General features: G+C 69.9%; 114 protein-coding genes, 2 tRNA genes and 4 pseudogenes (2 of these 120 cut by a window edge). 69 read left to right on the top strand and 51 right to left on the bottom strand.

All coding sequences use genetic code 11. The features are described 5' to 3' along the window. Together AMETH_RS30800 and AMETH_RS30795 are read left to right on the top strand one after the other, a co-directional pair. Positions 1 to 102 carry the end of a fatty acid desaturase family protein gene (locus AMETH_RS30800; protein WP_017985073.1) on the top strand. 1026 nt of this gene lie to the left of the window's left edge, so the window shows 102 of its 1128 coding nt (coding positions 1027–1128); its start codon lies off the left edge, out of view; the stop codon is at positions 100 to 102. 9 nt (positions 103 to 111) lie between these two features. Beyond that, a complete protein-coding gene (locus AMETH_RS30795) occupies positions 112 to 306 on the top strand; it encodes a hypothetical protein (RefSeq protein ID WP_017985072.1) in 195 nt (64 codons plus the stop codon). 253 nt (positions 307 to 559) lie between these two features. Here AMETH_RS30795 and AMETH_RS30790 read toward each other — a convergent pair whose 3' ends face one another. Continuing rightward, positions 560 to 2191 (bottom strand): class I adenylate-forming enzyme family protein, encoded by a 1632-nt coding sequence (locus tag AMETH_RS30790; RefSeq protein WP_017985071.1) that lies wholly within the window; start codon positions 2189 to 2191, stop codon positions 560 to 562. Between the two features lie 42 nt (positions 2192 to 2233). Beyond that, positions 2234 to 3112, bottom strand: coding sequence for a hypothetical protein (locus AMETH_RS30785; protein ID WP_026153527.1), 879 nt, complete (start codon positions 3110 to 3112; stop codon positions 2234 to 2236). 331 nt (positions 3113 to 3443) lie between these two features. Here AMETH_RS30785 and AMETH_RS30780 point away from each other — a divergent pair, with 331 nt between their 5' ends. After that, a complete protein-coding gene (locus tag AMETH_RS30780; protein WP_017985070.1) occupies positions 3444 to 4529 on the top strand; it encodes a calcium:cation antiporter in 1086 nt (361 codons plus the stop codon). 310 nt (positions 4530 to 4839) lie between these two features. On the opposite strand, the pseudogene AMETH_RS37530 reads toward AMETH_RS30780, so the two are convergent. The 10 genes and pseudogenes from AMETH_RS37530 to AMETH_RS30730 all read right to left on the bottom strand — a co-directional run. Then, positions 4840 to 5624: pseudogene (locus AMETH_RS37530) on the bottom strand (isorenieratene synthase); the annotation flags it as partial. Between the two features lie 279 nt (positions 5625 to 5903). After that, the gene (locus tag AMETH_RS30770) at positions 5904 to 7229 is read right to left on the bottom strand and encodes a helix-turn-helix domain-containing protein (protein ID WP_051079466.1); all 1326 of its coding nucleotides are present in this window, start codon (positions 7227 to 7229) and stop codon (positions 5904 to 5906) included. Between the two features lie 102 nt (positions 7230 to 7331). After that, positions 7332 to 8600 (bottom strand): DegT/DnrJ/EryC1/StrS family aminotransferase, encoded by a 1269-nt coding sequence (locus tag AMETH_RS30765; RefSeq protein WP_017985067.1) that lies wholly within the window; start codon positions 8598 to 8600, stop codon positions 7332 to 7334. Further along, positions 8597 to 9490, bottom strand: a complete 894-nt coding sequence (locus AMETH_RS30760) for a fumarylacetoacetate hydrolase family protein (RefSeq protein WP_017985066.1) — start codon at positions 9488 to 9490, stop codon at positions 8597 to 8599. The genes AMETH_RS30765 and AMETH_RS30760 overlap by 4 nt, the downstream gene beginning before the upstream one ends. Beyond that, positions 9487 to 10290: an amidohydrolase family protein gene (locus tag AMETH_RS30755; RefSeq protein ID WP_017985065.1), complete on the bottom strand. Its 804-nt coding sequence runs from the start codon at positions 10288 to 10290 to the stop codon at positions 9487 to 9489. The genes AMETH_RS30760 and AMETH_RS30755 overlap by 4 nt, the downstream gene beginning before the upstream one ends. After that, positions 10287 to 11057 (bottom strand): amidohydrolase family protein, encoded by a 771-nt coding sequence (locus tag AMETH_RS30750; protein WP_017985064.1) that lies wholly within the window; start codon positions 11055 to 11057, stop codon positions 10287 to 10289. Before AMETH_RS30750 ends, AMETH_RS30755 begins: the two co-directional genes overlap by 4 nt. Further along, complete coding sequence (locus AMETH_RS30745) at positions 11054 to 12274, bottom strand: DegT/DnrJ/EryC1/StrS family aminotransferase (protein ID WP_017985063.1); 1221 nt, start codon at positions 12272 to 12274, stop codon at positions 11054 to 11056. Before AMETH_RS30745 ends, AMETH_RS30750 begins: the two co-directional genes overlap by 4 nt. A 3-nt stretch (positions 12275 to 12277) precedes the next feature. Next, positions 12278 to 14491: a heparinase II/III family protein gene (locus AMETH_RS30740; RefSeq protein WP_026153525.1), complete on the bottom strand. Its 2214-nt coding sequence runs from the start codon at positions 14489 to 14491 to the stop codon at positions 12278 to 12280. Then, positions 14492 to 15526 carry a Gfo/Idh/MocA family protein gene (locus AMETH_RS30735; protein WP_017985062.1) on the bottom strand — a complete coding sequence of 345 codons (1035 nt, stop codon included), beginning with the start codon at positions 15524 to 15526 and terminating at the stop codon, positions 14492 to 14494. It lies immediately after the preceding gene. Between the two features lie 91 nt (positions 15527 to 15617). Further along, the gene (locus AMETH_RS30730) at positions 15618 to 16931 is read right to left on the bottom strand and encodes an ABC transporter substrate-binding protein (RefSeq protein ID WP_017985061.1); all 1314 of its coding nucleotides are present in this window, start codon (positions 16929 to 16931) and stop codon (positions 15618 to 15620) included. A 224-nt stretch (positions 16932 to 17155) separates the two neighbouring features. Between AMETH_RS30730 and AMETH_RS30725 the strand changes: the two genes are divergently transcribed. The 11 genes from AMETH_RS30725 (at position 17156) to AMETH_RS30675 (ending at position 29165) form a co-directional block, all read left to right on the top strand. After that, the gene (locus tag AMETH_RS30725) at positions 17156 to 18103 is read left to right on the top strand and encodes a carbohydrate ABC transporter permease (RefSeq protein WP_017985060.1); all 948 of its coding nucleotides are present in this window, start codon (positions 17156 to 17158) and stop codon (positions 18101 to 18103) included. Continuing rightward, the gene (locus tag AMETH_RS30720) at positions 18100 to 18918 is read left to right on the top strand and encodes a carbohydrate ABC transporter permease (protein ID WP_017985059.1); all 819 of its coding nucleotides are present in this window, start codon (positions 18100 to 18102) and stop codon (positions 18916 to 18918) included. The genes AMETH_RS30725 and AMETH_RS30720 overlap by 4 nt, the downstream gene beginning before the upstream one ends. After that, positions 18918 to 19838: a Gfo/Idh/MocA family oxidoreductase gene (locus tag AMETH_RS30715; protein WP_017985058.1), complete on the top strand. Its 921-nt coding sequence runs from the start codon at positions 18918 to 18920 to the stop codon at positions 19836 to 19838. The genes AMETH_RS30720 and AMETH_RS30715 overlap by 1 nt, the downstream gene beginning before the upstream one ends. 2 nt (positions 19839 to 19840) lie before the next feature. Beyond that, on the top strand, positions 19841 to 21130 hold the full coding sequence (locus AMETH_RS30710; protein ID WP_156131748.1) for an enolase C-terminal domain-like protein: 1290 nt from the start codon (positions 19841 to 19843) through the stop codon (positions 21128 to 21130). Between the two features lie 143 nt (positions 21131 to 21273). Further along, the gene (locus AMETH_RS30705) at positions 21274 to 23031 is read left to right on the top strand and encodes a family 20 glycosylhydrolase (RefSeq protein ID WP_156131747.1); all 1758 of its coding nucleotides are present in this window, start codon (positions 21274 to 21276) and stop codon (positions 23029 to 23031) included. After that, positions 23028 to 23969, top strand: coding sequence for an ROK family protein (locus tag AMETH_RS30700; protein WP_017985055.1), 942 nt, complete (start codon positions 23028 to 23030; stop codon positions 23967 to 23969). The genes AMETH_RS30705 and AMETH_RS30700 overlap by 4 nt, the downstream gene beginning before the upstream one ends. Next, positions 23948 to 25582 (top strand): hypothetical protein, encoded by a 1635-nt coding sequence (locus tag AMETH_RS30695; protein ID WP_156131746.1) that lies wholly within the window; start codon positions 23948 to 23950, stop codon positions 25580 to 25582. Before AMETH_RS30700 ends, AMETH_RS30695 begins: the two co-directional genes overlap by 22 nt. Continuing rightward, the gene (locus AMETH_RS30690) at positions 25579 to 26343 is read left to right on the top strand and encodes an amidohydrolase family protein (RefSeq protein WP_017985053.1); all 765 of its coding nucleotides are present in this window, start codon (positions 25579 to 25581) and stop codon (positions 26341 to 26343) included. The genes AMETH_RS30695 and AMETH_RS30690 overlap by 4 nt, the downstream gene beginning before the upstream one ends. Continuing rightward, complete coding sequence (locus tag AMETH_RS30685) at positions 26340 to 27107, top strand: amidohydrolase family protein (RefSeq protein ID WP_017985052.1); 768 nt, start codon at positions 26340 to 26342, stop codon at positions 27105 to 27107. The genes AMETH_RS30690 and AMETH_RS30685 overlap by 4 nt, the downstream gene beginning before the upstream one ends. Beyond that, complete coding sequence (locus AMETH_RS30680; RefSeq protein ID WP_017985051.1) at positions 27091 to 28107, top strand: NAD-dependent epimerase/dehydratase family protein; 1017 nt, start codon at positions 27091 to 27093, stop codon at positions 28105 to 28107. The genes AMETH_RS30685 and AMETH_RS30680 overlap by 17 nt, the downstream gene beginning before the upstream one ends. Before the next feature lie 2 nt (positions 28108 to 28109). Beyond that, positions 28110 to 29165 (top strand): dihydrodipicolinate synthase family protein, encoded by a 1056-nt coding sequence (locus AMETH_RS30675; RefSeq protein WP_017985050.1) that lies wholly within the window; start codon positions 28110 to 28112, stop codon positions 29163 to 29165. Between the two features lie 498 nt (positions 29166 to 29663). Here the strand turns inward: AMETH_RS30675 and AMETH_RS41805 are convergent, their stop codons facing one another. After that, a complete protein-coding gene (locus AMETH_RS41805; RefSeq protein WP_267283461.1) occupies positions 29664 to 29789 on the bottom strand; it encodes a hypothetical protein in 126 nt (41 codons plus the stop codon). Between the two features lie 36 nt (positions 29790 to 29825). On the opposite strand from AMETH_RS41805, the gene AMETH_RS39465 reads away from it, so the two are divergent. Continuing rightward, positions 29826 to 30041 carry a hypothetical protein gene (locus tag AMETH_RS39465; RefSeq protein ID WP_209436827.1) on the top strand — a complete coding sequence of 72 codons (216 nt, stop codon included), beginning with the start codon at positions 29826 to 29828 and terminating at the stop codon, positions 30039 to 30041. On the opposite strand, the gene AMETH_RS30660 is transcribed toward AMETH_RS39465, so the two are convergent. From AMETH_RS30660 to AMETH_RS30645, 4 genes are read right to left on the bottom strand one after another with little or no spacing between them, the layout of a single operon-like run. Next, positions 30031 to 30876: a class II fructose-bisphosphate aldolase gene (locus tag AMETH_RS30660; RefSeq protein WP_017985047.1), complete on the bottom strand. Its 846-nt coding sequence runs from the start codon at positions 30874 to 30876 to the stop codon at positions 30031 to 30033. The two genes, AMETH_RS39465 and AMETH_RS30660, sit on opposite strands and share 11 nt — an antisense overlap. Then, positions 30864 to 31808, bottom strand: coding sequence for a 1-phosphofructokinase family hexose kinase (locus tag AMETH_RS30655; RefSeq protein ID WP_017985046.1), 945 nt, complete (start codon positions 31806 to 31808; stop codon positions 30864 to 30866). Before AMETH_RS30655 ends, AMETH_RS30660 begins: the two co-directional genes overlap by 13 nt. Next, complete coding sequence (locus AMETH_RS30650; protein WP_017985045.1) at positions 31805 to 32731, bottom strand: ROK family protein; 927 nt, start codon at positions 32729 to 32731, stop codon at positions 31805 to 31807. Before AMETH_RS30650 ends, AMETH_RS30655 begins: the two co-directional genes overlap by 4 nt. Before the next feature lie 3 nt (positions 32732 to 32734). Continuing rightward, positions 32735 to 33619 carry an SIS domain-containing protein gene (locus AMETH_RS30645; protein ID WP_017985044.1) on the bottom strand — a complete coding sequence of 295 codons (885 nt, stop codon included), beginning with the start codon at positions 33617 to 33619 and terminating at the stop codon, positions 32735 to 32737. Between the two features lie 183 nt (positions 33620 to 33802). Between AMETH_RS30645 and AMETH_RS30640 the strand changes: the two genes are divergently transcribed. The 4 genes from AMETH_RS30640 (at position 33803) to AMETH_RS30630 (ending at position 37841) form a co-directional block, all read left to right on the top strand. After that, complete coding sequence (locus AMETH_RS30640) at positions 33803 to 34588, top strand: DeoR/GlpR family DNA-binding transcription regulator (RefSeq protein ID WP_017985043.1); 786 nt, start codon at positions 33803 to 33805, stop codon at positions 34586 to 34588. 279 nt (positions 34589 to 34867) lie between these two features. Next, positions 34868 to 35404 (top strand): enolase C-terminal domain-like protein, encoded by a 537-nt coding sequence (locus AMETH_RS41800; RefSeq protein ID WP_157628491.1) that lies wholly within the window; start codon positions 34868 to 34870, stop codon positions 35402 to 35404. Further along, positions 35326 to 35709: an enolase C-terminal domain-like protein gene (locus AMETH_RS41795; protein ID WP_051079463.1), complete on the top strand. Its 384-nt coding sequence runs from the start codon at positions 35326 to 35328 to the stop codon at positions 35707 to 35709. Before AMETH_RS41800 ends, AMETH_RS41795 begins: the two co-directional genes overlap by 79 nt. 1151 nt (positions 35710 to 36860) lie before the next feature. Then, the gene (locus tag AMETH_RS30630; protein WP_017985042.1) at positions 36861 to 37841 is read left to right on the top strand and encodes an AraC family transcriptional regulator; all 981 of its coding nucleotides are present in this window, start codon (positions 36861 to 36863) and stop codon (positions 37839 to 37841) included. Positions 37842 to 37915: 74 nt separating this feature from the next. Here the strand turns inward: AMETH_RS30630 and AMETH_RS30625 are convergent, their stop codons facing one another. Next, on the bottom strand, positions 37916 to 38641 hold the full coding sequence (locus AMETH_RS30625) for a type 1 glutamine amidotransferase domain-containing protein (RefSeq protein WP_017985041.1): 726 nt from the start codon (positions 38639 to 38641) through the stop codon (positions 37916 to 37918). A gap of 260 nt (positions 38642 to 38901) precedes the next feature. Here AMETH_RS30625 and AMETH_RS30620 point away from each other — a divergent pair, with 260 nt between their 5' ends. The 12 genes from AMETH_RS30620 to AMETH_RS30565 all read left to right on the top strand — a co-directional run bounded on the left by AMETH_RS30620 (position 38902) and on the right by AMETH_RS30565 (position 47908). Further along, on the top strand, positions 38902 to 39921 hold the full coding sequence (locus AMETH_RS30620) for a DJ-1/PfpI family protein (protein ID WP_017985040.1): 1020 nt from the start codon (positions 38902 to 38904) through the stop codon (positions 39919 to 39921). Further along, complete coding sequence (locus AMETH_RS30615; RefSeq protein WP_013673014.1) at positions 39918 to 40397, top strand: nuclear transport factor 2 family protein; 480 nt, start codon at positions 39918 to 39920, stop codon at positions 40395 to 40397. Before AMETH_RS30620 ends, AMETH_RS30615 begins: the two co-directional genes overlap by 4 nt. Before the next feature lie 56 nt (positions 40398 to 40453). Continuing rightward, positions 40454 to 40882 carry a nuclear transport factor 2 family protein gene (locus tag AMETH_RS30610; protein ID WP_017985038.1) on the top strand — a complete coding sequence of 143 codons (429 nt, stop codon included), beginning with the start codon at positions 40454 to 40456 and terminating at the stop codon, positions 40880 to 40882. 43 nt (positions 40883 to 40925) lie between these two features. Then, positions 40926 to 42458, top strand: coding sequence for a ferritin family protein (locus AMETH_RS30605; protein ID WP_017985037.1), 1533 nt, complete (start codon positions 40926 to 40928; stop codon positions 42456 to 42458). Further along, entirely contained in the window at positions 42455 to 42763 is a 309-nt protein-coding gene (locus AMETH_RS30600; protein WP_013673011.1) for a toluene-4-monooxygenase system B family protein, read from the top strand. Before AMETH_RS30605 ends, AMETH_RS30600 begins: the two co-directional genes overlap by 4 nt. Further along, complete coding sequence (locus AMETH_RS30595; protein WP_013673010.1) at positions 42760 to 43077, top strand: MmoB/DmpM family protein; 318 nt, start codon at positions 42760 to 42762, stop codon at positions 43075 to 43077. Before AMETH_RS30600 ends, AMETH_RS30595 begins: the two co-directional genes overlap by 4 nt. Then, complete coding sequence (locus AMETH_RS30590) at positions 43074 to 44126, top strand: ferritin family protein (protein ID WP_013673009.1); 1053 nt, start codon at positions 43074 to 43076, stop codon at positions 44124 to 44126. Before AMETH_RS30595 ends, AMETH_RS30590 begins: the two co-directional genes overlap by 4 nt. Continuing rightward, the gene (locus tag AMETH_RS30585; protein WP_026153519.1) at positions 44126 to 44452 is read left to right on the top strand and encodes a Rieske 2Fe-2S domain-containing protein; all 327 of its coding nucleotides are present in this window, start codon (positions 44126 to 44128) and stop codon (positions 44450 to 44452) included. The genes AMETH_RS30590 and AMETH_RS30585 overlap by 1 nt, the downstream gene beginning before the upstream one ends. Continuing rightward, positions 44449 to 45690: an NAD(P)/FAD-dependent oxidoreductase gene (locus AMETH_RS30580; protein WP_026153518.1), complete on the top strand. Its 1242-nt coding sequence runs from the start codon at positions 44449 to 44451 to the stop codon at positions 45688 to 45690. The genes AMETH_RS30585 and AMETH_RS30580 overlap by 4 nt, the downstream gene beginning before the upstream one ends. 27 nt (positions 45691 to 45717) lie before the next feature. Further along, positions 45718 to 46479, top strand: coding sequence for an iron-sulfur cluster assembly protein (locus tag AMETH_RS37515; RefSeq protein ID WP_017985034.1), 762 nt, complete (start codon positions 45718 to 45720; stop codon positions 46477 to 46479). Positions 46480 to 46499: 20 nt separating this feature from the next. Then, the gene (locus AMETH_RS30570; protein WP_013673005.1) at positions 46500 to 46790 is read left to right on the top strand and encodes a putative quinol monooxygenase; all 291 of its coding nucleotides are present in this window, start codon (positions 46500 to 46502) and stop codon (positions 46788 to 46790) included. A 146-nt stretch (positions 46791 to 46936) separates the two neighbouring features. After that, positions 46937 to 47908, top strand: coding sequence for an AraC family transcriptional regulator (locus AMETH_RS30565; RefSeq protein ID WP_026153516.1), 972 nt, complete (start codon positions 46937 to 46939; stop codon positions 47906 to 47908). A gap of 5 nt (positions 47909 to 47913) precedes the next feature. Here AMETH_RS30565 and AMETH_RS30560 read toward each other — a convergent pair whose 3' ends face one another. From AMETH_RS30560 to AMETH_RS30545, 4 genes are all read right to left on the bottom strand, one after another. Beyond that, positions 47914 to 48147, bottom strand: a complete 234-nt coding sequence (locus tag AMETH_RS30560) for a biotin/lipoyl-containing protein (protein WP_017985032.1) — start codon at positions 48145 to 48147, stop codon at positions 47914 to 47916. Next, on the bottom strand, positions 48144 to 49190 hold the full coding sequence (locus AMETH_RS30555; protein ID WP_017985031.1) for an alpha-ketoacid dehydrogenase subunit beta: 1047 nt from the start codon (positions 49188 to 49190) through the stop codon (positions 48144 to 48146). The genes AMETH_RS30560 and AMETH_RS30555 overlap by 4 nt, the downstream gene beginning before the upstream one ends. An 18-nt stretch (positions 49191 to 49208) precedes the next feature. Continuing rightward, positions 49209 to 50183, bottom strand: a complete 975-nt coding sequence (locus AMETH_RS30550) for a thiamine pyrophosphate-dependent dehydrogenase E1 component subunit alpha (protein ID WP_017985030.1) — start codon at positions 50181 to 50183, stop codon at positions 49209 to 49211. Between the two features lie 135 nt (positions 50184 to 50318). Further along, on the bottom strand, positions 50319 to 51062 hold the full coding sequence (locus AMETH_RS30545; protein WP_017985029.1) for an IclR family transcriptional regulator: 744 nt from the start codon (positions 51060 to 51062) through the stop codon (positions 50319 to 50321). A 172-nt stretch (positions 51063 to 51234) separates the two neighbouring features. Between AMETH_RS30545 and idi the strand changes: the two genes are divergently transcribed. Next, the gene (gene idi, locus AMETH_RS30540; RefSeq protein WP_017985028.1) at positions 51235 to 51837 is read left to right on the top strand and encodes an isopentenyl-diphosphate Delta-isomerase; all 603 of its coding nucleotides are present in this window, start codon (positions 51235 to 51237) and stop codon (positions 51835 to 51837) included. A 789-nt stretch (positions 51838 to 52626) separates the two neighbouring features. On the opposite strand, the gene AMETH_RS30535 is transcribed toward idi, so the two are convergent. The 6 genes from AMETH_RS30535 to AMETH_RS30510 all read right to left on the bottom strand — a co-directional run bounded on the left by AMETH_RS30535 (position 52627) and on the right by AMETH_RS30510 (position 60315). Beyond that, a complete protein-coding gene (locus AMETH_RS30535) occupies positions 52627 to 54351 on the bottom strand; it encodes a GMC oxidoreductase (RefSeq protein ID WP_017985027.1) in 1725 nt (574 codons plus the stop codon). Positions 54352 to 54539: 188 nt separating this feature from the next. Beyond that, on the bottom strand, positions 54540 to 56579 hold the full coding sequence (locus AMETH_RS30530) for a fatty acid desaturase (protein ID WP_156131745.1): 2040 nt from the start codon (positions 56577 to 56579) through the stop codon (positions 54540 to 54542). After that, positions 56579 to 56896 (bottom strand): ferredoxin, encoded by a 318-nt coding sequence (fdxA, locus tag AMETH_RS30525; protein ID WP_017985025.1) that lies wholly within the window; start codon positions 56894 to 56896, stop codon positions 56579 to 56581. Before fdxA ends, AMETH_RS30530 begins: the two co-directional genes overlap by 1 nt. A gap of 14 nt (positions 56897 to 56910) precedes the next feature. Next, positions 56911 to 57912, bottom strand: coding sequence for an NAD(P)/FAD-dependent oxidoreductase (locus AMETH_RS30520; RefSeq protein WP_017985024.1), 1002 nt, complete (start codon positions 57910 to 57912; stop codon positions 56911 to 56913). Beyond that, entirely contained in the window at positions 57909 to 58889 is a 981-nt protein-coding gene (locus AMETH_RS30515; RefSeq protein WP_017985023.1) for a R2-like ligand-binding oxidase, read from the bottom strand. The genes AMETH_RS30520 and AMETH_RS30515 overlap by 4 nt, the downstream gene beginning before the upstream one ends. Positions 58890 to 59025: 136 nt before the next feature. Further along, positions 59026 to 60315 carry a sensor histidine kinase gene (locus AMETH_RS30510; protein ID WP_026153515.1) on the bottom strand — a complete coding sequence of 430 codons (1290 nt, stop codon included), beginning with the start codon at positions 60313 to 60315 and terminating at the stop codon, positions 59026 to 59028. Between the two features lie 75 nt (positions 60316 to 60390). On the opposite strand from AMETH_RS30510, the gene AMETH_RS30505 reads away from it, so the two are divergent. Then, positions 60391 to 61068 carry a response regulator transcription factor gene (locus tag AMETH_RS30505; RefSeq protein WP_017985021.1) on the top strand — a complete coding sequence of 226 codons (678 nt, stop codon included), beginning with the start codon at positions 60391 to 60393 and terminating at the stop codon, positions 61066 to 61068. Between the two features lie 231 nt (positions 61069 to 61299). Here AMETH_RS30505 and AMETH_RS30500 read toward each other — a convergent pair whose 3' ends face one another. The 4 genes from AMETH_RS30500 to AMETH_RS30485 form a co-directional block, all read right to left on the bottom strand. Next, complete coding sequence (locus AMETH_RS30500) at positions 61300 to 62715, bottom strand: phytoene desaturase family protein (RefSeq protein ID WP_017985019.1); 1416 nt, start codon at positions 62713 to 62715, stop codon at positions 61300 to 61302. After that, on the bottom strand, positions 62708 to 64477 hold the full coding sequence (locus tag AMETH_RS30495) for a DUF3556 domain-containing protein (RefSeq protein ID WP_017985018.1): 1770 nt from the start codon (positions 64475 to 64477) through the stop codon (positions 62708 to 62710). Before AMETH_RS30495 ends, AMETH_RS30500 begins: the two co-directional genes overlap by 8 nt. 34 nt (positions 64478 to 64511) lie before the next feature. After that, positions 64512 to 66026, bottom strand: a complete 1515-nt coding sequence (locus AMETH_RS30490; protein ID WP_223842977.1) for a class I adenylate-forming enzyme family protein — start codon at positions 66024 to 66026, stop codon at positions 64512 to 64514. Between the two features lie 85 nt (positions 66027 to 66111). Then, a complete protein-coding gene (locus AMETH_RS30485) occupies positions 66112 to 67152 on the bottom strand; it encodes an AraC family transcriptional regulator (protein WP_017985016.1) in 1041 nt (346 codons plus the stop codon). Between the two features lie 167 nt (positions 67153 to 67319). On the opposite strand from AMETH_RS30485, the gene AMETH_RS30480 reads away from it, so the two are divergent. The 12 genes from AMETH_RS30480 to AMETH_RS30425 all read left to right on the top strand — a co-directional run bounded on the left by AMETH_RS30480 (position 67320) and on the right by AMETH_RS30425 (position 79967). Then, complete coding sequence (locus AMETH_RS30480; RefSeq protein ID WP_017985015.1) at positions 67320 to 68618, top strand: PucR family transcriptional regulator; 1299 nt, start codon at positions 67320 to 67322, stop codon at positions 68616 to 68618. 248 nt (positions 68619 to 68866) lie between these two features. Next, positions 68867 to 69973: an ABC transporter ATP-binding protein gene (locus tag AMETH_RS30475; RefSeq protein WP_017985014.1), complete on the top strand. Its 1107-nt coding sequence runs from the start codon at positions 68867 to 68869 to the stop codon at positions 69971 to 69973. Beyond that, entirely contained in the window at positions 69970 to 70761 is a 792-nt protein-coding gene (locus AMETH_RS30470) for an MlaE family ABC transporter permease (RefSeq protein WP_017985013.1), read from the top strand. Before AMETH_RS30475 ends, AMETH_RS30470 begins: the two co-directional genes overlap by 4 nt. A 15-nt stretch (positions 70762 to 70776) precedes the next feature. Beyond that, the gene (locus AMETH_RS30465; protein ID WP_038533578.1) at positions 70777 to 71625 is read left to right on the top strand and encodes an MlaE family ABC transporter permease; all 849 of its coding nucleotides are present in this window, start codon (positions 70777 to 70779) and stop codon (positions 71623 to 71625) included. After that, entirely contained in the window at positions 71622 to 72980 is a 1359-nt protein-coding gene (locus AMETH_RS30460; RefSeq protein ID WP_017985011.1) for an MCE family protein, read from the top strand. Before AMETH_RS30465 ends, AMETH_RS30460 begins: the two co-directional genes overlap by 4 nt. Further along, positions 72977 to 74017 (top strand): MCE family protein, encoded by a 1041-nt coding sequence (locus tag AMETH_RS30455; protein WP_017985010.1) that lies wholly within the window; start codon positions 72977 to 72979, stop codon positions 74015 to 74017. Before AMETH_RS30460 ends, AMETH_RS30455 begins: the two co-directional genes overlap by 4 nt. Then, positions 74014 to 75045 (top strand): MCE family protein, encoded by a 1032-nt coding sequence (locus AMETH_RS30450; protein WP_017985009.1) that lies wholly within the window; start codon positions 74014 to 74016, stop codon positions 75043 to 75045. The genes AMETH_RS30455 and AMETH_RS30450 overlap by 4 nt, the downstream gene beginning before the upstream one ends. Further along, a complete protein-coding gene (locus AMETH_RS30445) occupies positions 75042 to 76214 on the top strand; it encodes an MCE family protein (RefSeq protein WP_017985008.1) in 1173 nt (390 codons plus the stop codon). Before AMETH_RS30450 ends, AMETH_RS30445 begins: the two co-directional genes overlap by 4 nt. Next, positions 76214 to 77392: an MCE family protein gene (locus AMETH_RS30440; RefSeq protein WP_017985007.1), complete on the top strand. Its 1179-nt coding sequence runs from the start codon at positions 76214 to 76216 to the stop codon at positions 77390 to 77392. Before AMETH_RS30445 ends, AMETH_RS30440 begins: the two co-directional genes overlap by 1 nt. Beyond that, positions 77392 to 78642 carry an MlaD family protein gene (locus AMETH_RS30435; RefSeq protein WP_017985006.1) on the top strand — a complete coding sequence of 417 codons (1251 nt, stop codon included), beginning with the start codon at positions 77392 to 77394 and terminating at the stop codon, positions 78640 to 78642. The genes AMETH_RS30440 and AMETH_RS30435 overlap by 1 nt, the downstream gene beginning before the upstream one ends. A 32-nt stretch (positions 78643 to 78674) precedes the next feature. Then, a complete protein-coding gene (locus tag AMETH_RS30430; protein ID WP_020486744.1) occupies positions 78675 to 79226 on the top strand; it encodes a hypothetical protein in 552 nt (183 codons plus the stop codon). Positions 79227 to 79370: 144 nt separating this feature from the next. Then, positions 79371 to 79967: a hypothetical protein gene (locus tag AMETH_RS30425; RefSeq protein ID WP_038533574.1), complete on the top strand. Its 597-nt coding sequence runs from the start codon at positions 79371 to 79373 to the stop codon at positions 79965 to 79967. A gap of 15 nt (positions 79968 to 79982) precedes the next feature. Here AMETH_RS30425 and AMETH_RS30420 read toward each other — a convergent pair whose 3' ends face one another. The 4 genes from AMETH_RS30420 to AMETH_RS30405 are packed head-to-tail and all read right to left on the bottom strand — an operon-like array spanning position 79983 to position 83568. Then, the gene (locus AMETH_RS30420) at positions 79983 to 80606 is read right to left on the bottom strand and encodes a TetR/AcrR family transcriptional regulator (protein ID WP_017985003.1); all 624 of its coding nucleotides are present in this window, start codon (positions 80604 to 80606) and stop codon (positions 79983 to 79985) included. 31 nt (positions 80607 to 80637) lie between these two features. Further along, the gene (ctaD, locus tag AMETH_RS30415) at positions 80638 to 82377 is read right to left on the bottom strand and encodes an aa3-type cytochrome oxidase subunit I (RefSeq protein ID WP_017985002.1); all 1740 of its coding nucleotides are present in this window, start codon (positions 82375 to 82377) and stop codon (positions 80638 to 80640) included. Next, positions 82374 to 82811, bottom strand: coding sequence for a cupin domain-containing protein (locus tag AMETH_RS30410; RefSeq protein ID WP_051079462.1), 438 nt, complete (start codon positions 82809 to 82811; stop codon positions 82374 to 82376). The genes ctaD and AMETH_RS30410 overlap by 4 nt, the downstream gene beginning before the upstream one ends. Beyond that, positions 82804 to 83568 (bottom strand): DUF2249 domain-containing protein, encoded by a 765-nt coding sequence (locus tag AMETH_RS30405; RefSeq protein WP_026153510.1) that lies wholly within the window; start codon positions 83566 to 83568, stop codon positions 82804 to 82806. Before AMETH_RS30405 ends, AMETH_RS30410 begins: the two co-directional genes overlap by 8 nt. 167 nt (positions 83569 to 83735) lie before the next feature. On the opposite strand from AMETH_RS30405, the gene AMETH_RS30400 reads away from it, so the two are divergent. Both AMETH_RS30400 and AMETH_RS30395 read left to right on the top strand, forming a co-directional pair. Then, positions 83736 to 84410 (top strand): helix-turn-helix transcriptional regulator, encoded by a 675-nt coding sequence (locus AMETH_RS30400; protein ID WP_017984999.1) that lies wholly within the window; start codon positions 83736 to 83738, stop codon positions 84408 to 84410. 20 nt (positions 84411 to 84430) lie between these two features. After that, positions 84431 to 84856, top strand: a complete 426-nt coding sequence (locus tag AMETH_RS30395) for a hypothetical protein (protein WP_017984998.1) — start codon at positions 84431 to 84433, stop codon at positions 84854 to 84856. Between the two features lie 452 nt (positions 84857 to 85308). On the opposite strand, the gene AMETH_RS30390 is transcribed toward AMETH_RS30395, so the two are convergent. The 3 genes from AMETH_RS30390 to AMETH_RS30380 form a co-directional block, all read right to left on the bottom strand. Beyond that, positions 85309 to 85620, bottom strand: coding sequence for a hypothetical protein (locus tag AMETH_RS30390; RefSeq protein ID WP_026153509.1), 312 nt, complete (start codon positions 85618 to 85620; stop codon positions 85309 to 85311). A 76-nt stretch (positions 85621 to 85696) separates the two neighbouring features. Continuing rightward, entirely contained in the window at positions 85697 to 85909 is a 213-nt protein-coding gene (locus AMETH_RS30385; RefSeq protein WP_156131744.1) for a hypothetical protein, read from the bottom strand. A gap of 432 nt (positions 85910 to 86341) precedes the next feature. Continuing rightward, positions 86342 to 86414, bottom strand: a tRNA-Arg gene (locus AMETH_RS30380). Positions 86415 to 86611: 197 nt separating this feature from the next. On the opposite strand from AMETH_RS30380, the gene AMETH_RS30375 reads away from it, so the two are divergent. From AMETH_RS30375 to AMETH_RS38870, 8 genes are all read left to right on the top strand, one after another. After that, positions 86612 to 87265 (top strand): response regulator, encoded by a 654-nt coding sequence (locus tag AMETH_RS30375; RefSeq protein WP_017984995.1) that lies wholly within the window; start codon positions 86612 to 86614, stop codon positions 87263 to 87265. Positions 87266 to 87306: 41 nt separating this feature from the next. Further along, positions 87307 to 87999 carry a response regulator transcription factor gene (locus AMETH_RS30370; RefSeq protein ID WP_017984994.1) on the top strand — a complete coding sequence of 231 codons (693 nt, stop codon included), beginning with the start codon at positions 87307 to 87309 and terminating at the stop codon, positions 87997 to 87999. A 68-nt stretch (positions 88000 to 88067) separates the two neighbouring features. Beyond that, complete coding sequence (locus tag AMETH_RS30365; RefSeq protein ID WP_017984993.1) at positions 88068 to 89426, top strand: sensor histidine kinase; 1359 nt, start codon at positions 88068 to 88070, stop codon at positions 89424 to 89426. A 64-nt stretch (positions 89427 to 89490) separates the two neighbouring features. Further along, positions 89491 to 90288, top strand: coding sequence for a DeoR/GlpR family DNA-binding transcription regulator (locus AMETH_RS30360; RefSeq protein WP_017984992.1), 798 nt, complete (start codon positions 89491 to 89493; stop codon positions 90286 to 90288). Then, on the top strand, positions 90285 to 91370 hold the full coding sequence (gene galT / locus AMETH_RS30355; protein ID WP_017984991.1) for a galactose-1-phosphate uridylyltransferase: 1086 nt from the start codon (positions 90285 to 90287) through the stop codon (positions 91368 to 91370). The genes AMETH_RS30360 and galT overlap by 4 nt, the downstream gene beginning before the upstream one ends. Positions 91371 to 91445: 75 nt before the next feature. After that, positions 91446 to 92900 (top strand): S1C family serine protease, encoded by a 1455-nt coding sequence (locus AMETH_RS30350; protein ID WP_017984990.1) that lies wholly within the window; start codon positions 91446 to 91448, stop codon positions 92898 to 92900. Positions 92901 to 93340: 440 nt separating this feature from the next. Next, positions 93341 to 93841: a MogA/MoaB family molybdenum cofactor biosynthesis protein gene (locus tag AMETH_RS30345; protein WP_017984989.1), complete on the top strand. Its 501-nt coding sequence runs from the start codon at positions 93341 to 93343 to the stop codon at positions 93839 to 93841. Next, entirely contained in the window at positions 93841 to 94011 is a 171-nt protein-coding gene (locus tag AMETH_RS38870) for a hypothetical protein (protein ID WP_017984988.1), read from the top strand. Before AMETH_RS30345 ends, AMETH_RS38870 begins: the two co-directional genes overlap by 1 nt. Positions 94012 to 94663: 652 nt before the next feature. Here AMETH_RS38870 and mscL read toward each other — a convergent pair. From mscL to AMETH_RS30330, 4 genes are all read right to left on the bottom strand, one after another. Beyond that, on the bottom strand, positions 94664 to 95098 hold the full coding sequence (gene mscL, locus AMETH_RS30340; RefSeq protein WP_017984987.1) for a large-conductance mechanosensitive channel protein MscL: 435 nt from the start codon (positions 95096 to 95098) through the stop codon (positions 94664 to 94666). A gap of 25 nt (positions 95099 to 95123) precedes the next feature. Further along, positions 95124 to 95600, bottom strand: coding sequence for a hypothetical protein (locus tag AMETH_RS30335; protein WP_017984986.1), 477 nt, complete (start codon positions 95598 to 95600; stop codon positions 95124 to 95126). Positions 95601 to 95736: 136 nt separating this feature from the next. Next, on the bottom strand, positions 95737 to 96054 hold the full coding sequence (locus tag AMETH_RS37510; protein ID WP_081617617.1) for an FmdB family zinc ribbon protein: 318 nt from the start codon (positions 96052 to 96054) through the stop codon (positions 95737 to 95739). An 89-nt stretch (positions 96055 to 96143) separates the two neighbouring features. Further along, a complete protein-coding gene (locus AMETH_RS30330) occupies positions 96144 to 96737 on the bottom strand; it encodes a 5-formyltetrahydrofolate cyclo-ligase (RefSeq protein WP_017984984.1) in 594 nt (197 codons plus the stop codon). Between the two features lie 24 nt (positions 96738 to 96761). Between AMETH_RS30330 and AMETH_RS30325 the strand changes: the two genes are divergently transcribed. The 6 genes from AMETH_RS30325 to AMETH_RS41040 all read left to right on the top strand — a co-directional run bounded on the left by AMETH_RS30325 (position 96762) and on the right by AMETH_RS41040 (position 101374). After that, positions 96762 to 97664, top strand: a complete 903-nt coding sequence (locus AMETH_RS30325) for a UTP--glucose-1-phosphate uridylyltransferase (protein WP_017984983.1) — start codon at positions 96762 to 96764, stop codon at positions 97662 to 97664. Then, positions 97664 to 98929, top strand: coding sequence for a molybdotransferase-like divisome protein Glp (gene glp / locus AMETH_RS30320; RefSeq protein ID WP_017984982.1), 1266 nt, complete (start codon positions 97664 to 97666; stop codon positions 98927 to 98929). The genes AMETH_RS30325 and glp overlap by 1 nt, the downstream gene beginning before the upstream one ends. Before the next feature lie 9 nt (positions 98930 to 98938). Then, complete coding sequence (locus AMETH_RS30315; protein ID WP_026153506.1) at positions 98939 to 99598, top strand: GNAT family N-acetyltransferase; 660 nt, start codon at positions 98939 to 98941, stop codon at positions 99596 to 99598. 142 nt (positions 99599 to 99740) lie between these two features. After that, on the top strand, positions 99741 to 100499 hold the full coding sequence (gene sepX / locus AMETH_RS30310; RefSeq protein WP_017984980.1) for a divisome protein SepX/GlpR: 759 nt from the start codon (positions 99741 to 99743) through the stop codon (positions 100497 to 100499). 66 nt (positions 100500 to 100565) lie between these two features. After that, positions 100566 to 100638, top strand: a tRNA-Ala gene (locus AMETH_RS30305). Positions 100639 to 100849: 211 nt separating this feature from the next. Further along, on the top strand, positions 100850 to 101374 hold the full coding sequence (locus tag AMETH_RS41040) for a hypothetical protein (protein WP_223842976.1): 525 nt from the start codon (positions 100850 to 100852) through the stop codon (positions 101372 to 101374). Here the strand turns inward: AMETH_RS41040 and AMETH_RS41035 are convergent. The 4 genes and pseudogenes from AMETH_RS41035 to AMETH_RS41025 all read right to left on the bottom strand — a co-directional run. Continuing rightward, positions 101324 to 101851 (bottom strand): annotated as a pseudogene (locus AMETH_RS41035) (recombinase family protein); the annotation flags it as partial. The gene AMETH_RS41040 and the pseudogene AMETH_RS41035 overlap by 51 nt on opposite strands. Further along, positions 101776 to 102507: a hypothetical protein gene (locus AMETH_RS41030; protein ID WP_223842975.1), complete on the bottom strand. Its 732-nt coding sequence runs from the start codon at positions 102505 to 102507 to the stop codon at positions 101776 to 101778. The pseudogene AMETH_RS41035 and the gene AMETH_RS41030, both read right to left, overlap by 76 nt. 20 nt (positions 102508 to 102527) lie before the next feature. Beyond that, complete coding sequence (locus AMETH_RS30290; protein WP_017984979.1) at positions 102528 to 102740, bottom strand: hypothetical protein; 213 nt, start codon at positions 102738 to 102740, stop codon at positions 102528 to 102530. A gap of 9 nt (positions 102741 to 102749) precedes the next feature. Next, positions 102750 to 102944 (bottom strand): hypothetical protein, encoded by a 195-nt coding sequence (locus AMETH_RS41025; protein ID WP_017984978.1) that lies wholly within the window; start codon positions 102942 to 102944, stop codon positions 102750 to 102752. Positions 102945 to 103176: 232 nt separating this feature from the next. Here AMETH_RS41025 and AMETH_RS36160 point away from each other — a divergent pair, with 232 nt between their 5' ends. Next, entirely contained in the window at positions 103177 to 103704 is a 528-nt protein-coding gene (locus AMETH_RS36160) for a prepilin peptidase (RefSeq protein WP_017984977.1), read from the top strand. A gap of 153 nt (positions 103705 to 103857) precedes the next feature. Here AMETH_RS36160 and AMETH_RS41020 read toward each other — a convergent pair. Continuing rightward, positions 103858 to 104016 (bottom strand): annotated as a pseudogene (locus AMETH_RS41020) (NUDIX hydrolase); the annotation flags it as partial. A 122-nt stretch (positions 104017 to 104138) separates the two neighbouring features. Between AMETH_RS41020 and AMETH_RS30280 the strand changes: the two are divergent. Beyond that, positions 104139 to 104603, top strand: coding sequence for an HD domain-containing protein (locus AMETH_RS30280; protein WP_017984976.1), 465 nt, complete (start codon positions 104139 to 104141; stop codon positions 104601 to 104603). A 276-nt stretch (positions 104604 to 104879) separates the two neighbouring features. Here AMETH_RS30280 and AMETH_RS30270 read toward each other — a convergent pair. From AMETH_RS30270 to AMETH_RS30260, 3 genes and pseudogenes are all read right to left on the bottom strand, one after another. Then, positions 104880 to 105402: pseudogene (locus AMETH_RS30270) on the bottom strand (IS5 family transposase); the annotation flags it as partial. A 62-nt stretch (positions 105403 to 105464) separates the two neighbouring features. After that, positions 105465 to 106127: a GntR family transcriptional regulator gene (locus AMETH_RS30265; RefSeq protein WP_017984973.1), complete on the bottom strand. Its 663-nt coding sequence runs from the start codon at positions 106125 to 106127 to the stop codon at positions 105465 to 105467. A 511-nt stretch (positions 106128 to 106638) separates the two neighbouring features. Beyond that, a complete protein-coding gene (locus AMETH_RS30260; RefSeq protein WP_081617616.1) occupies positions 106639 to 108132 on the bottom strand; it encodes an aldehyde dehydrogenase family protein in 1494 nt (497 codons plus the stop codon). A 13-nt stretch (positions 108133 to 108145) separates the two neighbouring features. On the opposite strand from AMETH_RS30260, the gene AMETH_RS30255 reads away from it, so the two are divergent. The 6 genes from AMETH_RS30255 to AMETH_RS30230 all read left to right on the top strand — a co-directional run. Then, positions 108146 to 109594, top strand: coding sequence for a gamma-glutamyltransferase (locus AMETH_RS30255; protein ID WP_017984971.1), 1449 nt, complete (start codon positions 108146 to 108148; stop codon positions 109592 to 109594). A 39-nt stretch (positions 109595 to 109633) separates the two neighbouring features. Continuing rightward, positions 109634 to 110260 carry an SRPBCC family protein gene (locus AMETH_RS30250; protein WP_017984970.1) on the top strand — a complete coding sequence of 209 codons (627 nt, stop codon included), beginning with the start codon at positions 109634 to 109636 and terminating at the stop codon, positions 110258 to 110260. Next, on the top strand, positions 110257 to 111093 hold the full coding sequence (locus tag AMETH_RS30245) for an aspartate dehydrogenase domain-containing protein (RefSeq protein ID WP_156131742.1): 837 nt from the start codon (positions 110257 to 110259) through the stop codon (positions 111091 to 111093). Before AMETH_RS30250 ends, AMETH_RS30245 begins: the two co-directional genes overlap by 4 nt. A gap of 87 nt (positions 111094 to 111180) precedes the next feature. Beyond that, entirely contained in the window at positions 111181 to 111570 is a 390-nt protein-coding gene (locus tag AMETH_RS30240; RefSeq protein ID WP_017984968.1) for a RidA family protein, read from the top strand. Next, positions 111567 to 112442 (top strand): FAD binding domain-containing protein, encoded by an 876-nt coding sequence (locus tag AMETH_RS30235; protein ID WP_017984967.1) that lies wholly within the window; start codon positions 111567 to 111569, stop codon positions 112440 to 112442. The genes AMETH_RS30240 and AMETH_RS30235 overlap by 4 nt, the downstream gene beginning before the upstream one ends. After that, on the top strand, positions 112439 to 112630 hold the beginning of the coding sequence (locus tag AMETH_RS30230) for a (2Fe-2S)-binding protein (RefSeq protein WP_017984966.1). The gene runs 378 nt beyond the window's last position; 192 of the gene's 570 nt are visible here — the first part of the coding sequence; the start codon lies at positions 112439 to 112441; its stop codon lies beyond the right edge, outside the window. Before AMETH_RS30235 ends, AMETH_RS30230 begins: the two co-directional genes overlap by 4 nt.

Here is a 112630-nt window from a genome sequence, read left to right as displayed (position 1 = left end):
GTCGCGAAGAAGATCGTGAAGTTCGCGCTGCCGCCGCGGCCTCGGCAGACGGACGGGAAGCCCGATACGCTGGCATCCGACAGGGTTTCCGCGGCGGCGTAAGGACGTGTGATGGTCGATCCGATCGAAAGCGGCAAGGACACGGTCCAGGTGCTCACCGAGTCGGCAGCCACCCACATCGGCAACATCGCGACGATCATCACCGGCGCGGTGCGGGACATCGCCCGGGAGACCGGCGACTGGCTGACGGACCTCTTCGAGATGCGGGAAGCAGCGAGGCGCGCAAACGCCGACGACCACGAATAACAGGGATTCTCGGGGCAACAACAAACCGGCACCCGGCAACGCAAAGCAAGCGACTGACCCAACCAGACCTCCCTCGCCCCCGATCCACAGCCGATCTTTAGTCGCCGACCAGGCGTGTCAAGGTACTCTTTCCCGCCTTGACACGCCTGTTCGGCGACTGAAACAGAATCAGGCATCGGGGGAAGGGGTGGTCGTAACGTGACCTTCCGGCGCCGTGAGGCGCTTTTCCCGCGCGAAGGCGCGGGTTCAAAGATCAACCGCCGCGCAGCGCGCGGCGCAGTAGTTTGCCTGACACGGTCTTCGGCAGTTCCTCCAGGAATTCCACCTGGCGCGGATACTTGTAAGCCGCCATGCGTTGGCGGCAGAACGAAATCAGTTCCTCCGCCGTGACCGAAAACCCGGGGCGCAGGCTGACGAACGCCTTCACCGTCTCGCCCCGGTACTCGTCCGGGACGCCGACCACCGCGGCTTCCCGCACGGCTTCGTGTTCGTACAGGACGTCTTCGACCTCGCGCGGCCACACCTTGTACCCGCCCGCGTTGATCTGGTCCTTCTTCCGGTCCACCACGTAGAACCAGCCCTCGGCGTCCATGTACCCGACGTCGCCCGTGTACAGGCGTCCCCCGGGAAGCGCCTTCTCCGCCTCCGCCGGCTTTTCCCAGTATCCGGCCACCACCTGCGGTCCGGACGTCACCAGCTCGCCCACCTCGCCGGCAGGCAGCTCCCGGCCGTCCTCGTCGACGACCCGCACCACCGTGTCGTACACCGGCACCCCGACTGACAACGCGCCGGAAGCGGGGTCCACCGGCGCTTCCACGCCGAACGGCACCGCGTGTGACGGTGATGTCGTCTCCGTGAGGCCGTAGCAGTTGTGGATGTACGTGCCGAACATCGCCTGGAAGGCCTTCACCGTGCTCGGCGGGATCGGCGCCCCGCCCGAGTAGATCTTCCGCAGCGAAGCCAGCGCATCCCGGTCCACGTCGGGCACGTTCATCAACGCGATGAACACCGTGATCGACCCGACGGTGAACGTCGCCCGCTCCGCGCGCACCGTCTCCACGGTGCGCGCCGCGTCGAAGCGGTGCATCAACACGAGCGGCGCGCCGACCAGCAGGGCCACCGCGATGTGCCCGATCAGCCCGGTGATGTGGAACAGCGGCGCCACCCCGAGGATCACGTCGTCCTCGCTCAGCCCCACCCAGTCCCGGTAAGTCTGGGCGTTGAAGACGACGTTGCGGTGCGTCGTCATGGCGCCCTTCGGCGGGCCCGTCGTGCCCGAGGTGTAGGTCAGAAAGGCGATGTCGTCCGGTCCGAGCGTCACCGACGGTGGCGCCACGCCCCGGAACCGCGCCAGCATCCCCGCCAGGTCAACGGTTCCCGGGCACTCCACCGGCGAACCGGGCTCCGCGCGGTACTCCAGTTCGGACGTCGTCAGCACCGTCCGCACCGCCGTCCCCGGCACCACCTCCGCCGCCACCTCGTGCCACAGCGACTGCAACGTCACCAGCACCGTCGCGCCCGAATCGGCCAGCAGCTGCCCCAGTTCGCGTCCGCGGTTCATCGGGTTGACCGACACCGCGATCCCGCCCGCCTTCCACGTGCCGACCTGCGCGATCACGAACTGCGGCACGTTCTGCGCGTAGATCGCGACGCGCTCGCCGGGACGGAACCCGGCGTCGGTGATGCCCGCGGCGAACGCGTCGGTCAGCTCGTCCAGCTCGCGCAGCGTGATGCGACCACCGAAGTACCGCAGGATGTCCCCGTCCGGATCACGCGCCACGGACGCCCGGAACATCGCCAGCGCGCTCTCGTGCTCGACGGTGATCCCCGCCGGTTGCCCCGGCGCGTACCGCGCCAGCCACGGCCTGTCGTCGTAGACGCTCATCACCGGCGATGATCCGCCGCGGCCGGTGCGGGCGTCAACAGGTCAGCGGTGGCGGCGGCCGTCCCGGTCGTAGTCGCGGTCGCGCCCGTGCCCGTAGTCGTAGTGACGCTCGTAGTCGCGCCAGTCCGGGATTTCGTAGCGCGGCACGGAGTACTGGGGCACCGAGTACCGCGGTTGCGGCGCCTGCTGCCGGGTCTGCTTCGGAACCGCCTGCTGCGTCGTCTTCTTCGTGGCCGGCGCGGTGGCCTTCGGCGTCGTCGTCTGCGGCGCGGCCTGCTTCGTCGCGGCGATCGGCAGGATGCCGGTGAACTGGCCCGTCGGCGGCACCGCGTCGTCGGTCTCGTCCTGCCCGGCCACGGTCGGCTCCTGCGGCGCTGCGTGCCCGCCGGCCAGGCTGACCGGCTCGGCCGTCCCACCCGGCCCGGCGATCCACCCGCCGACCAGCATCGCGCCGGCCAGCGTCAGCCCCGCGCTCGCGGTGGCCAGGATCAGCGGCCGGTTGCGCCGCTCCTTGGCGGGCTGCGCGTCGGCGTCCTCGTCGACCGGCACGATCAACGGCTCGGCCGGTCCCGGCTCCGGGTCGCCGACGCAGGCCTCGAAGACGATCGTCTGTGCCGCCTTGACCTCCGCGACGTCCTCGGCGGCAGGCGGGAGCGGGGCGGCAGGCGGGGCCGGGGCGAGGGGCGTGGTCGCGAGCGCCGCGGGCGTCTGTTCACCGGTCATCGAGCCGGGCGCCGTCGTCCGGCCTGCGCCGCCTTCGTCGGAGCCGCGCAGGGTGGCGCCGACCGTGCCGGCCGAACCGAACGAGCCGGTCCCGAACACCCGCATCCCGGCGGTGCTCGCCACCGGCGGCCGCTCCAGGCGGCGCGGGGACTTCGAGTCGAGCACGGAAATGGCGGCGACCATGGTCGGCATCGTCATCTCGGCGGGAGAGGGCGCGGGGACGCGGCTGTGACGCCGGCGAACCGGGCGATCACTGCGCGCGAGCAGTTCGGCGACCGTCGTCGCCCCGCTTCCGGTTCCCAGGCTGTGGGCACCTGTCGTCACAGGGCGTACCTTTCTCGTCACTCGTCCAGGTCGTTCCGCGTCGAGCCGTCGCGCTTTCTATCGGCCGGGGGTCAAGATCGGTACCCTGGTGTGACATAGATCGCTTCAGTGTGCGAGAACAACCCACCCAGGGGTGAAAGGGCATCACACACCGGCGGCGCGCGCAAGCCCGGCCGCTTGACGATCGCTGTGGCAGGGTGGGCGCGTGGGCGCGCGCATCCGATCCCGGCTGACCGACTGGACCGTCATTGCCCCACTGGTCGCCATCGTCGCGCTGGTGCTGAGCTGGGGCCGCAAACTCCCGTTGCCGCTCGTCATCGTGGTCGCGCTGTGCCTGGCGGCGGCCGTGCTCGCCGCGGTCCACCACGCGGAGGTGGTGGCTCACCGGATCGGGGAACCGTTCGGGTCGCTCGTGCTGGCCGTCGCCGTCACGGTGATCGAAGTCGCCCTGATTGTCACTCTGATGGCTGACGGTGGGGCGAAGAGCGCCACCCTGGCACGCGACACCGTGTTCGCCGCCGTGATGATCACCTGCAACGGCATCCTCGGCGTGTCCCTGTTGGTCGGCGCGCTGCGGCACCGGGTCGCCGTGTTCAACGCGGAGGGCGCCGGCGCGGCGCTCGCGACCGTCGCGACGCTGGCCACGCTGAGCCTGGTCCTGCCCACCTTCACCACCAGCCGCCCCGGCCCGGAGTTCTCCCCGGCCCAGCTCGCGTTCGCGGGCGTGGCGTCCCTCGTGCTGTACGGCCTGTTCGTCGCGATGCAGACCTACCGGCACCGCGACTACTTCCTGCCCGTCAAACAGGGCGCCGACGAACACGCCGAGCCGCCCAGCTCCGGCGCCGCCTGGTTCAGCCTGGCCTTCCTGCTGGTCGCGCTGGTCGCCGTGGTCGGCGACGCGAAGGTGGTGTCCCCGGCGATCGAGGCCGGCGTGGACCACGCCGGCCTCCCGCACGCGGTGGTCGGCGTGGTGATCGCCCTGCTGGTCCTGCTCCCCGAGACCCTCGCCGCGGTGCGGGCCGCCCTGCGCGACCGCATCCAGACCAGCCTCAACCTGGCGCTCGGCTCGGCGATGGCGAGCATCGGCCTCACCATCCCGGCGATCGCGCTCGCCTCGATCTGGCTGCCCGGCACGCTGGTGCTCGGCCTCGGCAGCACCCACCTGGTGCTGCTCGCGCTCACCGTGGTGACCGGTGTGCTGACCGTCGTGCCCGGCCGCGCCACACCCCTGCAGGGCGGCGTCCACCTCGCCCTGTTCGCGAGCTTCATCTTCCTGGCCGTCAACCCCTGAACCACAACCGCGCCCTGGATGGGGACGCCGTTGTGGATCAGGAACCCGCGCACCACGTTGGCCCGCACCACGGCCTCCTTCCCGGTCCAGCCGCGCGCCGCGACCAACTCGTCGAGCCACGAGTTGACCACCGCCCGCCGCCGCACGTTCAGGAACCGCTCGCCCGTGTCCTGCCTGCGCAGGAAACAGAACGCCAGCAGCTCGTCCGGCGTCGTGCCGATGTGGTGGCAGAAGTCGGCCAGCAGGTCCTCGTCCACCCGTCCCGCGGTCGTCCGCCAGCGAGCGACCGCGCCGGTCACCACGGCACGGGGACGTCCGCGGCCAGTACCACGCCGTGCACCTCGGATTCCGCCCCGGCGGCGGTGCGCACCCGGAACCGGCGCGGGCCGACGGGGTCGACGCCGCGGCCGGTGTGCGGCCGGACCCCGAGCCCGGCCAGGTAGTGCCCGAGTGGCGTCCAGAGCGCGGCGGGATAGGTGTCGGACGGGACGTCGAAGACGAGCCCCTCGGACGAGCCGAGGAAGTACAGATGGAACATCGTGGCCAGCTCCGCGGCGGACATCTCCGCTGGCGGGGCGAAGAAGCTGCGGGAGAACACCTCGAACGCGAGATGCCGTGCGGAGGGCGGGAAGTGATCCGCTCCAGGAACGACGCGGCGTCGACGTCGTCGAGCTGTTCGTAGATCCCTGGCACGCCGACGGTGATCAGGGGCAGCGCCGGCCGCGGTTTCAGCCGCAGCAGGTCGTGCCAGCGAAAGGTGGGGCTGCGCAGGGCGAAAACCAGCGCGTTCAACGGTGGCGTCCTCGGCAGCCCGCGGAAGCTGTCGATGCGCCCGGCGGCATCCAGCAGCGGGTAGTCGGTGAGCGCGGTCAGCCGATCGAGGTGGGGGTCGGTGCGGCGCAGGAGCTGACGCAGGTTGTAGTACTGGCGGAAGAAGGCGTGGAAGCCGCGGCTCATGGTCACCGCGGTGAGCCCGGCGATGCCGCCGCCGACGACGACGGCGCGTGGCCTGGGTGCCAGCGCCGAGGCAGCGGAGCGGCCAGGAGGGGCCGGGTAGCAGACCAGTTTGCGGTCGGTACCGATGAACCCGCTCATCTCCGCGTCCCGGTGGCGCCCGAGGTGACCGGGCAGCCATCCGACGGAGGCGTGCCGCGCGGATGGCTGCCCGGTCATACCGAGATCCTGGGGTACCCGCCGGCGCACCGCAGCACGACCCCGGGTTTCGCCGAGACCGTGGGCCCCGGACCGCCGGGGGCGGACGTGCGGTGGCGCGGGTCGGTGCGGCCAGCGCGGGGCGCGGCGGACCGCCGCGCCGGAGACCGTGTACGGCTGACCATGGCTCCGGTCAGCGCGGCACCGCCGCCACGGCTCCGGTCAGGAAAGCTTCTCCGGCAGCAGCCGGTAGAGCTGCCTCGGCCTGCCGGGGCCGGCCGACCGCAGCGGGGGCATCTGCCAGGCGAGCCCCGTCTCGGTCAGGGTGTGCAGTACCCGGCGGGCCGCACGCGGGGTGATGTCCAGCAGCTCGGCGACCGCGCTGGCGTCGACGACAAGGCGATCGGTCGGCACTTCGGCGCCGGAGCCCAAGGCCCTGGCGAGCCGGTCCAGCGTGGTGCGTGCCTTGCTGTGCGCGTCGTCGTGGCTGAGCTGGCGGGCGCTCTGCCGTATGGGCGCGGTCAGCACCGTGCCGTCCGCGCCGACCACATAACTGCTTTCCCCGGCCGCGGTGCTCGCCCTTGCCAGCGCGGTTCTGGCGTTGGCCTCGGCGGCCCTCGCGGTCAGGCCGAGGCCGATACCGAGCTCGACGTCCAGGCCGACCTCCTGGCGGATCCGTTCCACGAACGGTGGCGCGCTCAGGTCGTCGGTGGCCGCGGTCAGCGAGCCGAAGGTGGCCACGATGTAGTAGCTGCGTTCGTCGCGGGACAGCACGGTGGCGTCCATCCGCCGCGCCTCATCGAGCAGGATGTGGTGCACCGCAAGGCGAAGCTGGTCGCGGCCGTACTCCCCGGTCGGCCCGGACGGCAGTTCGACGATGCCGATCGCGATCTGCGAGTCCTCCAGCCTGCTGCCGATGCCCAGCAACGCGGTCGTGCGCAGCGCGGAACGGATGGTCGCCGTGGTCGGCCGCATCAGCAACACCGGCACCTCCGCATCGGCCAGCCGCTGGGCCACCGAGCGCACGCTGGTCAGCGCGAGCTCGGTGGCTCCACGCCGGTAGGCGTCACGGTGGAACTCGAAGAACTCGGCCGGCGACTCCGGGTCGCGGTACTCCACCACGCGCACGTCGGTAACCGGGATGTGCAGGTCCGCGTAGGCCTCGTGGATCTCGTTACGGGGCACCGAGTCGATGCTCACCCGCCGGATGTCGGCGTGTTGCTCGAGTACCGCCCGCAGCAGCGCGCCGTACAGTGCCGAGCCGGACAGCGGGATATAGGTGGCCGGCACCGCGAGCCCGCCGGCCGCATGCGCCAGGTCGTACGGGAGCGGGCCGGCGAACAGGCAGGCGTCCAGGCCGGACTGCACCCTGGCCAGCTCCTTGGCCACCTCGCCCTCGTCGTGGTAGGCGATGCCGACCAGCCGCCAGTCGGCCTGATCGCCGGCCAGGCCGGCGCCGAGCTCGATGATCTGTGCCACCAGATCGGACGGCCCGGCGACCCCGATCACCGGTTGGTGCGGGATCGGTGCCTCGCGTGACTGTGTCACCCTGCACTCCCCGACTCGGCTGGCCGTCCGGGCATCGCCGGCTTACGGGCGGGACGTGCGCGATCCGCCCGGCCTGGCCTGCGCGTGCCCCGGCACGCGATCTTACACACCAGACGGTGTCCCCACGGTCGCCGTGAGCGCCGCATGCACCTTGCGGAAGGCCGCTGCGATGTCGTCCACGTCCGATTCGGTGTACGCCTCGTTCCAGTGCACCACCAGCAGGGTGCGCCGGATCAGCTCCTCGGCGTTCGGGCACAGGCCATCGGGGTAGTGCCGGTCGCGGCTCGCCGGCGGGCTGGTGAGCGGGAAACCCGAGCCGCCGTAGAGGTTCCGCTCGGCCAGCACCGGGTAGCCGTACACCGGCCGGCTCAGGTACCCGGCCGAGACCGGGATCCCTTCCGCTTCCAGCGCGCCCGCCCATTCCGCGTTCGTACCGCCGGCGATGGCCGGGTCGAGCACCACCGGGAACAGCCACACCGCGTGCCGGTCGATCCCGGTCGGCGGGTGCACGCCGGGCAGCCCGGTCAGCGCGTCCGCGAGCCGCCTCGCGTTCTCCCGCCTGCTGGCCACCACGCCGGCGAGCTTGCCGAGCTGCACCCTGGCGACCGCCGCCTGCAGCTCGGTCATCCGGTAGTTCATGCCGAGCGAGAGGTGGGTGCGCTCGCCGGTGTGCCGTGGCCAGCCCTTGTCCGCGAACAGCCGCATCCTGGTCGCCAGTTCCTGGTCGGAGGTGATCGCCATGCCGCCGTCCCCGCAGGTGATGTGCTTGTACTGCTGGAGGCTGAAGCAGCCGACGTGGCCGGCGGTTCCGGCGAGCCGCCCGTCCGGCAACTCGGTGAGGTAGGCCTGCGCGCAGTCCTCGATGAGCATCAGGTCGTGCTTGCGCGCGATCTCGGCCAGCTCCGCGATCGGCGCCGGCGCACCGGCGAGGTGCACCGCGATGATCGCCTTGGTGCGCTCGGTCACCAGCGCCGCCACCGCGGCCGGGTCGAGCAGGCCGGTGCGCGGGTCGACGTCGGCGAAGACCGGGACGGCGTTGTGCGCCAGGATCGGGATCACCGTGCCGAAGTCGGTGATCGGGGTGGTGATGATCTCGTCGCCCGGCGCCGGGTCGAGCGCGCCGACCGCCAGGTGCAGTGCGGCGGTGCCGGAGGTGCAGGCCACCGCGTGCGGCACCGCGTAGTAGTCGGCGAACTCCCGCTCGAACGCGGGCACCTGGGTGCCGCCGGTCGCGCCGAGCCGCCCGGAGGCGATCACCTCCGCGAGCGCGGCCGCCTCTGCCTCGCCGAGGGTGCGGCCCGCCGGGTCCATGGCGGAGAGGAACGGGGTGCTGCGCACGGGAGTGCCGCCGTGCATCGCGAGCTGGTTCACTGGTTCTGCTTCCTTTCCAGGATGGGGGTGTGCGTCACGCGGTTGCGCAGCACGCCGAGATCACCGATGCGGACTTCGACCACCGAGCCGTCCGGTACCTCGCCGATGCCGTCCGGGGTGCCGGTGGCGATCAGGTCGCCCGCTTCCAGGGTCATCACCGCGGACAGCCTGACCAGCAGCTCGCGCACGCCGAAGATCATCTGCGCGGTGCTGCCGCGCTGCCGGAGCAGGCCGTCCACCCGCACTTCCAGGTCCAGCGCCTGCGGATCGGGCACCTCGTCCGGGGTGACCAGCCACGGGCCGACCGGGCCGAACCCGTCGAAGTTCTTGCTGAGGTCCCACGGGTGCTGTGCGGCGATGTCGGCCAGCTGAAGGTCGCGCGCGGTCAGGTCGTTCATCATCGTGTAGCCGGCGACGGCACCCTGCCAGTCCTCGCCGTCGAAGTCTTTGCAGCGGCGGCCGATCACCACGGCCAGCTCGCCCTCGTGGTCGATCCTGCGGCTGAGCGGGGGCACCACGATGTCCGCGCCGTGCCCGGTCAGCGTGTGGGGGCCCTTGAGGAACAGCACCGGACGTTCCGGCGGGGTGAAGCCGCCCTCCTCGGCGTGCGCACGGTAGTTCAGCGCAAGGCAGACCACTTTGGACGGTCGTGGCACCGGCGGGCTGAGCGGGGCCTCGTCCACCGAGAGCACCCCTGGCCCGCCGCGCCCGGCGAGCTCGTCCGCCCGATCGCTGAGCCGGCGCAGCCGGTCCGGCGGTAGCGCGAGCAGTTCGAGGATGTCCGTCGGCGCGTCCGGGTCGATGACGTCCACCCGCACGACCGTGTCGCCGGCACGGGAGCCGACGCCGAGCGCCGGCCCCGCCTCGGTACGGATACTGGCCAGTCTCATGATTTCTCCTCCAACAGCGTGCGAATGGCGCCACCGAGCACGGTGGCCCGGTCGGCCAGGTCCAGTTCGGCGAACACCACCCGACCGATCGAGTAACGCAGGTCGATGAACGGGAAGTCGGATCCATAGATCACGCGGTGCGCGCCGAGCGCGGCGACCATCCTGGTCAGCCACCGCCCGGTGAAATGCGAGCCGCAGATCTCCAGGTAGAGGTTCGGGTGCGTGGCGGCGAGCTCGATCGCGCGCGCGAAGCCGTCCGGGCGGGCACCGCTGTGTCCCAGCAGCACCTTGGCCTTCGGGTATCGCCGCGCCACCTCGGCCACCTGCTCCGGATCGTCCACATCGGACCCCGTCCAGGTGTGCACGAGCACCGGGCGCCCGGTTTCCTCGGCGTAGGCCCAGGCGTCGGCGTAGCGGGGGCCGGTCACCGGGTAGTGGTGCAGGCTCGGGTGCAGCTTGAGCCCGACCATGCCCGGATGCGTGGCCCAGCGCGACAACTCGGCCGCCGGGTCCTGGTGCGGGTTGACCACCACGTAGCCGCAGAGCCGGCCCGGGTGGCGTTCGGTCGCCTCGGCGGTTTGCTCGTTGCCCCGCCTGGCGTCCAGCTCGATGGCCATGGTGGCGGACAGGATCGTGCGGCGAACGCCGCAGCGGTCCATCACCCGCACCATCGCGTCGGCGCTCGGGTCCGGGGTGAAGAAGAGGCTGTACGGGCCGAGGTGGGCGTGCGCGTCGATCACGTCCACTCCGGACAGCGGGGTCCTGGCGTGCACTGCCGAGACCAGCGGGTCGGTGGTCATGCCGGCTCCTTCCCGAGCAGCGTGAGCAGGTTGGTGCCGCCGATCCGGCGGGTCGCGGTGTCGTCGAGCTCCGACCACAGCAGCCGGGTGATCGCGTCGGCCCGGTCCCTCGCCGGGGCGCCGGTGCCGAAGAGCAGGCGGCTCGGGCCGAACCGCTCGACCAGCCACTCCAACCCGAGATGGCTGCCGAGGTAGGAAAGGTCGACGTGCACGTTGCCGGTGCGGGCCAGCACCCCGGCCAGCCGGCGCAGCAGCCGGTAACCGGTGGCGCACAGCACGATGGGCAGCTCGGGGTGGGTTCCGGCCAGCGCCTCGACCTCGTCGAGCGGCACCTGGTCGGCGTTCACCAGCAGCGGGCGGCGCCGCTCGGCCATGGCGGCCATCAGCGGCGCGACATCCGGCCCGGCCAGCGCATACCCGTGGTCGTGGGGATAGGCGCGGAAGGCGGCCACCCCGGCGCGCTCGGCGTCGGCGAGGAACCGGTCGATCCCGCCGAGCTCGCCGCAGGTGTCCGGGAGCACGACCCAGCACGGCAGCAGGCGTGGCTCGTCGGCGATCTCGCGCACCAGCAGCCGGTTTCCGCTGGGTGGGTCGTGCCGCCAGGCGTGTGAGTGGCAGACCACGGCGGAGCCGATGCCCACCCGGTCCATGTCCTTGACCGTCTCGGCCGCGGTGCCCTGCCCGACGTCCTCGGTGGGCAGCGGGCCGAGCATCGCGTTGGCGTCGACAAGGCAGGAGGGATCGAACGACGAATCGAACTCGGTCACGATGACGTGGTCGCCACCGTTCGTATCGCGGTGGCCACGTCGGCCATCTCGTCCGGCTCGGCCAGCAACACGTGATGCGGCAACCAGACCGACTCCGCGCAGGCCCGCTCGCACACCGGCAGGTCGATCCGGTCGTAGCGGGTCGGTGGGTGGCCGGGGTCCCATCCGGTGGCCAGCAGGTCGAACCGTTGCCGCGCGAACACCGGCTGCCGGTAGAGCGGCAGCGGGTAGCCCCGGCTCGCCGGGATTCCGTGCCGGCGCAGCGCGGCGCAGAACTCCTCGACGGACCGGCCGCCGAAGGCCGACGGCGAGTACCGGAACAGGTAGAGGTGATGGGCGTGCCCGGTGGCACGGGGATCACGGGCGAGCGGCCTGATTCCGTCCACGTCGGACAGTTCGGCGTCCAGTCTTGCGGCGCAGGCCTCCCGGCGGGCGAACTGCGCCGGGAGCCGTTCGAGACCGGCGGACAGCAGCGCGGCCTGGAACGCGGTGATCCGCCAGTTCCCGCCGAACCGCTGGTGGTCGTACCACGCGCCGCCCTCGACGCGACCGCAGTTGCGCAGCTCGCGGGCGATGCCGGCGAGCTCGTCGTCGTTCGCCGACAGCGCGCCACCCTCGCCGCTGGTGAGGTTCTTCGAACCCTGGAACGACCACGAGCCGAACGCGCCGAACCCGCCGACCGGCCGGTCACGCCAGCTACTGCCGTGCGCGTGCGCGGCGTCCTCGATGAGCGCGATGCCGTGCCGGGTGCAGATCTCGCCGAGCGCGTCGAGGTCCGCGGGGTGGCCGGCCAGGTGCACGGCGATCACCGCGCGGGTGCGCGGGCCGATCGCCGCCTCCACCGCGGCCGGGTCGATGCAGTAGGTGTCCGGGGTGATGTCGGCGAACACCGGCAGCGCGTTCAGCCCGAGCACCGCCGACGCCGTGGCCAGGAAGGTGTACGGCGGCACGATCACCTCGTCTCCGGCGCCGATGCCCAGCGCCGCCAGCGCGATCTCCAGGCTGACCGTGCCGTTGGCGCAGGTGATCACGTGCCTGGTTGCCAGCCGTTCGGCGAACTCGCGCTCGAACGCGGTCACCGCGGGGGCGTCGATGCCGTTCCACATCCCGCCGTCGAGCACTTCGGCAAGTCGGCGGCGTTCCGGCTCGCCGTGCTCCGGCCAGCGCGGCCATGGCGCCACGCGCACGGGCGCGGCCGTGGTTTCCGGGGTGGACATGCGTCAGACGCTCCTTTCGATCCGAACTCGCCACCGGCCGGCCGCCGGCAGCACCAGGCTGACCACGCCGTCGGCGCACCGAGGCTCCAGCCGGACGTCGTTGACCAGCACGGCGGCGGCCCGCCGGTTTCCCTGCGGCGCGACCGCCAGCCGCAGCGCGGTGCGCGCGGTGCACTCCACTTCCGCGTCCGCGCCGTCCGCGCTCCAGCGGATGTCGGCGGTCCGCAGCCCCCGGCCCGCGCCGAGCAGCGCACGCCCGGCGTGCTGGATGTCGCGGGCTCCCCAGGACACCGCGGCCACCGGGTTGCCGTCGGTGGTGCGGACGAGATGGTTGGGACCGACCAGGTCGGCGAAGCGTCCACGGCGCACCAGCACCGCCCCGCCCGGTCCGTCCACTTCGGACACGTCGGGCAGTGGCTCGGTCGGCGTCCGCAACGGCACCAGCACCGTGCTGGCCGCCCCGGCCGGGCAGTCGAGTCCGAGCCCGTACAGCTGGCCGGTGCGTGCCCCGCCCGGTCCCGGCGTGGTGGTCCGGCCGGTGCCGAGGTCGACCGCGCGGGCTCGTTCCGGCTGACCGGGCAGCACGAGCAGGCCGGGCCCGCCGTCGCTGCGGTGCCCGCCGGGGACCGGGACCCACGGGCGGATTCCGTGTAGCAGCACCCGGAACGGCTCGGTGACCGCATCGGTGAGCACCCAGTACGGCCGCTCGCCACGAACGAGCACCAGGGTGCGCCGGTGCCCGGCCGGGTAGCCGTGGTGCTCGGCAACCAGGATGTCGGCGGTGGGCAAGGCGGCGGCCACCAGCACGTCCGCGTCGTGCTCGTCGGCAAGTTCGTGGCCGGGCAGCAGTACCCCGCTGTGTGCCAGCGGGGCGCGATACCAGTCGTAGTAGCCGGGGTCGTCGTAGCTGTCCGGGCCGCCCGCCTCCCACAGCAGCGGTTCGCCGTTCGCGGCGAGCACCAGGTCCAGCACCGTGCGGTGACTGTGGCTCTCCAGCTCGTGCTCGATCAGCGGCCCGCAGTTGACCGCCGCGTAGGCCGCGTCCTCGCTGGAACCGCTGCGCTGCACCACGAACTTGCTGTGCGGCAGCAGCCCGCGGTGCGCCGCCGGTTCGGCGTTCGGCGGCATGCTTGGCGCGGCTTCGAACTCGGCGAGCGGGTCGCCGCGGCCGGGCCGCGGCGGTAGCCAGGACAGCACCTCGGCGATCCGCTCCGGGGCCACCCAGCGCAGCGCCGCCGCCTTGTACTCCGGCCGGCCGAGCAGATGGTGCCCGCGCAGCAGGTGTTCCCCGCTGGCGACCAGGTGCGAGTCATTGAACGGCGGCACCCAGCCGGGTGGTGCGGTCATCGCCAGCAGCCAGTCGTGCATGGCCGCCAGGCGGGGATGGTCGGCGAGGTCCCAGCCCAGCGCGCACTCGCCGGCCACCGCGGCCAGCTGCAGCGCGCCGAGGCACATCGTGTGGTAGGAGGGAGCCCGCTCGTAGTGCCCGCCGTCGGCGTACACGTCCAGCTCCAGGTGCTCACGTAGCCGGGCGATGGCGATCTCGCTCCACAGTGGACTTTCCGGCAGCTCCGGCAGGAACGCGGCGATCTGGGCGAGCACCGAGCAGCCGGCGAGCTGCCAGTTGCCGTGGCGGAAGGCGTCGTGTTCCTCGGCCAGCCAGCGCGCGCCACCGAGCAGCGTGCGCGCCATGGCCGCCACCGCCTCGTCCGGCAGCGCCGGGTTCCCGCCGAGCACGTGCAGCGCCTCGATGAAGACCTGGCAGCGGCCGGCGACGCCGAGGGTGTACCAGACCACGTCCAGGCCAGGCCACTCACCGCGCACCTTCTCCCGGCTGGCGTACCAGTCCAGCGTGATTTCGGCGAACCTGACCGGGTACCGGTCGTCCCCGGTCAGCGCGGCGGCCCTGGTCAGCGGTTGGGCCCAGTGCAGGTAGTGGAAGCCGTACAGCCCGGAGCGGCCGTGCGCCGGGTCGAGGAAGTCAACCGGGGCGTTCAGCAACCGCCGCGCCTCGGCGATCACCTTGTCCCCGGCGGGGCGGCCGGCGGCCCAGCCCGCCCAGCGCAGCGTGTCCGCCGCCGGCGAGACGTTCCTGGCGGCCAGGCGGGCCCGCAGTGTGCGCAGGTCCGGCGCGTCGAACTCCGCCAGCAGGTCGGCATCGGGGATGTGCAGCATCCGCACCGGGGCGACATGCGGTGGCTTCTCGACCGCGGTCATTCAGCTCGCCTCCACCGGGGCCGGCACGCGTTCCGGCTGCCCGGAGGCGATCGAGGCGTGCGCCGCTTCCAGCACCGCGCTGACGTGCCGCGAGCTCTCCATGGTGACCAGCGGCGCGGTGCCGGCGCGGACGCAGTCGACCATGTGCCACAACGCATCGCGCACGGCGCCGGCCGGGCGGCCGTGCACGGTACGCAGCAACAGGTTGCGCGGGTACTCGAATGCGCGCTCGGTGGCGATCTCGATCTGCTCGCACTTGCGGTCGAGGTGCACCACCGCCTGCTCGCCGATGACCTCCACGAAGGAGTCCGTCATGGTGGGGAAGGTGTCCGGGTAGATCCAGCACGCCTCGAAGGTGGCCACCGCGCCGCCGCGGTAGCGGACCTGTGCCTGCACGGCGTCGGGGGTGTCCACGCCGAGTTCGCGCAGCTTGCCGTGCACCGCGTTGGCGTAGACCTCCACCGCGACGTCGTCGAAGAGCCAGCTCACCAGGTCGATGTCATGGCTGGACAGGAACCACGCCGGAGTGGTTTCCGCGGCCCACGGGATCATCTTGGTCGGCACGTGGATCGTGTCGTTCTTGCGGGCGTAGGCCAGTACCGGCTTCCCGAGGTCGCCGGCCGCGATCCGTTGCTGTGCCTGCGCGTAGGCCGGCACCCACCGGTGGTTGAACAGGGTCATGCCGAGCACCCCGGCGCGGCGCACCGCGGCCAGTGCCCTGTCGGCGTCCACAGTGGACGTGGTGAACGGCTTCTCCACGAGCACGTGCTTCCCGGCTTCGGCCGCGGCGACCACGACGTCGGCGTGCAGGTGGTCCGGAGTGGCCACGACGACGAGGTCCACCTCGGGGTCGGCGACGAGTGATTCGTGGTCGGGGTGCGACCGCGCGTGGTAGGTCTTGGCAAGCGCCTGCGCGCTTTCCTTGGTACGGCTGGATATCGCGGTGACAACGGCGGCGGGGTGGTCGCTGAGCGCGGCCGCATGAGCGCGGCCCATGATGCCGGCGCCGACGATGCCTACCCGGACTTCGTGCATGAGGTGAGTGCTCCCGCGGTCGATGGCGGTGGGGAGGCCGGGGGACCGTGCGGGGTCCCCCGGCCGGATGGCGGGTTGGGTACCGCTTCGGTTACTTCTGGGCGAGCAGTTCGTTCCATTCCTTCTCGGCGTCGGCCAGCGCCTGCTGCGCGCTCTTGTCGCCGGTCATGAAGGCGCGGATGTGTTCACGGAACCGGTCGGAGAGCTGCCGGTCCTTCCCGGTGCCCATGGTGCCCAGCTCCAGCTTGGGCAGTTCCGCGGCGATCGCGGAGCGCGCCTTCTCGATCGGCGTGCCGGCACCGGGCTGGGTGAAGAAGGGGTCCTTCAGCGAGTCGGCGTTGGACGGGTAGATCGGGGTGAGCTTGCAGAACGCCGTCTGGTTCGCCGCGTCGGTGACGAACGCGATGAAGTCCGCCGCGGCCTTGGGATGCTTGGACGCCTTCGGGGTCACGAAGGTCTGCTGGTCCGGCAGCAGGTACTTGCCGGTCTTCCCGGTGGCGCCCTGTGCGACGTCGATCTTCGCGTACACGTCCGGTGCGTTCTTCTGCAGGCTGGTCAGGCTGCCGGGGATGCTGTTGACGCCGAAGGCCACCTGCTGGTTGGCCAGCGTCTGCGGGTACTGCCGGTCGTCCTTGACCGTGGAGCCCGGCGAGATTGCCCCGGTCTCCACCCCGTGCCGCCACCGTTCGAGCAGCGCCACCGCTTCCGGGGTGTTGAACGCGGCGTGCTTGCGGTCGGGGGTGAGGATCTGGATGCCTTCCAGCCGGACCAGATTCTCGTCGGGAATGCCGTTCATCCCGTAGGTGCTCGGCACCGCGGCGTGGAGCCTGGCACCCCAATCGAGCGCCGCGTCGAAGGTCTTCGGCGGGTTGGCCGGGTCGAGGCCGGCCTGGCGCACCAGGTCGGTGTTGATCAGGGAGATCGGTGCCCCGCTGTTGTACCAGGGGATCGCGATGAGCTTGCCGTCCCGCCGGAGCGGTTCGAGCAGGCTCGGCAGGTACTTCTGCTGGACGTCGGCGGGGACGTACTGGCCGAGGTCGGTCAGCGACGGGACGAACTGATCGAGGTCGGTGCTGGCCAGGTTGACCACGTCCGGGGTGTTCTGGCTGGCCACCGCGGACAGTAACTTGGTGCCAACGTCGTTGCCGGGGACGTCGACCCAGGTCACCGTCACATTGGAGTGGCTCTTCTGGTACGCGTCGATCAGGCTCTGGATGTAGTCGTTGTAGCCCTTTTTCAGGTTGATTGTCCAGAATTCGAGCTTGACCGGACCGCTGTCGTCTTCGGCGGTCTGCGTCGGGCCGGCGGTGCCGGCGACGCAGGCGCTTGCCAGGCCGAGAACGGCGGCGACGGCGACCGCGCGGGCGGCAACCTTGGCGTGGGACAGGGGAAAGCGGAGTTTCACAACGAACCTCCTGTCGGCTTGACGGGGTAGGGGATCGAGGGAGTGGCCGTTTTCTTGACACCCCGTGGAGCTGGGGCTAGTTTCCCGGTATCACTTTTCGGCGGACCGTAATTGATGTTCCGGACACAATCTATTGCTTGGCGCTCCGCTGTCAAGGGGCAAACCCCAGCGAGCAGGCCCCCGAGTCGACCGGGTGCCGCCCGCCTGACGAAGGGAAGTGGTGCATGGCCACAAGTGCCACGACCACGAACCACGCCACCGCCGGCCGGATCCAGACCGCCGGCCCCCGCCGCAAGGCACGCCTGCATGGGCGGTGGCATACGCCGTACGTCTTCCTCCTGCCCGCGCTGGTGCTGCTGGCGGTGTTCTTCATCTGGCCGGCGGTCACCGCGGTACAGCTGGCGTTCTTCGACTACCACGTGGTCAGCCCGCCGACCTGGGTCGGCCTCGACAACTTCAAGCGGCTGCTCGGCGATCCGAGGTTCTTCACCGCGCTGAAGAACTCCGGGCTGTTCATGGTCGGCATGGTGCCGCTGCTGGTGGGGCTGCCGCTGTTGCTCGCGCTGCTGGTGAACCTGCCGCTGCGGGCGATCAAGGTGTTCCGGCTGCTGTACTACCTGCCGGTGGTCACCTCGATGGTGGTGGTCGCCATCGCCTGGAACTACGTGTTCCACCAGCGCGGGGTGCTGAACTGGGCGCTCACCTCGGTGGGGCTGTTCGACAAGCCGGTGCAGTTCCTGCTGGACACCGGGTGGGCCCTGCCAGCCCTGGTTCTGGTCGAGGTCTGGAAATCCGCCGGCTACTACATGATGATCTACCTGGCGGGGCTGCAGTCCATTCCGACCTCGTTGTACGAGGCCGCCAGGGTCGACGGCGCCAGCTCATGGCAGCGGCTGTCCCACATCACCATCCCGCTGCTGCGGCCCTACCTCGCCGTGGTGGTGGTGCTCGCCACCATGGATTCGGTCCAGGTGTTCACCTCGGTGTTCGTGATGACCCAGGGCGGGCCGCAGGACCACACCATGACGCTGGGCTACTACATCTACGACAAGGCGTTCCGCGAGTTCGACGTCGGCTACGCCAACGCCATCGGCCTGGTGCTGTGGGCCATCCTGATCGTCTTCTCGCTGGTCAGCTACCGGATCACCCGGGGCAAGGTGACGGTGCCATGAGCCGCAACACGAAGATCCTGTTCTACCTGCTGATGTCGGCGATCTCGGTGGTGTTCGTCGGTCCCTTCCTGATCCTGCTCTCCACCGCGGTCAAGCCGATCAGTCAGCCGATCTTCTCGTTCCCGCCGCAACTGGTCCCACTGCCACCGGTGCTCGACTGGTTCATCGAGGCGTGGACCCAGATCTCCTTTCCCCGCTACCTGTGGAACTCGGTGCTGCTGGAGCTGCTCACCGTGCCGGCCTACCTGGTGATCTCCGCGCTGGCCGCCTACCCGCTGGCGCGCATGCGTTTCCGGGGCCGGCAGGTGGTGTTCGGGCTGATCGTGTCCACCATGTTCCTGCCCGGCGAGGTCATGCTCGTGCCGCGGTTCCTGATCGTCTCGCAGCTCGGCATGGTGGACACCTTCGCCGGGGTGGTGCTGCCCGGACTGATGTCCGCGTTCGGTGTCTTCCTGCTGCGCCAAGCGTTCGAGCAGCTTCCCCGTGAGCTGTTCGAAGCGGCCAGGGTGGACGGATGCAACCAGTGGCAGACGTTCTGGCGGGTGGCGCTTCCCCAGGTCGCGCCGACCATGGCCACCCTGGCGATCTTCGCGTTCATCAACGTGTGGAACAACTTCATCTGGCCGCTCGTGGTGCTCAAAACCGACTCCAACTACCCGCTGGCGCTCGGCCTCGCCTACCTGGCCGGCATCTTCGGTGACGATCAGCGGAGCCTGGCGGCCGGCACCGTCATGGCGCTTGCCCCGGTGCTCGTGTTCTTCATCGCGATGCAGCGCCACTTCATCGAAGGAATGAAAGGATCGGTGAAGGGCTAGTGACCGCCCTCCGCATCGGTTTGGTCGATCTGGACACCTCGCACCCCGAGTGCTTCCTGCCGTTCGTGCGCGCGCACGGCCACGAGGTCGTCGCCGTGTACGACGGTGGCACGGTGTGGGACCCCGGTTATGCCGAGCGCTTCGCCGCGCAGCACGGCATCGCCACGGTGTGCCGGTCGCTCGACGAGATGGCCGCGCGGGTCGACGTGGCGTTCCTGCACGGCTGCGACTGGGACCTGCGGATCGAGCGGGCCCGTCCGTTCGCCGAAGCCGGTGTCGGCCTGCTGGTGGACAAACCCTTCGGCGGCACCGGTTCCGCGATCCACTCGCTGGTCTCCTACGCCGAGACCGGGCTGCGGATCACCGGCGGCTCGGCCCTGCGCTGGTGCACCGAGGTGCGCCGGTGGCGGGCGGAGCATGCCGGCGATCCGGCCGAGTTCGCCCTGGTCGGCTGCTCGGGTGAGGAGTTCGACTACGGGATCCACGCCTACTCGATGCTGCACGGGCTGTTCGGTCCCGGTGTGGTCGAGGCAAGGCATCTCGGTGGGCACGGTCAGCAGCGAGTAGAGCTGCGATGGGAGGACGGCCGCACCGCGATGGTGAGTGTCGGCCCCACCCAGGCACGGCACCCGTTCCACGCGACCGTCCTTTCCGGACGGTCGGTGCGGAACCTCATCGCCGACCCGGACGGGCTCTACGAGGAGTTCCTGAACGCCACCCTGCCCTATCTTGCCGGCGAGGCGCCGGCGCCGCTGCCGCTGCGGCAGCTGGTCGAGCCGGAGCTGGCCGCGTTGGCCGGGCTGGTGTCGCGACGCGACGGCGGGCGGTGGGTGGAGCTGCGCGATCCCGCGCTCGACGCCGTGTCCTTCGACGGGGCCGCGTTCGGTGCCCGCTACCGGGCCGCGAAACGAGGCGGGTGACCGTGCGCGAGAGGACCGCCGATATCCGGGTGCTCGGCGCGGAAGTCTCCTTCCGCGAAGTGCCCTTCGCGTCGCCGCTGGTACTCAGCTCCGGGCCGATCACCGGGCTCACCGAGGCGGTGGTCGAGGTCGTGGTGCGCAACCGCGCCGGGCGCACCGCGCGCGGCAGGGGCTCCGTGCTGCTGTCCCACCCGTGGGCCTACGGCGGGCAGCCGCCCCGGGGTGAGGACCGCGACGTCGTGTTCCGCGGGGTGGTGGAGCAGCTCACCGCCGGGCTGCCCGGCCTCGGTGACCAAGCGGATCCGCTGCGGCTGGGCTCTCTTCTGGCCGCAGCGTCCCGGGAAATTGTTGTGCGGCAAGGAATTCCGGAACTCGCCGGGCTCGTCTGCGCCGCTCCGGTTGACGCGGCATTGCACGACGGGTGGGCGAAAGCCCTTGGCGCGCCGGCGTATCGGTGCTACACCGGGGAGCACCTCGGCGCGGACCTCGCCGACTACCTCGGCCCGGATTTCCGCACTCGCTTCCCCGGGGACTACCTGCGTGCCACGCCACTGGAGCGCCTGCCGGTGCAGCACGTGGTGGGGGTGGCCGACCCGCTGAGCCGGGACGAGGCCGACGGCACCACCATGCCGCTGACCGAGTGGGTGGCCGGTGACGGCGTGCATTGCTTCAAGGTCAAGCTGGCCGGGCGTGACCCCGCCGCCGATGCCGCGCGGATCAGCGACGTGTACCTGGCCACCAGTGCCGTCGCACCGGCACCGGTGCGGATCTCGCTCGACCCGAACGAGGCCTACCGCGAGCCAGGGCAGCTGGCCGCGGTGCTGCGGGCGCTCGGGCGACTGGCCCCGGCGGCCCGCGACGCGGTGCGGTACGCGGAACAACCCTTTCCCCGCGACGGCGCGCAGGACCCGGCCGCCATGGCGGAGCTGACCGCGCAGCTGCCGGTCCTGCTCGACGAGGCCTTCATCGACGTGGCGGCGCTCGACCGGCTGGCCGCCGCCGGGTGGTCCGGGGTGACGGTGAAGACCGGGCGCGGGCACACCCAGTCGTTGCTGGGGTACTGCTGGGCTCGCCACCACGGCCGGTTCGTTGCGGTCGCCGATCTCACCAACGTCGGTGACGCGCTGACGCACTCCGCCGCGATGGCGTCCTGGTTACGTTGCGACACAACGGCTTTCGAGTGCAACAGCCGGCAGTATGCACCAGCCGGGAACACCGGCGCGGCCGGTGAGCTGGTGGTACGGCACGGGGAGTTGGACCTGGCCGCGTTGTCACGAGAGGGAATCCGTTGACCAGAGGCGATTTTCCCGCCCCGCCGCCTCGCGCGGTCTTCCCGGAGCCCGGCCGGTTCCATGCGCCACCTGGTTCGGCGGTGTACTGCGCGGCCACGGCGCTGCCAGCCGGTCGGCGGATCGCCGAGCTCACCGGACTTCCGTTGAGAACGACGGCTTCTCCTGGCCGGATCGTCGTCGGCGCCGATCCGGGACCGGGCGGGCTGGTCGTGCCCGACCGGCCGGAGGGGCATGCGATCGCGGTCACGGCCGACCGCATCGAGCTGGCCGCGAACGGGGACCGCGCGCTGGGGTATGCGGCGGCCACCCTGGCCGACCGTGGGCTGGACTGCGGTCGCGTGGTGGATTTCGCCGACCTTGAGCTGCGCGGGGCGCACCTGGATCTGAAGGGGCCGATGCCGGCGCCCGGCTACCTGGCCGGCCTGATGGACCGGCTCGGCCGGTGGCGGCTGAACACCGTGCTGGTCGAGTACGAGGACAAGTTCCCCTACTCCGAACGGCTCGACCTGGCTGGCAAGGACGCGCTGGATCCCGACCAGCTGCGGGACCTGCTGGCGGCAGCGCAGCGTAACGGCATCGAGGTGATCCCGCTGGTGCAGTGCCTTGGCCACAAAGAGTACGCCCTGCAACGGCCGCGCTACTGGGATCTCGCCGAGGACGAGCGACACCAGCAGCTCTGCCCGTCGCGTCCCGGTTCGCTGAAGCTGGTCGAAGCGCAGCTGGCGGAGGTGCTCGCGGCCCACCCGACCGCGCGGCTGGTGCACATCGGCGGCGACGAACCGTGGTCGCTCGGGCGCTGCGCGGACTGCCGGGCGTTCGCGGCCGAACACGGGCGCGCCCGATTGTGGACGCGGTACGTGCGCCGGGTCGCCGAACTCGTGGTGGCCACCGGGCGCCGGCCGGTGGTCTGGGACGACGTGCTGTACTCCGAACGCGATCCGTCCTGTGTGGACGAACTGCCGCCGGAGACGGTGGTGATGGCCTGGGAGTACGCGGCATACCGGGAACGCACCGGGCACGTCCGCTGGGGCAACCCGCCGCAGCTGGTGGCGGCGGCCGGGCTGCGTGCCGCCCCGGACGCGCTCCCCGAGTTTCCGGAGGACGGCGTGCTCGCCGACCTGGAGTCGCTGCCGGAACACGAGCAACGGCTGCTGCGAGCGGTCAAATACGACCTCGACGACCGCGGCGGTCACCCGTTCCCGTGGCTGCGCGGGCTGACCGCCCGCGGCCGCACGGTGATCGGGGCCTCGGCGGCGCGCGGGGCGGACGGCGAGGACGTCTGCGCGCCGCGCTGGGGCAGGCGGCTGCGCAACATCGCGTTGTGGGCACGGCATGCGCGGGCGGCCGGCGCACTCGGCGTGGTCAGCACCGCGTGGTCTGCCTACAGCACGGTCAGCCCACCGACCGAACCGATGGCCGGCGTGGAATCGCTGCTCGCCGCCTCCGGCCACCTGTACTGGAACACCGCGACCAGCAAGGAACGGCTGGAGCGGGCGCTCGGCCCGGTGTGGCTGGCGCTGCGCTGGATCGAGCGTGGTGAACCGCACTACTTGACGGCCGCGCAGGCCCTGCTCGGGCGGCGGCCGGACGGCCGGTTGCCCGTACTGCTCGCCGAGCACGCCAGGCTGTCTACGGACACCGAACGATGGGCGAAGGCGGCCGCCTTCCACCTGTGTGCCGCCCGGCAGGGACCGGCGGGGGAGTGGGCGCGGGACGAGACGCGCTCCGGGGTGGGGCGCACGCTGGTCGCCTGGGCCGACTGGCGCACCAGGTTCGCCGCCGAGCTGCGCGACGACTACGCCGGTGCGGGCGCCAAACAGCTCGCCGAGATCAAGTCCGCCGAAGCGGTGCACCGGCTGCGGCGGCTGGCCGAGGACCTGGATGCCGGAGGCCGCGGGTGAACCCGACCCTACTCGGCGTCGATATCGGTGGCAGCTCGGTGAAGGCGCTGACCTGGTCGCCCGCCGGCGGTGTCGGGCAGCGCTGGCGGGAGCCGATCTCCCGCGAGGCCGGCGCGGCCGCGGTCATCGGCCAGATCCTATCCATAGTGGACACATCGGTCGCCCGTTCCGGGGCGACGGCCATCGGCGTCGCCGTGCCGGGCGTGGTCGACGAGAACGCCGGGGTCGCGGTGTTCTCGGAGAACCTTGGCTGGCGCGACTGGCCGGTGCGCAGCGGGATCGCCGAGCGCACCGGCCTGCCGACCGCGATCGGGCACGACGTCCGGCTCGGCGCTGCCGCCGAATCGGCACGGCACCCTGGCGACCTCGTGTTCGTCGCCGTCGGGACCGGGGTTGGCGCGGCGGCGGTGCTCGACGGCCGGGTGCGCGCCACCCGCTTCTCCGGCGAGATCGGCCATCTCGTCGCCGAGCGGGACGGGCCGCCGTGCGCCTGCGGGAAGTCCGGCTGCGTCGAGGCGATCGGCTCGGCGGCGGCGATCGCCGGCCAGTACACGAAGCGTACCGGCGAGCGGGTGGACGCGCGGGAGGTCGCCGCACGGCTGGAGCGGGGTGATCCGGTCGCCGGAGAGGTCTGGCGGCGCGCCGTCGACGCGCTCGCCCACGGCGTCACCGCCGCGATCGCGGTGCTCGACCCGGACGTGGTCGTGGTCGGTGGCGGACTGGCCGCGGCCGGCCACCTGCTGTTCGACCCCTTGCGTGCCGCGCTCGCGCCGAGGCTGGCCGGCCTCGGCGCGCCACAGGTACTTCCCGCCGGCCTCGGCCAGTGGGCCAACGCCGTCGGCGCCGCGCAACTCGCGTTGCGGTCGTCGGTGCGCGACGGGAGCGGGAATCGGGACAACAGGAGAAGGAGAACATCGTGCGCAGACAAAGACGTCTGATCCTCGCAGCGGTGGCCGCGGCGGTCACCGTGCTCGTCTCGGTGCTGCCGGGCACCGCGGTGGCCGCACGCGCGGCAGGCGCGCAGGCGAAGGTGGCGAACATCCTTGCCGCCTACGGTGGTGAGATCCGTGAGGCACAGCCCCGCGCGGACGGGTACCGCCACGTGGACACCGATGCGACCCTGGACAAGCTGGCCGAGCTGCACAACACCACGTTCGTCAACCTGATCTGGGACGCCCCAAGCGACTGGGACGACTTCCGCACCGAGCTGCTCCCGGCCGCACAGCAGCGTGGCCTCGACGTGTGGGTCTACCTGGTGCCGCCGACCGAGTGCAGCGCCGAGCGGTGCTCCTACCCGTTCAAGACCGACTACCTGCGGTGGGCGCAGGAGATCGCGACGCTGTCGAAGCAGTATCCGGCGCTCAAGGGCTACGCGATCGACGACTTCAACCACAACCTCGACCTGTTCACCCCGGACTACGTGCGGCAGATGCAGGACACCGCGAAGTCGATCAACCCGGACCTGGTGTTCCTGCCGCAGGTCTACAACCAGACCGTCACCACCGCGTTCGTCGACTCTTACGGGCCGATCATCGACGGGCTGATCCTGGCCTACCGGGACGACCCGTACCGCAACACCCAGCGGACCGACACGTTGCGCGGCCAGCTCGACGCGGCGTCGGCGAACCTCGCCCGCTACGGCAAACCGCTGGTGCTGATGAACTACACCAGCAACCTCTCCGGCACGCCGTTCCCGCCGAACCCCGACTACGTGCGCACCACCACCGAGATCGGCGCCGAGTACGTGGCCGCCGGAAAGCTGGGTGGCACCGTCACCTACATCCTGCCGCTGAACCCGGCGGACGACTGGCGCAACGACAACCATGCGCACGGCGGGGTGGGCAGGCTCAGCCTCTTCGTGCCGATGGCCACCCCCACCAGGCCGGGTGACGAGGCGAGCGCGAGCCAGGTCGTGCAGGTGGACCCGAACGCCCCCGACTACCGGATCACCTTCCGGCAGGACGACACGTACTACAACGGCGGCGCGGCGACGGGCTACCAGTTCAAGCAGCTGCTGGTGGACGGCCAGCCGGTGTGGGAGGCCGATGTGGCCACCGACGATCTCGGGTACACCGATGTCCAGGTCGACCTTTCCGCTCAGCTGCGCGGAAAGACCAGCGCCACGCTGACCTTCCGGCTGCTGGAGCGCAAGGCCGTCACGAACTTCTGGGTCGATGCGCGCGTCGACGACATCGAGGCCATCGGGTTCACCGTGACCAATCCCGGTTTCGAAAGCCGTGACGGCTGGCAGTTGGCGGCCAACACCCCGGCGATCCTGCCCGATATCGAGCACTACCTCGTCGACCGCGCGGACCAGGCGTTCGCCGCCGTGCAGGGGGTGTACGGGCCGGCGCGCCTGGTGCTGGAGGCCCGCGACTCCGGGCGCCAGGGATTGGTCGCCGTGGCCGAGCAGGCCTGGGCCCAGCAGCGCGCGGGACGGCCGCAGGCGGCCGGCGCGCTCGCGCGCGCCTACGCGGCGCAGGCTCGCGGGCTCCGGCTGCCGGCACTCGCCGAGCTGGGCGACCAGGTGGCGGGGGAACTCGCCGGATGACGCGCGAGAACACGACCGAGCGGGAGGGACGCCTGCCTGGCATCCCTCCCGCGCAGGTCCTCGATGTGGACGTGCTGATCGGCCGGTACCCGGACCGGCCGGGCCCGCCGGGGGACCCGGCCTCGGTGCGGGCCGTGCTCGACGAGCACGGGATCGGCGGGGGATTGGTGTGCTCGTTGCGTGGCGCGCTCTTCGACGTCGACGCCGGTGACGCGGAGACGCTGGCGCTAGGGCTGCCCGGCATGCACGCGGTGTCCACTGTGGACCTAAGGGACGGGCTGCGCGCCGAGCGAACCCTTGACCGGCTCGCCGAGCACGGCCGGCGGGTGATCCGGTTGTTCTGCGAGGAGCAGCACATCGAGCCGGATTTCCCCGCGCTGTGGCGGGTCACCAGGCTGGCCGCCGAGCACGACTTCCTGGTGCTGCTCGGCGGGGACGTGCGGCGGATGTGGCGGCCCTTCGCCGGGATCGGTGCGTGCGTGGTCTTCCTGGACACCCACTTCTACCACCTGGGTGATTTCCTCTTGCTGGCAAGGGACGAGCCGGGCTTCCACACCTCGACCAGGCTGCTCAACTCGCCGGACGGACTGGAACTGGTGGCGGCCGAAGTGGGTGCCGAGCGGTTGCTACTGGGCACCCGGTCCCCGCTCTACGAGCCGGCGGTCCCGTTACTGCGGCTCTCGGCGTCCGGATTGGACGACGCGCAGCGGAGCCTTGTCGCCGGCGCGAACCTGCGACGCCTGCTGGAGGGACGAACGTGATCGTCGATGTGCACGCGCACTGGGGCCCGTGGTTCTTCGCCATGGATGTCGGCCGGGTGGAGACCAGCATCGCGGTGATGGACCGAGCCGGCATCGACCTGCAGATCGTGTCGTCCAGCGAGGCGGTGATCTACGACCCGGCCGCCGGCAACCGGCGGATGGCCGAGGTGCTCGCCACCACCGACCGGATGCTCGGCTACCTGGTGATCAACCCCAGGGAGCTGGCGCAGGCCGAACGCGACCTCGCCGAGCTCCTGCCGTCCGGCCGGTTCGTCGGTGTCAAGATCCACACCGACTACACCGGTACCCCGATGTCCTCACCGCGGATGCGGGACGCGCTCGCACTGGCCGCCGGGCACGGCCTGCCGGTGCTGGTGCACGCCTGGGACACCGCGGTGCTTGACCTCGCCGCGCACTGTGTGGCGATCTCGGAGCTGCGCGCGATCGCCGGGCATATGGGCGGATCGGGCTGGCGGCACGCGATCGAGGCCGCCGCGGCCTGCCCAAGGCTGTACCTCGAACCGTGCTTCTCCCACTTCGAGGCCGGCAGGGTGGCCGCCGTCGCGTCCGAAGTGGACCCTCGCCAGTTGCTGTTCGGCACCGACGCCACGTTGATCGACCCGGCGGTGGCGCTTGGCGCGGTACGGGCCGCGGCACTGCCGGCCGAGGTGCTCGATCAGATGATGTGGCGCAACGCGGTGCAGCTGTTCGGGCTCGCCACGCCCGCCGATGACAAGGAGGAAGCCAGTGCCGACCGAGGCTGAACTCGACGAGCTGATGACAAGGCCGTCGCCTGGGCTCATCGCCGAGCTGTCCACTGTGGATGGTGATCTGGTGGTGCTCGGCGCCGGCGGCAAGATGGGCCCGAGCCTGGTGCGGCTGGCCAGGCGCGCGGTGGTCGACGGCGGGCTGGACAAGCGGGTGATCGCGGTGTCCAGGTTCGGCTCGGGGGAGCTGGCCGAGCGGTTGGCCGCCGATGGCGTCGAGATCGTGCGCGCCGACCTCACCGACGAAGCCAGCCTGGCCGGACTGCCGGACGCGGGCGCGGTGGTCTACCTGGTCGGCGCGAAGTTCGGCAGCCACGGCAACGAATCCTTCACCTGGATGGTCAACAGCTACCTGCCTGGCCGGATCGCGCAGCGCTACGCCGGTGCGCGGATCGCCGCCTTCTCCACCGGCAACGTCTACCCCCTGACGCCGGTGACCGCGGGGGGAGCCGACGAGCGCACCCCGCCGGGGCCGGTCGGCGAGTACGCGATGTCGTGCCTCGGGCGCGAGCGGGTGCTGGAGCACTTCGGGTCCGCCAACGGCACCCCGATCGCGTTGCTGCGGCTGAACTACGCGATCGACCTTCGCTACGGGGTGCTGGTGGACATCGCCCGCCGGGTCCGCGACGGCGAGGAGATCGACCTCACCACCGGCAATGTCAACGTGGTCTGGCAGGGCTGGGCCAACGAGGTCGCGCTGCGCTCGCTGCGGCTGGCGGGCACGCCCGCGGTGCGCATCAACATCGCCGGCCCGGAGACGGTCTCGGTGCGCAAGCTCGCCGAGGCGTTCGCCGCCAGGTTCGGTGTCTCCGCGCGGTTGACCGGCGAGGAGGCGCCGACCGCGCTGCTGTCAGACGGTGGCGCGGCGCACGCGTTGTTCGGCTACCCGAGCGTCGGGCTGCACCAGCTCATCGACTGGACCGCGGACTGGGTGCGCTCCGGCGGAACGTTGCTGGACAAGCCGACCAAGTTCGAGCGCAGGGACGGGAGGTTCTAGCGATGGCGGAACTGGACGTCGAGCGGGCCGCGCTGCTGCGCGAGGGCTGCGTGATTCCGGCGCACCCGCTGGCCATCGACGAGGCGCGGCGACTCGACGAGCGGCGGCAGCGCGGGCTGACACGCTACTACCTGGCATCCGGTGCCGGCGGGGTCGCGGTCGGTGTGCACACCACGCAGTTCGAGATCCGCGACCCGCGGTGGGGGCTGCTGCGGCCGGTGCTGGAGCTGGCCGCCGACGTCGTGCGCGCGGAGGTCGGTCGGCCGGTGCTGCTCGTCGCCGGCGCCTGCGGGCCGACCGCGCAGGCGGTGGCCGAGGCGGAGCTGGCGGCGGAGCTCGGCTATCACGCGGTGCTGCTCGGTCCCGGCGGCCTCGACGGTTACTCGGAGGACGAGCTGGTTGACCGCACGGCGGCGGTCGCCGAGGTGCTCCCGGTGATCGGTTTCTACCTGCAGCCCGCGGTTGGTGGCCGCCCGCTGTCCGCCGGATACTGGCGGGCGGTGGCCGAGCTGCCCGGTGTCGCGGCCATCAAGATCGCTCCGTTCGACCGGTACGCCACGATCGACGTCGTGCGGTCGGTCTGCGAGTCGTCCCGCCGGGACGAGATCGCGCTCTACACCGGAAACGACGACAACATCCTGGCCGACCTGCTCACCCCGTTCACCGTCGGGGTGCGGGGCGAGCGGGTGCACAAGCGGATCGTCGGCGGGCTGCTCGGGCAGTGGGCGGTATGGACCCGGCGCGCGGTCGAGTTGCTGGACCGGGTGCGCGCCGCCGGGCACGATCCCGGTGAGCTGCGCGCGCTACTCGGGCTGGCGCCCGCGCTCACCGACGCCAACGCGGCGATCTTCGACGCCGCGCATGGCTTCCACGGGTGCGTTCCCGGTATCCATGAGGTGCTGCGCCGTCAGGGTCTGCTCGCCGGGCGGTGGTGCCTCGACCCGGCCGGACAGCTCTCGCCAGGCCAGGCGGACGAGATCGACCGGGTCAGCCGCGAGTACCCCGAGCTGACCGACGATGAGTTCGTCGCCGAGCACATCGAGGACTGGCTGCGCTGAGGAGCAGAGATGTCCACAGTGGATTCACGTGGTGGTCCGGTGACGTTCGCCGTCGTCGGTGCGGGAGACCGCGGCCGAACCTACTCGCGGTGGATCCGGCGGCACCCGGCGCGGGCCAGGGGGGTGGCCGTCGCCGATCCGAGTGCCGAAGCACGCCGTCGCGTGGCGGCGGGCAGCGCCGAGGTGCGCGAGTTGGCGAGCTGCTTGCCGCGCCGAGGATGGCCTGGACTGGATCGGCTACGTCACCGGCAGGCGGATCGAGCGGGTCTCCAGTTTCGGTTCGCTGCGGCACTTCCGCCGGGAGAACCGGCCGGCCGGGGCCGCCGACCGCTGCCTCGAGTGCGCGGTGGAGCCCTCCTGCCCGTACTCGGCGTCCCGCCTGTACCTGGGTGTCCAGCGCGAGCGGGGTGCGGTGTGGCCGGTCAGTTCGATCACCGAGGACACCGACGAGGACGGGGTGCTCCTGGCCCTGCGTGAAGGGCCGTTCGGGCGCTGTGTCTACGCCTGCGACAACGACGTCGTGGACAACCAGGTGCTGGCCATGGAGCTGGCCGGCGGGATCGCCGCCACCTTCACCATGACCGCGAGCAGACCCACCGCCGCACCCAGATCTTCGGCACCCACGGGTTCCTGGAGGGCGACGGCGAGGGAGTGCGGATCGTGGACTTTCGCACCGGCGCGGAAGTCCACCGCCGCGCCGCCGTGGCCGGTGGTGCGGACGCCGGAGTGCTGGACGCCTTCGTCACGGCCGTCGCCACCGGCGACCCGCGCGCCATCCGGACCGGGCCCGGTGAGTCGCTGGCCAGCCACCTCGTCGCGTTCGCGGCGGAACGAGCCCGCCACTGCGGGACCGTCGTCGGTGTCCCTACCGGATAGCGACCGGCCGCAGGATGCGGCAGAGCCTGGTGACCTCGCGGGTGACGGCCGCGCGGCCGGGACCGAGGTAGCGACGGGTGTCCACCGCGCGCGGTTCCCTGGCAAGGCACTCGCGCACGGCTCCGGTGAGCACCTTATTGAGCTGCGTCGCGATGTTGATCTTCGTCATCCCGGCGGTCACCGCGGTGGTCAACTGGTCGTCGGGGACGCCGGAGGAACCGTGCAGCACCAGCGGCACCGGCACGCCGGCGTGCAGCCTGCCGATCAGGTCGAAGTCCAGGCTCGCGTCCCTGGTGAGCATGGCGTGCGAGGTGCCGACGGCCACCGCGAGCGCGTCCACCCCGGTCGCGGCGACGAACGCGGCAGCCTCGGCCGGATCGGTACGCGCGCCGGGGGCGTGCACCCCGTCCTTCCCGCCGATCTCGCCGAGCTCGGCCTCCACCCACGCGCCTGCCTCGTGGCAGCGCCGCACGACCTCGGCGGTGGCGGCCACGTTGTCCGCGTAGGTCATGTTCGATGCGTCGAACATGACCGAGCCGAAACCGATCCCCACCGCCTCCGCGACCAGTTCGGCCCTGGTGGCGTGGTCGAGGTGCACCGCAACCGGCACCCTGGCCGCGCGGGCAACCGCGCGTGCGGCCATGCCGAGCGGGGCGAGCCCGCCGTGGTAGTCGACCGTGTTTTGGCTGATCTGCAGGATCACCGGGGCGTCGCACTCCTCGGCGCCGGCCACAATCCCTTCGGCGTGCTCCACCTGGACCACGTTGAACGCGCCGACGCCACGCCGCTCCCGCCGCGCGGTGGCCACGATCTCGCCGGTTCCTACTTCGGGCATGACTGCTCCTCGTCGGGTTCGATGCGGGTCACTCGGATCCGGCCACGCAGCCGCCGGTAGGCCGGCAGGTCGAAGCCGCCGGCGACCGGGCTGAGCACGGTCGCGGCCGACAGCGCGACGGCCTCGGCCAGCCGCCGCGGCCAAGGGGTCGCGTCCACGAGCCCGAGTGCGAGTGCGGCCACCGCCGAGTCACCCGCCCCGGTCGGGTTGCCGGTGAACCGTTCCGGTGGCCTCGCCCGCCACGTGCCGCCCGCGTCCACGGCGAGCAGGCCGTCCGGGCCGAGCGAGGCCACCACCGCCTCGCTTCCCCGCTCGCGCAGGGCACGGGCCGCCGCGAGCGGGTCGGTCAGCTCGGTGGCGGCCACGAGCTCATCGGCGTTCGGCTTGATCAGCGCCGGCCGCTCGGCCAGTGCCCGGAGCAATGGCTCGCCGTCGGCGTCCACCAGCGCGGGCACGCCGTGTTGGCGGGCGAGGCGCACCAGCTGGGCGTACGCGTCGACCGGGAGCCCAGGCGGCAGGCTCCCGGACAGCACGGCGAGCGCCGCCGCGTCCATCAGCTCCGCGAACCGAGCGAGCAGCTGTGCCCACTCGGGGTGGGAGACCACCGGTCCCGGCTCCAGGTACAGGGTGGTCCGGCCGGTGCTTTCCTCGACAACGGCGACGGTCCGCCTGGTCTCGCCGGACACCGGAAGCACGGACTGCGGCACCCCGCTCGCGGCGAGGTCGGCACGCACCGCATTCCCGGCGCGGCCACCGGAGAAACCCAGCACGGTGGCCTCGGCACCGAGCGCGGTCAATACCCTGGCGACGTTCACGCCCTTGCCACCGGCCATGGTGGTCACCCGATCCACCCGGTTGGCGGCGCCGGGGGTGGCGACCGCCATGTGATAGGTGACGTCCAGCGCGAGGTTGGGGCAGACGACGACGATCACGAGGCCCCCCGGTCGCCGCCGAGTTCGATGGCGAGCAGCCCGGCACCGAGGCAGCCGGCCCGGTGACCGAGTTCGGCGATCACCACGCGCGGCGGCGGTTGGAAGGTCAGCCGCTCGGCCAGTGCCGTGCGCAGCGGCGCCAGCAGGGTTTCCCCCGCCCCGCTCAGGCCACCGCCGAGGACCACGAGCGGCGGATCGAGGATCCTCGTGCCGGCGGCCAGCCCGTCGGCCAGCGCCGCGACGGCCTCGTCCCAGACCTTCGCGGCCGTCCGATCGCCGCGACCGGCCAGCCGTGCCACGTCCTCCGCGGTGACGGCGCCCCGCCCGCCCTCCGCCGTGTACCGGCGGGCGATCGCACTGGCCGAGGCGAGGGTCTCCAGGCAGCCACGCGCGCCGCATTCGCACGGGTCGCCGTGCGGGGCGACGTGAAGGTGGCCGAGCTCCCCCGCGCACCCGTTCGTCCCGGGGACGACCTTGCCGTCGAGCACGATCGCGGCCGCGAGCCCGGTGCCGATCGGCAGGAACAGGAAGGAGCCGTGCCCGCGGCCCGCACCCCACCGCGCCTCCGCGAGCGCGCCGGCGCGTACGTCGTGGCCGAGCGCGACCGGCACGCCGAGCCGTTCGGCGAGCATGGTCCTCAGCGGCACGTCCCGCCAGCCGATGTTGGCGGAGTAGCTGGCGATGCCGGCCGGCTCGTCGACAAGGCCCGGGACGACGACGGCCGCGGCGCCGACCTCGGTGCCGAACCTGGCGCCGGCGGTGGCGGCCAGTTCGGCGGCGAAGTCGACGATGCCGGCCACCACCGCGTCCGGCCCGCGGTCCCGATCGGTCGGCCGGGCGGCCGTGTGGGCCACACCGCCGTCGTGGTCGAGCAGGGCGCCCTTCATGGTGGTCCCGCCGACGTCCAGCGCGACGACGTGCATCGCCTATGCCTCGGTGAGCACGACCGAGCGGGTCAGGTTCCGCGGCCGGTCGGGGTCGTAGCCGTTGGCGCCGGCGATGGCGACCGCGAGGCGCTGGACGCGGATGAGGTCGGCCATCGGGTCGCGGCCGGTGCGCACGAACGTGGCGCCGGTTCGTGCGACGTCCTGCGCGAGGCCTTCCGGCGGCTCGCCGAGCGACCACACGACGCGGCCTGGCCCGGCGATGGCGATCGGGCCGTGCCGGTACTCCATGGCGGGGTAGGTCTCGGTCCAGGACCGTGCCGCCTCACGCATCTTCAGCGCGGCTTCGTGCGCCAGGCCGATCGTCCACCCGCGACCGAGGAAGGTGAACTGCTCGGCGGCCACGAGATCCGCCGGCAGCTCCTCGTCCAGTGCGAGCCGAGCGTCCAGCACCGCCGTGCCGATGTCCTCGCCGAGGTGCGCGCGCAGCAGCGCGAGCTGCGTGGTGGCGAAGCGGGTCTGCACCACCGAGCGCTCGTCGGCGAACGCCAGCGGGAGCACCTCGTCGGCCAGGTCGGCCACCGCGGTGGCCGGGTCCGCGGTGATGGCGACGGTCGGCGTGCGCCCGCGCAGCTCGGCGAGCAGGCGCAGCACCTCCGTCGTGGTGCCGGAGCGGGTGAGCGCCAGCACCCGGTCGTAGCGGCGCCCGGCGGGGAACTCGGAGGCGGGGAACGCGTCGGTGTGTCCCCATCCCGCCCGCTCCCGGAGTGCGGCGTAGGCCTTGGCGATGAACCACGACGTGCCGCAGCCCATCACCGCGATCCGCTCGCCGCGCCGAGGCAGCACGCCGGCGACGTCGGGTACGAGGGCCGCGGTGCGCCGCCAGCACTCCGGTTGGCTCGCGATCTCCGCCTCGGTATGGGACATCCGGCACGCTCCTGACCTAGCCGCTGAAGAAACTTGAAGATCAACTGCAGAAAGTTGATCGATATCGGGCATATTCAATCAGTTTTAGGCGGACATGGGTAGTCTTACCGCGTGTTTCCTCGCCGAGGGGCGATACTTGCGCGGGTCGGTGGACGGGCGGACAACGCGGGATCGGGGCAAAGGTTGGATCGGCACGAACGGCTCGGCGCGCTGCTGGAACTGTTGGGGCGGCACGGCAAGCTCGACGTCGAAACGCTCGCGGCCGAGCTGGCCGTCTCGACGGCCACGGTCCGCCGCGACCTCGACCACCTCGCCGAGCAGCAGCTGCTCATCCGAACCAGGGGCGGAGCCGTCGCGAACGGGGTCGCCTACGACCTGCCCGTGCGGTACCGGACCGGCAGGAATGCGGTGGCCAAGGGCAGGATCGCGCGGGCGGCAGCGGAGCTGGTCGAGCGAGGCAGCGTCATCGGGATCAATGGCGGTACCACCACCACGGAGGTCGCACGCAGCCTCGCCCTCCGGTCGGACCTCGCGTCGATGGGTGACGACGTGGCGTTCACCGTGGTGACGAACGCGCTGAACATCGCCAACGATCTGGTTCCCCGGCCGCAGGTGAAGATCGTGGTCACCGGCGGGGTGGCGCGCCGGAAGACCTTCGAGCTGGCCGGGCAGCTGGCCGCGCGCATCCTGGACGATCTCACCCTGGACCTGCTGTTCCTCGGGGTGGATGCGATCGACCCCGCGTTCGGCGCCTGCGCGCACAACGAGGACGAGGCCGGCATCAACCGGTTGATGGTGGAGCGGGCGAGCCGGGTGGTGGTGGTCGCGGACAGCTCCAAGCTCGGTGCCGGGGCGTTCGCCAGGATCTGCCCGATCGGGGCGATCGACACGCTCGTCACGGACGACGGTGCGCCGGCGGATCTGGTGCGCCGATTCCAGGACGAGGGCGTGGTAGTCACCGTGGTGTGATCGTCCCGGTGCGATCCATGGCAGGCGTGTCCGCATTTCATGCGCGCCTGTCCGCACTTCGTGAGCGGGTGTCCGCACTCTGCGATCGCGTGTCGTGCATCCACGAACAGGAGCGCGGGGCTTTCCCGCGGCGACCCCGGCCGCACGCCACCGGTCGGGATCGAAACTGGCATCAAGCGCGCCAGCACGAGCGCTGCGCTCCCGAAGGACAGCCCGATGCCGTGGGTCCCCCCTTGGCCCAGGTGCGGAATCGCCGAGGTGCCGGCCTTGCGCGCCACCATGGACCGGCTGGTCGCGGAGAACCGGTTCGCCAAGGCCGCGGTGGAGGTGGCGCTCTTCGATGCCTGGGGCAGGACCGTCGGGTTGCCGGTGTACGCGCTGCTCGGCGGGCTCGCGCAGGATCGTGTCCCGGTCACCTGGGCGCTGGGTGCCGCCCGGCCGCACGAGATCATCGAGGAGGCCACCGGCAAGCTGGATGCCGGGAAGCACGCCAGTTTCAAGCTGAAGATGGGTTCGCAGGATCCGGAGGCCGATGTCGAGCGGATCGAAAAGGTCGCCTCGGCGCTGGCTTCCCGGGCGAGCCTGCGGATGGACATCAATGCGGCATGGGACGAGCTGACCGCCACCCGCTACCTTCCGCGGCTGCAGGCCGCCGGCGTCGAGCTCATCGAGCAGCCGCTGCCGGCCTGGGACACGACGGGGCGGCCCGGCTCGCCCAGCTCCGGGAGATCCCGATCATGGCGGACGAGAGCCTGCGCAGCGAACAGGACGCGCTGCGCATCGTCAAGGCCAACGCGGCGGACATCTTCTCGCTGAAGGTCACCAAGTCCGGCGGTTTCACGGTGACCCAGCGGATCGCCGCGGTCGCCACCGCGGCCGGGATACCGTGCCACGGCGGCACGGCCATCGAATCGCCGATCGGCACGGTCGCCGGGCTGCACCTGTGCTGCGCCACCCCGTCGGTGACCTTCGGCAGCGAACTGTTCGGGCCGCTGCTGATGGCCGAGGAGCTGCTCGTCGAGCCGCTCGACTACCGGGACGGGCACCTGCGCGTACCGCACGGTCCCGGCCTCGGGGTGACACTCGACGAGGAGAAGGTGCGCCGACTCACCCGGGGATGAGCAGGTGTGATCCGGCTGCTCCCGCAGGGCACGCGGGAGCAGCCGGACGGCTTTCGGCGCTTGGCGCCCTCCGTGTCCGGTCGTGGCTTGCCGGCATCCGGCCGATCCGCATGCACCCGGCCGATTCAGGGGTGGTGACCACGTGTCCGGCGCCGGTGACGGGGATTCCCGATCGGACAGCGGGAGAATGCATCAACGTTGCTCGGCGTGGAGTGTTAGAAGGGTGGTGGTTCGTTGTCGGGCTTGGCGTCGGGCGCGGGTTCGGGTGTGGGGGCAGGTGGTGTGCGGGGTTTGTCTGATTCGCTGGGTTTGCGGCGGCGGGCTTCGGCGTCGACCCGCCCATAGGTCGCCGTCCCCACCGCCACCGGTTGGTCCGAGGTGAGGGTGACCATGCCCTCGCCCTGGTCCATCAACTGGACGTCGCGGCCGTGGCGGCGGGCGGGGTCGACTGGCGTACCGCCCGTTGGGTGGATTTCCGCAACGAGCGCCGGTACTTAGGGTGACCGGGCATGCGATCCGGTGGGAATTCGCGCCACCAGCCACCCCGCCATGATGAGCATACGAGCGCGAATCCCCACCGGTGCGCCGAAGGCGTGCCCGAAACCCAACCACCTCTCTCCCAGAACGCCGATACCGCCTGGCACCCGACGTCCGGTGCAACGCCTCGCCCCACGGCCAATCCCCGCCAACGGCGATCCAGTCGGAATCCGCACGAACTCAGTAGGAATCCACATCATCGCGGTCCCCGACCAGCCGTAATGTCGATCAGTGCCGCACGGGACGGGGTGCGCACCGGGAACCTGCATGGGGAGGAATGCGGTGATTGGACTACCGGCCGAGCTCGAATTGCCTGCTCAGGCGGCTAGGGCGAGCGCTGGGCGATACGGCGCGGCGCTGGTAGCTCCGGCCGAGCCGCAGGTGGCGACGGAGGTGGTCCCGACTGGGCCGTACGCAGCGGCGCTGGTACCTGCAGGTGAGCGGTACGGCGTGGCACCGGCCTCGGCCCAGCCGCGTGGTGGGGCGTTGGCTTCGACCGAACCGAGCGCGGCATCGCTGGCCCCCGCCGAGTCGCACGCGGCACTGGCTCTGGCCGAACCGAGCGCGGCACTCGCAGCCCCAGTCGGCTACTCCTCGATCGGACGCCGGGCTCGATGATCGACACCACGGGAGATGCCGACATGACCGAAATGCTTCGTCAGCTCCACGAGATCCACACCTCGGGTGACCTGCTCACCGAGATCCGATCCCGTGCCCCGGAGCTCGGCGGCAATAACGGGGGATGGCCAGGGCTGACGTTCTATCGTTTCACGCATCCGGTCGCGCCGAAGTGGGCCGAGGTCAAGTCGCTGTCGCTGTGCATCATCGCGCAGGGGCGCAAATGCGTCACGGTCGACGGGCAGAAGTACTTCTATGACCCGTTCAACTACCTGGTGCTGAGTAGCAGCCAGCACTTCCAGGCCGAGATCCTCGAAGCCACCCCGGCCAAGCCCTTCCTGTCCTTCGTTCTGCAGATCGATCCCACCCTGGTCCGGCGGGTGTCGTCGGACATCCTCGACCGCCGCACCACGACCTTCGGGCGGCCGGTGGAGAGCAAGCCGGAGCGCGCGTTCGTCACCGCGCTCGACTGTAACCTGATGGGCGCGGCGATGCGGTTCCTCCGTGCGACGCACACCGGGGCCGACCGGCGGGTGCTGGCGCCGGTCTATCTGCAGGAGATGGTCTACCGGGTGCTGCAGGCGGAGCAGTACGCCCGGCTGCTGGAGATCGCCGCCACCCAGGCCGCCAGCAACCCGGTCAGCGAGGTCATCTCCTACGTGCGGAAAAACATGTCCGAGCCCCTGACGGTGAGCGACATGGCGGAGCAGGTTTCACTCAGCCCGTCCGCGTTCTCTCATCTCTTCCGCGACGTCACGGGTAAGTCGCCTTACCAATTCGTGAAAGAGACGCGGCTCAACCGCGCGCGGGAGTTGCTGATCGAGAACAAGCTGAGCGTAACGCAGATCTCGCGGGCGGTCGGCTATTCGAGCGCATCCCATTTCATCAATGAGTTCCGCGACCGGTTCGGTGCGACCCCGCGTGCGTACTGCGATCTGCAGTCGCTCAGTCATGAGCTGCGAATCCAGAAGGGCTGACGACGAGAGGCCGTGCTCGTGGGGCGGCAGGGTGCCCCACGAGCACGGCCTCGTGACGGCGGAAGCGATCCGCGTTACTTCACGGTTTCCAGCACCGCGCTGTGCGCCTTGACGAGCTGCTCCGCCAGAGGCTCGGAGGCCGCCGGATTCTGTCCGGTGTAAAGGTTCCCGTCCACCACCACGTGCGGTTCCCATGGGCCGCCGCTCTTCTCGAACTTGCCGCCGCTGGCGATGAGCCGGTCTTCCAGCAGCCACGGCGCCTTGTCGGCGAAGCCGACCTGCCCCTCCTCGACATTGCTGAAGCCGGTGACCCGACGGCCCGCGAACAGCCAGTTTCCGTTGTCGTCCTTGGCCGGCAACAGGGCGGCCGGGCCGTGGCAGACGGCCGCGACCGCTTTCCCGGAGTCGGTGAAGTTGCGGACGAGCGCGCCGAACTTCTCCGACACGGCAAGATCCTCCATCGGCCCGTGTCCACCGGGGACGAACACGAAGTCGAAGTCGCCGGCGTCCACTTCGTCCAGATCCACCGGCGAGTTGAGCTCGGCGGCGATGCTGTCGAGGTATGCGCGGAATCGCTTGCCCGGCTCTTCCGAACCCCCGTTCATGGCCGCGGTGAAACCGGCTTCGTCCGCCGTCGGGACGGCGGCGCCAGGGGTGGCGATCGTGATGTCGAAACCGGCGGCGCGGAAGACCTGGTGCGGAACGGCCAGCTCCTCGGGCCAGAAACCGCAGGAGTGCCGGGTGCCGTCGGCCAGCGTCCAGTAGTCCTTTCCGGACACTGCGAACAGTACGCGCGTCATGGAATGCCTCTCTGCGTCGGATGTGATGAGGTTTCCGCGGCGCCACGCACGCGGAAACATGTTATGACCCTAATCGCGGCGAACCTGAACGGTCAGCTCCTTCGGCTGAATCTTGCAGAGATCAGCAGGAATCCACACACCCCTCCCAACCGTGTCGGAATCCGCACAACTCTCGTAGGAATCTTCGATGCGAGCCGGGTCACACGCTGGGTACCGTTCCGCCACGGTCTTCGATAACCAGCCGTTCACCTGGAGTTGACATGCCGCGTATCGCTTACCTGGTCTCGAGTGCTCGCGAGATCGAACTCGCAGACGGCACACTGCATCCCACCGGTTACTTCGCCGAAGAAGCCTTGAAACCGTACGAACGGTTTGTTGCCGCGGGCGCCGACGTCGTAGTGGTCACCCCGGACGGCCGCGAGCCTTTCGCCGACCCGTACGGGCTCGAGAACTTCTTCCACTATCCCGAAGAGGACCAGGACTACTTCGCCTCCGTCACCCGTACGTTCCACCAGGATCCCGACGACGTCCGGGTGACGCTGCACCATATGACCGAACAGGGTCTGGTCGCGGCACGCCGCATCGCGGCGCGACTCAAGGAGCGCGGGATGTCGGCGAGCGACGCGCATGCGCTGGTCAGCAAGGCGGCGAAGATCGCGTGGCGGGAGGACCGCCAGCTGATCGATGTGATGGTGGAGGAGGGTATCGACGGCGGTCTGTCCCGTGCGGAGATCCAGGCGGCCGTCGACGAGCTAGACGAGGCGAGCCGGGCGCTCGCCGCGGAGCGCCGCAGGCGACTCGAAGCCATTCCGGGCTTCCGCAATCCCGTTTCCCTAGCCGATCTGACCGACGAGCAGCTCGCCGAGTTCGACGCCGTGTTCGCCCCAGGCGGGCACGGGCCGATGGTCGACCTCGCAGACAACCCGCACGTCGCCCGCCTGCTGACGATCCTGCACGAGAAGACCGCGCCGATCGCCTCGCTGTGCCACGGCCCCGCCCTGCTGCTGTCCGCGCCGGAGCGGGAAGACGGGCAGTGGCTGTTCGACGGCTACCGCATGACTTGTTTCACCGACGAGGAGGAGGACCAGACGGCCCCCGGCAAGCTCGGGTTGCCGTGGTACGTGGACACCGCACTGAAGAACGCCGGCGCGGTGTTCGACGACGGCCCGGCCGCGTGGGTCTCGCATGTGGTGGTCGACCGCAATCTGATCACCGGTCAGAACCCCGCATCGACCGAGGCCACCGCGGACGCTGTCCTCAAGGCACTCCAGATCCGATGAAGCTCTTCAAACGCAAGTCGATTCCCCGTGAGGAGCAAGGGATTGTGAACACTACGCCGGAACAGACCGTCAGGGCATTCCTCAACGCCTTCCAGCTCAGGGATGTCGAGGCAGCACTGTCCGTTGTGGACAAGTCGGTCCGAGTGGAGATCTTTCCCCTCGATGTCCGAGAAGGCGGCTTCGACGACATCCGCACCGCGCTGACGGACATCGTCACCGCATTCCCCGATCTTCACCTGGTGATCAAGGACGTCATCGAAACCGGCTCGGTGGTCACCGCGGAACTCAAGGTCGAGGGCACCCAGGCCGCGGACTACGCCGGCGCGGTCAACCAGGAGAAGCACCTGGACGTCGATCAGGCGTGGCGGTTCACAGTGGATGGTGACCACATCGTCGGTATCCACGTCTACTGGTGCCAGAACCAGCTCTACCGCCGCCTTGCCGTGAAACGACTCGACCAGATCGCGATTGTGTGAGGGCTCCCATGACTACCACGGAACCAGCAACCCGAGAGCTCACGTCCCCCGCCGATGTGGTCGCCGCGTTCTTCGAGGCGTACTCGCGCCACGACGTCGAGACGATGACCGAGATGTGCACCGACAACGCCGACTTCTCCTATGTCCCGTACGAGGTGTGGGGGAAGCAGCGGGTGCTGCGCGGGGACGGCAAGGTGCGCACCGTCGGCAAGGTCATCTGGAGCGGCCTGATCAACTCCTTTCCCGATCTGTTCAACGTGGTCCACAGCATCGACGCCAATGACAAGGGCGATGTCGTTGTGATGTGCGACATCGGCGGAACCCAGCAGTCCCCGTGGGGGTTCGCCGCACCGAAGGGTGGCAGGTTCAGCGAGCCACACCTGTTCATCTTCCACGTCGACGAGAACGGCCTCATCGACAAGATCAAGGCTTACTGGAATGGGGCCGGAATCAACCGCCAGCTCGGCCACCTCGAAGTCGACTGACAATCCCCTTCTTGCTCAGCGCAGTGAAAGGAATCTCGGAGAAATGACCTTGCTGAAACGCGAAGAGTGGCAGCACTTCGTTCGTGACGTCGACTGGACCTTCCGCTACGTTGACGACGAGGCGGTGTTCCCGGAGTGGCACAGCGGTACCGGCAAGGTGCCGCGTGAGGCGTGGTTGTCCTGGGAGGAGAACTACAAGGTCACCTACCCTGAGTACGTCGCGACACAGCGTGAGAAGGAAGCGTCGGCGTACGCGGTGAAGGCGGCGCTGCAGCGGTCCACCGCCTTCGACAACCTGGACGAGGGCTGGAAATCCTCCACCAAGATGCACTTCGGCGGGGTGGCCCTCGTCGAGTACGCCGCGGTCCTCGGCGAGCTGAAGATGGCTCGGTTCGGCCTCAACGGGGCCTGGCGCAACATGGCGACCTTCGGTCAGCTGGACGAGCTGCGCCACGCGCAGATCACCACCTTCTTCGGGCACGAGTTCGTCGGCAAGGACCCGCAGTACGACTGGACGCAGAAGACCTTCCACACCAACGATTGGGTGCCGATCGCGCTGCGGAACCTCTTCGACAACATGATGATCTCGCCGAACGTGGTCGACCTGGCGATCGAGCTGCCGTTCACCTTCGAGACCGGCTTCACCAACCTCCAGTTCGTCGCGCTGTCGGCCGACGCGCTGGAGTCCGGCGACGTCAACTTCGCGAACATGATTTCGTCGATCCAGACCGACGAGGCCAGGCACTCCCAGCAGGGCGGGCCGACCATGGAGATCCTGGTCGAGCACGACCCGGTGCGCGCGCAATGGGTCATCGACCGCAGTTTCTGGGGTTCCGCTCGCGCGTTCGCCGCGCTCACCGGCCCGGCGATGGACTACTACACCCCTCTGGAACACCGGAAGCAGTCCTACCGGGAGTTCATGGAGGAGTGGATCATCGACCAGTTCATCCACACCATCGAGGACTACGGGCTGAAGAAGCCCTGGTTCTGGGACGAGTTCATGCGTGGCCTGGACACCTGGCACCACGGGCTGCACATGGGCCTGTGGTACTGGCGCCCGACCCTGTGGTGGCGGCCGAAGGCCGGGGTCAGCAAGGACGAGCGCGAGTGGCTGCAGGAGAAGTACCCCAACTGGGAGAAGGTGTACGGCGGCAAGTGGGACACCATGATCGACAACATCAACGCGAACAACGTCGAGGCCACGCTGCCCGAGACGTTGCCGTGGTTGTGCAGCATGTGCCACCTGCCGGCGTGCAACGCCACCCAGTCGCGCGACGGCACCTGGCGGGTGCGTGACTGGTCCCTGTCCTACGGCGGGAAGACCTATCACTTCTGCACCAACGCGTGCCGGCAGATTTGGTGGAAGGACCGTGACAACGTCAACCACGAGACGCTGATCGATCGCTTTCTGGCCGGCCATATCCAGCCGATGGACGTCGGCGGCATCCTCAACTACATGGGGATGACCCCGGACGTGATGGGCGACGACCCCGACTACGCCGCATGGACCAAGGACTACACCGGCCGGCCGGCGACCGGGCTCGCGCTGAGCACGGCGAAGGGTGACCAGTCATGACCGAGAATGCCACGGTGGAGCTTCCCATCGAGGACCAGGCGCCGCAGGTGGTGCCGCTGAACGCGGTCTTCGCCGACGACTTCGTGCAGATCCTGGTGCCGGTGACCACCGCAGACACCGTCCGCGAGGTCGCGGCCGCGGTCGCGCACCACGTCGAGGGCAAGCGGGTCCGCGCCCTGCCCTACGAGAAGGTCGTCTTCCACAACGGCAGGCGCCTGCCACCGGAGATGACCGTCGCCGAAGCGGGCATAGCGCCGCTGGATCACGTCCGCGTCGAGTACGACATCCCGAAGGGCAAGTCATGAAGAATCCTGTCGGGCCGATCCTGCGGATGGGCGACGAGGTCGAGCAGATCATCGCCGCCATCGAAGACGACAACCCGGACCACGAGATCGAGGTCATCGACCGCGGCTCGTACATCCGGGTGCAGGGCGAAGATCGCCTGGTCGTCACCCAGGACACGCTCCGCGCCTACCTCGGCGCGGACTACGAGATCCGCACCTTCGAGTCGATGATGTCGTCCTTCAACGGCCGCATCACCACTACGAGTGACTCGATCACGTGGGAGAAGGTGTCGGCGAAGAAGAACGCCTTGGCGAGGGAAGGAGCGCGGTCATGACCGGTCAGCCGAGGAAGGCGCGCCCGCGCCGGACCTTCAGCGCATTCGGCGACGTGCGCCGGATGCCGAGCGAGTACGAGATCGTGACGCACGGGCAGAACTGGACGATGCGTGCCAACCGCCCGTCGGCGTTCGAGCACAACCCGTCGTCCCCGCCTAACCTGTGGTTCCTCACCTACCGGGAGAACTCACCGCTCAAGGCGGAGGACTGGGAGCAGTTCCGCGACCCGGACTCGATGACGTACAAGACCTACGTCAACCTGCAGGCCGAAGCCGAGACCAAGACCGCGGGCGTGCTGGAGGAGTTCGCCGAGGCGAACGCGGACTCGGCGCTCACCCCCGGCCAGGTCGCGCTGCTCGGGTCGATGTTCACCCCGTCCCGCTACCTCCTGCACGGATGCCAGCAGGTCGAGGCCTACATCGGCTACATGGCGCCGACGTCGTACGTCACCAACGCGGCCAGCTTCGCGACCGCGGACTACCTGCGCCGGGTGACCCTCACCGCGTACCGAACCCGCGAGCTGCAGCTTGCCCACCCGGACTCGGGCATCGGCACCGCGGAGCGCGGGATCTGGGAAAACGACGAGGCATGGCAGCCGGCACGGCAGGCGATCGAGAAGGCACTGATCGCCTACGACTGGGGTGAGGCGTTCACCGCGCTCAACCTGGTGCTGGCACCGACCATCGATGACGTGCTGGTCCGCCAGTTCACGGAGGTCTCGCGCGACAACGGCGACCAGCTCTCCTGGTTGCTGCTGTCCTTCCTGCAGGCGGACAACGATCGCCGCAACCGGTGGAGCGCCGCGCTCGCGGGCTTCTGCCTGCAGCAGAAACCCGAAAACGCCGACGTGCTCCGTCGCTGGATTGCCCGCTGGACCCCGGTCGCGGACGCGGCGGCACACGGGCTCGGCAGGTTACTGGAGACCCGGCCGGAGCACGGTCGAGCGGCCGACGAGGTCGCGGCCGGGGCCAAGGCGGCGCGGGAAGCCTTCCACGCGCGACTGTTCGAGGGGCTGGAGGCGGCCGGAGAAGGGAAGAGGGCAGGGTGATGAGCAGCGCAATAACCGGGCAGTGGCAGGAAGCCATGCATCTCGACGACCTCTGGGAAGGCGAGATGGAGGGCGTCGAGATCGACGGCAAGAAGGTCCTGCTCGTCAATATCGACGGTGAGGTCCGGGCGTACAAGAACCGGTGCCCGCACCAGGCGTGGGCCCTCGACGAAGGCGACTTCGACGGGCAGACCATCACCTGCGTGCGCCACATGTGGACGTTCGACGCGCTCAGCGGCAAGGGCACGAACCCGGACAACTGCGAGCTGATCACCTACCCGTGCCGGGTCGAAGAGGACGGCACGATCCTGGTGGACGTCCGATGAGCACCCGGCGTCATGTGCTGGTGGGGGGCGGGGTCGCGGCCGCGGCCACCGCCACCCACCTGCGCAAGCACGGATTTGACGGTGAGATCGTGCTGGTCGGCGACGAGCCACAGCCGCCGTACGAGCGGCCGCCGCTGTCCAAGGACTTCCTGCTCGGGACCACCGAATTCGAGGAGTTCCAGGTGCGGCCGCCGGCCTGGTACGACGAGCAGTCTGTCGACCTGCGCGTCGGCATCAGGGTGACCGCGATCGATGTGCCGGGGCGGTCGGTGACCTTGTCCACCGGCGAGCGGCTCGGGTACGACGGGCTGGTGCTCGCCACCGGGGTGCGGCCACGGCGGCTGCCTGGGTTCGACGGCGACCGGGTGCACTACCTGCGGACCGCCGCGGACTCGCAGCGGCTTCGCGCGCAGCTGGCCGAGTCCGAGCGGGTGGTGGTCATCGGCGCGGGTTTCATCGGGTGCGAGGTGGCCGCGGCGGCGGTCGGGCTCGGCAAGCAGGTGACGATCTTCGATCCGGCGCCGACCCCACTGGCGCGGGTGCTCGGCGCCACGATCGGCTCCGTGATGACCGGGATCCACCGGTCGCGCGGGGTGCAGATCCGGGCGGGGGAGTACATCAGCGAGCTCCGGCACACCGGGGACGGGATGCTGCTGACCTCCAACCTCGGCCACCGTGTCGAGTGTGACCTGGTGGTGGTGGGGATCGGCTGTGAACCCAATGTCGAACTCGCCGCCGAGGCCGGCCTGGCGACGGACGGCGGGATCGTGGTCGACGAGTACGGGCGGACCTCGGCGCCGGATATCTACGCGGCAGGCGACGTGGCAGCGCAGTATCACCCGGTCTACGGCAGGACGATCCGGGTGGAGCATCACGACAACGCCCTGCGCCAGGGCGCCAATGTGGCACTCAATCTGACCGGCTCGGCGGAGCCGTTCGCCGAGGCGCACTGGTTCTGGTCGGATCAGTACGAGCACAGCCTGCAGTCGGTCGGCCGGCCGGCCGACCTCGAAGACCTCGTCATCCGCGGCTCGTTGGAGGACCACGACTTCTCGGCGTTCTCCCTTGTCGACGGCCGGATCCAAGCGGTGATCTCCCTCAACCGCCCCCGAGACGTGCTTGAGGTGCGGCGGATGCTCTTCGCGCCGCACGAGGTGACCGCCGAGCAACTGCGCGACGAATCGGTACCCCTCAAGCGGCTGATACCGCGGTCGCCGTGGGCCACCGCCCGAGCTTGAGCCGCCAGTGTCGGAGAAGGAGTCACCATGACCACGATGGGAATACTGGCCGTCCGGGAGCAGCAGGCGCGGGTCGTCGCGGACGAAGCCCGCGTCGCGCTCGAAGCGGTCCGAGGGTTGCCGGCCGTCAAAGCGGTGGCCAAGCTCAGGCTCGGACCAGGACGGACCTGCGAACCGGTCGCGCGGGTGATCGACAAGGCGCTCGCGCGGGCGGACGCGGCGGGTATCGCGGCGGACCAGCTGGTCGTCGCGGGTGGATCGGCCGAACCGGCGGAGGACATTGTTCGCGTCCGGCGCAAGGCACACGGCATCGCGGACTGGATCAGCAGCCCCACCGCCGATGTGTCCGTCGAACTCCAGCCGGCCGGGCTGTACGTCACTCAGGTGGGCACTGCTCCCGCGCCGCCCGATCGACCCGGCACCACGGCGAGCCCGCAGGCGAGCGCGCACCAGGACGTCACACCGAACCCGATGGCCGAGACCGTCCGCGAGGCGCTGTACGAGGTGATCGACCCGGATCTCGGGGTCAACATCGTCGACCTGGGGTTCGTGCGCGACGTCGTGGTCGACGACAACGGGGTCGCGACCATCACCATGACGCTCACCTCGGCGGCCTGCCCGCTGACCGAGGTGATGGAGGATCAGATCCGCACCGTGCTGCTGACTGACAACGGCGGCCTGGTTTCGGACTTCCTCGTCGAATGGGTGTGGGTGCCGACCTGGCGGCCCGCGGACATCAGTGCCGAAGGCCGCGAGCAGCTGCGGGCAATCGGCTTCACCAATTTCTGATCTTGCGCAGGAGGGTTCGAATGGCGTACGTGGTGATCGCGACCTGGAAGGCGAAGCCGGGCCAGGCCGAGCACATCAGGAAAGTGCTGGAAACGGTGACCCCGATCAATCGGGCCGAGGAGAAGATGCTGCACTTCCAGGCCCAGGTCAGCATCGACGACCCGGACACGTTCGTGGTCTACGAGAAGTATGTCGACGCCTCCGGCTATGCGGACCACAAGGCGAGTGACGCGTTTCAGTCCTACGTCGTCGGCGAGGTCATTCCCAACCTGGTGGAGCGCAGTGTCGCCACCTTCGAGACGATCGACTGACGCCGCCTTCATGGTCAACCCCGTGCCGTCGCGCTCGAACATCCCGGAGGGCCATCCGGCGGAGTAAACTCCTCGATTACGGCGTGACCGCGGCTCGCGGTTCACCGGCCGTGGTGTGCTGACTGCTGGCGAGCGGGGAGTGTGGCATGCACAAGGAAGTGCGCGCCCTCGAAGAGAGGATGACGTCCGGCGACCTCATCGCCGCGTTGCTGGAGCGGGCCCCGGAACTCGGGGCCAACACCGGGCTATGGCCAGGGCTGACCATCTACCGGTTCGCCGAGCCGGCGGCGCCGACCTGGGAGGAAGTCCAGTCGCTGTCGCTTTGCGTGGTCGCGCAGGGACGCAAATGTGTGACCGTCGACGGCGTGCCCTACCGCTACGACCCGTTGAACTACCTCGTGCTCAACAGTCACCTGCATTTCCAGGCGGAGATCGTCGAAGCGAGTGCCGCCAAGCCGTTTCTGTCCTTCGTGCTGCAGATCGATCCGGCCGTGGTGCGGAAGGTCTCGGTCGAGATGGTCGAGCGGCGGTCGGCCGCGCTGACCGAACCGTCGCCGGGCGCCGAGTCCGCTCCCGCGTTCGTCTCCGCGTTGGACTGCGGCCTGATGGGCGCCGTCCTGCGGTTCCTGCGCGCGCTGGACAGCGGTTCGGACCGGCGCATCCTCGCCCCGGCCTACCTGCAGGAAATGGTGTACCGCGTGCTGCAGGCGGACCAGTACTCCCGGCTCCTGCAGATAGCCGCGGACCAGCAGTTCCACGACCCGGTCACCCGTGCCATCTCCTACGCCCGCGACCACCTGGCCGAGCCGCTGTCGGTGGCGGACATGGCCGAGCACGTCTCCCTCAGCCCGTCCGCCTTCACCGCGCTGTTCCGCGAATCCACCGGTAAGTCGCCCTACCAGTTCGTCAAGGAGATGCGGTTGAACCGCGCGCGGGAGCTGCTCGTGTCGGGTGGCGGTACCGTGGCCAGCATCTCGCGCGCGGTCGGCTACCCCAGCGCATCGCACTTCATCAACGAGTTCCGCCGCCGGTTCGGCCTGTCACCGCGCGCCTACTGCGACTTCGCCACGCTGAGCAACGGCCTCGACGCGCGGCAAGCAGCCGGGAGCTCCGGGTAGCGCGGTCACTCGATGCGGGCCACGACGGTGCCCTGGGTGAGGACGTCACCTTCCTTGGCCAGTAGCCGAATCACGCCGGATGCGGGGGCCGGGATCTCCATGTCGACCTTGTCGACGGCCACCTCGGCGATGAGGTCGCCCTCCCGCACCTGGTCGCCATCGGTGACGAACCAGGTGGCGACCACCCCCTCGGCGTCCGGGTCGGTGTCGGAGATGATCGGACACGGGATCTCGGTCACGCGGTGACCACCTCGAGCACGGCCCGCCGGATCCGATCCGCGGTCGGCAGGACCGCGTATTCGAGCGAGCGGGCGTACGGGATGGGCACGTCGGGAACGCAGACTCGCCTGGCGGGAGCGCGCAGCAGGGTCGGATCGCGCTCGACGACGCGGGCGATCACCTCGCCGGACAACCCGAACGACAGGTAGTCCTCGTCCACCACGAGCAGCCTGCCGGTCCGGCCAACCGATTCGAGGATGGTGTCGGTGTCCATGGGCACCAGGCTGCGCAGGTCGATGACCTCGCACTCGACGTTGTCGCCGGCCAGCTCGTCGGCCACGTCAAGGGCGTGGTGCACCGACAGCGACAGGGTCACGATCGTCACGTCCCTGCCGGGGCGGACGATGCTCGCCTTGCCGATGGGCACCTCGTACTCGTCCTCCGGCACCGGGCCGATCGAGCGCCGGTTCTTGGCCATCCACGGCAGGCCCATGATCCCCTTGTGGAACAGGTAGACCACCGGGTTGTCGTCGCGGATGGCGGAGATCATCAGGCCCTTGGCGTCCGCGGGCGTACTCGGCACGACCACCTTCATGCCGGGCAGGTGCGCGAAGGTGCCCCAGAGGCACTGCGAGTGCTGCGCACCATCGGAGTAGCCGCCGCCGACCGCCGTGGTGAGCACCATCGGCACCGTGAGGTTGCCGCCGGACTCGAAGTGGATCTTGGCCATGTGGTTGTAGATCTGGTCCATGCACACGCCGAAGAAGTCGACGAACATGAGCTCCACGATCGGCCGCATGCCCTCGACCGCGGCCCCGATCGCGGTGCCGATGAACGCGGTCTCCGAGATCGGCGTGTCCAGCACCCGCTGCGGGCCGAACTTCTCCAGCAGCCCGGTGGTGGAGCTGAAGATCCCGCCGTAACTGCCGACGTCTTCGCCGAGCACGAATACGCCGGGATCACGCTCCATTTCCTGCGCGATGCCCTCGACCATGGCCTTGGCGGTACTGAGCTTGCGTTGGGTCGAGGTGGGTACCGGTGACGAGGGTTCGGTGAGCGTCATGGCTTCTCCTCGATCGGGTCAGGCGAACACGTAGTCGCGTGCGGTTTCGGGTGCCGGTTCGGCGCTCTGCTTGGCGAAGGCGATCGCGTCCTCCACCCGTTGCGCCGCCGCGTCGGCCGCCTCCCGCGCCCCGGCGTCGCCGAGTACGCCGGCTCGGCGCAGCTCGGCCTCGTAGGTCGGCAGCGGATCGCGGCCGGGCACGCCTTCGAGGTCGGGCCGGTAGCCCTGCGCGTCGCCTTCGAAGTGTCCCCAGAGCCGGAGCGTGTGGACCTCGATCAGGCTGGGTCCCTCCCCGGCCCGCGCACGGGCGACGGCCCGCTCCGCCGCCGCGTGCACCGCCTCGACGGAGTTGTCTTCGACCCGCTCGCCCGGCATGTCGTAGCCGGCGGCGCGGACCGCGTTCGAGGTGACACAGGTGGATGCGCTGCGCGGCACCGAGATGCCCCAGTCGTTGTCCTCCACCACGAACACCACCGGCAGCTTCCACAGCGACGCCAGGTTCAAGGATTCGTGGAAGGCGCCCTGGTTCGCCGCGCCCTCGCCGGTGACCGCCACCGCGATGCGGGCGTTGCCCTGGCGCTGGAACGCGAGCGCCTGCCCGAGCGCCGGCGGGTAGCCCTCGGCGATGATCCCGGAACAGGAGAAGTGGGTGTCGGGGTCGAACAGGTGCATGTGACCGCCCCGGCCGTGGCCGAGCCCATCGACGCGGCCGAAGATCTCCGCGGCCATCTTCCGCAGGTCGACGCCGTGCGCGATGGCGAAGTGGTGCGGCCGGTGCGTCGCGGTCACCGCGTCGTCGGTGGTGAGGTGTGCGCAGACACCCGCCGCGACCGGTTCCTGGCCGGCGGACAGGTGCATCTCGCCGGGAATCTGCCCCGCGCCGATGTCGAACACGGGCTTCTTGTCCGCGTGGTACTCGCGCAGGATCGCTTCCTCGAAGGTGCGGATCAGCACCATGGTGCGATAGAGATCCAATGCGATCTTCGGTTCCATCTGACCTCCCTGGCATCCAGGAGTAACTCTCGCGCTGCGCGGCCACCGCCGACAACGGCGCGGATTTCAAATGGTGATACCGCCGAGGGCCTGGTGCCCCTCGGCCGGCCACGGCGCGCCGTGGCCGAGGTAGTCCTAGGCCCGCAGCGCGACGGCGCGGGCGACCCGGTTCGCGGCCCGGCTCAGCGCGCCGGGATCGGCCATCAGCGCCGGGTACCTGCGGACCGGCGCCGAGATCGCGACCGCGCCGATCAGGCCGGGCGCCCGCACCGGCGCGGCGACGCACGCGGTGCCGAGCAGGTACTCCTCGCGATCGGCCACCACGCCCCTGTTCAGCCGCAGCCGCTGCTCGAGCACCCTGGGATCGGTGACGGTGTGCGGGGTGAGGTCGGCCAGCTTGTACCTCGATAGGTAGTCGTCCCGGCCCGGCTTGTCCAAACAGGACAGAATGCACTTGCCGAACGCCGTCGCGTGCCCCACTTCGTGCACGCCGACCCACAGATCGACGGACGGCATACTCGGCCCGTCCGCGACGTCGATCAGCTTGATCTCACCGTCCTGGTAGAGCGAGAGGTAGGTGGCGCCGCGCAACTCGTCCCGCAGCGACTGCAGGGCGGGCCTCGCCCTGCTGACCACCGCCTGCACCGTGTTCCGCTGGCCGAGCGCGTCCACCCGGTTGCCCAGGACGTACCCGTCGTCGAGTTTGCGCAGGTAGCCTTCGTGGACAAGGGTCCGAAGCAGGTGGTACGTGGTGGGCAGCGGCAGGTCGAGGGCGCGGGCGAGGAACTTCGCCGTCGCCGGGCGCTCGCTCGCACCGACCGCGTCCAGCAGGTGCAGTGCGCGCTGAACGGAACCGATCAGGGTGGGGGCACCGGCCATCGTGGCACCTCCGTACGCGTCGTTGCTGGAGCGCTTCCAGCATGCGACCAGGCAAGCCGGTTGACAAGCCGTGTGCTCGATCACGGCCGCCCCCGGTTGGCGTAGTGCGATTCGATCGTGTGGAGTGGACTGGTGGCGGTGCCCTGCCGCAGGGTGCCCGGGGAGGTCGGTAGTGAGCGAGGAACGCGTCATTCTGGTCGACGAGCACGGCCGGCCGGCGGGAACCGCCGAGAAGGCGGCGGTACATGGCATGGACACCCCGCTGCATCTCGCATTTTCCTGCTACGTGTTCGACTCCGACGGACGGTTCCTGATCACCCGGCGAGCGGATGACAAGAAGACCTGGCCGGGGGTATGGACGAACAGCTGCTGTGGCCATCCGGCGCCCGGCGAGCCGCTGACGGTGGCGGTGGCCCGCCGGTTGCGGCAGGAGCTCGGACTCACCACGAACCGGGTCGATCCGGTGCTGCCCCGGTTCCGCTACCGGGCGGTCATGGACAACGGCATGGTGGAGAACGAGGTCTGCCCGGTCTTCCGAGCGACCACCGACGGCGAACCGGAGGTCGACGAGGCGGAGGTGGCCGACTTCGCGTGGACGGACTGGACGGAGTTCGCCACGGACGTGCTCGCCGGGCGTCGCGCGGTTTCCCCGTGGTGCCGGTGGCAGATCGAGCAGCTGGGCCCGCTCGGCAGCCGGCCGGACCGGTGGCCGGTCGCCGAGCAGCGGGAGCTGCCGCCGGCCGCGATCCCCGAGCCCGGCTCAGCGGTTCCGTAACGCTCCGTCCGGCACCGTTGTCCCGAATGTCGCCGGTGCCGGTGCCGGTGCCCACGCCGCCACCCGCGGACACGCGTACGCCACCCGCGGACACCCGCACGCAGACCGCGGACACCCGCACACGGATCGCGGACACGCCCGAGATCGGTCTTGGGCTCCGCCCCGGCGTGTCCGCACCTGATGACCGCGTGTCCGCGATCTGTGACCGCGTGTCCGACGTTGGCGACCGGGTGTTCGCACTTGGCGACCGGGTGTTCGCCATTCCTGATCGGGCAGCGGGAATAGCACTGCTTGACGCGGCACGAGCAGGTGCCGCAGCAGCGCATTGACTCGCCCGCGACCCCGCTGATCAGTGCCGAGTCGAGCCCGAGCGAGTCCCACTGCTGCCGCCACGAGTCGCCGGTGTTCGGGTGCGCATCGACGATCGTGAAGTCGAGGCCGGCCCGCCTGCCACGAGGGCGGCGAACGACCATCGCCGGTACTCGCCGCGATGGGGCTGCCGGACGAGCGCGCGTTGGCGGCGCTGCGACTCTCCGTCGGGCGCTGGACCCTGGCGGACGACGGAGAGTCGCCGCCAGGGCCCTCGCGCTGCCGCCGATGCCTAGGTGTGCCTTCGTGAAGCTGGCCGCCGATGCCTACGTGTGTCTCGTGAGTGAGGCCGGGCGGCGCGGGCCGCCGGACGTGGCGTGCCGATGGTCCGGATGTGTGGAGACGGGCCGCCGACCCCAGCCGTGTGACGGAGCAGGGTTTCGCGGCCCGGTCATCCGATTGCGCTGCACCAGGCTCGGCTCAACGCTTCGAGCGCACCTCGACGACCGGCAGCCGCAGCGCCCCCGGCGCGCCGCTCGGGACGGCCGGCCGCTTCGGTTCGACGGCGGGCAGTCGTCGGTAGCGCTCGCCGACCGGTGGCCGGGGATCCGGCTGCCCCTTGTTCGGCCAGAACGACATCGCCCGCTCGGCCTGCGCGGTGATGGTGAGCGAGGGGTTGACACCCAGGTTCGCCGAGACCGTGGAGCCGTCGATCACGTGCAGCCCCGGGTGGCCGTAGAGCCGGTGCCATGGGTCGATCACACCGCTGTCCGGCGAGTCGCCGATCGGGCAGCCGCCGATGAAGTGCGCGGTCAGCGGGATGTTCGCGATCTCGCCGATCGTGCCGCCCGCGATGCCGTCGATCTTCTCCGCGGTGCGCCGCGCGGCGTCGTTCGCGGCCGGGATCCAGCTGGGGTTCGGCTCGCCGTGGCCCTGCTTCGAGCTGAGCTTGTGGCGCCCGAAGAGTCCCTTGCGGCCGAAGACGGTGATCGAGTTGTCGAGCGACTGCATGACCAGCAGGATGATCGACTTCTCCGACCAGCGGCGCGGCCAGAGGTGCCAGGACAGGTGCCGGGGGTTGCTGGCGATTTCTTTCAGCCAGCGCAGCCAGCGGGGCACCCGCCCGCCGCCGTCGGTCAGCGCGGTCTGCAGCAGCGCCATCGCGTTGCTGCCCTTGCCGTACCGGACCGGCTCGACATGGGTGTTCTCGTCGGGATGGAACGAGGACGTGATGGCGATCCCGGTGCTGTAGTCGGTGCCGGGCAGCCGTGACTTGGCGCTCAGGATGGATTCGGAGTTGGTGCGGGTGAGCTCGCCGAGCCGGCGCGAGATGTTCGGCAGGGCGCCGTCGTCGCGCAGCCGGTGCAGGAGCTTCTGCGTGTTGTAGGTGCCGGCGGCGAACACCACCTGCTCTGCGGTGAAGGTGCGGGCGTGCTTCGGGCTCGGCGCCTTGCCGGTGCGGACCGTGCGCACGGCGTACCCGCCGCCGGGTAGCGGGCGCACCTCGGTGACCGTGGTCAGCGGATGCACCTGCGCGCCGTTGGCTTCGGCCAGGTGCAGGTAGTTCTTCGGCAGCGTGTTCTTCGCGTTGTGCCGGCAGCCGGTCATGCATGAACCGCAGCCGATGCAGGTCCGGCGTGTGGGCCCGGCGCCGCCGAAGAACGGGTCGGCGATCTCGGTGCCCGGTTTCGTGCCCTCCGGGCCGAAGAGCACCCCGACCGGGGTCAGCCGGAAGGTGTCGCCGACGCCCATGTCCTCGGCGACCTCGCGCATCACTGTGTCGGCCGGGGTGTGCAGCGGGTTGCGCACCACGCCGAGCATCCGCTTGGCCTGGTCGTAGTGCGGGGCGAGTTCCGCGCGCCAGTCGGTGATGTCACGCCACTGCGGGTCGTTGTAGAAGGAGTCGGACGACGGTTCGTACAGCGTGTTGGCGTACAGCAGCGAGCCGCCGCCGACCCCGGCCGCGGCGAGTACGACGACATCGCGCAGCAGGGCGATGCGCTGCAGCCCGAAACAGCCGAGTTTGGGTGCCCAGAGGAAGTTCCGCACATCCCAGGACGTCTTCGGATAGCTGGACTCGTCGAACCGCCTGCCGGCCTCGAGCACGCCGACACGGTAGCCCTTTTCGGTCAGGCGTAACGCCGTGACCGAGCCGCCGAAGCCGGAGCCGATCACCACAACGTCGTAGTCATAGCTCATGGTCATGTCCCATTTCTGTACTCGTGTCCGCGCTCTGTGTACGCGTGTCCGCGCCCTGTGCGCACGTGTCCGCGATCCGTGCACGGTCACCCGAGCCTCCCGAGCCGCGCGTGCCGTGTGCGAGTGCACGCATGCGCGACACGTGGTCGGGAAGTGCGGACACGCGCGCACGAAGTGCGGACACGGCTGGTGCCTCAGGCGTCGTAGTCGACGTCGAAGCGGTCGCTGGTCGGTCTGGTCTGGCAGGTGAGTACGTACCCCGCGGCGACCTCGTCGTCGCTGAGCGCGTAGTTGAGTTCCATCTCGCCGGTGCCCCGCACCACCTTGGCGCGGCAGGTGCCGCAGGCGCCACCCATACAGGCGTACGGGGCGTCGACGCCAGCGCGTAGCAGGGATTCCAGCACCGACTCCTGCCCGGTGCCGTCGGCGGTGGCTAGCTTCCCACCGATCGTCGCGGTGATCGTGGCGGCCACCGCACCCTCCATAGTGGACTGCCCGGACTCGGTGCGGAACAGTTCAAAGTGGACAGTCCCTGATGCGACACCGTGCTCGTCGAGCAACGCGCGGGTGTCCTCGATCAGCGCCTGCGGACCGCACAGGTACCAGGCGTCGACCTTAGCCGGAGACAGCGCGCCACCGAGCAACTCGGCCAACCGCTCGGTGGTGATCCGCCCGTCCACCCGCTCCTCGAAATGGGAGCCGGGACGGAACTCGGTCCGCTCTCCGGTGTGGAAGTGGATGATTCGCAGCCGCCCCTCGAACTGCCGCGCGAGCATTTCCAGCTCGTCCCGGAACATCGTGGACGTGCTCGTCCGGTTGCCGTAGAGCAGCGTGAACCGGCTTTCCTCCTCCACCGCGAGCGCGGTGCTGAGCATCGAGATGATCGGTGTGATCCCGCTGCCCGCGGCGATGCCGACGTAGTGTTTCGCGTTGCCTGGCAACGGTTCGAGGGTGAACCGGCCGGCCGGGGGCAGCACCTCCAGCACGTCACCGGCCCGGACCTGCTCGGTGAGATAGCCGGAGAACTCGCCGATCCGCTTGACCGCGATGCGGAGTAGATCGGAACTCGCGGACGCGCAGATCGAGTAGGTACGGCGCAGCTCGGCACCGTTGACGAACCGGCGCAGCGTGAGGTGCTGGCCAGGCCGGAACCGGAAATCGGCACGCAGCTCGGCTGGCACGTCGAAGCTGATGGACACGCTGTCCGCGGTCAGCGGCCGCACCTCGGACACGGTCAGCCGGTGGAATTCCGGGCGGGCACTGGGTTCGCTGGGGAAGGAGTCGGTGAGCCGCCGCCACGCGCGGTACTCCGACGCGGTGAGCTCGCGGCCCCAGGCGGTCAGGATCGGCACGTCGCGGTCGAGGTAGGCCTCCTGGTTGCGCCGCCACGCCTGCACGTACCGGTAGAACGGGATCGCCGGGTGCAGGTGGTGCACCAGGTGGTAGTTCTGGTACAGCATCACCGGGGTGAGCAGCCATTCCATGCCCACCCGCATCCTGGTGGCGCGGAACCGGTTCTGCGCCGCGGTTTCCGGCAACCCGTGGTGCGGCAACCAGTCGAACCACCAGGCGAGCACGGCAAGGCCGATCCGCTGCGGGATCAGGTAGATCACCGCGAGTTCCCACAGGTGGCCGGTGGCGATCGCGGCGCAGGCGCCGGCCAGGCTGAGCGTCACCATCACCACGGTTTCCCAGGACTCGCCCCTCGGCCGGCGTGGCATGCGCGGCACGTAGAACCGCACGTACCAGGCGTCGATGGTCAGCCACCGGTACGGCAGCTGCCACCAGGGGCCGTGGCTGGTCCACGCGTCCGGGTCGGTGCCGATGTCCTCGTTGGTGTTGCGGTGGTGCTCGATGTGGATGTACCGGATCGCGCCGAAACTCACGTAACTCGCCACGAACGGCAGGGACAGCCGGCCGAGCACCTCGTTGACCCAGGTCCACCGGCCCGCCGCGTGGTGGGTGGCCTCGTGCAGCACGGTGAACATGGTGAAGGTGACCACGGCGTGCAGGGGGATGGTCAGCCATGCGGAGGTCTCGGTGCCGAGCACCAGCCAGGTGGCGAAGACCCACAACACCAGGGAAGCAAGGAACAGCACCACCGTCGGGGCGGACGCGCGGGCCAGTGGGATGCCGGGGTCGGGCACCCCGCGGCGAACCGCGCGCGCCTCGGCTTCGCTGAGTACCGGGCCTGAGGGGTCGGGCAGAGGGTTTTCCCGGTCGAGGACAGCCATCACACGTCCTTTTCCAGCTCGGCGACGAACGGCGGGTCGGTCAGCTTGCCGTCCACATTCGTCGACCCGCCTGGGGAGCCGATCTCGGCGAACACCTCGCGGCTGGTCTCCTGGAAGGGCAGCCACCGCTCGTCGAGGCGTTGCGCGGGCCGGATCGCTTCGACCGGGCAGACCGCTTCGCAGGCGCCGCAGTCGATGCACTCGGTGGGGTGGATGTACATCATCCGCTCGCCCTCGTAAATGCAGTCGACCGGGCATTCCTCGATGCACGACTTGTCCATCTCGTCGACGCACGGTTCGCCGATCACGAACGCCATTGTCTTCTCCTTCGCTATGCCTGGACCCGTTCGAGCGCGGCCGGCGGTGCGTCGGACGAGTGGCCGGGGGCCAGGCCGACTTCCGGTTGCAGCACGGCGGCCGCGTTGTTGACGGCGGTGGCGACCTCGCCGAAACCGACGGCGATCAGCTTGACCTTGCCGTCGTGCGTCGCGATGTCGCCAGCCGCGTACACCTGGGGGAGGTTGGTGGCCATCGTCGCGTCGACCAGGATCGAGCGGTCGCGCAGTTCCAGTCCCCACGACGCGATCGGGCCGAGCTGCAGCTTGAAGCCGAGCGCGGCGACCACGACGTCCGCCGGCACGACGACGGGTCCCTCGCCGGTGCCGACCTCGACCGCGGTCACCCGGTCGTCGCCGTGCAGCGCGGAAACCTGCGCGTCCAGCAGCAGCTCGCATCGCGACGCGTGCAGCTGGGCCACGGAGTGCTCGTGCGCCCGGAACGCCTGCCGCCGGTGTACCAACCGGACACTCTTCGCCTTCTCGACGGCGGCCAGCGCCCAGTCCACCGCCGAGTCGCCCCCGCCGACCACGACCACGTCCCGGCCGGTGAACACGTCCAGGTCCGGCACGAAGTAGTGCAGGCCCCGGCCGAGGTACTGCTCGCCGCAGGGCAGCGGCCGCGGGCTGGCGGAGCCGACGCCTGCCGTGATCACCACGGCGCCGGCCTCGACGGTGACGCCTTCGTGGCTGGTGACCACGACCTTGCCGTCCCGGTGTTCCAGCCGCTCCGCCTGCTGCCCGAGCAGGTAGAGCGGGTCGAACGGCGCGGCCTGCCGGAACAGCCGGTCGACCAGCTCCTGGCCCTTGACACTGGGGAACCCGGCGATGTCATAGATGTTCTTCTGCGGGTACAGCGCGCTGACCTGCCCGCCGACCTGCGGCAGCGAGTCCATCACGGCCACGCTCAACCCGCGAAACCCCGCGTAGTAGGCGCCGAACAGACCGACCGGTCCGGCGCCTACCAGCAGGAGATCGACCCGGGTGGGCGCGCTCAACCGGCCACTCCGGCCGCGGCCTCGGTGTGCACCCGGTCTTCTTCGGCGAACTTGTCTTCCAGGGTCATCGGCGAGTAGTCGTCGTCGATCTCCTCGACCGCACGGCCGCGGGCGCTTTCGATCGACTGCAGGCGGCGGCTGACCTTGTCCAGCGCGTACTCGGTCATGGCCTGCACGCTGACCCCGAACGGCGGGTTCTCGCCGAACGGCGCGAGCATCTCGGTGATCAGGCCGACGGCCGGCTCCAGCAGCTCCTGCATGCGCCCGGACACGACGTCCCAGTTCGCGTCGTCGGCGGCCACGTGCCGGCGGCAGGTGAAGGTGCCCCACGCCATGTGGCGGCGCTCGTCGTCGCCGATGTACTTGACGATCTGCTGCATGCCGGGCAGGATTCCGCGGCTGTGGCAGATCTTCGCCCAGGCGAAGTAGCCGGTCAGCGCGAGGCAGCCTTCGACGACATGGTTGTAGGTCACCGAGGCCCGGATCTGCGCGGCCGGCGAGGTGTCCTCGGACAGCGCGTACAGCGAGGACGGCAGCTCCTCCATGAAGATCTTGCGGTACGAGTCACCGTTCTCGGTAAACGCGTGCAGGTCCTCGGTCACCCCGACGGCATCGAACCACATCCGGAAGGCCTGCATGTGCTTGCCCTCTTCGAAGGTGAACTGCGTCAGATACGTCTCGTCGCCGAGGCGCCCTTCCGCCGCCATCGCGTTCATGAACGGCTGGAGGTCCTGGGTCACCGATTCCTCGCCTGCCATGAAGTTCGCGGCAAGGACGCAGGTCATCCGCTTCTCGTCCTCGCTCAGCGCCGCGAAGTCCGCCGCGTCCTGCGAGAGGTCGATGTCGTCGGGGTTCCAGAACTTCTTGTTGCCCTTGCGGAACAGCTTCATCGGGAACGAGTCGAGACGGAGGCCGCCTTGGGAAAGGCTGCCGAATCCGGTGCGGTTACCGTGTTCGATACTGCGGTCGATGGGCATGACGACTCCCTGGACTCCGGTTCGGGAACTACGTTGTCCGCGTTGAACGCGGGCCCACAGGATTACGCAAACGGGTCGCCGGGAAGGGGGCCACGCGCGCCAGTTCTGGCCCGGGAGTGCCAGTTTTGTTGCCCGGTCAGCCCACCGGGACCTCGAACCGGGCGATCAGGCCGCCGCCGGGGCGTTGCTGGAACTCCAGCTTGCCGCCGAGCGCCTGCACGATCTGCTCGACGATCCACAGCCCCAGTCCCGCCGTGCCCCGGTTCGAACCGGTCGCGGTGTACTTGCCGGTGAGCTTCTCCAGGTTCTCCGGTTCGATCCCCGGCCCACGGTCGAGCACCTGCACGTGGAGATGCTCGTCGACGACCCTGGCCTCGACGTCCACGGGATGCCCCTCGCCGTGCCGGGCGGCGTTCTCCAGCAGGTTCGTCAGCACCCGCCGGAGGCGTTGCGAATCGGCGGTTACCATCTGATCCTGGTCGTCGAGCAGCAGGCGCAGGCGCGGTGGGCGAAGGCCTGCGGCGTCGGCCGAGGCCAGCAGCAGCCCGCGCAGCTCCACCGCGCGGACGCGGCCGGTGCTGAACGTGGGACGGCGGCTCGCGGCGACGTCGGCGAGCGCGTCGAGCATGTCCGAGAGGTGGTTCGCGTGCTCGGCGACCAGCCGGGTACTGGCCGCCCGGTCGGCCAGGGTGATGCTGCTCTCCGGGTCGGCCAGGCCGCGGCTCAGCGCCCGCAGCGAGGCCACCGGGGTGCGGAACTCGTGCAGCATCACGGCCAGCCCGTCCTGCTGCGCCGCGTAGGACTCCAGCAGCCGGCGCCGCAGGTCCCGTTCCTCCTCGGCCGCGGCGTGCTCGGCCATCGCCTCCACCCGCGCCGCGATGCTCGCCTCGCGCTCGCGCTCGACCAGCCGCGACAGGCTCGCGCCGAGCACCCCGGTGAGCACCAGGTAGCCGGCCCACCAGGCGCCCTGGCGGACCCGCTCCTCAAGGGGCGTCAGCCCGGGGTCCACGAAGAGCGCGATCGCCAGGTAGGCGGCACCGAGGGTGAACGCCAGCAGCACGGTGGGCCGCAGCGGCAGGCGGATGGCCGCCGCGGTTACCACCAGCAGCAGGATGGCCACCGCCGGACTGCTTGCCGCGCCGGACAGGGCGACCGCGAGCAGCGCGAAGGTGCTGTCCAGGGCGGTGACCAGCCAGGCGGTGCGCCGGCCTCGCAGCTCCCAGCGGGGGTGGGTGGCGACCGCGACCGCGTAACAGCAGGCCACCACGAGGACCACGATGACCAGCCGCAGGTGCTGTCGGAGGTTGTCGCCGCCGACGACCAGCAGCAGCGAGATCGACAGCACCACCACGACGCGCACGCCGACCATCACCCTGGCGATCGGTGTCGCGCCGAGATCGACTTGCTCGGCCTCGCTAGTTGACATGGTCGTGTCCGACCCCTCCCTGTGTGGGCTCGCGGTGCGGATCCCGTGGTCAAAAGTGCGTGTAATACTAGGCCGGTGAAAGACCGGCGGCTCGTGATCGTGATTGTGGACGACCACGAACTGTTCGCCAGGGGGCTCGCCCTGCTGCTGTCGACCAATGCTGGTGACCGGTTCGAGGTCGGCGGCCTCACCACCCACGTGGAGGAGGCGCCGGCGCTCGTCGAGTCCTGCGGTGCCGATCTCGCGATCGTGGATCTGGCCATGCCCCCGCTCGGTGGGACCGCGGCGATTCGCCAGATCAAGCGGCGTTTTCCGGGAACGAGGGTGCTCGCACTGTCCGGTTCGGACGATCTCGACCTCGCCGAGCAGGCGCTGCGGGCCGGCGCGGACGGTTACCTGACCAAGTCGGCGGACCCGGAGGTTCTCGTCGCGCCGTTGCTGACGGTGGCGGCCGGGTTCCGGGTGCTCGAAGGGGAGCTGCTCGACCTGCTGCTGACCGCGACCAGGAAGCCGCCGGAGGCGCTGCTGGAAGAGCTCGGTTCGCAGGATCTGCGGCTGTGGACGTTCCTCGCGCGTGGCCTGGAGACCAATGACATCGCCAACCGGATGCTGGTCTCCGAGCGCACCGCCAAGCGGATGGTCGCCTCGCTGCTGAACAAGATCGGTGCGGCCAACCGGGTGGAGGCCGCCGGGCTGGCCGGTACCTACGGCCTGCTGGACAGCACCTCAAAGTTCGCCGAGGACGCGACTTAGCCTTCGCGCACCGAGTTGGCCGTCTGCGGTGCCGAGTTGGCCGCTTGCGGCACCGAGTTGGCTGTCTGCGGTGCCGAGTTGGCCGGTTGCGGCGTCCGGTTGGCCACTTCGGGCGTCGTGTTGGCGGGCTGCGGCGGCCGCGCGAATCCGAGGCGGCCGGTCACGCACCGAACCGGCCAAGTCGGTGCCCGAAGTGGCCAACTCGCCGCCCGGACCGGCCAACTCGGCGTCTCAGTGGCCGAGGAAGCGCAGGGCGGACTCGGCCGCGTTGAAGCCGCACATTCCGTGCGCGCCGGCGCCGGGGGGTGTGGCCGCGGAGCACAGGAACACCCCGGGCACACCGGTGCGGTAGGGGTCGAGCGCGAGGCGCGGCCGGATCGCCACCTGCAACGGGGTGTTGGCCCCGGTGATGATGTCGCCGCCGACGTAGTTCGGGTTGTACCGCGCCATCTCGGTGGTGGACCGGACGAACTTGCCGACGATCCGCTCCCGCAGGCCCGGTGCGAAGCGCTCGATCTGGTCGAGGATCGTGTCCGTGGCGTCGCCCGGGTAACCGTTCGGGACGTGCGCGTAGGCCCAGATCGGATGGACGTTGCCGGCCGACCGGCTGGGGTCGGCCAGGTACTGCTGCGACACCAGCACGAACGGGCGCTCCGGCATCCGGCCGTGGGCCGTCTCCCGCTCGGCGTGCACGATCTCCTCCAGCGTCCCGCCGACGTGCACGGTGCCCGCCTTGCGGCAGGCCTCGTCGCGCCACGGCACCCCGCCCTCGACGGCCAGGTCGACCTTGAACGCTCCCGGCCCGTGCTTCCATCGCCGGTACGCGTGCCGGACCCGGCCGGGCAGGCGGTCGCCGATGACCTCCGCGGCGGCGGCGGGGGCGAGGTCGAGCAGCACCACCTTCGACGGCGGCAGCTCGGCGAGCGAGCGCACCACGATCCCGGTCTCGATGGTGCCACCGAGCTCGGTCAGCATCGCGGCGAGTGCGTCGGTGATCGCCCTCGACCCGCCGACCGCGACCGGCCAGCCGAACCGGTGCCCGGCCGCGGTCAGCATCAGCCCGATCGCCGCGGTGGTCGGCCGGGTCAGCGGATGGAACGCGTGCGCGGCCACCCCGGCGAACAGTGCGCGTGCCCGGTCGGTCCGCCACCGGCGCGCGACGGCGGTGGCCGGTTGCAGCGCGCGCAGCCCGAACCGCGCCAGGTGTATCGGATGCCTCGGCAGGTGGACCACGGGCCGCATCAGCTCTTCCGCCAGCGCGTCGAAGCCGTCGGCGAGCGGGCCGAACAGGCGCTGCCACGCCGGGCCGTCGACGCCGAGGCCGTCGGCCGTGGCGTCGACGGCCCGCAGCAGCACCCCGGGGTCGCCGGAGTCGAGCGGGTGGGCGAGGTCCACTTCGGGCAGGGCCCATTGCAGGCCGTAGCGATCCAGGCCGAGCGAGGCGAGGAACGGGGAACCGACGGCGATCTGGTGCACCGCGGAGCAGTGGTCGTGCAGCACCCCCGGCACGGTCAGCTCGCTGCTCCTGGTGCCACCGCCGATCTCGTCCGCGCCCTCGACGACCGTGACGCGCAGGCCGCGCCTGGCCAGTGCGACGGCGGAGGCCAGCCCGTTCGGGCCGGCCCCCACCACGATCGCGTCAGTCATGGGCCGGCGCACCACGCCGGTCGCGCTGCCACGGCGTGCGGCGCAGGACCTGGACGGGGATGCTCGGGTCCTGGTCGTCGAGCCACGGCTGGCGGGTGACCATGTCCTTGACGGCCACGTAACCCTCCTCGAGCTGCCCGGTCGCCGCGTCGACGATCCGGTAGTGCTGGCGCTGGCGCTGGATCGGCTGCGATTCGAGCATGATCACCCGCAGCTCGCCCGGGGCGAAGTTACACCGCTGCTGGACGGCATCGATCAGCTGCTGGTTGTGCAGGTGGCCTTCGCCGAAGTTCCAGCCGAGCACCATACCGGCGGCGAACTCGCCTTCGCGCACGTCGTAGTCGTCGAGGTTGTCCACCGCCCGGCACAGCAGGCCGTTGAGCGCCCGGCCGTGGCTGTGCATGGACCGCCACGCCATCGCCTTCTGCAGCATCAGCTCGGCCTTCTCCTCGCCGTAGAGCTTGGTGAGCTGCTCCTTGGGGGTGGCCGCGGCGGTGACGATGTGCTTGGTCAGCTTCTGCTCGCTGCCCTTGCGGAACACCCACAGGCTGGTGGCCCAGTTACCCGCGTAGTAGCGCATCGACGGCAGGAACGAGACCAGGTGCGGCTTCATGTTGCCCAGCACCGGCAGCCCGACCAGGCAGACCAGCAGCAGCGCCGCGAGCAGCGGCGAACCGAAGTCGGACAGCCCGATCTCGGCGTAGTGCCCGAACAGGAACAGCGCGGAGAAGATGAAGAAGATGTTCCATTCCAGCGGCACGCCCATCGGGAAGGTGGACAGGATGTGCAGGTGGAAGATCACCATGATGGTCAGCACGACGGTGGTGACGATGCCGCCGTGGGAGAAGAAGAGCACCGGCGGGAGCAGGTACTCGATGACCGTCCCGGTGTGCGCGGCGAATCCGGAGAGCTTCGAGGGCCGCAGGTCGTGCGGGAAGTCGCGGTAGAGCTTGCGCTTGATCCACTTGACCCGCTGCAACGGGCTGTTGCTGATCATGACGGCGACCACGAACGGGAAGTGCCGGTTGAGCTTGGAGGTCGCCGCGCCCCACCAGAGCCCGACCATGATCAGTTTCAGGCCGACCATCATGTCCAGGTAGGGGAAGAAGAACACCAGCAGGGTCAGCCAGTACTGCTCACCGCGCGCGGCCAGGAAGATCGTCTTGTCCCGCAGGCCCAGCAGCGGCAGCGCGACCACCAGCGGGATTATCCGGACCGGGTCGAGCAGCCCGACCGTGTTGCCCGGCGGGACGCTGTCCGCGGTCCCCGGCGAGCAGAGCAGCCAGACCGCCGACGCGATCACCACCAGGTACAGCGCGACGTCCACAATGGAGCGCCGGGTGCCGCGGGTGAGCGGCACCTTGTCCGGCCACGGTGGCAGCCGCACGGTGCCCGGCCGAAGCCAGTAGAGGAAGCCGCCGATCGGCGGCAGGAACCGGAAGGTCAGCGGCATCGAGCCGCAACCGAACCCGAGCACCTCGTAGAGCAGGGTCCAGACCACGACCTTCTGGTAGACGATCGGTTCGGTCCACCAAGACCCGAAATCTCCGACCGAGCCGAGGCCGGGGGTCGCCGAGATGACCGCGATCGCACCGAGCACGTAGCCGACGAGCTTGACGACGTAGAGCAGGTACACGGCATACGGCGTGCCGAAGCCGTTTTCCGCCCAGTGCTGGGCGAGCGGACGGATGCGCTGGAGATGCGGCCTCGACCGCCATTCCTTGAGGTCGAGGTCGGGTAACAAGGGCGAGATGAATCCCATGGTGGTCCTTCGTTCTGGGGATGCCGGTGGCGAATCAGGCGGGTGAGCCCGCCGTGGCCGCGAGGCCCGCGCGCAGGGCAGGCTTGTCGATCTTGCCGACGGAGTTCTTCGGCAGCGCGTCCATCGTGACGATGTCGGCGGGAAGCTTGTACTTGGACAACGAGCCGCGGCACAGCTCGTGCAGTTCGTCCGTGCCGACCGAGGCTCCCGGCCGCAGGGCGACGAACGCCAGCGGCACCTCACCGAGCACCTCGTGCGGGGCGCCGATCACCGCGGCTTCTAGCACCCCGGGATGGCCGTAGAGCACGGATTCGATCTCCTTGGGGTAGATGTTCTCCCCGCCGCGGATGATCATGTCCTTGATCCGGTCGACGAGCACGAGGTAGCCATCCTCGTCGAACCGGCCGACGTCGCCGGTGTGCAGCCAACCGTCCACAATGGTCTTCGCGGTCTCCTCCGGCTTGTTGAGATAACCGCGCATCACGTTGGGGCCGCGCACGACGACCTCGCCGGTCTCGCCGGCCGGGAGGAGATTGCCGGCGGCGTCCATGATCGCGACTTCCTGCCCCTTCATCGGCAGCCCGACCGTGCCGGGCTTGCGGACACCGTCGATCGGGTTGATCGTCGACGCGCAGGTGCCTTCCGAGAGCCCGTAGCCCTCGATGATGGTGACGCCGAAACGGTTTTCGAACCGCTCGATGAGTTCGGCCGGCATCGGCGCGGCACCGCAGACCGCCAACCGCAGTGAGGATGTGTCCGGCCGCACCTCCTCCGGTAGTGCCGTCAGCATCGCGTAGATGGCGGGCACCGCCGAAAAGTAGGTCGGCCGCACGGTCTCGATGACGCGGAAGAACGTCTTCGGGCTGAATTTCCCGGCGATCGTGGCGCGGCCGCCGGCGATCAGTGGCGACAGGATGCTGACCACGATTCCGTTGACGTGGAACAGCGGCAGGATCAGCAGGCTGTGCTGGTCATCGCCGAGCCCGACGGACTCGATGGCCATCGAGCACATCGCCAGCAGGTTGGCGTGATCGAGCATCACGCCCTTCGGCTTGCCGGTGGTGCCGCTGGTATAGATCAGCAAGGCCAGCGTGTCGACCTCGACCGGCGGCGAGGACGCCAGGACGGCGTCGTCGATCGCGCCTTCGAGTTCGGCCACGCCGATTGTTTTCACCGCAGTATCCGCGGACTCGGCGATGACGATCTTCGCGCCGGAATCGGCGATCTGATATTCGGCCTCGGCGACGGTCAGCGCGGGGTTGATCGGGGTCACCGCGGCACCGAGCCGCCAGGCCGCGAACAGGGTGATGACGAGTTCGACGCGATTGGGGAGCCGAACCGCCACCACATCGCCGCTGGCGATCCCGTGCCGCCGCAGGGTTGTTGCGGCCCGGAGCACCCGATCCAGGAAATCGGCGTTGCTCAGGTTCACGGCATCGTCGGCCAGTGCGGGGGCATCGGGTCGTTGTTCCGCGCGCACGTCCGGCAGCGTTGCCAAGTGCATGTCGCTCCTCGGGTTACAGCAGATATACCGCTCCAGTGCGGGCAAAGGTACGAACCCACTGTGATCCGTTCCATAGGTTCGGAAGACGAATCTGCGCAACCCGTTTGTTCGGAACGTACAAAGGCCCTGGTCAGCGGTGACCCGGTCGCGGGTGGGCCCGGACAGCCCGCCGGTGCGCCCTGGGGCTGACCCCCTTCCACCGCCGGAAGGCGTGCGTGAAGCTGGACGTCTCGGCGTACCCCAGCCGGTAGGCGACTTCCTCGACCGTCAGCCGGCCGGCGTCCAGCAGTTCGTCGGCCAGCTCCTCACGCACCTCATCGAGCAGGCAGCGGTAGGACGTTCCCTCCTCGGACAGCCGCCGGCGCAGCGTTCTCGGCGACAGGTGCAGCCTGCTCGCCACCTCGACCACCGTCGGTGGCGCCTGCGGCCGGCCGAGCAGCACCTCGCGCACCCGGTTCGGCAGCCCAGTCCTGGTCCGCCGCTGTTCGAGCAGCCGCCGGCACTGGGCTTCTGCCAGGCTCGCGGTGAGGGGTTCCGCCTGGGGGAGTGGCGAATCGAGGCTCGCCCGGTCGAACGAGACCGAGTCGGCCGCCGCGCCGAACTCGGGCCGCAGCCCGAAGACCTCGGTGTAGCGAGCGAGGCCGCCGGCGGGTGGAGCGAACGCGAAGCTGACCCGATGCAGCCGGCTCGGCGCGGCGAGCAGCTCGCGCTGGATGGTGTGGATCGCCGCCGCGTCCCGTTCCAGCAGGAAGCGTCTCAGCTCCTCCGGTGCCGCGGATGCGTCGAGGACCAGAGTGAGCTCGTCGCCGGCCTCGACCGGGGTCATCCGGCAGAACGAGTAGGTCAGGTCGAGGTAGCGCAGGCCGACCGAGATGGCGCTACGCAGGGTGGGGCTGCTGATCAGGGCGAAACCCCAGATGCCGTAGGTGGTGAGGTGGTAGCGCAGGCCGGCGTCCAGGCCCAGCCCCGGCGGGTCACCCAGGGTGCGCACCAGGTTGGCGATGACGGTCATTTCCTGCGCGGCGGTCACCGGCTGGTCGGGGTTGGCCAGATCCGCCATCCGCAGCCCGGTCCCGCGAAGGGACTCCGCGGCCGGTACCCCGCGCTCCATCCCCAGCCTGGTCAGGAGCAGGGCGCTCGCGGGCGCGCGCAGCACACTCTCGGATCCCACGATGGCACCTCCCGCCGACTCCGCTGTCGAACCGCTTGGCCAAAAATATCAACTCACTGGCCTCGATGACCCTGGGAGGTCGCCGCGGCGCCGCTTACCCTCGGTAGCCCCGAGTAAGACGACCACGCCGGGTACCGCCGTGGAGACCATGAACGAGTGACCAAGCCATGACCGAAGACGCCGACGACGAGATCCAGGATGCCGAAGTCGCCAGCATCGTGGCCATCGCGAGCCGGCTGCGCTCGCGGGTGCCCGCGCTCGTGCGGCACATGATCGAGCGGATGTCCGAGGAGATCCCCGAGCTCGGGGTGGACGAGCGGCTGACGCCGCTGCTCAACGCCAGCGTGGAGAGCAACGTCGAGACGGTGCTGCACCTGCTGCAGCACGGCATGGCGCTGGACGGGTTCGAGACGCCGTGGGCGGCCGGTGAGTACGCGCGGCGGCTGGCCCAGCACGACGTGCCGCTGGTGGCCTTGATCCGGGCGTACCGCCTCGGCCAGGACAGCCTGGTCCGGTTGCTCATCGAGGAGGTGCACCGCGAGGGCTTCGACGCCACCCGCACGAGCGCGATCACCAGCCGGATCGTGACCTTCAGCTTCGACTACATCGACCTGATGTCCCAGCGGGTCGCGGTGGTCTACGAGGAGGAGCGGGAGAGCTGGCTGCGCAACCGCAGCACCGCGCGGGCCGGCAGGATCCGCGAGCTGCTCGCCGGGCGCTCGGTGAACCGGTCGGTGGTGGAGGGCGTGCTCGGCTACCGCCTGCGGCAGCAGCACCTCGGCATCGTGGTGTGGATCGACGACGTGGCCCGCCGCGAGTTCGAACTGGCCAATTTGGACCGTCTCATCGTGACCATCGCAGAACGCCTCGGTTGCGTGGCACGCCCGCTGACCGTGCCCTGCGACGAGGCGAGCTCCTGGGCCTGGCTGCCCTTCGCGGAAGGCGCGCGGGTCGACCACGACATCATCGAGAACACCTTGAAGGAGTGGGATTTCCCGGCACGGGTGGCCCTCGGTGAGATCGAGAGCGACCTGGAAGGCTTCCGCACGACGCACTGGCAGGCCACCCAGGCGCAGACCGTCGCGGTGACGGCCGGCCAGCGGGCCCCGCTGGTCTCCCGGTTCGCGCAGGTCGGCACCGTGGCACTGCTCTGCGCGGACCTGAAACATACCCGCGCCTGGCTCACCCACGTGCTCGGCCCGCTGGCCGCCGACGACGAGCAGCATGCGCGGTTACGCGAGACCCTCCGCGTCTTCCTTGCCGGCGGTGGCAGCTATACCGCGGCCGCCGCGGCGCTGAACCTGCACAAGAACTCGGTGAAGTACCGGGTGCTCAAGGCCGAGGAGGTACGCGGCCGGCCGATCAACGGCGACCGGGTCGACGTCGAGATGGCGTTGACCGCGTGCCGCTGGCTGGGGTCCGCGGTGCTCTCCGGCACAGAGCGGCCGCCCCGTTCTTGTTCGTAAGTGACAACCGCGGCGATGGTTATCGTCGCCGCGGAACGACACATATGACCGGCGCTACTGGGAAAATCACCGCGACGTGCACGGCGGACGTGCCGGCTGTCGCGGACCATCCCGGCGGCCGCCCACTGTGGATTCTGTCCAAGTCCGGTGTTCTTGGCCCTCGGAGGCCATGGTTGGCCCCCGTGGCCATGGTGGCCGGCGTCACCACCCGGCAGAGTCCCGGCAGATCGACTCGACGAGGAGTGTTGATGGGTGCTGAGGTGGTCATCGAGGGCTTGACCAAGTCTTTCGGTAAGCAGGCCATCTGGCGTGATGTGTCGTTGACGCTGCCGCCGGGTGAAGTCTCGGTGATGTTGGGGCCGTCGGGTACCGGTAAGTCGGTGTTTTTGAAGTCGATGATCGGCTTGCTGAAGCCGGACCGGGGTTCCTGTGTGATCAACGGTGTGGACATCGTGACGTGTTCTGAGCACCGGTTGTACGAGACGCGGAAGCTGTTCGGGGTGTTGTTCCAGGACGGCGCGTTGTTCGGCTCGATGAATCTGTATGACAATGTGGCGTTTCCGCTGCGTGAGCACACGAAGAAGTCCGAGTCCGAGATCAAGCGGATCGTGCTGGAAAAGCTGGAGATGACCGGTTTGGCCGGTGCGGAGAAGAAGTTGCCGGGGGAGATCTCCGGTGGGATGCGGAAGCGGGCCGGGCTGGCGCGGGCGTTGGTGCTGGACCCGGAGATCATTTTGTGTGATGAGCCGGATTCGGGTTTGGATCCGGTGCGCACGGCGTATCTGTCGCAGTTGCTGATCGATTTGAATGCGCAGATCGATGCGACGATCCTGATCGTCACGCACAACATCAACCTGGCGCGGACGGTGCCGGACAACATTGGGATGTTGTTCCGCAAGGAACTGGTGATGTTCGGTCCGCGGGAGGTGTTGCTGACCAGTGATGAGCCGGTGGTGGAGCAGTTCCTCAATGGTCGCCGGCTTGGTCCGATCGGGATGAGTGAGGAGAAGGATTCCGCGCAGATGGCGCGGGAGCAGGCGCAGGCGGATGCGGGTCATCACGACGGGTCCACCGAGGATGTGCGGGGGGTGGTGCCGCAGTTGCAGCCGACCCCGGGGTTGCCCGAGCGCAAGGGGGTGCGCCGCCGGAAGGACCGGGTGATGAAGATCCTGCACACCCTGCCGCCCGCCGCGCAGGAAGGCATCATCGACTCACTCACCCCGGAAGAACAACACCGCTACGGCGTTGACGCGAGCACGCTCGCCGCGTCCGGGCGCCACCACAGCGATTTCCGGGCCGGGCCCACCGACACGGTCGAGCTGCCGGTGATCCGGAACAGCGGGAGCATTTCGTGAGCGGCACCAAGCAGTTCTCCTTCCCCGGCGTCGGCGCGTTCCGTGAGACCGGCCGATTGTTCGCGCTCGGCCTCGATGTGTTCCGGCTGCTGCCCAAGCGCCCGTTCCAGCTGCGCGAGTTTCTGCAGCAGGCCTGGTTCGTCGCCAGCGTCTCGCTGCTGCCGAGCGCGCTGGTGTCCATCCCGTTCGGCGCGGTGATCGCGCTCCAGCTCGGTTCGCTGACTCGGCAGCTCGGTGCGCAGTCCTTCACCGGGGCCGCCGGGGTGCTGGCCACTGTGCAGCAGGCCGCGCCGATCGTCACCGCGCTGATCATCGCCGGCGCCGGTGGCTCCGCGGTGTGCGCGGACATCGGGTCCAGGACGATCCGGGAAGAGATCGACGCGATGAAGGTGCTCGGCGTCTCCCCGGTGCAGCGGCTGATCGTCCCACGCGTGCTCGCGATGGCGTTCGTCGCGGTGCTGCTCAACGGCCTGGTCAGCATCGTGGGTGTGGCCGGTGGCTACTTCTTCAACGTCTTCCTGCAGGGCGGCACGCCCGGCGCGTACCTGTCCAGCTTCAACGCGCTCGCCCAGCTGCCGGACATCTACATCAGCGAGCTCAAGGCGTTGATCTTCGGTCTGGTCGCCGGGGTGGTCGCCTCCTATCGCGGGCTGAACCCGCGTGGCGGCCCGAAAGGCGTCGGCGACTCGGTCAACCAGGCAGTGGTGATCACGTTCCTGCTGCTGTATTTCGTCAACTTCGTGCTGACCACCCTGTACTTGCACATCGTGCCGCCGAAGGGGAGCTGATCCGTGGTCGACACCATGCCCAAGCGTGCCGTGATCGCCGATCGCGCCAGGAAGGCCGCCAGGAAACCGGTGGCGAGCCTCGACGACTACGGCAACCAGCTCTGGTTCTACATCCGTGCCTTCCTGTGGATTCCTCGCACGATTCGCCGGTATTCCAAGGAAATCATCCGGCTGCTGTCCGAAGTGTCCTTCGGCAGCGGCGCGCTGGCGGTGATCGGCGGGACGATCGGCGTGATGGTGGCGCTCAACCTGTTCGTCGGCACCGTGGTCGGCCTGCAAGGGTATGCGGCGCTGAACCAGATCGGTACCGAGGCGTTCACCGGGTTTGTGTCCGCCTATTTCAACACGCGCGAGATCTCCCCGCTGGTCGCCGGGATCGCGCTCTCGGCGACCGTCGGCTCCGGGTTCACCGCGCAGCTCGGCGCGATGCGCATCGCCGAGGAGATCGACGCGCTCGAGACGATGGGCATCCCGAGCCTGCCCTACCTGGTCACCACCAGGATGGTCGCCGGCTTCGTGGCCATCCTGCCGCTGTACACCCTCGGCCTGCTGGCCTCCTACGTCGCGTCGAGGTTCATCACGATCACGTTCAACGGCCAGTCCGCCGGAACGTACGACCACTACTTCAACCTGTTCCTGCCGCCGGAGGACGTGTTGTGGTCCTTCGCGAAGATCCTGGTCTTCGCCGTGGTGATCATCCTCATCCACTGCTACTACGGGTACACCGCTGGCGGCGGTCCCGCGGGCGTCGGGGTCGCGGTCGGGCGCGCGGTGAAGACCGCGATCGTCACCGTGGTCATCCTCGACTTCTTCCTCAGCCTCGCGATCTGGGGCACCACGACCACGGTGCGGGTGGCCGGATGAGCGCCGAACGTGGTGTGCTGCCGGCGATTCCGCGTCGGGTGCTCGGCCTGGTGTACCTGCTCGCGATCGTGCTGTTCTTCGCGCTGACGATCGCCTTCTACCAGAAGCGCTTCACCCCGGTCGTCATGGTGGACCTGCGCGTGCAGAAGCTGGGCGACCAGCTGCTGCCGCAGTCGGACGTGAAGGTGCGCGGCGTGATCGTCGGCGAGGTGCGCAGCATCGACACCTCCTTCGAAGGCGCGACGCTGCACCTCGCACTGAACCCGGACAAGATCGACCTGATCCCGAAGAACGTCACGGCCAGGTTGCTGCCCAAGACGCTCTTCGGTGAGCGCTACGTCAACCTGGTGCTGCCGAAGACCGGCGCGGTCGGGCGGATCGAGGCCGGCGACACCATCGGCCTCGACCGCTCGTCGGCCGCAGTCGAGTTGAACCGCGTGCTCGACAGCCTGATGCCGGTGCTCAAGTCGGTCCAGCCGGAGAAACTGTCCAGCACCCTCACCGCGGTGTCCGACGCGCTCTCCGACGGCCGTGGCAAGGACCTCGGCCAGACCCTGGTCACTCTCAACGAGTACGTGCGGGAGCTCAACCCGTCGCTGCCCGACCTCACCGAGGACATCCGGCAGCTCGCCGGGGTCGCCGACGCCTACCGCGACGCGGCGCCCGACCTCTTGCAAACCCTGTCCGATCTCACCGTGACGAGCAAAACCCTGGTGGACCAGCAACAGAACCTGCACGGGCTGTTCGACAGCCTGTCCGCGACCTCCGCGGACCTGCGGAGCTTCCTGGAAGTGAACAAGAACAACCTGATCGGGCTGGTCGGTGCCAGCAGGTCCACAGTGGAGCTTCTGGCCAAGTACGCGCCGGAGTACCCGTGCCTGCTCGGCCAGCTCTCCGACCTGGTGCCGAAACTCGACGAGATCTGGGGCGGTGGGCGCAACAACAACCACGCCCTGAACCTGACCATCGAGATCACCGCCAGCCGCGGCAAATACGTGCCGGGCAGGGACACGCCGGCGTACAACGACAAACGCGGGCCGGCCTGCTACCCGATCGCCACCAACGGGAACTTCCCGCAGTACCCGGGCGCCGGGCCGCTCCGCGACGGCTCCACCCCGCCGCCGGCCGGTGCCACCAGGACACCCTCCGGCATGAACTCGCTACTCGACGGCGCCATGGCCACGCCGGCCGCGGACGGGCAGCAGGTGCCGTCGCTGGCCAATTCGGCGGCGGAACGTGCGCTGGTCGCGACGCTGCTCGCGCCGTCGATGGGCACCGCCCCCGGTGACGTTCCACAGTGGAGCAGCGTGCTGGTCGGGCCGCTCTATCGCGGCCAGGAGGTGACCGTCCGGTGAAGTCGCTCGTCGGGCCGGTGACGAAGCTGTCCATCTTCGTGGTGTTCACCGTGCTGTCCACCCTGCTGCTCGCGGCCACCATCGCCAACATCACCTTCCAGCCGTCGAACTCCTACCACGCGGTGTTCTCAGACGTGACCTCGCTGAACGTCGGCGACGACGTCCGGGTGTCCGGCGTGCGTGTCGGCCAGGTCGACGCGATCGAGGTCGGCGGCGACAACGAGAACGTGGCCAGGGTCGACTTCTCGGTCGACGCCGGCCGCAAGCTGCCCCGCTCGATCCAGGCCGTGCTCAAGTACCGCAACCTGGTCGGCCAGCGTTACATCGCGCTGGAACAGCAGCCGGGCGACGCCGGCGGGGTGCTCAACCCGGGGGACACCATTCCCTTGCGGCAGACCAAGCCGGCGCTCAACCTGACCCAGCTGTTCAACGGGTTCAAGCCGCTGTTCCAGGCGCTGTCGCCGGATGACGTCAACAAGCTGTCCTACGAACTGATCCAGGTGCTGCAGGGCGAGGGCGGCACGATCAACTCGCTGCTTCGGCACACCACGGAGCTGGCGTCGACGATCGCCGGCAAGGACCAGGCGATCGGCCAGGTGATCGACAACCTGAACACCGTGCTGGACACCGTCAACGGCCGCGGGGACGAACTCTCCGGGCTGGTCGGCACCCTGCAGGAACTGGTCACCGGGCTCGCCGCGGACCGCGAGCCGATCGGGGAGTCGGTCAGCGCGCTCGCCGAGCTGAGCGCGACCACGAGCGGGTTCCTCGCCGAGGCGAGGGAACCGCTCAAGCAGGACATCGCGGGGCTCGGCGCGCTCGCGGCCAACCTGAACCGCGGTTCCAGCCTGGTCGAGCAGTTCCTCAACAACCTGCCGCGCAACGTGGAGACCATCACCCCAACGGCCTCGTACGGCTCCTGGTTCAACTTCTACCTGTGCGCGGCGGTCGGGAATGTCGGCGTGCAGTCGCTCGGGCTGAACGTCCCGGTGCTCCCGGTGCCGCTCGCCCAGACCCCGTCGAGGTGTACATCGTGAAAGCCTTCGAGGAACGCAATCCCGTCCCGATCGGCATCGCCAGCGTGGTGATCATCGCGCTGCTGACCGTCGCCGCCTACTTCTACGACGACCTGCCGCTGATCGGTGGTGGAGCGGTGTACCAGGCCGAATTCACCGAGGCCGCCGGGCTGAAGGCGGACGACGAGGTCCGCATGGCCGGCGTCAAGATCGGTCAGGTCAAGAAGATCGAACTGAACGGCGGGCACGTCCTGGTGAGTTTCCGGGCGAAGAACGCCTTCCTCGGCGACCAGACCAGGGCGTCCATCGAGATCAAGACGCTGCTCGGGCAGAAGTACGTCGCGCTGGAGTCCGCCGGCAAGGCCCCGCTCGACCCCGCCAGCCCGATCCCGGTGGCACGGACGAAGGCGCCGTTCGACGTCAGTGACGCCTTCACCGGGCTGTCCAGGACGGTCGACCAGATCGACACCAAGCAGCTGGCGCAGAGCTTCCAGACCATCGCGCAGGAGTTCTCCGGTACCCCGGAGCAGATCCGGCCAGCGCTGGACAGCCTGTCCGCGCTGTCCACCACGATCGCCGGCCGCGACGAGCAGCTGCACAAGCTCCTTGACAACACCAGCCAGCTCAGCAAGACCCTCGCCGACCGCAGCGGCCAGTTCCAGCGGCTGATCGGTGACGGCACGCTGTTGCTCGACGAGGTGCAGGCCCGCAAGACGGCGATCAGCTCGCTGCTGCAGGGCGCCAGGGCGCTCTCGGTGCAGCTGGCCGGGCTGGTGTCGGACAACCAGCAGCAGCTCGCGCCCGCGCTGGCCCAGCTCGACCAGGTGACCGGGCTGCTGGAACGCAACCAGGAGAACCTGAACGTGAGCCTCAACCAGCTCGCCCCGTTCTACCGGCTGTTCGCCAACACCCTCGGCAACGGCCACTGGTTCGACGTGTACGTGTGCGGCCTGCTGCCGCCGACCGTCAACCTCAACCTGCTCAACATCAATCCGGGTGGCTGTGAGCCCCCGGCGACGAACTCAGGGGTCACCGGAGGCGGCCGATGAGCATTCCCACGAAGGCCGTGCGGCGGCTGTCGATCGTGCTCGTGCTGACGCTGGTCGCGGCGGGCGGCGCGTGGTGGATCACGTCCCGCTCGGCCGGAACGAAGGTGACGGCGCTGTTCTCCCAGGGCATCGGCGTGTTCGAGGGCGGCGACGTCCGGATACTCGGGGTGAAGGCGGGCACCATCGACTCGGTGACCCCGGAGGGGGAGCAGGTACGGGTCGAGCTGACCATCGACCCCGGCATCGACGTGCCGGCGGACGCCGGCGCGGTCGTCGTCCCGCCCAGCCTGGTCGCCGACCGGTACGTGCAGCTGACCCCGGTCTACACCGGTGGCCCCAAGATCGCCGACGGCGCGGTCATCCCGATGGCGCGCACGGCGACCCCGGTCGAGGTCGACGAGCTGTACCGGAGCCTCGACCAGGTCACCACCGCGCTCGGGCCCAAGGGCGCCAACGCGGACGGGTCCCTGTCCGCGCTGCTCGACGTCGGGGCGCGCAACCTCGCCGGTAACGGTGCGGCGATCAACGAGACCATCACGAAGCTGGCCGGTCTCACCGCGACGCTGTCGGACAACCGCGGTGACCTGTTCTCGACCGTCGACAATCTCCGGAAGTTCACCGAAACCCTGGCGACCAGTGACGGGCAGCTGCGCGATCTGAGCGGCCAGCTCGCCGATGTGAGCGCGTTCCTCGCCGGTGAGCGGCAGAACCTCACCCAGGCGCTCGGCGAGCTGGCGACCGCGCTGGACTCGGTCCGCACCTTCGTCGCGGACAACCGTGGCCGGATCAAGTCCAATGTGGACAATCTGGCCGCGGTGACCCAGGTGCTGGTCGATCAGCGTGGCGCGCTGGCCGAATCCCTTGACGTGGCACCGCTGACGCTGGGCAACCTGGCGAACGCCTACAACGCCAGTTCCGGCACGCTGGACATCCGGGCCAACCCGAACGAGCTGTCCACCCCGCCGATCGTCACGATCTGCGGGCTGCTCCGGCGCGGCACGCCGACCCAGCTCCCGCAGGCGCTGGCGGATACCTGCGACAAGCTGGCCCCGGTGCTCAACGGTGCGGTTCCGCTGCCGTCGGCGGCGCAGATCGTCGGTGGGCTGCAGAGCGGGAATCTCCCGCCGCTGCCGCTGCTCTCGCCCACCCAGTCCGGAGGTGGTCGCTGATGAAGCGGCGTGTGTCCCTTGGCTGCCTTGCCGCGGTGCTCAGCGTGGCCGTGACCGGCTGCGGGTCCGGTGGGTTCAGCGGCCTGTACGGCGCGCCCCTGCCGGGTGGCGCCGACCTGGGCGACCACCCGTACCAGCTTAAGGTCCAGTTCGCCGACGTGCTCGACCTGGTGCCGCAGGCGGCGGTGAAGGTCAACGACGTCCCGGTCGGCCGGGTGGAGAACATCGGGTTCGCCCCGGACGGCTGGACGGCCGAGGTCACGGTGGCCATCAACGGCGACGTGAAGCTGCCGGCGAACGCTAACGCCATGCTCGTGCAGTCCAGCCTGCTCGGTGAGAAGTACGTGTCGTTGACGAGCCCCACCGCGCCCGCCCCGACGCAGCTCGCGGACGGCGCGGTGATCCCGGTGCAGCGGACCAACCGCAACCCGGAGGTCGAGGAGGTTTTCGGCGCGCTGTCGATGCTCCTCAACGGGGGCGGTGTCGAGCAGCTGCGCACGATCAGCCGCGAGGTGAACGACGCGCTGGCCGGCAAGGAGGGCGACATCCGCGCGCTGCTGACCAACGTCGACAAGCTCACCGGCGACCTCGCCGGGCAACGCGACAACATCACCAGGGCCATCGACGGGCTGAACCGGCTCTCCGCCACGCTGGTCGGGCAGAACGACAACATCGGCAACGCGCTGGACAACCTGGAGCCCGGGCTGCGCGTGCTCGCCGAGCAGCGCGGTGACCTGGTGCACATGCTGCAGTCGCTGGACGGGCTGTCCGGCGTCGCGGTGGACACCATCACCAGGTCCCGCGAGGACCTGATCGCCGACCTGCGCGCGCTGCAGCCGACCCTGCAGAAGCTGACCGAGGCGGGCGACAAGCTGCCGAGGGCCCTGGACACCCTGCTGACCTTCCCGTTCACCAGCCATTCCCGGGAAGCGATCCGCGGTGACTACACCAACCTGGACCTCCGGCTCGACCTCAAGCTGGACAGCTTGCTGACCAACCTGTTCCTCAACCCGAAGCAGCCGCCGATCGCGCTGCCCGGTATGGGGAACCCGCCGGTCGCCCCGGCTCCGGCCGCCCCGCTGCCGCTGGCGTCGCCGGTGCCTTCATCGGCACCGCCGCCGGCCGCCGGGCAGCAGGGACTGGCCGGGGTGCTGAACTCCTTGCTTGGCGGTGCCTGATGCTCACTCGGAGGGTTCGGATCCAGGTCGCGATCTTCCTGGTCATCGCGGTGGCCGGGATCGGATACACCGGTTTCCGCTACGCCGGGCTGCAGAGCCTGTTCGGCCGCGGCGGCATGGTGGTCAAACTGCAGCTGGCGGATTCCGGCGGGATCTTCACCAACGCCGACGTGACCTACCGCGGGGTGACCATCGGCAAGGTCGGCGACCTCAACGTCGTCCCGGACGGCACCGAGGTGGAGCTGGTCATCAACGACGGTGCGCCCGCGGTGCCCGCCGACGTGGAGGCCGTTGTCGCGAACCGGTCCGCGGTCGGCGAGCAGTACGTCGACCTGCGGCCGCGGACCAGCAACGGGCCGTTCCTCACCGAGGGGTCCACGATCAAGGCCAAGGACACGGTCACCCCGGTGCCGCTCGACCAGCTGCTCGGCAACGTCGACGCGCTGGCCGCCAGCGTGCCGACCGGTTCGTTGAAGACCGTGGTCGACGAGCTGTACAACGCGTTCAACGGGGCCGGGCCGGACCTGCGCACCGTGCTGGACTCGACCAGTGCCTTCGCCGCCACGGCCAAGGAGTACCTGCCGGCGACCAAGGACCTGCTGTCCTCGGCCCGTACGGTGCTGACCACCCAGAACGCCGAAGCCGGCAACCTGCGGTCGTTCAGCTCGGACCTGCGGCTGCTCGCGGGTGAGCTGAAGAAGGCCAACCCGAACCTCGACCACTTCATCCGGGCGGTGCCACCGGTCTCCGCCGAGCTGTCCGGGCTGCTCGCGGAAACGGGGCCGGGACTCGGCAAGGTGATCGCCAACCTGCTCACCACGGCCGACATCCTCGGCCCGCGCACCAGCGGGCTGGAGAACATCCTCGCCACCTACCCGGTGCTCACCGCGGCCGCGAACACCGTGGTGCCCGGCGACGGCACCGCCCACCTCGGCCTGGTGCTGAACTTCTTCGACCCGCTCGTGTGCACCAAGGGCTATCAGGGCACCCGGCTGCGACCGGCCGACCAGGTCGCGCCCCGGCCGGCGAACCCCGACCTCTACTGCGCCGAGCCCCCCGGGAGCCCCACCTCGGTTCGCGGCGCGCAGAACGCGCCGTACGGCGGGACCCCGCGGCGCGCGCCGAGCGCGCCGGGAACCCAGCAGCAGCCGGGGCCGGCCGGCAGCCCGGCGCCGCTGCCGGGACTGGCCGGGCTGACCGGGATCAGCGGGCCGACCGACCTTGCCGCATTGCTCGGGCTGCCACGGTGAACCACGACAACAGCGTGCCGAACGGAGAACGCATGACGGATCAAACCGAGAACGCGCGGAAGCGGGCCGGTGCCCCGATGTGGGTCGGCAAGCCGTTTCTCGTCACGCTGTCCGCGCTGACCGTGGTGGCCCTCGCGGCCGCCGTCTGGTTCGTGACGGCCTGGCTCTCCGGCAGCGACGCCGCGGCGGCCGCCGCGCACACCAGGGGAGAGGCCGAGCGGGCGGGGGAGCAGGCCATCGCCGTGTTCGGCACGCTCGACTACCGCAACGTCGACGCCGGGCTCGACGAGTGGGAACGGGTGTCCACCGGGCCGCTCAACGAGGAGGTCAAGAAGTCCCGGCAGCAGCAGAGCCAGGTGATCAAGAACGGCCGGACCTCGACCAGTGCCAAGATCCTCAGCGGTGGCCTCACCGAGCTGGACGCGGCCGGCGGGACCGCGAAGATGATCGCGGTGGCCGAGATCGTGGTGACGCCGGACCAGGGGCAGCCGGTGACCAAACGGAACCGCTTCCAGGCCGATCTCCAGCGGACCGACCAGGGATGGAAGCTCAGCTCCATCCAAGCGCTCGCCATCGGCGGCTGACCCATCGCGAAAGGAGTACCGGCCATGCCACACGTGCGAAGCAAGGGCAGCGCGCCAGCACCACATCGACGCCGGCCGACCGTGGCCGGACGGTCACGCGGCGACGCGGCACCGAGCCCGGTCCGCCGGTCCGAGCCGGAGACCGTGGACCAGACGGATGCGGTGGACCAGCGGGAGACCGGGGACCAGCGGAAGACCGGGGAGCCGTCGCCGGCGTCGGACACCGTCGAGGTCGACCCCCGGCGCCGGCGGCAGGTGATCATCCTGCTCGTGCTGCTGGTGGTGTTCACCGCAACGGCGGTGGCGGCGGGTATCGCCGGGGCGCCGGCCTCCGACGACGACACCCGCAACACCGCGCTCACCGACGCGGCGGCCACCAGCGATGTGCTCGGGCAGGTCAACAAGGCGGTCGAGACGGTGTTCTCGTTCGACTTCAGCGACACCGCGAAGACCCAGAACGCCGCGCAGAACCTGCTCCGCGACGGCGCGGTCGAGCAGTACAACCAGCTGTTCGAGCAGGTGAAACGGCTCGCCCCGGCACAGAAGCTGGTGCTCACCACGACCATCAGGGCGACCGCGGTGACCAGGTTGGATGGTGACCAGGCCCAGCTGCTGGTCATGGCGGATCAGCGATCGACCCGCGGGGACACCAACCAGACCAGCAATGCGGCCGCCCAGCTGTCGGTGGTGGCGAAGAAGACCGGCGACACCTGGAAGATCAGCGACCTCACCGTGCTGTGATCGCGGGCCCGGGCCTCATGGCGTGAGGGGGGCTTCGAGCAGGGCCAGGGCGTAGCGGGCGTGCTGTTCGCCGAGTGTCTTCTTGGACAGCCGGCCGCCTGGGCGGTACCAGGTGGAGATCGCCGAGCACAGCGACACGATGCTGCGGGCCGCGTCCTTGGGGTACGGGGTGGCGAACACGCCGGTGCGGGCACCGTCGGCGACGATCTGCTCGAACAGTGACTGCGTGCGGTCCCTGGCGTCCACCACCCGGCTGCGCTCCTCGCCGGTGAGGTAGCGGACCTCACTGATCGCCACCAGCGCGGCGGTCTGGTGGTCCACCACGAAGCCGACATAAGCCTTGACGGCGTCACGCAGCTTCGCGACCGGGTCGTCGCCGGCGGCCTCGATCGCGGCGGTGGTCCTGGCCAGCAGCTCGCTGTTCGCCCGCCGCAACAGTTCGGCGAGCAGATGCGATTTCGACGGAAAGTAGTTGTACAGGTTGGACAGGCTCGTGTTGGCTCCACGGGCCACATCGCGCATCGATGCCCCGTTGAAACCCTTCTCCCCGTACGCCTGCAGCGCCGCGTTGAGGATCGCGGCCTCGTTGCCGCGCCCGGAGTCGCGGATCAGCGTGGTTTCGGGAGAACGCTTGTTCATGCCGCGAGATTATGGGGGCCGTGATACCGGGTCAACCGCGGGGGCGGTGACCGCCGTTCACCCCAGGCGGGTGCCGCTCCGCAGACGGTCGGCGATGGCCGACATGGGCTTCCGCGGTCATCCGCTCGATCATGTGCGGGTAGTGCAGCCAGAAGGCCGGGCGCTCGGAGCGGATGCGGGGCAGCTCGGTGAAGTTGTGCCTTGGCGGCGGGCAGGAGGTGGCCCATTCCAGTGAGTTCCCGTAGCCCCACGGGTCGTCCACGGTGACGGCCTCGCCGTACCGGTAGCTCTTGATGACGTTGTAGATGAACGGAAGCATCGACGCGCCGAGGACGTAGGAGCCGATCGTGGAAACCGTGTTGAGCACGGTGAACCCGTCGGAGCTCAGGTAGTCGGCGTAGCGCCGGGGCATGCCCTGCGCGCCGAGCCAGTGCTGGACGAGAAAGGTGAGGTGAAAACCGAGGAACGTGGTCCAGAAATGGAGCTTGCCCCATCGCTCGTCGAGCATCCGGCCGGTCATCTTGGGGAACCAGAAATAGATTCCGGCGAAGGTCGCGAACACGATCGTGCCGAAGAGCACGTAGTGGAAATGCGCGACAACGAAATAGGTGTCGGTGACGTGGAAATCGATCGGCGGAGAGGCGAGCAGCACGCCGGTCAGCCCGCCGAACAGGAACGTCACCATGAAGCCGATCGACCACAGCATCGGATTCTCGAAGGTGAGCTGCCCTTTCCACATGGTGCCGATCCAGTTGAAGAACTTGAATCCGGTCGGGATCGCGATCAGGAAGCTCATCAGGGAGAAGAACGGCAGCAGCACCGCCCCGGTGGCGAACATGTGATGTGCCCACACGGTCGCGGACAACCCGGCGATCGCCAGGGTCGCGTAGACCATGCCCTGGTAGCCGAACAGCGGTTTGCGGCAGAACACCGGAATGATCTCGGTGACGATGCCGAAGAACGGCAGCGCGACGATGTAGACCTCGGGATGGCCGAAGAACCAGAACAGGTGCTGCCACAGGATCGCCCCGCCATTTGCCGGGTCGAACACGTGCGCGCCGAGCCGCCGGTCGGCGAGCAGGCCGAGCAGCGCCGCGGTCAGGATCGGGAAGGCGACCAGGATGAGCATGCTGGTGATCAGGATGTTCCAGGTGAAGATCGGCATCCGGAACATCGTCATTCCCGGGGCGCGTAGGCAGACCACCGTCGTGATCATGTTGACCGCGCCGAGGATGGTGCCGAGCCCGGACACCACCAGCCCGCTGATCCATAGGTCGGCCCCGATGCCGGGGGAGTGGATCGCGTCGGACAGCGGGGTGTAGGCGAACCAGCCGAAATCCGCGGCACCGCCAGGGGTGAGGAAACCGGAGAGCACGATCAACCCGCCGAAGAGGAAGAGCCAGTAGGACAACGCGTTCAACCGGGGGAACGCGACGTCGGGGGAACCGATCTGCAACGGCAGGAGGTAGTTGGCGAACCCGAAGACGGTTGGCGTCGCGTACAGCAGCAGCATGATCGTGCCGTGCATGGTGAACAGCTGGTTGTACTGCTCAGGGGACAGGAACTGCTGTCCCGGTTGGGCGAGCTCGGTGCGCATCAGCAGGGCCAGCACGCCGCCAACGAGGAAGAACCCGAACGACGTGGTCAGGTACATGATCCCGAGCCGTTTGGGGTCGGTCGTGCGCAGATTCCCGAGCAGGGCCGACCCCTTGGCCGCTCGCGGTGGCGGGTACCGGCGGGCCGGGTGTGGTGGGTGGATGACGCCGGTCACGGTAGGTCCGTCTCGCCGGCGGCCCGGCGGTTCGCCTGCTCCGGCCAGCCCGGCGGCCTGCTGCCGATCCGCAGGCCCGGCCGCCGCCGGTGCACGGTGAGGTAGGCCAGGCCGTGAGCGCCGGCGGCGATGGCGCGGGTCGAGCCCTTCGGCAGCCAGGTCACCGCGCCTTCGGTGAGCGCCAGCGCGCCGTCGCCGGTGGTCAGCATCCCGGTTCCGGCGATCACGACGAGCAGCACGTCCAGGGCGGATTCCGCATGTGTGCCAACATCTTCACCCGGTGCCAGGCGCACCAGGTTCGCGTCGAGTTGCCGATCCGTTTCGGTCAGCCGCCAGAGCACGCCTGCCGGCACCGCCGTGTCGGCGAGCGTGGCGTGCGCATCGCACAGCACGCGTGGCCGACTGGGCGACACGGCCTGGTGCGGGTCAGGCATCGACCTGGCCGTCGTGCGCGGCCACCGGGAAACGGCCGATCCTGATGCGCCACTCGGTGGGGCCGGATTCGACGTATTCCCAAGCGAATTGCCCCGGGTAGGTGGCTTCGAACTCGCGCCGAAGCGGCTTCGGGTCGTGGTTGTTGACCAGCACGAACGACTCGCCCTTCGCCAGCCGGGCAAAGCTGCCGAAAATGCGGGGATGCCGCTGGCCGTGCGGGATCCCGCGGACGTCGAGCTCGTCCGGCGGCTCCAGGCTGCCCCCGTCCAGCAGCGTTTCCAGGTCCTCGACGAGGGAGACGAGGTCTACCCCGGGCAGCTCGGCGAGCGCGGGCAGCAACACCCTGCGCTCGACCTCCTGGCAGGCGGCGAGCGCCGTGGCCACCGCGTGGGCGGCGGCGTTCACCTGGTCGGCGGTGCTGGCCGCGCGCAGATCGTGGATGTGGCCGGTGATGATCTGGTGCTGGGCGCGCAGCGCGCGCACCAGCAGGCGGGTGTCGGCGGCTCCCGATGCGGGCGCGTAGAGCGCCCAGTCGACCGAGACCAGGTGGCACAGGACCCGGTCGGTGCAGAACACGACCATGCCGTCTCGCGCGGTCTGCCGGTCCGCGGCGGCGAGCCGCAGTTCGCTGAGCAGCGCCGCCTTCGCCCACGTCTCGGCGAGCAGCTCGTCATTGCGGTCGCGCAGCAAGGCGAGTGCCCGTACCGCTGGATCGCCGGCCGAACCCCGAAGGTAGATCTCTGTTGCCGACCCCATGTCGTGTCCTTTTCCGGATCGAAGATGCCCCGTGCGCCCGGCATCGAGGTGATCGGCGGTCGCAGCGTGACTCGGTGGAACCAGCTCAGCAGGTATGCCCAATTAATACAAGTGGTAATAGTGTAAACTCCGTCTCAGCGTCATCCACCGATGCCAGGGAGGCGACGATGACCGCGCACGACCCGGGTGGCGAGCGCCGCCGCCAGGTGCTGCAGGCGATCCAGCGCGCCACGGAACCGGTGGGCGTTGCCGGGATCGCCGAGCAGGTCGGCATCCACCCCAACACCGCTCGATTCCACCTCGACGCCCTGGTCGATGCCGGGATCGTGGAGCGGATCATGGGCACGCCATCCGGTCCTGGACGGCCGCGCGCGGTGTACCTGCCAAGGCCGGGGCGGGCCCGCGGCGACGAGCGCCGCTACCGGATGCTGGCGGAGATCCTGCTCGGTTACGTCACCTCGACCACCACCGAGCCGGCGCCGGCCGCGACCGAGATGGGCCGCGCCTGGGGGGCGCACCTGATCGACCGGCCGGTCCCGTCCCAGACGATCACCCGAGCAGGCGCGACCGACCGCCTGGTCGCGATGCTCGACGACCTCGGGTTCGCGCCGGAAGCGGTTCCCCGCGACGGAGGCGTACCCGACCGGGTGCTGCTCCGGCACTGTCCCTTCCTGGAACTCGCCGAGCGGCATCGCGACATCGTCTGTCCCCTGCACCTCGGGCTGATGCAGGGCGCGCTGAGCGAACTGCGGGCCCCGGTGACCGCGACCGCGCTGGAACCGTTCGCAGAGCCAGACGCCTGCGTCACCCACCTCGCGCCCGCGAACGCGCGGACCGCCTAGGACACAAGGGAAACCTCACCGTGGATCACGTCGCCGTCGCGCTCGTCTTCTGCTGGCTCGGCATGGTGGTCGCCATCTCGTTCATCGAGGCGCCACTGAAATTCCGCGCCCCAGGGGTGACCATTCGCCTCGGACTCGGCATCGGGCGGATCGTCTTCCGCGCACTCAACGCGGTCGAAACCGTCCTCGCCGCCGGCGTGCTTGTCACCGTCCTCTTCGGACACCCGACGGTTCCGGCGCTGACCTTGACCGGCACCGCCGTCGCCGTTCTGGTGCTGCAGCTCGGCGTGATCCGGCCTTGGCTGAGCCGCCGCACCGACCGGGTGCTCGCCGCGCCGGACGGGCAGGACCCGCCGCGCTCACGCGCGCACCTCGCCTATGTCGCCGCGGAATCCGTCAAGGTCCTGGTGTTGCTCGCGTCGGGTGTGCTGCTGTCGATGGTCTGAGCGGCGTCCAGCCCGTACTGGCGCAGCGTCCGGTACCGGGCCGCGCCGGCGATGCCGAGCATCCGCGCGTCCGCGCCCGGTTCCCCGGGCCCGCCCACCCGATCGGGCGTCAGGCGTCCGCGATCCGCTCGTGCACCTCGTCACGTCCGAATCGCGTGGTGTGCCGGCACCCAGTGTGCCCCGAGTTTGCCGTCCCGGGCGCCGAGTTTGCCGGTTCGGGTGGCGAGTTTGCTGGTTCGGTTCTGGGCATCGGCGCGAGGCCTCGGCCCGCTACGGCCAACTCGGTACCCCTACGGTCAACTCGGCGCGGCAACCAGCCAACTCGGTGACGCGCCTGGCCAAGTCGGTGCCGCAACCAGCCAACTCGGTGCCGCAACCAGCCAACTCGACGCGGGCGAAGGCGACGCCGTGTCCCCGGCTCGGTCGGCGGCCATCGGGGACGCCGACCCGGGTCAGCCCCGCTCGATATGGGCGCGAACGCGGTCGGCCGCGTCGTTGAGCCAGCCCTTGCTGCCGGCGTAGGCCAGCATGGCCGCGAAGCCCTCCGGCCAGCCCGGCCCGGTACGCCCGCTCGCCAGCTTCCGCAGCGCCTCGATCGAGACGAACACGTGCTCGCCCCCGTCGGCCAACTCGCCGACGCCCTCCGCGTCCAGGATGCGTTCGAGCTCCGCGGCATCGACCTCCCCGGCCACACGGACGCTGAAGCGCTTACAGTCGTCCGGCTCGGCCAGTTCGACGTCGGATCGGGTGACGATCAGCTGCATGACGGCGGTTCCGTTCTCCCATGTGACGGTGCTCGACGGCGTGTCTACCACGTGACGGCCTCGTTTGATCCCGCGTTCAATCCGACGGTTGCGGCGTCTCGCGCGGGCGAACCCCGTAGCGGGTCATTTCGCGCCAGGCCTGGGCCAGCCGCTGCACACCGGCGTCGAGCACACTCGGCCGGGCGGAGAACGGCACGCGCAGCCGGGATTCCTGGCCCTCGTTCGCCGAGAAGACCGGCCCTGGGAGCACGGCGACGCCGTGGCGCTGGGCGAGCTCGGCGAAGGTCACCGCGCACGGGCTCGGCAGCTCCACCCACAGCGACGAGCCGCTTCATCCGTGACCTCAACGAGCGCCGGGCCGAACTCCGTGCGCAGCGCGAGGACATGGAACAGCAACTCGCCGAGGCAGAACAGGAGATCAGCCAGGCCCCAAACCCAGGCTTGATCGACTACTTGCCCGTCAGTGCGGTGGATCTAGCTGCCCTGCCCGACGATCTGTCTCGCAGGCTGTTCGAGGCACTGCGCCTGGAGATCAACTACGACTGCCGCACCCGGACGGCGACCTGCCGGGTCACGCTCGTCGGCGAGACCATCGACGCCGTGGCCCGTGCCAGCCACGATGCCGTGGTGTTGGCCTTCCCGTCAGGTGAACGACTCCAACAACAGAAGGGTCCCGAGATGGGGATCAAAAACGACCTCTTTCCCGGGACCGTCTGCGCTGTGCCCCCGGCAGGATTCGAACCTGCGACACCCGCTTTAGGAGAGCGGTGCTCTATCCCCTGAGCTACGAGGGCTGGCGGTCCCAGACTAGCGGGTCCGGTCACCGCTGATGAGCGTGACCTCGGCCTCGCGCCCGGAGCGACCGCCAACCACCGACGAAAGGTGCAACCACCCCGGGTGAACAGCGTATCGACGGCAGCGCTACCAGTGGGTAACCTTCCGTGACCGGGACGCGGAAACCCCGCTCCACTGACCGTTCGGAGGGCTTAGGTTGATCAAGCTCATGTTCGCCGACGACGAGGATCTCGTGCGCTCCAGCCTACGCGGCATGATGGCGGGTGCGCCGGACATCGAGGTGGTCGGTGAGGCGAACGACGGGCGGTCGGCAGTGGAAACCGCCCGGCGCCTGCATCCGGACGTCGTCCTGCTGGACATCAAGATGCGCGCCCCGGACGACGGCATCCGCGCTCTCCGCGCGATCCTCGAGCTGCCCAGCCCGCCCGCCGCCGCGATGCTGACCACCTTCGACATGGACGAGTACGTCAGCCTGGCCCTCCGGCTCGGCGCGAACGGCTTCCTGCTCAAGGACATCGAGCCCGCCGCCCTGCTGCGCGCGGTCCGTGACCTCGCCCGCGGGGGCGCTGTCCTCGACCCTGGCGTCGCCGCGCGGATGGTGCGCGCCCACCGCGAAGGGCAACGCGCCGCGCAGCCGGCGCGCAAGTTGCTCGCCTCACTTTCCGACCGCGAGCGCGAAGTGGTCGGCCTCATCGGGCAAGGTCTGTCCAACGCCGAGATCGGCGGCAAGCTCCACCTGTCCGAGGCCACCGTCAAGGGCTACGTCTCCGCGGTCCTGTCCAAGATCGGCGCCGCGAACCGCGTGCAGGCCGCCCTGCTCGCCTACCGCGGCGGGCTGCTCGACCAGTGACTTCTTAGGCGGGTCTCAGCACCGTCCGCAACACTGGCTACATGCGCATTCTCGTTGTCGACGACGATCGGGCCGTCCGGGAGTCGCTCCGCCGGTCGCTGGAGTTCAACGGCTACCAGGTGGAGCTCGCCGGCGACGGCGCCCAGGCGCTGGAGCGCGTCATCGCCGACCGGCCGGACGCCATGATCCTCGACGTCATGATGCCCAGACTCGACGGGCTGGAGGTGGCCCGCCGCCTGCGCAGCACCGGCGACGACCTGCCGATCCTCGTGCTCACCGCCCGGGACACGGTCTCCGACCGCGTCTCCGGCCTGGACGCGGGCGCCGACGACTATCTCCCGAAGCCCTTCGCGCTGGAGGAGCTCCTCGCCCGCCTCCGCGCGCTCCTGCGCCGCGCCTCCCGCGAGGCCCAGACGCCGGCCGACGCCGAGAAGCTCACCTTCGCCGACCTGACCCTCGACCCGGGCACGCGCGAGGTCCGCCGCGGCGACCGCGACATCAGCCTCACCCGCACCGAGTTCGCGCTGCTCGAACTGTTCATGTCCTACCCGAAGCACGTGCTGACGCGCGGCCGCATCCTCGAGGAGGTGTGGGGCTACGACTTCCCGACCTCGGGCAACGCGCTGGAGGTGTACGTCGGCTACCTGCGCCGCAAGACCGAGGCCGGTGGCGAGCCGCGCCTGATCCACACCGTCCGCGGGGTCGGGTACGTCCTGCGGGAAACCCCACCGTGAGCCATGTCGTGACCGAACCGGTGCCCGTGATCCGAGTCGACGACGGAGGCGGCCCCGCCCCCCGGAGAATGTCGCTGCGGGCACGTGTCACGCTGCTGGCCGCGGCGTGCGTGGCGGGGGTGCTGGCGCTGGTCTCGCTCGGCGCCTACATCACGGTCTACAACAACCTGTACCAGCAGGTCGACGACGAGCTGATCCAGCAGGCGAACAGCGTGATCAACGACCCACAGGTCGTGCAGACCGGCGGCCTGCGCATCCCCACCTACATCACGCGGCTGGTCGACGTGCGGTTCGACCTCATCGTCGCCGACGGCTCGTCCGCCTTCGAGTCGGAGCCGTCGATGCGGCCGCCGATCGGGCTGGACGAGCGCGAGGTCGCCAGCGGCCAGAAGCCGTCGTCGATCCGCACCGACCGGAACACCGACTCGCGCGTGCTCGCCGTGCCCTACCGCTACCAGCCGGGCGTGGCGCTCGTGCTGTCGCAGCCACTCGACGCGACCAAACAGACCCTGCGTGAGCTGGCGGTGGTTCTCGCGCTGATCGGCGGCGGCGGGATCGTGGTCGCCGCGCTCGCCGGCACGGCCGTGGCCCGCACGGGGCTGCGGCCGGTGGAACGGCTGACGTCGGCGACCGAACACATCGCCCGGACCGGCGACCTGCGGCCGATCCCGATCAGCGGCGACGACGAGCTGGCCCGGCTGACGCACAGCTTCAACACGATGCTCGGCGCCGTCGCCGAGTCGCAGGACCGGCAGCGGCAGCTCGTCGCCGACGCCGGCCACGAGCTGCGCACCCCGCTGACCTCCTTGCGCACCAACCTGGAGCTGCTGCTGTCCGCCAGCCGTTCCGGGGCGCCGACGCTGTCGGAGAAGGACCGCGCGGAGATCGAGACCGACATCAAGGCGCAGCTGGACGAGCTGACCCAGCTCATCGGCGACCTCGTCGAGCTGGCGCGCCAGGACGAGCCGCGCACCGCGTTCGAACGGGTCGAGATGGTCGAAGTCGTGGAGCGTGCGCTCGACCGCGCCCGCCGCCGGGCCGGGGAGATCGAGTTCGACGTCGCGCTCCAGCCGTGGCACGTCATCGGTGACGCCGGCGCCCTCGAACGCGCGGTGCTGAACCTGCTGGACAACGCGGTCAAGTTCTCGCCGCCGCACTCGCGCGTCGGCGTGCGGATGTACCCGCTCGGCGATGGCACCGCGGTCATCGAGGTGGCCGACTCGGGACCGGGCATCGCCGACGAGGACCTGCCGCGCGTGTTCGACCGCTTCTACCGCTCGTCCGAGGCGCGCACCCTGCCCGGCTCCGGCCTCGGGCTGGCGATCGTCAAACAGGCCGCCGAACGCCACGGCGGTGCCGCGTACGCCGGCCGCGCGCCGGAGGGCGGCGCCCTGCTGAGCCTGCGTCTGCCCGGGATGCCCGGCTGAACCACAACGTCCTACGCGTGTTGATTCGTGTAGGATTTTGTGTAGTTGTTGGGTGATGGGAGCGATGGTGCTGGCGCGGCAGCGGCAGGCGATGATCCTCGAAGAGGCGCGGCGGAACGGCGCGGTGCGCGTGAGCGACCTGGTCAGCAGGCTCGGCGTGTCCGACATGACCATTCGCCGCGACCTGGACGTGCTCGCCGGCCGCGGTCTGGTGGAGAAGGTGTACGGCGGCGCGACCGCCGTGCTCGGCCCCAGCACCGAGGAGCCCGGGTTCGAGGCCAAGTCGGTGCGGCAGCGGGCGCAGAAGGAGGCCATCGCGAGCCGCGCCGCCGAGCTGGTCCAGCCGGGCACCGCGATCGGCCTGTCCGCGGGCACCACCACGTGGACACTGGCCCGCGCGCTGGACGGTGTGCCAGGGCTGACGATCGTCAGCAACTCGATCCAGGTCGCCGACGTGTTGCGCGCGTCGTCCGCGCCGGATCGCACGGTCGTGCTCACCGGGGGCGTCCGCACGCCGTCCGACGCGCTGGTCGGGCCCGTCGCCGTGCACAGCCTGCGCCGCCTGCACCTCGACCAGGTGTTCCTTGGCGTGCACGGCATGGCCGAAGGGGCGGGCTTCACGACGCCGAACCTGACCGAGAGCGAGACCGACCGCGCGCTGGTCGAGTCCGGGCGGCGGCTGGTCGTGCTCGCCGACTCGTCCAAGTGGGGCGTCGTCGGCATCTCCACCATCGCCGAGCTGGACGAGGCGCACGTCGTGGTGACCGACGACGGGCTTGGCGAGGCGGCGCGCACCGTCTTGGCAGAGCATGTGGGTGAACTCGAGGTCGCACCCGTCAACGACGACACGGAGGAAGAGTGAGGCGGACCCTTCGCCACCTTGCCGACGGCAGGGAGATCATCTACTTCGACGAGGGCGACGACACGCCGCCCCGCACGGCGGAGGACACGCGCGACCTGCCCGCGGTGGCCGCCAGCTCGGAGATCCGCCTCGACCCGCTGACCGGCGAGTGGGTCGCGATGGCCGCGCACCGGCAGACCCGCACCTACAAGCCGCCTGCCGACCTGTGCCCGCTGTGCCCGAGCAAGCCGGGCAAGCCGAGCGAGATCCCCGAGGCCGACTACGACGTCGTCGTGTTCGAGAACCGCTTCCCCTCCTTCGAGGAGGGTGCCACCGGCGAGCGGTCCACACTGGACGGGCTGGGTCTCGTGCGGACCGCGCCGGGCAAGGGGCGCTGCGAGGTCGTCTGCTTCACCAGCGACCACAACGGTTCCTTCGCGGGGCTGAGCCCGTCGCGCGTGCGCACGGTCGTCGACGCCTGGGCGGACCGGACCGCGGCGCTGTCCCGGATCGACGGGCTGGAGCAGGTCTTCCCGTTCGAGAACCGGGGCGAGGAGATCGGCGTGACGCTGCACCACCCGCACGGCCAGATCTACGGCTACCCGTTCGTCACGCCGAAGACTCGCCGCATGCTCGACGTGGCCCGCGCCTACCAGGCGGAACACGGCCGCGCGGTGCTCGGCGATGTGCTGGCCGCGGAGCGCAAGGTCGGCACGCGCGTGATCGCGGAGGGGCAGTACTGGACCGCGTTCGTCCCGCCCGCGGCGCGATGGCCGGTGCACGTGCAGGTCGTGCCGCACCGCCAGGTGCCCGACATCCCGGCGCTGACCGACGCCGAACGGGACGACTTCGCCGAGGTCTATCTCGACGTGCTGCGCCGCTGCGACGGGCTCTACGACCGGCCGCTGCCCTACATCGCCGGCTGGCACCAGGCGCCCGTCCGGATCGACCGCGAGCTGGGCTGGCTGCACCTCGAACTGTTCTCGATCCTGCGCGCGCCGGACAAGCTGAAGTATTTGGCCGGGTCCGAGTCGGGCGAGGCGGTGTGGATCAACGACGCCACCCCGGAGCAGATAGCGGAACGTCTCCGCGCGGTTGGCTGAGTCCGGCGGCATACTCATGCGTGACCCTCAGGCTGGGCTCAGCCCGCTCTCAGGACCGACACGCATGGTAGGGACATGACCGAGAACGACCCCAGCGCACCGCACGACGGCGGTGCCCAGCGGGAGCCCGGCGCGCAGCAGTCGCCGGAGGACGCGAAGACGCCACCGCGCGGAACGCCACTCGGCTCGGGGCCGCAGCAGCAGCCGAGTCCGTGGTCGGCGCAAGGAGCCGCGCAGCAGCAGTCGCACGCCGTCGCCCAGCCCGGGCAGGCCGGGGGGCATGAGCAGGGCGCGTACGCGCAGACCGGGCAGCAGCCGGTCGGGCAGCAGCAGACCGCGCAGCCGGGGCAGTCCGCCGGTGGCTATCCGTGGACGCCGCCGGGCGCGCAGCAGCAGTCGCCGTACGCGACCGCGACGATGCCCGCGCCGGCCGTGCCGCAGCAGCGTCGTGGCCCGGGCAAGCTCGTGGCCGGGGTTGCCGTGCTGGCGTTGATCGTCGGTGGCGGAGCGGGTGCCGCCGGGGGGTACCTGACCGCGCAGAACAGCGGGAGCGGCGCGTCCTACAACGCGCTCGACCAGCCGGTGCCCGCGCAGCAGACGGCGACCGCGCCGGACGGCTCGGTCGAGGCGGTGGCGCAGAAGCTGTCGCCGAGCGTGGTGGAGTTGCAGGTGTCCGGCCGGAGCGGGCAGGGTGAGGGCTCCGGGTTCGTGCTGTCCACCGACGGCTACATCCTGACCAACAACCACGTCGTCGAGGTCGCCGCGGAGGGCGGGGCGATCCAGGCGGTGTTCCAGGACGGCACCAAGGCGGACGCCTCGATCGTCGGCCGCGACCCGACGACCGACATCGCGGTCGTGAAGGTCAACGGGGTGAAGAACCTGACGCCGGTGGCGCTCGGCAACTCGGACGACCTGAACGTCGGCCAGTCGGTGGTGGCGATCGGGTCGCCGTTCGAGCTGGCCGGGACGGTCACGTCGGGCATCGTGAGCGCGCTGCACCGCCCGGTGCGGGCCGGTGGCAGCGAGGGCGACCAGACGACGGTGATGAGCGCGATCCAAACCGACGCGGCGATCAACCCGGGCAACTCGGGTGGTCCGCTGGCGAACCTGTCGGGCCAGGTGATCGGCATCAACTCGGCCATCTACAGCCCGCAGTCGAGCGGAATGGGCCAGACGGAGGCGACGAACGCCGGTATCGGTTTCGCGATCCCGATCAACCAGGCGCGCCGGACGGCGCAGGAGATCATCGACACCGGCAAGGCGACGCAGACGTTCATCGGGGCGAACGTCAGCGACGCGCAGCAGGGTGGCGCGCAGATCGCCGGCGTGCAGTCCGGCAGCCCGGCCGAGCAGGCGGGCCTCAAGCAGGGCGACGTCGTGACGAAGGTCGAAGACCTGGTCATCAACGACGCGGACGGCCTGATCGCGGCCGTGCGAACCCGCGCCCCTGGCGACAAGGTGACGTTCACATTGAGCGACGGCCGCACGGTGCAGGTCACCCTGGGCGGCCAGCCGGTGCCGACGAACTGAGGCTTCGTCGCCGGCTGCTCGGGGCGGCCGGAGGGGATGAACAGGCGCTCGGCCGCTCGGGGCGGCCGAGACCACTTGACCGGCTCTAACGGGGTCGAGCTGGTATCCAAGCCGCGTGCGACTGGATCTTCTCCGGTCGCGCGCGGTTTCTCCTTGCGCTTACCGCCGCATCGGGCTGCAGCCCAGCCGGGCCAGCCGTTGGTCGGGCGCGGAGCTGCCGAGTGAGCGGGGCTGCGGCGACCAGCCGCGGGAAATGTCTACTTCGGACTGCTGCGTGTTGGAGGAGGCTCCCGTGCGACCGGCCCGCGAGGCAGGTCGACGTGGGCTGCGGCCCCCTCAGAGGCGTTCTGCTGCCCGGCACGGTCGGGCGTGTGCGGCCTACCTCGCGGTAGTGACGACGTGCTCGCCAGGCAACGGTCACAACCGGATACCGTGTGCTCATGGAACGCAGTGCACAGCGGCTGGGCCGCGCGCTCGTGGTGATCGTGGACGACCGCGCGGCGCACGGCGAGCATGAGGACACCTCGGGCCCCCTGGTTCAGGAGCTGCTGGAGGAAGCCGGCTTCATCGTGGACGGCGTGGTGCTGGTGCACGCCGACACCGTGGCGATCCGCAACGCGCTCAACACCGCCGTCATCGGTGGTGTGGACCTCGTCATCACCGTCGGCGGCACCGGGGTGTCGCCGCGCGACGTCACCCCGGACGCGACGATCGGCGTGCTCGACCGGCCCATCCCCGGCATCGGCGAGGCCCTGCGCTCCTCCGGGCTCGCCGCAGGCGCGGTCGACGCGGGCATCTCGCGTGGCCTGGTCGGCGTGTCCGGCAGCACCCTGGTGGTGAACCTCGCCGGTTCACGCGCCGCGGTGCGCGACGGCATGGCGACGTTGTCCTCGCTCGTGCCGTACGTGATCGACCAGCTCTCCGGGCTCGACGAGTCCTGATGCCCGGGGAGGACCGGGAGCAGAAGCCTCCCCGCGACCGGCGCAAGCTGGACGAGATCTTCGGGGAGGTCCTCCCGGAAACGACGTCCGACGAACGCGAGCCGGAACGCCCGGCCCGCGACGAGGACGCCTGGTACCGCGAGAACCGGCCGCCCCACCACGGCGGTTAGGCGCGACGGTTCCCCCGAGGGGCGGTGGCCAGCCGAGCAGCCCGCGGCAGCCGAGGTTGAAGGCCGCGGCAGCTGACGTGCATCTGGTCGCCGACGCTGTGCCGCCTTGACTGGCTACCGGGCGGGACCAGGCTGGGGCGTGCCGTCTTGAGGCGCCGGTGAGCGCCGTGTGGGGCGCGGTGTGTTGTTGGCCCGCGCTGAGGGCCAGCGTTCAGCTGATTCCGGGGGTGTGCCGGGCGGCTGGCGGCTGGTGGCTTGGGTGGGCGGGGGCGTTTGAGGTGCCGGTGGCTGCCGGATGGTCGCCGGGTGCTGTTGCCGCGTGCCGGGGGCCGGCGTTCAGCTGATCCTGGGGTGTGCAGGGCGGCTGGCGGCTTGTGTCTTGGGCGGTGCCGTTTGAGGCGGCGATCGCTGTCGCACGGTCGCGTGCCGGCAGCCCGTGCCCTGGGCCGGCACTGAACTGATGCCGAAGGGCGCCGTATGGGCGTCGGCTCGTGCTGGCGGTGTGCATCCGGGGTGGGTGCCACCGCATCGGGGTGCGGTGGCTGGGCAGTGCGCCGGGCTCGTACTTGCGTTCGGCACGTGCCCGAGCCCGGCTCAGCGGGCGTTGGCTGACTTCCTGCTCCGGGACCGGAGCCCCGGAGCAGGAGCGGCCTCAGTCGCGGCTTTCGGCGCGGCTGCCGACCTGGCCGTTGGAGCCGCTCTGCTGGCGCAGCAGGTCGCGGATCTCCGTCAGCAACTCGACGTCCGTCGGCTCGGAGGGGCCCTCCTCCTGGCCGCGCTTGCGGCGCTCCTGGATCTTCTTCATCGGCAGGACCAGCAGGAAGTAGACCACTGCGGCCACGATCACGAAGTTGATCGCCGCGTTGATCACGCCGCCGAAGTCGAGGAACGTGGAGTCGTTGTCGCGCAGGACGTTGAACCCCAGGCCCTTCGCGGCGTCCGAACCGCCGATCGCGTTGATCAGCGGCTTGATCAGCCCGTTGGTGAACGCCGTGACGATCGCGGTGAACGCCGTCCCGATGACGACCGCGACCGCCAGCTCGATGACGTTGCCGCGCATCAGGAAGTCTTTGAAGCCCTTCAGCATGTGCACTCCTCTCGTCCGGAAACGGCTAACGGAGGGTAACGGCTACCGGATTCCGGAGTGACATCGCGGCCACCTCCCTGGCCGTCTCCTCGGGCAACGAGAGGACGACGAGCGGCCCGTCCCGCGCGCTCGCGAGACGCCCGGCCCCGGCGGGCGGCGGCCGCACCGACAGCACGCTCGCCATGCTGGCCAGCACTTTCCTGCCTTCCACGGATTCGTCGAAGGTGACCACGTCGACCCGCATGCCGGGGGTCAGCAACTCGGCCACCCCGGTGTCCGCGAGGCGGACCGGGACCGCAGCGAGGGCAAGATCACCCGTGAAGGGGACGTGGGCGGAGGGTGGCGGCGGCGCGGCCCGCGGCTCGGCCGCGTCCGGGCGCGCGGCCAGCACGGCCGCGGTGATCAGCAGGCCGGCGGCGACCAGCTTGCGCAGCCGGTGCCAGCGGCGGCCGCCGAGGCGGGGCCGGAGCCGGTTCCAATGGGCACGCGGATCGAAGCGCATGGCGAAGCACCCCCAGTCGTCGAGTGCGACGGCGGTGGGCCGTCGACGGGATCGACGCTAGGGGTGCTGACACCCGGCGGAACAGACGCGGATCTGGCAGCTGTGGATAACTGGGTACTTGTGGATAACTCGGCCGTCAGGAAGCCGCGGCCGCGGTTGTCGTCGTACCGCTCGACGAGGATGACGAAGAGGCGGAGCTGCTCTTGCTCTCGCTGGAGGTGCTCGACGAGCTCGACGAGGAGGAGGTGGACGACTTCGACGAGGAGGACGAAGACGACGAGCGCGAGTCGGTCCGGTAGAAGCCGGAGCCCTTGAAGATCACGCCGACCGCTCCGTAGAGCTTGCGCAGCGGGCCGGTGCACTCCGGGCACTCGGTCAGGCTGGCATCGGAGAACGACTGCACGGCCTCGAAACGGTGGCCGCACTCCTTGCAGGCGTACTGGTACGTGGGCACAGGTGCTCCTTCGCGCATTGGCACTCGATCCGCAAGAGTGCTAACGCAATTGTGCTGGAGACCATTCCCCCAGCGCAAACAAGGGTTGGTCACAGTGGCAGCCGGACGTGCCCGCGGCCGGGGGTCAGTGCCCCGGTCATGAGCACGTCGTGGTCCTCCGCGGGCAGCTGTTCGACCAGCTCAGCGTCCCGGACGACGGCCACCAGGTCGGCGCCGGGCGCGGCGTGCCCGAGGGACCGGTCGTAGAACCCGGCGCCCCGCCCGAGCCGCACGCCGCGGTGGTCGACGGCCATCGCGGGCAGAAGCACCAGCCCGGCGCCGGCCAGTGCGTCCGGGCCGAGTAGCGGACCGGTCGGCTCGAGGATGCGCCGCAGCCGGCCCGCGCGCAGGCTCGCGGTGCCCGTGTACTCGGCCCAGTCCAGCGGCCCTGGTTCGGCGGGAATCGCTGGGAGCAGCACCCGCGCGCCGCGTTCGCGAAGCACGTCGAGCAGGCCGATCGAGCCCGGCTCGGAGCCGAACGGGACGTAGCAGCACACGGTGTCCGGCAGTGACATCGCGGACACCGCGCGGACCAGCGCGGCGGCCTCGGCGACCCGTCGCTGCACGGTGACGGCCGCCCGGGCAGCGGACAGCTTCGCGCGCCACTCGGCCTTCGTCACCTCGTCATTGCGCTGCACACCCATGTACGCAGGTTAGGCTTGGCGCCTATGACGGGCGCCTTCGACAATCACTCGTTCCGAACCGCAATCGTGCCGGCCGCGGGCCTGGGCACCCGGTTCCTGCCGACGACGAAAGCGGTTCCCAAGGAGCTACTCCCGGTGGTGGACACCCCGGGGATCGAGATCGTCGCGAGCGAAGCCGCGCAGGCCGGGGCGAAACGCCTGGTGATCGTCACCTCGCCGGGCAAGGAGTCCGTGGTCAACTACTTCCGGCCGTCGCCCGAGCTGGAGGCCAACCTCGAGCGCAAGGGCAAGTCCGCGCTGCTGGAGAAGGTCCGCCGCGGGGCGGAGCTGATCGACGTCGAGGTCGCGATCCAGGAGGAGGCGCTGGGCCTCGGGCACGCGGTGGCCCAGGCCGAGCCGAACCTGACCGACGAGGACGCGGCCGTCGCGGTGCTGCTGCCCGACGACCTGGTGCTGCCGGCCGGCGTGCTCTCGAAGATGGCCGAGGTGCGCGCCAAGCACGGCGGCAGCGTGCTGTGCGCGTTCGACATCCCGAAGGAGCAGATTTCGCCCTACGGCGTGTTCGACGTCACGGACACCGGCGACGCCGACGTGAAGCAGGTGCACGGCATGGTCGAGAAGCCCTCGCCGGAGGAAGCGCCGTCCACCTACGCGGCGGCCGGCCGCTACCTCCTCGACCGGGCGATCTTCGACGCCCTGCGTCGCATCGAGCCGGGCGCGGGTGGTGAACTGCAGCTCACCGATGCCGTCGCGCTGCTGATCGAGGAGGGCCACCCCGTGCACATCGTGGTCCACCGGGGCGGGCGGCACGACCTCGGCAACCCGGGCGGCTTCCTCAAGGCCGCCGTCGACTTCGCCCTCGACGACCCGGACTACGGGCCCGAACTACGCAACTGGCTGACCGAACGACTCGGGACCGATCGCTGATGACCGACCCCACCCCGGAGCCCGACCAGGCCGAGCAGGACCTCCGCTCGGTCGACGAGCAGATCGCCCGCGTCCTGCAGGCCGCGGTGCGCCCGCGACCCGTCCGCGTCGCGATCTCCGAAGCGCAGGGCCTGCTCTGCGCCGAGGAGGTCGTAGCCGAACACGCGCTGCCCGGCTTCGACCAGGCCGCCGTCGACGGTTACGCGGTGCGCAGCGTGGACGTGCGCGCCGACGGCGAGGAGCCCGTCCAGCTCCCGGTGGTGGGGGAGATCCCGGCCGGCTCGCGGCAGCCCCGGCGGCTGCAGCCCGGGCAGGCCGTCCGGGTCGCCACCGGGGCGCCGCTGCCGACCCTCGCCGACGCCGTCGTGCCGACCGCCTTCACCGACGGCCACCCCGCCAAGGTGACGATCCACCGCTCGGTGCCGTCCGCGGCGTACGTGCGGCGGACCGGTGAGGACGTGCAGATCGGCGACGTGGCTGTCCGCCAGGGCGACACGATCGGTGCGGCGCAGGTGGGCCTGCTCGCGGCGGTCGGCCGCTCGAAGGTGCTGGTCTACCCGCGGCCGCGGGTGTCGATCGTGTCGGTGGGCGACGAGCTGGTCGACATCGACCGCACCCCGACAACCGGCCAGGTCTACGACGTCAACTCCTACGCGCTCGCGGCCGCCGCGCGCGACGCGGGCGCCGAGGTCAGCCGCGTGGGGATCGTGCCGAGCGACCCGAAACGGCTGCGCGAGGTCGTCGAGGGCAGGCTGCTGATGTCCGAGGTCGTCGTGGTCGCGGGCGGCGCGGGTGGCACCGCGGGCGACGAGGTCCAGGCAGCCCTGTCCGACCTAGGCGAGATCGACATGACCCGCGTCGGCATGCACCCGGGATCCGCGCAGGGCTTCGGGCGGCTCGGCCCGGACTCGGTGCCGACCTTCCTGATCCCGGCCAACCCGATGAGCGCGCTGGTCGTGTTCGAGGTGCTGATCCGGCCGCTGATCCGCGCCGCCCGCGGCACCCGCAACCCGCACCGCCGCACGGTGAGCGCGCGACTGCTGTCGCCGGTGTCCTCGACCAAGGGCCGGCGCGGCTACCTGCGCGGGCAGCTGCTCCGCGACGAGAGCACCGGCGAGTACCTGGTGCAGCCGCTCGGCACGTCCGGCGCGCACCTGCTCGCGTCCCTGGCCGAAGCGAACTGCCTCGTCAACGTGGACGAGGACCTCACCGAGGTGCCCGCGGGCGAGCAGGTCAAGGTGACCTTCCTGGCACAGCGGGGTTAGAACTGTCCGGTGCAGCCAGCAGCGTATGACCTGGAGTCCCGCCACCCCGGGTGGCCGGCCCGGCTGGGCCCGATCCGGGTGGCGGCCGGTGACGTCGCGGTGCGGCCGATCCGCCTGCGCGACGCGGGCGACTGGAGCCGGACCCGGCTGCGCGACCAGGAGCACCTCGAGCCGTGGGAGCCGACCGGGCCGGGGCCGTGGCGCGACCGGAACAGTTACTGGTCCTGGCCCGCGCAGTGGACGGCGCTGCGGTCGCTGGCCCGGCGCGGCCAGTGCCTGCCGTACACGATCACGCTGGACGGCGAGTTCGCCGGGCAGATCACGGTTGGTAACGTGATCCGGGCCTCACTGCGCTCGGCCTGGGTCGGCTACTGGGTGTCCTCCTCCGTGGTGAAGGGTGGGGTCGCCACGGCGGCCGTCGCGCTCGTCGTGGACCACGCGTTCAGCTCCGCAGGCCTGCACCGCATCGAGGCGACCGTGCGGCCGGAGAACACACCGAGCATCAAGGTGCTGACCAAGGCGGGGTTCCGGCAGGAAGGCCTGTTCAAGCGGTATCTGGACGTGGCAGGCGACTGGCGGGACCACTACTGCTACGCGATGACGGTCGAGGAGAGCGGACCGGGCCTGGTGGCGCGCCTGGTAGCCGCCGGACGCGCCGAATACCTGTGACCGGGTCCGTTACCTAACCGCGAGTTTTTCACCGGATGGCGTGACCCTTTTTCTGCTTCCGAGCGGCGTGGCTCCGTCCTATCTGTTACTCCTGTGACTAGCGTGACGACATGTAGCAGTGAACGGGGGAGGTGAGAGGGGATTGCCCAGCTCGCTGATCATCGTCGCCTTGGCCGCGGCCTGGCTCGTCGTGCTCGTGCCCATGGTCGCCCGCAAGCGCCAGGCGGTCACGCAGACGGCCGACGCCGAACTGGCCGCCCGCGTGGTCCGCAGTGGCGGCGGCACAGACGACGCGGAGGAGGAGTTCGCGATGTCCGAAACCACCCAGCAAGTCGCTGAGGCCGACGACCGCGTCGACTACGACGACGTCGAAGAGTACGAAGAGGAGCCGGCACGCCGGTACGAGCCGGTGTCCGACCGCCGCTACCGGCCTGGCCGCGGCGGTTTCGACCCGGAGGCCGCGGAGATCGCCGCGCGCGCCAAGTACGCGTTCCGCCAGCGGGTCGTCCTCTGCCTGTTCCTGCTCGCGGTCGTCACAGCCGCCGGAGCCGGATTCCTGACCTCGTCGCTGTGGTGGCTGCACGGGGCCGTCGACCTCGTCCTGGTGGGTTACCTCGCCTACCTGCGTCGGCAGGTGCGCATCGAAGCCGAGATCCGCCAGCGCCGCATGGCCAGGCTCGGCTCCCGCCCCGCGGCGCGCCCCGTCCGCCGCGAGCGCCCCGCCGAGGAGCTCGACGTCGTCGAGCCGCCACACGAGGCCCCCGGTGTCGAGCGCCGCCCCTCGCCCGCGTCGCGCCTCCGCGGCCGCGCGGTGGTCGTCGACCTCGAAGACGAAGACCCCGCGTTCCACGACCTGGACGACCCGGACCAGCTCCCGTTCCGCCGCGCGGTCGGAGAGTAGACCCCCTCGCCGACCGCCTCCGGGCACTTGCTATGCTTCTGGAGCTTCCTTCGGGAAGTCCAGTAAGGGGCTGTAGCGCAGTTGGTAGCGCGTCTCGTTCGCATCGAGAAGGTCAGGGGTTCGATTCCCCTCAGCTCCACCCTAGGGGTCTTACTAGAACACGGCACCGAAACAACGCCACGTAGTAGGACCTGGACACCGTTGGTAGCCACGGGGCCGCCTCCCTTTCGGGAGGCGGCCCTTTTGGCATTTCGGGGCCGGGTGTCGGTTCGTGGTTCCGGCAGAGTCACGTCGGTGGTCTGCCAGTCGCTCTGGACGGCGTGCAGGTGTGCGAAGGGCTCCCGGAGGCTGTGGTCGGCGATCTGGTCGTCATCGACGTAGATGCTGTGGAAGATCGCTTGGTTGAGCATGCGACGTTGCTGTTCGTCGCAGCGGCGGTAGAGCTCTTGGGGGTTCTCCAGCAACTTGAGCGCGGCTTCGATGAGCCGGGCACTGTCGGAGAGGTTCTCGGTCGTGGTGGTGAGGCGTTCGGTCAGGCGTCGTCGTTGACGCGCGATCTCGCGAAGCTTGGTCTTGATCTTGTCCTGCCCGATGGTGGAGTCCGCCGCCAGCTCGATGAGATTCTCTTCGCGGGTGTCCAGCGCCTTCAACTCGGTGGTGAGTTGCTTGCGGAGCAGACGCTCGGAGGCTTCCTGCTCGTCGATGGCGCGAGCGACCTCGGCGCGCACGGTGGCGACGAACTGGGCGCTGAAGCGGATCGTCGCGTAATGGTTTTCCACTGCGTCTTCGATGAGGGCGACGTTGATATGCGGGGCTTCGCAGCTGCCGTTCTGCTTGTTGCGGCAGAAGAAGTAGGTGTATTCGCTGCCACGTGAGTTGACGGTGTGCTGGACGATCAGCCGCTGGGTGATGCCCGCCCGCTTGCAGCGTCCACAGAACAGCGAGCCCTTGAGGTAGTGGGGGTGCTCGCGGCGGCGTTCTCCCGCCGTGGAGCGGGATTCGAGGAGATCCTGGACGCGATCGAAGAGGTCATCGTCGATGAGCGGCTCGTGGCGCCCTTGGACCTCCTCGCCATCGACTTCCACGTACCCGAGGTAGTAGCGGTCCCGCAACATCATCGAGAGCTTGTTGATCGACACCTGCTTGGCGGGATGGCGACCGGTGGGTCGGGTGCGCAGGCCGCGATCGTAGAGCTCGTCGGACAGGTCTTCCAACGAGTGGTCACCGGTGACGTAGAGCTCTAACGCAAGCTGGACATAGGGAGCACGCTCGGGGTCTACGGCGATGGTGCGGATCTCGCGGCCGTCACCGACACACCGACCACAGAGGCTGTCGCCGACACCGGCCCCCACCCACTCGACAACCACATCCACGTCGGCAGATTCACCAGCTGATCGCCGACAGGGTTCGCCGCGATCGTCGGCGTGGGCAGCCGCAACTGCTTGCGCGCCATCTGCGCCAACTCGGCCGGCGAGGGCAACTGCGCCGCTCCAGGTTGCTGTCCATCCGCGATCCACACTGGTGGCCGGTACAGCCCGTCGGTTACGCCTGCGGTCGAGCATTGACAGACGTACCAGGAACCTTGCTGGCCTTGTGCTGGTTGGGCTGCTTGCGCCAGGACCACTCCACCCGCTGCTGGCCGGGTGAAGACAGCGGGTTGCGCGGTCGCGCCGCCGGTGTTCAGTGGCTTGGTGAAGGCGGCGGTGACCACGCCTCCGGATGGCGGCTGGTAGTCGCTCTTCACATAGGAGCACTTGGCCAGGTTCGAGTTCCCGCCGATGATCGTGTCGCCGGGGTTGCTGTTGCCCTTGCCAGGGTTGCCAGTGCCCGGACGTCCCGGTTTGTTGCTGTTGCCGGGGTTACCCGGTTTGCTGTTGTCGCCGCCTTTGCCCGCACCGAGGTCACAGACCGGGGCCGGCGTCTGGTCGCACGTTGTGCTGCCGTAGCCGCCGTCGGCGAGTGCCGGAGCCACACCGCATATGCCGCCGACGACCACCAGCCCTGTCACGATTGAAACGCGTCGTAGGTTCAACATGTCCCCGCCTCATGAACCCCGTACTCCGAGACCTTCCACGATCCATCCGCCTGCTTCTGGACGATCGCGTTGATGAGGTGCCGACCGCCCGGAGTGTCGTTGGCGAGCTGCCCGGTGTCGGCCTTGTACTTCAACCAGCGCGAATCGTCGGAGCAGTCCGTGATCACGATCTTGTTCGGGTTGTCGGGAGGTTCGACAGAGGACACCGAAGGTTCTTAAGTGGGTTCGCCCTTGGTCACCAGGCCGTTGTAGTGATCCGCGTACAAGGCCCGTGACATGTTCGTCAGCGCGATTCCGGTCGCGTACCGCCCCAGCTTCGGCGACTGCCAGTCCGATGTGGTCCCGGCGGCGACGAAGTCCCGCCACCTACCTCGGTACGACGCGAGGGCGTCCTGCTTGGCGTTGTCCACAACAGACGATGCCGTGGTCGACGGAGCCGAAGTCGTTGGCGCCTGCCCGGTCGCCTGGGTCGTGCCGGACGATGGGGCGGTCGTGCCGGAACTACATACTTTGAAGTCGGAAAGGTATCCGCCGCGTTCATCACGGCGTGGGCGGGGGCGGGGGCGGGAGTCCCTCGTTGGCGCCGCCCTGGCATTCGGCTTCCAACGCCTGCTCACGACACCTCCGATCGCAGCCCTCGCGATGCGGCTCACTGCCACGCTCCTGACCGCCCTCATGTTCGGCGCCCTTGCCTGGCGCTTCGGTCATCAGTTCGACTTGCTGCCGTACAGCGTGCTCGCCGCACTCGGTGTAGCACTCGGCGTGATCGACGTCCTCGAGCAACGACTACCCAGCGTGCTCGTCTACTCGGGCGTCGCCATCGTCGGTGCGCTGCTGGCGACCTCGGCGATCCTGCACTCCAAAGGACTGGACTTCGTACGCGCCCTGGTCGGCATGGCAGTCATCGCAATCCTCTACCTGGTGCTTGCGTTGGTGTCCGGAGGCGGGCTGGGGGCCGGCGACGTGAAACTGGGCGGTCTACTCGGCCTCCCGCTCGGCTGGTTGAGCTGGTCGGCACTCGTCACGGCCACCGTCCTCGGCTGGTTCGCAGCCGCCCTGGTGTGGCTCCTGGTTCGGGCAACCCGACGAAGACCGCAGGGCTCGTTGGTGCCTATGGGACCGTTTCTCCTGGTCGGGGCGTTGATCACGATCGTGGTCGTTCCGGGGTGACGTTCGCTGAAGCTTCGCCTGCTGCCACGATGGCACCTCGGAGTAGTCGACGGCCCCACTCGACAACGCCTGCTGTGCACGGGAAAGGCGCTGGGCCATGTCCGGCCGAAGCCTTCGACTGGCTTCCTCGGGCTCGAACATCGCGAACTCGCTGACTTCAGGGTCAATCGCGCGCACGTTGGCCAACTGATCTCTGGTCAGCGTTCCGCCGTCGAAGATGAACACGAGCTGGTCGTCCCATGGACCGTGGGGGCCGATCCAGTCCAGCACGAGTAGCCGCCCCGCGATGATGGTGACGCCGAGTTCCTCCACGAGTTCGCGCTCTGCTGCCTTTGCGGGGTGGCTCGTTGCTTTTCAGCCATCCCGCCGGGCAGGTCCCAGTGCTCCTTGTACGTCGGATTCACCGTACGGGGTGGTGGCATGTCGGTGTCCGCGTGCCCGGGTCGGTCGCCGAACACACCTTCCGGACGGCGCAGATCGCGGCGCTGCTCGCCGCGGAGGAAGGCGCGAACCCCGAGCGAGCCGCGTTCCTCGCGCTCTGGCACGACACGCAGGAGACGCGGACCGGGGATATCCCGCACACCGCGGCCAAGTACATGACCAAGCCCGAACCGTGCGAGATCACCGCCGACCAGACGGACGCCCTTCCGGTCACGTCCCGCGACATGGTGCGGACCGCGGTCGACGAATACGAGACCCGGCAGACCATCGAAGCAAAATGCGCGAAGGACGCCGACAAGCTCGAAATGCTGCTCCAGGCCGTCGAGTACCGGGAAACCGGCGTCGAGCGCGTCGCCGGACGGATCGAGTCCGGTCGCAAGGGGCTTGCGACCGAAACCGCTCGACGTATCGCGGAGGCAGCGGTAACCCTGTCGCCGCTGGCCTGGCGCGACCGTTGAGAGCCGGTCGGGTCAACCCCAACAGGTACTCCCGCCGGGACGTGTCTCGGAGTAGCGCTTGATCGCCGAGCAGTTGCCGCGGTAGGCGGTGTAGTCGTCGAGAGCACCGAGTTGCCCGTCCGGGGGCGCCTCGGCGTAGTCACCGGGCGCGAGCATGAGGACCTTGTCGCCCGAGTAGTTCGAGAAGTAGCGCTTGTCCACGCTCGACTTTGGAACGAACTTCGGATCGCTCTGCGCGGCGGCCGATGACGCCGGCGAGGCGCTGACCGTGACCGGTCGCGGGTGACGCCGTTCGCTGGTCGGGGGCAGTCGAACACGTACGTCGAGCGAGTCGTGGGTGTTCGCGGCGGAGACCGCGACCGTGAGCGGCAGCCCGGCACGGTCGGACAAGAGGTGGATTTTCGAGCCGGGCTTACCTCGGTCGACCGGGCTGGGACCGGTCAGAGATCCCCTTTTTCGCGCGGACGGAGGCACCGTCCACGATCGCACGACTCCAGTCGAGCAAGCCATGGCTGCCCAGTTCGTCGAGCAGAACACGATGGAGCGCGCGCCATGGCCCGGCCTCGGTCCGCAGCGTGAAGCGACGATGCGCGGTCTGGAACGGCACCCCGAACGAGGGCGGCAGATCCCGCCAAGCACATCCGCTGGTCAGCACGTACACGATCGCGGTGAACACCTGCCGCGGATCCAACGGCGCGGTCCCGCCACCCTGCGGACGCGGCGTGAACGCAGGGATCAACGGCTCCACCAGTTCCCGCAACTCATCCGGCACAAGACGCAACGACAACCGATCAACCACAACCACGATCATGGCGCGTCAGCCACTGATCGCCACGTAAGACACGTTCTAATGGGCCGGTGCTACGGCGTGCGTCCCCATTTCTCGCGGAGGATGTCGTGCGTGCGCTCGATGTGCTCGCGGGCCGCCGCGCGGGCTGCCTCAACATCCCGCGCGTCGAGGGCGTCGAGGATCGGGTCGTGCTCGGCGAAGCGGTCCATCCGGACGTTGCTGAACAGCCAATGGACCTTGCGGTCGAGGATCTTGAGGAAGGCATTCAGCATGCCGTGGCGGGCAAGAGCGGCCAGCTCGTGGTGGAACTCGGCGTTGAGCCGCATGGCGTTCCGCTGGTCGCCGGCCGTGGCGGCGGCGGCCCCGGCGTCGGAGAGCGCGCGCAACCGGGCCACGTCCTCCAGCGAGGCGCGGCGCACGGCGAGTCCGATGGCCTCGACCTCGAGCAGCCTGCGCATGTCGAAGATCTCATCGATGTCGGTAATCTGCGGCGTGCGAACACGTGCGATGCCGCGGGGACGGCGCTCGAGCCAGCCCTCGGCCTCGAGCTGCTGGAGGGCCTCGCGCACCGGGAGGCGGCTCGTACCGAGCAGTTCCGCCGTCTGGTTTTCGCGGATCGACCCGCCGGGTGGGATCTCGCCCGAGACGATCATTTCGACGAGCCGGTCGTAGACCTGCTCGCGCAGCGTCTGACTGGCGCTGCCGACCAGCGCCCCTTGCGATACGGCCGTCATCGTTTCTCCACCTCATCAACCACCACTCTGCTCATCGACCATATCAATTCTTGACGACCAGATGGCTAAGAAGTAACGGTGCGCTCACCCTGGGACATGGCTCGCCGCACTTCACCGCTGCAGAAGCAGCTCATGGGTGGTGACGATGTGTCGGCGAGCGGGGCCGGTGCGCGCCTCTGGACATCTTGTGCGTCCAGAGGCGCGCACACGATCGTCTTCGACGAGCCGTCTATCCGGACGTTGTTCGGCAGCCGGTGGATCTTCCGGTCGAGGAAGGCCGGGAACGAGTCCGGGAGGTCTAGCGTGCCGGCGTCGTCAGCTCGTGATGAACAGGCGGTGTCGGATTGACTGGATCGCCGACGTCGATCAACGGCCGCGGCCGCGCGACTCCGGTCACTGAACAGTGATTCTCCCGGATGGCCCGCCGGACGGGGTCTCTCCGGCCGACGAGCATCTCGACGAGCTGGCCCTATAGCCGCTCCTGCAAGGTGTGATCGCCGCGTGTCGTACGTCAATTGTGGCGGAGACCCACGAACTTGAGGGTTGAGAGCTCCTCCATCGCGTACCGCACACCCTCGCGACCAAGCCCGCTGCGCCCGACACCGCCGAACGGGTAGGTGTCCAGCCGGAACCGGGTGGCCTCGTTGATCCACACGGAGCCGGCCCGGAGCCCGCGGGCCGCGGCGAAGGCCCGGTCGAGGTCACGAGTGAAGCACGCGGCCTGCAGTCCCACATCGACGGAATTGGCGACGGCCAACGCGTCGTCGAGATCGTCGACGGACTGGACGACGACGACGGGGCCGAAGACCTCCTCGCGCAGCAGGCGCGAGTCCGGGTGCGGGTCGGTCACCACGGTCGGGCCGAGGTAGAGCGAGTCCGTGCGGCCATCGAGGGCGATCCGCCCGCCGCGGGCCTCGGCGTCGTCGACGAGTTCGACGACCCGGTCCCGGGACCGCCGGTGGATCATCGGGCCGAGGTCGGTCGCTGTCTCGGCCGGGTCCCCGACAACGAGGCCGCGAGCCGCGGCGAGGAACGCGGCGAGGAACTCGTCGTGTGCCGAACGTTCGACGAGGATCCGTTGGGCGGAGATGCACTGCTGCCCGCTCGCCCCGAAGGCCGCGCCGGTGATCCGGGTGGCCGCGTCGGCGATGTCGGCGTCGGCCAGGACGATATTCGGCGCGTTCGAGCCGAGCTCGAGCAGGACCGGCTTGATCCCCGCCTCCCGGAGTACGGCCTCGCCGGCGACCGTGCCGCCGGTGAGAGACACCGCGTCGACCCTCGGGTCGCGCGAGAGGCCGAGCACGACTTCCGGGCCGCCGTGCAAAACCTGCAGTACACCGTCGGGCAACACGCTGGAGATGGCGCCGACGAGGCGTTCGACGACCAGCGCGGCCTCAGGCGAGGGCTTGACGATGACCGTGTTACCCATCGCCAGGGCCGGTGCGACCTTCTGCAGGGTCAGGTTGACGGGGGCGTTGAACGGGGTCACCGCGGCGATCACCCCCAGCGGCTCGCGCCAGGTCATGCCGGTGCGGCCCTCGCCGCCCGGAACGGCGTCGAGCGGCAGGGTCTCGCCGCCGAGTGAGCTGAGCTCCTCGGCGCAGCGCAGCAACATGTCCGAGCCGCGGTTCGCCTCGGCGCGGGCGAAACGCACTGGCTTGCCCAGGCCTCGGACCAGATCATCGACCAAAGCGTCACGCTGTTCGTCGACCGCGACGGCTGCCTGGCGAAGTAACGCGGCGCGGCGGTGGGCAGGCAGCGCGGCGAACTCCACGGCGGCAGACGCGGCCTTCGCGATCGCGCTCGCGACGTCGGCAGGTCCGGCGTTGGTGACGGTCCCCAGCGTCGCGCCGTCGACCGGTGACCGCACCTCGGTCCTCAAGACGTCCGTGGTTTCGGCCTGCTCGACCCGGGAGTCGATCTTCGTCGCCATGTCTTCGCCGCCAATCGTCCAGAATTCTGGGTAGTCAAACCTTTTTTTGTATACTACGTTAGATCTGAGCATACAAGGAGTGGTAATGCACAGTGTTCCCGAAGAGGCGGCGATCGCCCAGTACCGTGCGACTAGCGAGCGTGCGGTCGTCACCGCCGCCACTCCGATGGCCGCCGACGCAGGTGTCGCGGTCCTGCGTGACGGCGGGACCGTCTACGACGCCGTGGTGGCGGCAGCGCTCGTCGAGACGGTGATGTTGCCTCCCAAGTGTGGGCTCGCGGGTGACGTCGTCGCCCTGGTGAAGCGCGCGGACGCCGCCGAGCCGGAAGCGCTGCTCTCGATCGGGACAGCTCCTCGCGCCCTGGCCGAGACGCTCGCCACGCGACCCCTGTCGGCGGTCGGGGGGCTCTCCGTCGGTATTCCCGGTGCGCCGGCGGGATACCGGGCGTTGGCCGAACGCGGCCGGATGTCTCTCGCCCGGCTCGCCGCACCGGCGATCGAGCTGGCCCGCGACGGGTTCGCCTGGACCGAGATCGGCGCTTACCTCACCGAGCGCTCGGTCGAGGTACTCCGCGCGCAGAACCCCGACGGCGTCGTCTACCTGCCAGGGGGACAACCCGCCGCGGCGGGGACGCACACGAAGGCGCCTGGCCTTGCCGAGGTCCTGGAACGCTACGTCGCCCACCCTGAGGCGCTGTTCGCCGACAGGCTCGGGGACGCGGTATATGAGGCGATCCGCCGCAGGGGCGGGGTGATCGAGCGCGACGAGCTCGACAGTGCGCGCGCGGTCTGGAGCGCGCCAGCGACGGGCGCGGCCGGCGCCCGGCGGTTGTGGGCCACTCCCGGGCCCACCCATGGCCCCTCCCTGCTCGACGCGGTCGTGGCGTCCGCTCGGGACTGCTCGGCGGGTGAGCTGGTCGCCTGCGTCGAGGCCGCGATCGCGCACCGGGTTCGCACCTACGGGGACCGGTCATCGGGCGGTGGCACCTCGGTGGTCACTGCGGCCGACCGCAACGGCGACGCTGTGGTGCTGGTGCACTCGAACTCGTTCCAGCGCTACGGCAGCGGCATCGTCGTCGAGCCCTACGGCTTGGTGCTGTCCAACCGCCCCGGCCGAGGCTTTGCCGCCACCCCGGGGCACCCCAACTTCCCCGCCGCGGGCCGCAGACCGGTCACCACGCTGCATGCGTGGGCGGTGGGCCTTGAGGACGGCACCCTGATGATGGGTGCCACCCCGGGCGGGGAAAACCAGATGCGCTGGAACTCCCAGACCGTCACGAACGTGCTCGACGGGGTCCACGACCCGGCGGCCCTCGTTGTCGCGCCCCGCTGGGGGCGCTTCGGCGACCGGCTTGTCGTCGAGGAGGGGTTCTGTGCGGCGGATCTGGTGAGCCTGCGGGCTCGCGGTGAGTTCGACCGGGCCGGACGACACTCGCTGCGCTCCGCTCAGCAGGTGCTCCGTCTACCGGGCGACCACGGCCCGTTGTCGGCCGGTGCCGACCCCCGCACCGGCGCCGCCGCGCGCGGCCTGTGATCAGCCGATCTTCTTGATCCACCATCGAAAGGACGACTTGTGCAGCTCGAACACACCTTCATCATCGCAGCGCCGCTAGACAAGGCATGGGCGGCACTGAACGATCCCGCGCGCGTCGCTCCGTGCTTCCCCGGCGCGGCGCTGACCGAGGCCGCCGGTGACGAGTTCGCCGGGACCGTGAAGATCAAGGTCGGCCCGATCTCCATGACCTACAAGGGCAAGGGCACCTACCAAGAGCGCGACGACAGCGACCACCGCGTGGTCATCGGCGCGTCCGGGCGCGACACCCGCGGCAACGGCACCGCTGCCGCCACGTTGACCGGCACGCTCCGCGCCGCCGGTGCGGACAAGACCGAGGTCACCGTGATCACCGATATGACTATCACGGGAAGGCCGGCCCAGTTCGGCCGAGGCGTCATCTCCGACGTCGCGGACTCGATCATCGGCCGGTTCTCCTCGTCCCTGGCGGAGTCGCTGACCGCCCCGTCCGCTCAGGCCGCCACACCGGCGGAGTCGGTTCCGGCGTCCGCGGCTTCGGTCGAGCCGCTCGACCTGCTCGGCGCGGCCCCGATGCTGCGTTGGGCTGGTCCCGCGGCCGTAGGCGTTCTCGCCCTCGCCGTCGCGGGCCTGTGCGCCGCCCTGTTCCGCCGCAGGCGGTCCTGGTGACGGCGGAATCTCTCGCCCGGTCCGAGGCCGGTGTCGACGCGATGCGGGTCGGTCTCGTCGGCTACGGCGCGATCGGTCGTCAGGTAGTGGAAGCGCTCATTGCGGGCCGGGTGCCGGGGGCCGTGCTCGCCGGGATCATGGATAAGGCGGGCGCCCCGGAGGAGTTCGCCGTCGCGGACGTCGACGCCCTCGTGGACACCGCGGACATCATCGTGGAGGCGGCGGGCTCGCAGGCTCTGCAGGAAATCGCACCCGCGGTTCTCGAGCGTGGCGGCACTCTTCTCGCGGTGTCCACCGGGGCGTTTCTCCGGCCCGCGGTGCGACCGCTGCTAGATCACCCTGGGCCGGGCCGGATCATCCTGAGCACCGGTGCGATCGCCGGCCTCGACCTGATTCGCGCGGCACGGCTCTCGGGCTCCGGGGTCCGGGTGGACCTTCGCACGACGAAGCGCCCGCCCGCGCTCGTGCAACCCTGGATGTCAGACGAGCAGCGCGACGGGTTGCAGCAGGCCCGTCCGGGTGACGCGCCATCCGTTGTCTTCAGTGGCGGACCGGAGCAAGCCGCGGAGCTGTTCCCCGCCAACCTCAATGTCGCCGCGGCGCTGGCCCTGGCCGTCGATTCGCCCGAGGCGGTGCACGTAGAGCTGGTGGCCGATCCGAACGCGGAGCGGACCAGGCACGAGGTGACCGTCACCTCGGACCTCGGCGTGCATCGGTTCGTCTTGGAGAACTACCCGAGCCCAGCTAACCCCGCGACCAGCGCACTGGTCGCGTGGGCGGTGCTGCGCTGCCTCGCCGACCTGGGCCCTCGGGCTCGTCCGGCGTTCCGTTAGACGCAAACGGACAGCCGTCCGCTTGTGACACAAAGTTTTCAAGATTAGATCTTGTCAACTAAAAATAACTTGGAATACCGTGTGGGAATGACGACTGAAGCTCACTCGCCCGTCGACCGGGCCCACCCTTACTCGCCCGCGAGGCTCGTAGGTGACACGGCCTACGTCTCCGGCGCCCTAGCTGTCGATCGCGCGGGTGAGCCGGTCACAGGGGCCAGCGAAGCGCTCGACGCGGCCCTCGACCGCCTTGAGGAGCGACTCGGCACTGTCGGGCTCTGCTTGGCAGATCTCGTCAAGCTGACCTACTTCGTCACCGACATCAGCCTCCGCGAAGCTGCCAATGATCAGCTGATCGCCCGGTTCGAGGCTCCCCGCCCGGCGCGCAGCTTCCTCGCCGTCTCGGCTCTGCCTTATGGGGCCACGGTCGAGATCGAGGCGGTAGCCCGGCGACAAGCCGACGACGGCACCGCGCGATGAAGCCCGCGGCGTTCGCCTACGAGGCGCCAGGGACCGCGGCAGAGGCGGTAGATCTGCTGGCCCGGCACGGTGAGGATGCCAAGTTCCTGGCCGGCGGTCAGAGCCTGCTGCCGCTGCTCGGACTGCGACTCGCCGCGCCCACGGCACTGATCGACCTGAACGGCGTGACCGAGCTGGCGCACCACCGGCACACACCCGACGAGCTCGTGGTCGGCGCGCTGTGTCGACACCGCGACATCGAGCTCGACCCGCGCGTCGCGGCCCGGTCGCCGATGATCGCCGAGGCCGTCCGTCACATCGGCCACGTGGCCATCCGCAACCGGGGGACCGTCGGGGGCAGCCTCGTTCACGCCGACCCCTCCGCGGAGTGGACCGTCCTGGCGATGCTGCTCGACGCCACGTTCGTGATCCTCGGTCCGTCCGGCGCGCGGACCCTTGGCGCGGCCGAGTTCTTCGACGGCTTCCTGGCCACCACCCTCGAGCCAGGTGAGCTTCTCACCGAGGTCCGGTTCCCGCTGGCCTCGCCCACGACCGGCACCGCCTTCGTCGAGCTTGCCCGCCGCCACGGCGACTTCGCCATCGCGTCTGCCGCGGCGGCCCTGGAGACCGACGGCGACGGTCGCATCACGAGCGCGCGCCTGGCCGCCTCCGGCGCCGCGCCCGCGGTCGTGCGGCTGACCGCTGCCGAGGAAGCGCTCCGTGGCAGACCAGTTGGGGAGGCCGCCTTCGCGGAAGCCGCCGATGCCGCCGTCGAGGCCGCTGAGCCCACCCCGGACCTGCATGGAGACGCCGAGTACCGGCGGCGGCTGGTGGGCGTCATAGTCCGGCGGGCCCTCACCCGCGCCGCCGAGAGGATCGAGGACAACTCATGAGCGTCCAGGCCACCGGCCAGGAAATCGCGATCACCCTGGCTGTCAACGGTGCCACGCTGACGGCCGAGGCCGAACCCCGGATCAGTCTGGCGGACTTCCTGCGCGACAAGCTCGGGCTGACCGGCACGCACCTCGGGTGCGAGCACGGTGTGTGCGGTGCCTGCACCGTCCTGCTCGACGGCTACTCC

Origin of the sequence: Amycolatopsis methanolica 239 (genome assembly GCF_000739085.1) — a bacterium.
GTDB classification, from domain to species: domain Bacteria; phylum Actinomycetota; class Actinomycetes; order Mycobacteriales; family Pseudonocardiaceae; genus Amycolatopsis_E; species Amycolatopsis_E methanolica.
The sequence above is the reverse complement of the archived record's forward strand: the minus strand, read 5'-3'. Positions and strand labels throughout refer to the sequence as shown.

Bases quoted from the DNA above. Each gene is read 5' to 3' on its own strand.
- AMETH_RS30600 (WP_013673011.1), top strand. From the start codon at position 42,455: ATGACCGAGAATGCCACGGTGGAGCTTCCCATCGAGGACCAGGCGCCG.
- AMETH_RS30235 (WP_017984967.1), top strand. From the start codon at position 111,567: ATGAAGCCCGCGGCGTTCGCCTACGAGGCGCCAGGGACCGCGGCAGAG.
- AMETH_RS30365 (WP_017984993.1), top strand. From the start codon at position 88,068: ATGTCGCTGCGGGCACGTGTCACGCTGCTGGCCGCGGCGTGCGTGGCG.
- AMETH_RS41795 (WP_051079463.1), top strand. From the start codon at position 35,326: ATGGCGGACGAGAGCCTGCGCAGCGAACAGGACGCGCTGCGCATCGTC.
- AMETH_RS30735 (WP_017985062.1), bottom strand. From the start codon at position 15,526: ATGCACGAAGTCCGGGTAGGCATCGTCGGCGCCGGCATCATGGGCCGC.
- AMETH_RS30595 (WP_013673010.1), top strand. From the start codon at position 42,760: ATGAAGAATCCTGTCGGGCCGATCCTGCGGATGGGCGACGAGGTCGAG.
- AMETH_RS30445 (WP_017985008.1), top strand. From the start codon at position 75,042: ATGAGCATTCCCACGAAGGCCGTGCGGCGGCTGTCGATCGTGCTCGTG.
- fdxA (WP_017985025.1), bottom strand. From the start codon at position 56,896: ATGGCGTTCGTGATCGGCGAACCGTGCGTCGACGAGATGGACAAGTCG.
- AMETH_RS30785 (WP_026153527.1), bottom strand. From the start codon at position 3,112: ATGACGATGCCGACCATGGTCGCCGCCATTTCCGTGCTCGACTCGAAG.
- AMETH_RS30535 (WP_017985027.1), bottom strand. From the start codon at position 54,351: ATGACCATGAGCTATGACTACGACGTTGTGGTGATCGGCTCCGGCTTC.
- AMETH_RS30755 (WP_017985065.1), bottom strand. From the start codon at position 10,290: ATGACCACCGACCCGCTGGTCTCGGCAGTGCACGCCAGGACCCCGCTG.
- AMETH_RS30555 (WP_017985031.1), bottom strand. From the start codon at position 49,190: ATGACGCTCACCGAACCCTCGTCACCGGTACCCACCTCGACCCAACGC.
- AMETH_RS30745 (WP_017985063.1), bottom strand. From the start codon at position 12,274: ATGTCCACCCCGGAAACCACGGCCGCGCCCGTGCGCGTGGCGCCATGG.
- AMETH_RS30265 (WP_017984973.1), bottom strand. From the start codon at position 106,127: ATGACGGCCGTATCGCAAGGGGCGCTGGTCGGCAGCGCCAGTCAGACG.
- AMETH_RS30440 (WP_017985007.1), top strand. From the start codon at position 76,214: ATGAAGCGGCGTGTGTCCCTTGGCTGCCTTGCCGCGGTGCTCAGCGTG.
- AMETH_RS30620 (WP_017985040.1), top strand. From the start codon at position 38,902: ATGCCGCGTATCGCTTACCTGGTCTCGAGTGCTCGCGAGATCGAACTC.
- AMETH_RS30465 (WP_038533578.1), top strand. From the start codon at position 70,777: ATGCCCAAGCGTGCCGTGATCGCCGATCGCGCCAGGAAGGCCGCCAGG.
- AMETH_RS30645 (WP_017985044.1), bottom strand. From the start codon at position 33,619: ATGTCCCATACCGAGGCGGAGATCGCGAGCCAACCGGAGTGCTGGCGG.
- AMETH_RS30370 (WP_017984994.1), top strand. From the start codon at position 87,307: ATGCGCATTCTCGTTGTCGACGACGATCGGGCCGTCCGGGAGTCGCTC.
- AMETH_RS30410 (WP_051079462.1), bottom strand. From the start codon at position 82,811: ATGCCTGACCCGCACCAGGCCGTGTCGCCCAGTCGGCCACGCGTGCTG.
- AMETH_RS30545 (WP_017985029.1), bottom strand. From the start codon at position 51,062: ATGGCCGGTGCCCCCACCCTGATCGGTTCCGTTCAGCGCGCACTGCAC.
- AMETH_RS30675 (WP_017985050.1), top strand. From the start codon at position 28,110: ATGGCGGAACTGGACGTCGAGCGGGCCGCGCTGCTGCGCGAGGGCTGC.
- AMETH_RS30605 (WP_017985037.1), top strand. From the start codon at position 40,926: ATGACCTTGCTGAAACGCGAAGAGTGGCAGCACTTCGTTCGTGACGTC.
- AMETH_RS37515 (WP_017985034.1), top strand. From the start codon at position 45,718: ATGACCACGATGGGAATACTGGCCGTCCGGGAGCAGCAGGCGCGGGTC.
- AMETH_RS30390 (WP_026153509.1), bottom strand. From the start codon at position 85,620: ATGCAGCTGATCGTCACCCGATCCGACGTCGAACTGGCCGAGCCGGAC.
- AMETH_RS30495 (WP_017985018.1), bottom strand. From the start codon at position 64,477: ATGGGATTCATCTCGCCCTTGTTACCCGACCTCGACCTCAAGGAATGG.
- AMETH_RS30430 (WP_020486744.1), top strand. From the start codon at position 78,675: ATGACGGATCAAACCGAGAACGCGCGGAAGCGGGCCGGTGCCCCGATG.
- AMETH_RS30400 (WP_017984999.1), top strand. From the start codon at position 83,736: ATGACCGCGCACGACCCGGGTGGCGAGCGCCGCCGCCAGGTGCTGCAG.
- AMETH_RS30690 (WP_017985053.1), top strand. From the start codon at position 25,579: ATGACGCGCGAGAACACGACCGAGCGGGAGGGACGCCTGCCTGGCATC.
- AMETH_RS30615 (WP_013673014.1), top strand. From the start codon at position 39,918: ATGAAGCTCTTCAAACGCAAGTCGATTCCCCGTGAGGAGCAAGGGATT.
- AMETH_RS30570 (WP_013673005.1), top strand. From the start codon at position 46,500: ATGGCGTACGTGGTGATCGCGACCTGGAAGGCGAAGCCGGGCCAGGCC.
- AMETH_RS30510 (WP_026153515.1), bottom strand. From the start codon at position 60,315: ATGTCAACTAGCGAGGCCGAGCAAGTCGATCTCGGCGCGACACCGATC.
- AMETH_RS30550 (WP_017985030.1), bottom strand. From the start codon at position 50,183: ATGGAACCGAAGATCGCATTGGATCTCTATCGCACCATGGTGCTGATC.
- AMETH_RS30585 (WP_026153519.1), top strand. From the start codon at position 44,126: ATGAGCAGCGCAATAACCGGGCAGTGGCAGGAAGCCATGCATCTCGAC.
- AMETH_RS30475 (WP_017985014.1), top strand. From the start codon at position 68,867: ATGGGTGCTGAGGTGGTCATCGAGGGCTTGACCAAGTCTTTCGGTAAG.
- AMETH_RS30660 (WP_017985047.1), bottom strand. From the start codon at position 30,876: ATGCCCGAAGTAGGAACCGGCGAGATCGTGGCCACCGCGCGGCGGGAG.
- AMETH_RS30330 (WP_017984984.1), bottom strand. From the start codon at position 96,737: ATGGGTGTGCAGCGCAATGACGAGGTGACGAAGGCCGAGTGGCGCGCG.
- AMETH_RS30795 (WP_017985072.1), top strand. From the start codon at position 112: ATGGTCGATCCGATCGAAAGCGGCAAGGACACGGTCCAGGTGCTCACC.
- AMETH_RS30345 (WP_017984989.1), top strand. From the start codon at position 93,341: ATGGAACGCAGTGCACAGCGGCTGGGCCGCGCGCTCGTGGTGATCGTG.
- AMETH_RS30460 (WP_017985011.1), top strand. From the start codon at position 71,622: ATGAGCGCCGAACGTGGTGTGCTGCCGGCGATTCCGCGTCGGGTGCTC.
- AMETH_RS41800 (WP_157628491.1), top strand. From the start codon at position 34,868: ATGGACCGGCTGGTCGCGGAGAACCGGTTCGCCAAGGCCGCGGTGGAG.
- AMETH_RS30255 (WP_017984971.1), top strand. From the start codon at position 108,146: ATGCACAGTGTTCCCGAAGAGGCGGCGATCGCCCAGTACCGTGCGACT.
- AMETH_RS30790 (WP_017985071.1), bottom strand. From the start codon at position 2,191: ATGAGCGTCTACGACGACAGGCCGTGGCTGGCGCGGTACGCGCCGGGG.
- AMETH_RS30760 (WP_017985066.1), bottom strand. From the start codon at position 9,490: ATGAGACTGGCCAGTATCCGTACCGAGGCGGGGCCGGCGCTCGGCGTC.
- AMETH_RS30580 (WP_026153518.1), top strand. From the start codon at position 44,449: ATGAGCACCCGGCGTCATGTGCTGGTGGGGGGCGGGGTCGCGGCCGCG.
- AMETH_RS30530 (WP_156131745.1), bottom strand. From the start codon at position 56,579: ATGGCTGTCCTCGACCGGGAAAACCCTCTGCCCGACCCCTCAGGCCCG.
- AMETH_RS30360 (WP_017984992.1), top strand. From the start codon at position 89,491: ATGGTGCTGGCGCGGCAGCGGCAGGCGATGATCCTCGAAGAGGCGCGG.
- AMETH_RS30435 (WP_017985006.1), top strand. From the start codon at position 77,392: ATGCTCACTCGGAGGGTTCGGATCCAGGTCGCGATCTTCCTGGTCATC.
- AMETH_RS30565 (WP_026153516.1), top strand. From the start codon at position 46,937: ATGCACAAGGAAGTGCGCGCCCTCGAAGAGAGGATGACGTCCGGCGAC.
- AMETH_RS30725 (WP_017985060.1), top strand. From the start codon at position 17,156: ATGGCCACAAGTGCCACGACCACGAACCACGCCACCGCCGGCCGGATC.
- AMETH_RS30590 (WP_013673009.1), top strand. From the start codon at position 43,074: ATGACCGGTCAGCCGAGGAAGGCGCGCCCGCGCCGGACCTTCAGCGCA.
- AMETH_RS30515 (WP_017985023.1), bottom strand. From the start codon at position 58,889: ATGCCCATCGACCGCAGTATCGAACACGGTAACCGCACCGGATTCGGC.
- AMETH_RS30260 (WP_081617616.1), bottom strand. From the start codon at position 108,132: ATGCTCAGATCTAACGTAGTATACAAAAAAAGGTTTGACTACCCAGAA.
- AMETH_RS30405 (WP_026153510.1), bottom strand. From the start codon at position 83,568: ATGGGGTCGGCAACAGAGATCTACCTTCGGGGTTCGGCCGGCGATCCA.
- AMETH_RS30325 (WP_017984983.1), top strand. From the start codon at position 96,762: ATGACGGGCGCCTTCGACAATCACTCGTTCCGAACCGCAATCGTGCCG.
- AMETH_RS30500 (WP_017985019.1), bottom strand. From the start codon at position 62,715: ATGACTGACGCGATCGTGGTGGGGGCCGGCCCGAACGGGCTGGCCTCC.
- glp (WP_017984982.1), top strand. From the start codon at position 97,664: ATGACCGACCCCACCCCGGAGCCCGACCAGGCCGAGCAGGACCTCCGC.
- AMETH_RS36160 (WP_017984977.1), top strand. From the start codon at position 103,177: ATGCGGCTCACTGCCACGCTCCTGACCGCCCTCATGTTCGGCGCCCTT.
- AMETH_RS30480 (WP_017985015.1), top strand. From the start codon at position 67,320: ATGACCGAAGACGCCGACGACGAGATCCAGGATGCCGAAGTCGCCAGC.
- AMETH_RS30650 (WP_017985045.1), bottom strand. From the start codon at position 32,731: ATGCACGTCGTCGCGCTGGACGTCGGCGGGACCACCATGAAGGGCGCC.
- AMETH_RS30420 (WP_017985003.1), bottom strand. From the start codon at position 80,606: ATGAACAAGCGTTCTCCCGAAACCACGCTGATCCGCGACTCCGGGCGC.
- AMETH_RS38870 (WP_017984988.1), top strand. From the start codon at position 93,841: ATGCCCGGGGAGGACCGGGAGCAGAAGCCTCCCCGCGACCGGCGCAAG.
- AMETH_RS30240 (WP_017984968.1), top strand. From the start codon at position 111,181: ATGACGACTGAAGCTCACTCGCCCGTCGACCGGGCCCACCCTTACTCG.
- AMETH_RS30335 (WP_017984986.1), bottom strand. From the start codon at position 95,600: ATGCGCTTCGATCCGCGTGCCCATTGGAACCGGCTCCGGCCCCGCCTC.
- AMETH_RS30625 (WP_017985041.1), bottom strand. From the start codon at position 38,641: ATGACGCGCGTACTGTTCGCAGTGTCCGGAAAGGACTACTGGACGCTG.
- AMETH_RS30740 (WP_026153525.1), bottom strand. From the start codon at position 14,491: ATGACCGCGGTCGAGAAGCCACCGCATGTCGCCCCGGTGCGGATGCTG.
- AMETH_RS30630 (WP_017985042.1), top strand. From the start codon at position 36,861: ATGATCGACACCACGGGAGATGCCGACATGACCGAAATGCTTCGTCAG.
- AMETH_RS30720 (WP_017985059.1), top strand. From the start codon at position 18,100: ATGAGCCGCAACACGAAGATCCTGTTCTACCTGCTGATGTCGGCGATC.
- mscL (WP_017984987.1), bottom strand. From the start codon at position 95,098: ATGCTGAAGGGCTTCAAAGACTTCCTGATGCGCGGCAACGTCATCGAG.
- AMETH_RS30350 (WP_017984990.1), top strand. From the start codon at position 91,446: ATGACCGAGAACGACCCCAGCGCACCGCACGACGGCGGTGCCCAGCGG.